The sequence below is a fragment of the Allobosea sp. LC85 genome, assembly GCF_000735605.1.
GTDB lineage: Bacteria > Pseudomonadota > Alphaproteobacteria > Rhizobiales > Beijerinckiaceae > Allobosea.
Genome location: NZ_JPKG01000020.1, coordinates 1 through 100620, shown reverse-complemented (window position 1 = coordinate 100620; position 100620 = coordinate 1). Strand labels below are relative to the sequence as shown.

Sequence of the window (100620 nt, the reverse complement as noted above, 5' to 3'; positions counted from 1 at the left end):
TCAGGCTCGCCCAGCGACGCATCAAGCCAGCGCACGTCATCGCATGGTCGCTCTGGCGAAGAGCCCATCAAGCCATCGCTCAGCAAGCTCACGTTAAATCAAAAAGGCAACTGTAATGCTAGCTGATCCGGGGATCAGTCGTGGGGGTCGCCGCATCCTGCACCGGTTGTGGCTGGACGAAGGGTAGAGAGCCGGTCTGCCGTTCGATGACGCGGTGCACCACGGGCGGGTTCGGCCCCTGATGCAGGGCCCGTACACGATCACCGATCATGGCATCGGCCTGGGTGACGCGCTGGTTCTGGCGGATATATTCGACCCAGGTCGGGCTGTCGTAACGCTCGATCCAGAGACGCGGATCGGTCAGATCGCGCAGCAGTGTCCAATGCCTTGCACCGTCGCGGCGGCGGATGCGGCGGCGCTCCGCCATCACATTGAGGAAGGGGACGATATCCTCCTCGCGAATGATGTACTCGATGGTGACGATGATCGGACCGCTGCGCGGCTCGATATCGACCGCCACCTTCGGAACCTGCCAGCGGCTGAGCGGGTCGAGATTGAGCTGCTCGAGCGGCGGCAGCGCATAGCGCAGGCCAAGCGCTGCTCCGGCAAGCAGAACCGCCCCTGCACAGTACAGGGCGCGGTCGGTGCCGAAATGCAGGGCGATAGAGCCCCAGACCCAGCTGCCGAAGGCCATCCCACCGAAGGTCGCCATCTGATAGAGCGCAAGCGCCCGACCGACGACCCAGCGCGGTGCCGAGAGCTGCACGGTCGCGTTGAAGGTCGAGAGTGCCAGGACCCAGCTCGCTCCGGCGACGAGCAGGGCGGCCATCGTCGTCACGGTATAGACGCTCAGCCCCGCAAGGATGACCGCCGCCGCGAAGGCGGCAAAGGAGGCGCGCACCAGCGTCTCCGTCGTGAGCGTGCGGCGCACCCGCGCGCTCAGCAGAGCGCCGCCGACCGCTCCTGCTCCGAAAGCGCCGAGCAGCAGGCCGAAGGTCAGGGGCCCACCCTTGACGAGATCGCGCGCCACCAGCGGCAGCAGCGCCTGAACCGCGATGGCACCGAATCCGAAGGCCGCACCGCGCAGCAGCACCGAGCGGATATTTGGCGACATCGCGACATAGCGGATGCCGGCGCTCATCGCGATGCCGAGCGTTTCGCGTGGCAGCACGCGCTCGATCTTTGGCGGGTTCCAGCGCGCCAGCACGGTGACGAGCCCGACATAGCTCAGCGCATTCACCGTGAAGGAGGCGACGACGCCTGCGGCAGCGACGATGAAGCCGCCCAGCGCAGGACCGACGCTGCGGGCGATGTTGAACCCGACGCTGTTCAGCGTGATCGCGGCCGGCAGGTCGCGACGCGGCACCATCTCGCCAACCGAGGATTGCCAGGCCGGTCCGTTCAAGGCCGTGCCGCAGCCGAGCAGAAAGGTCAGGCTGAGCAGCAGCCAGGGCGTGATCACACCGAACCAGGCTGAAACGGCGAGCGCGACGGAGACTGTGAACATGAAGCCCTGCGCCGTCAGCATGATCTTGCGCCGGTCGAAATTGTCGGAGATCGCTCCGGCCGCCAGCGAGAACATCATGATCGGCAAGGTCGTCGAAGCCTGAACCAGCGCAACCATGTCGGCGGAACTGGCGATCGAGGTCATCAGCCACGCCGCGCCGACCGACTGGATCATGCCGCCGAAATTGGAGGCAAGGCTCGCGAACCAGACAGCCCGGAAAATCGGCTGGCGCAGAGGCACGAAAGGCGAAGACAGACCGTCGTCGACCGCCCCGCCCCCCGTCGCGGCAACATCGGCTGCGGCTACGTCGGCGGTGGGTTGGGCATTCGGGTCGTCAGGCATGCCATAGGGTTAGAGCCTCACCCGCGGGCTGCCAACCATCAGTTTGGAATGATCTGCTCTCAGGCCCCCGTTTGCGCGGAAAGCCCTTCCCTGCGGCGCGCACGCCGGTCCGTCTGTCGCGTTTCAGGCGCGCGCCAGTAATGAGCGAAGGCGACGAGAAGCCCCGCCAGCGCGACCCAATGCCCGGGCCTCAGGGTGTCGATATCACCGTAGACGACGACATCGGCATTGGCCTGGAACACCAACCAGGCAGAGGCACCGGTAGCCAACGCATACCAGGCCGTTTCGCAGAGCGCGGTCAGAAGGCCGGCTGCAAGCGCCGTCAGGACCAGCCGGGGCGTATCGAGCGTCACTCCGAATCGCGGCAGCACTCGGTAAAGCATCAGCAGGCCGAAGAGCCCGGCCATCAGCGCGGGCTGGGTGACGTCGATCTTCGCCTGCAGGGCAAAGTGCAGCAGCCCCAGCGCAGCGATGGCGTAGACGAGGTTATGCAGCTGTTGCCAGCGGGCGGAACCCAGCCGGCGGATCATGCCGTCCGTCGAGGTTACACCGAGTGCGGCCAGCCCGGTCAGCGCAGTGATGCCGACGACGAGATAGAAGCGCTTGACGATTTCGGAGACGATCAGCCCGGCGTCAAATCCGAGATCGATGCAGTAAAGCGCGAGATGGGCGAGCGCATAGGCGAGCACGGCGAGGCCCAGCATGCGGCGGATGCCGATGAGCTTGCTCCAGTCGAGAATCCGGCGCAGCGGCGTGACGGCAAGCGTGACCAGCAACAGCCTGATTGCCCAGGTGCCGCTATCATGCACCGCCCGCGTCCAGGGCTTCGAGCCGAGCTGGCCGGTCCAGGCATCAAAGGCGAGCCAGAGCGCCGGCACCAGCAGCAGCGCGAACGTTGCAGCGCGCAGCCCCGAGAAGCGCCCCTGCCGGTCCAGCCATGGCAACCATGCCTTCATGCCGATCTCCACCATCGCATGTCCCGAATACGCGAGAGGCCTTGCCTCTGTCTCGCACGTCTGCACACAAGGACGTGAGCCTTCTGCGATCCACCTCGTATTCAGAACGGACCGGCTATGCCTTCGACCAGCCCCACCGTCGTTTTCGATGTCGGCAACGTCCTGATCCGTTGGGATCCACGCCATCTCTACCGCCAGTTGATCCCTGACGAAGCACGCATGGACTGGTTCATGCAGAATGTCTGTACCTCCGCCTGGAACGTCGAGCAGGATCGCGGCCGACCCTGGGCGGAAGCCGTCGCCGAACTGGTCTCGGCTCATCCGGAATGGGAGCGCGAGATCAAGGCCTTCGACGAATGCTGGCACGAGACGGTGTCCGGCGAGATCGCGGAGAGCGTCACGATCCTCTCGGACCTGAAGGCCAAGGGTGAAAAGGTCTATGCGATCACCAATTTCTCACGCGAGAAATGGGACGAGAGCGTCGCCCGTTTCCCTTTCCTCGGCTCCTTCGATGGCGTCGTGGTCTCGGCACATGAGCGGTTGATCAAGCCGGACCCCGCGATCTACCACGTGCTGCTGGAGCGCTACGGCCTTGTCGCGGATTCCTGCATCTTCATCGACGACAGCGCCAAGAACGTTGAGGGCGCCCGTCATGTCGGCATGCAGGCCGTGCATTTCGTCGAACCGATCGACCTGCGCGCGGCCTTGCGTGGTCTCGGCGTCCGGATCTAGCGCCGAATCCGCCACGAACGGCCCGAAGGCGCCTCGAAGAAAGTTCGCCATGCCATGAGCATTCCTGTCGAGAGCGTCCTGGCCACCGCCGGCACCGGCCCATTCCAGCGCCGGCTGCTCGGCATCTTCGGTCTCGTCTGGGCAGCCGATGCCATGCAGGTGCTGGCGGTCGGCTTCACCGCCGGCTCGATCGCTGCGACCTTCGGGCTCAGCGTGCCGCAGGCCCTGCAGACCGGAACGCTGTTCTTCCTCGGCATGTTGATCGGCGCCGCGCTGTTTGGCCGCATGGCCGACCGCTATGGCCGCCGCCGCGTGCTCCTGATCACGGTTGCCTGCGATGCGGTGTTCGGGCTGCTTTCGGTCTTCGCCCCGTCCTTCGCAGTCCTTCTCGCGCTGCGCTTCCTGACCGGGGTCGCGGTCGGCGGCACGTTGCCCGTCGATTATGCGATGATGGCGGAGTTCCTGCCGCCAAAGAACCGCGGGCGTTGGCTGGTCATGCTCGAAGGATTCTGGGCGGTCGGCACGATTGCGGTAGCCCTGGCCGCGTGGGCAGCAAGCATCGCCGGGATCGCTGACGCCTGGCGCTGGATTTTTGCCGCGACCGGGCTACCCGCGCTGATCGGCATCTGGCTGCGCTTCTGGGTCCCGGAATCACCCCTGTACCTGCTGAAGGAAGGGCGAGGTGACGATGCCAAGCGCGTGCTCAACCAGATGCTGCGCGCCAACGGGAAGGCCGAGCTCTCGTCCGATTTGGCGATCATCCTGCCCCAGGCGACAAGGTCCTCCGGCCTGCTCGCGCCCGATCTGCGTCGGCGCACCCTGCTGATCCTCGGAATCTGGTTCCTGGTCTCGGTGTCCTATTACGGCGTCTTCACCTGGATGCCGGCCAAGCTCGCAGGCGAGGGCTTCGGCTTCGTCCGTGGCTATGGATTCCTCGTCATCGTCGCGCTGGCGCAGGTGCCTGGCTATGCGCTGGCCGCCTATGGCGTCGAAACATGGGGTCGGCGACCGACCCTGATCGGCTTCCTGCTGCTCAGCGCGGCAGGCTGCGCCCTGTTTGTCGGCGCAGGCAGCACAACCGTGATCGGCGCGTCGATCCTGCTGATGAGCTTTGCACTGCTCGGCACCTGGGGTGCGCTCTATGCCTTCACTCCCGAACTCTACCCGACCGAATTGCGCGGCACGGGCATGGGGGTTGCCGGCGCCATGGCGCGGCTCGGCGGCCTGCTCGCGCCATCGGCGGTGGCGCTCGTGATTGCGCAGAGTTTTGCCACCGCGATTGCCCTGTTTGCAGCATTGTTGCTGGTTGCAGCCACGGCGGCGTTCCTGATCAATGCGGAAACGCGGCAGGCCGCGCTCGCGTGAAGGAAGCACTGTTCCAGCCCAGCGCCATAGCCACCTGATCGGTCCTAATCCGATTCAGCCATTCGGGACCTGACATGGAAGCTGAGATCAGCGCGTCCGTTGCCGACCGTAGTGACAGCCGTGTCAGAAATTCCGGAAAGTTGGCAATTGCCGCAATCCTGATCCTGGGCGCTTTAATCATCTTTGCGGCAACCGCGCTGGGTCTTGCAGCTCCCTTCTATCCCTATCTCGACATCATCAACCACTTCCGGCTTCCCATTCTGTTGTCCACCGGTGGCCTCTTCATCGTGGCGTGGTTCGCGCGGATTCGATCCCTAACGGTTCCGGTCGCCATTATCGCCGGTATCAATATGGTTCTGGCGGCGGCGCCACTCGCATACTTGCCCAGTTCAGCGCCTCAAGCGTCTCTTCGGATTGCAACGTTCAATGTTTGGGTCGGCAACAAGGACCTCGAAGGCGTCCTGGACTTCATCAAGCAGTCCGGTGCCGATATCGTTGTCCTGCAAGAAGTCGACGCACGCTTGGAAGCCCAACTGGTTCCTGCCCTGCTGACGATTTACCCGTCGGTGACGTCCTGCGCTCGCCGGAACTGCGGGCTGGTTCTGCTGTCCAAAACTCCAAGTCTCAAGGCCGGATACTCGGACCGAACACGGCATGAACCACCCCTTATCTGGGCCACCTTCAGCTCAGCTCGTGGGAAGGCGTTTACTGTGACAGGATTGCACCTTGCCTATCCGTTCCAGCCAGACTGGCAGGTTTCGCAGGCACGGTTTCTGGGCGAGCGCTTCCGCAATGTAACTGGCACGCAGATACTGGTGGGCGATTTCAATCTCACGCCGTTTTCGTGGAAACTCAACCGATTGATCGCGGAAACGGAGCTCCGACGTCATGCGACCTTCGGCGCCACCTGGCCCTCACACAAGTTCGCGCCGCTGGTCCTACTGGACAACCTGCTCGCAACGCCTGACGTAAAGTCGGCTGCGGCGTCATATGGGCGGAGCGGATATGGCTCCGACCACCGCCCTATGATCTTTGATGTTGCCTTCGATTAGCGGTCGCCTACCGCGGGTTGCTCAGCTGTCCATCTTCAGCGCGGCGATGAAGGCTTCCTGCGGGATTTCGACCTTGCCGAACTGCCGCATCTTCTTCTTGCCTTCCTTCTGCTTCTCCAGAAGCTTGCGCTTGCGGGTGGCGTCGCCGCCATAGCACTTGGCAGTCACGTCCTTGCGCAGCGCCCGGATGGTCTCGCGGGCGATGATCTTGCCGCCGATTGCAGCCTGGATCGGAATCTGGAACATGTGCGGCGGGATCAGCTCCTTGAGCTTCTCGCACATGGCGCGGCCGCGGGCCTCCGCGCGCGTGCGGTGGACCAGCATCGAGAGCGCATCCACCGGTTCGGCATTGACCAGGATCGACATGCGCACGAGATCGCCCTCGCGATAGTCGGTGATGGCGTAATCGAAGGAGGCATAGCCCTTCGAGATCGATTTCAAGCGATCATAGAAGTCGAACACCACCTCGTTCAGGGGCAGGTCATAGACGACCTTGGCCCGCGAGCCGACATAGCTCAGGTCGATCTGCAGGCCGCGCCGGTCCTGGCAGAGCTTCAGCACGGAGCCGAGATACTCGTCCGGCGTGAAGATGGTGGCGCGGATCCAGGGCTCCTCGATCGCCTCGATCTTCATCACATCCGGCATGTCCGCCGGGTTGTGGAGCTCGAGCGTCGTCCCGTCCCGCAGCCTGAGATGATAGACCACGGACGGCGCGGTCGAGATCAGGTTGAGGTTGAATTCGCGCTCGAGCCGCTCCTGGATGATCTCGAGATGCAGCAGCCCGAGGAAGCCGCAGCGGAAGCCGAAGCCAAGCGCCGCCGAGGTCTCCATCTCGTAGGAGAACGAGGCATCGTTCAGGCGCAGCTTCGACATCGCCGAGCGCAGCACTTCGAAATCGGCGGCATCGACCGGGAAAATGCCGCAGAACACCACTGGCTGCACCGGCTTGAAGCCTGGCAGCGGCTCGGCGACCGGCTTGCGATCGTCTGTGATCGTATCGCCGACGGCGGTGTCGGCGACTTCCTTGATCGAGGCGGTGAAGAAGCCGACCTCGCCAGGGCCGAGTTCCTTCACTTCCAGCATCTTCGGCTTGAACACGCCGACACGGTCGACGCCATAGGCAGCGTTGGCCCGCATCATGCGGATGGTCATGCCCTTCTTGAGCACGCCGTCGATGATGCGCACGAGCACGACGACGCCGAGATAGGCATCGTACCAGGAATCGACCAGCAGCGCCTTCAGCGGCGCTTCGAGATCCCCCTTCGGCGCCGGCAATTTTTGGACGATCGCTTCCAGCACGCCTTCGATGTTGAGCCCGGTCTTGGCCGAGATCGGCACGGCTTCCGAGGCATCGAGCCCGATCACGTCCTCGATCTGCTGCTTGATGCGCTCGGGCTCGGCTGCCGGCAGGTCGATCTTGTTGAGGACCGTGACGATCTCGTGGTTGGCGTCGAGCGCCTGATAGACGTTGGCGAGTGTCTGCGCCTCGACGCCCTGGGAGGCGTCGACGACCAGCAGCGAGCCTTCGCAGGCAGCCAGAGAGCGCGACACCTCATAGGCGAAGTCGACATGGCCGGGCGTGTCCATCAGGTTGAGGATGTAATCCTTGCCGTCTTGGGCACGGTAATCGAGCCGGACGGTCTGCGCTTTGATGGTGATGCCGCGCTCCTTCTCGATATCCATCGAGTCGAGGATCTGCTCGCTCATGTCGCGGGCCGCGACCGTGCCGGTCTGCTGGATCAGCCGGTCGGCAAGGGTCGACTTGCCGTGGTCGATATGGGCCACAATCGAGAAATTGCGGATGTTGTCGAAACTGCGCGTGCTCATGGGCGCGCAATAGCAGTGAAGCCGCACGGGGCCAAGGGTTTGTGGCAGGCGCCTTGCTTCTCTACAGCACGACAGGCGCTTGACATTCTACTATATTAGATTTTCTCTACTAACATGGAACATCCTCCCGAGAGAGACATCGACAAGCGCCTCGCGACGCGCCTGAAGTCAGCGCGCCAACGGCGCGATCTGACGCTCGACGTGCTAGCCGAGCGCACCGGCGTCAGCCGCGCGATGATCTCGCGAATCGAACGGGGCGAATCGAGCCCGACCGCGGCCTTGCTCGACCGGCTGACGGCCGGGCTCGGCGTGACCTTGTCGTCGCTGTTCCATGAGGAGCGCCATGCCGGCCCGGTCGCGCGCCTGGCCGATCAGCCGGTCTGGCCCGACCCCGGCAGCGGCTATGTGCGGCGCAATGTCTCGCCGCCGGGCACCGGCTCGCCGGTCGAAATCGTCGACGTGACGCTGCCACCTGGAGCACGCGTGCTGCTCGATGGACCGCGCATGCTGCACCGCCTCGACCAGCAGGTCTGGCTGCTCGCCGGAGAGCTCGAGCTCAGCTTTGCCGGCGGGAGCCATCAGCTGCGGACCGGCGACTGCATCCACATGCTGCTCGACGGGCCGATCACCTATCACAATCCCGGCCCGGAGCCGGCCCGCTATGCCGTCGTGCTGATGACGGCAGACGGCCTATCCCAGGAAAAGTCACGATGACGACGCATCTCGTAGAAACGCCCTCGATCACGCGTCTCGATGCCGCTGGTGCGCGCAAGGCCATCCCCGCGCTCACCGGCATCCTTCGGGATTCCGTCGCGAGCGGTGCTTCGGTCGGTTTCATGGCGGAGAACACCGAGTCCGATTTCGAGGCCTATTGGACAGGTGTCGCTGTCGGCGTCGAAGCAGGACAAATCCTGCTTCTGGTCGCGCGGCAGGGCGACGAGATGGTCGGCACCGCGCAGGTTCACCCCGCAGGCAAGCCGAACCAGCCGCACCGCGCCGATATCGCCAAAGTGCTGGTGCATTCCTCCGCACGCCGGCAGGGCATCGGCGAAGCGCTGATGCTGGCAGCGGAGGCCGAGGCGTTGAAGGCCGGACGGACGCTGCTCTGCCTCGACACTGACGAAGCCGGCCCGGCGCGCCGGCTCTACAATCGGCTGGGCTGGACCGAGATCGGTACGATTCCGCGCTATGCGCTGATGCCCGATGGCAGCGATTGCGGCTCGACCTTTTTCTTCAAGTCGCTCGCCTAATCCATCAGATTGGGCCTGACCGGCAGATCGGGCTGGGCGGGTTCGCCGGAGAGTGAGGAAATGATGCGCCGCATGCCGGCGAGCAGACGCTCCGCCTCGTCCTCCGGGAAGCCGGCCAGCGCCCGCCGGTTGACCTGCCGTGCCTCCGCAATGGCAGCCTCCTCCAGTTCCCGGGCCCGCGCTGTGAGATGAATGATGCGGGCGCGGGCATCGACCGCATCGGGCCTGCGTTCGATCAGACCGTCCCGCTCCATGCGCGCAAGCGTGCTGGCCATCGTCGCCTGCTCGACATCCAGCCGTTCGACCAGATGCTTCTGGGTCACGCCGTCTTCACGCCAGAGTTCGAGCAGGACCATGAACTGTGCGGGCGCAAGCCCGAGCGGCCGGATGGCATCGGCCAGTGCCTTGGCGAAAAGCCGCGCCATGTGGTTGGCGAGATAGCCGGCGGAATGGGTCTTGAAGGTCGTCACGATCGCATCCCCCTTGCCAGGGCCCGAATATCAGTTGAACAGCATGCTATGCAATGATATATAGCATGCTGTTCAAAATCGGGAGGTGACGATGCCCCAAGGGACCGACCTCATTCCGCAAACCGCGTTCGCCCGGAGCATCGGGCCGATCACATTGGCCCTGGCAGCGCTGTTCAGCGGCGCGGCGATCTACATCCTCACCGCCGAACAGCCGGCACGACTGTCGCTCGACGACGGGGCGCTCCTGCGGCAATGGCAGGCGGCCATCGGTCCGGCGACACGGATGCAGGCGACGCTGGTCGTGATCACGACGCTCTGTGCCGGCCTGTCCTGGCGCTCCGCCCGCCATCCCGCCTGGCTGATCGGCATGCTCGCGATCCTGGCCAATCTGCCATTCACGCTGCTGGTCATCGCACCGATCAACGCGGAACTGCAGGCCATGGCCGCGGCGCAAGCCAGCGCCGCGAGCCGCACTCTGATTCAGCGTTGGGGCGAGCTTCACGCCATTCGCGCCGGGCTCGGACTGTTCGCCGTCCTCTGCTTCGGCTGGGCACTATCGCAGCGGCCGTCAAGCCCCGCGCCTTACTCCGCGTTGCGATAGTAAGGCTCGACCGGTCCCTTGAGCGTAATCGTCATCGGCCGGCCGAAGCGGTCCTTGGCGGCGCCCGCCGCGACCTTGATCCAGCCCTCGCTGACGCAATACTCCTCGACATTGGTCTTCTCGGTGCCCTTGAACCGGATGCCGATATCCTTCGCCAGCACCTCGGCGTCGTAAAAGGGGCTGTCCGGGTTGACGGAGAGACGGTCGGGGAGCGTGTCGGTCATGTCTTTGGCCTTGTGGTCTGGAGCGCACCTGGGTCGCTTTGGCGGCAGAGGTAACGCCAGAATGCGTCGATGCCAAATCGGGATGCTTGAGCAGCCTTCCGGCCAGTGCGAAATTCGTGACCAGCGAGGCCATGGAGCGCGACATGACGGGCCATCTGATCGAGCGAAAGACCTGGGCCGGGGACCCCGAGCATTGGCGCGGAGAGTTGCAGGGATACCCGTTTGACGCGGGAGTCTCGTTGATCTTCGTCAGCGCCGAAGCAGGCGACGGCCCGCGCCTTCATTCCCACCCCTATGCCGAGACCTTCATCATTCGCGCCGGACGCGGCCTGTACACGATCGGCGACAGGACCATCGAGGCAGAAGCCGGCCAGATCCTCGTCGTTCCCGCCGGTGTACCGCACAAGTTCAACAGCCTTGGCCCAGGACGGCTCGAGGCGATCGACATTCACGCCAGCGAGCGGTTCATCACCGACTGGCTGGAATAGTTCAGCGGCCGCCGGCCTTCTCGATCAACGCCGCAACGGCCCGCTGCCCGCGCTGACGGGCATGGGCGAGCGGCGAGACACCATCCTTGTCGGCAAGACTGGGATCGGCGCCGGCATCGAGCACAAGTTTTGCAACCTCCTGATGCCGCGTCCCGCCATCGCCCAGGATCACGATCTCGAGCAGGCAGGTCCAGCCGAGATCGTTGACATGGTTCAGATCGATGCCGCTGGTCAGGAGCAGCTTGACCGTCTCGACATGGGCGCGCTCGCAGGCCGGGATCAAGGCGTTGCCGCCATAGCGGTTGCGGATCGTGAGATCGGGCTTCAGCGGTATCATCGCAGCGACGATCTCGGCGCGACCAGCGGCGCCGGCGAGCAGCCAGGGCGTATCGCGGTTGGCCGCCTGCGCGTTGATATTGGCGCCCGCCGCGAGCAGCGCCTTGGCGACCGCGATATGGTTGCCGGCCACGGCGAGCAGCAGCGGCGAGCGCCCCTGCGCATCGCGAATATCGAGATCGGCTCCGGCCGCGATCAGTCGGGATACCTCGGCAGCCCTGCCGCCAGCAGCCGCATCGAGGAGGCTCGCCCGTCCATCTTGTGCCAAAGCCGACATCGCAAAAACTCCAAGCACCAGAATCAGGCCGGTGCGCAAGAAGCGCTTCACCGCGCACCATCCAGAAGTCGCCCGACGACCTTGGCGGTGTAATCCACCATCGGCACGATGCGGGCATAGTTCAGCCGTGTCGGGCCAATAATGCCGACGACGCCGACGATGCGCTGCTCGGCATCGTGAAAGGGTGCGGCGATCATCGAGGAGCCGGACATCGAGAACAGCTTGTTCTCGGAGCCGATGAAGATGCGCACGCCGTCGCCGGCCTCGGCGCGGGACAACAGGTCGATCACGTCGGTCTGCGTCTCGAGATCCCCGAAGAGCAGGCGGATGCGCTCGAGATCCTCCTGTGCCTTGAGATCCTCCAGCAGATTGGCCTGGCCGCGCACGATCAGATGGCGATCGCTGCTCGGGCCAGAGGCGGTGGCGATGCCGCTCTCGACAAGCTTCGCCGTCAACGCATCGAGTTCGCGCTCCATGGTGACGCGATCGTCGGCGATCTCTCGGCGCAGGTCGCTCAGGGTCTTGCCGAGGACACGGGCGTTGAGAAAATTCGCAGCCTCCGTCAGGGCCGATGCCGGCAGGCCCGGCGGCAGGGCGAGCAAGCGGTTCTCGACCGTGCCGTCCTCCGCCACGAGCACGACAAGCGCGCGGGCCGGCTCCAGCCGGACAAACTCGATATGCTTCAGGCGGGAATTGGCCTTGGTGGTGACGACAACGCCGGCACCGCGCGACAGACCGGACAGCAGTGCAGACGCCTCGGTCAGCGCACCGTCCAATGTCCGCGTCGAGGCCGCCGCCCGCATCTGCGCCTCGATGCGCGCGCGTTCTTCGGAGGTCAGGTTGCCGACTTCCATCATGGCGTCGACGAAGAAGCGCAGTCCGCGCTCCGTCGGCAGCCGCCCGGCCGAGGTATGCGGCGCGTAGATCAACCCGGCCATTTCGAGGTCGGTCATGACATTGCGCACGGTTGCCGGCGACAGCGACACCGGCAGCAGCCGCGCGATATTGCGCGAGCCGACAGGTTCGCCGGTCGCGAGATAGCCGTCGACGATCTGCCGAAAAATCTCACGGGAGCGTTGGTCGGTCTCGACCAGCCCGCCAGGGCTGTCCTGCCGCGTGGGCGCGCTCATTGCGAGGCGAGTGTCAGGTTGCACATGGGCCATTGTCCCTTCGGCGCGGCAGCGGATCAAGAGGCAAGCGCGGGCGGCTTGCCTTGCCGCGCCCGGCCCAAACGCCTACAAGCCGCCGAACTCACGAAATCGGGATGTGAACATGCGACCCTCCAAACGCGCGGCCGACGAGATGCGCAAGGTCACGCTGGAACGCGGCGTGGTGCGCTATGCGGAAGGTTCCTGCATGGTCAGCTTCGGTGAGACCAAGGTGCTCTGCGCCGCAACGGTCGAGGAGAAGGGTCCCCCCTGGCTGCGCGGCACCGGCAAGGGCTGGGTCACGGCCGAGTACTCGATGCTCCCGCGTGCGACGCATGAACGCACGCGCCGCGAGGTGACCTCCGGGAAGCCGTCCGGCCGCACGCAGGAAATCCAGCGGCTGGTCGGGCGGTCGCTTCGCGCGGTCGTCGACCTGACCGCCATCGGCGAGCGCCAGATCGTGGTCGATTGCGACGTGCTCCAGGCCGATGGTGGCACGCGCACGGCCTCGATCACCGGCGCCTGGGTCGCACTGCACGACGCGCTGAAATGGATGGAGGGGCGCGGCATGCTCAAGGGATCGAACCCGCTCAAGGACCATGTCGCCGCGATTTCCTGCGGTATCGTCGCTGGCAATCCGGTCATCGATCTCGACTATGTCGAGGATTCCGGCGCGCAGACCGACGCGAACTTCGTCATCACCGGAACAGGCGGCCTCGTCGAGGTGCAGGGCACCGCCGAAGGCGCCCCCTTCTCGGAGGATGAGCTGATGGCCCTGCTCCGGCTCGCCAAGGGGGGGGTCGGCAAGCTGGTGGCGCTGCAGAAGGCGACCGTGGCCTGACCATGAGCGGACATCGGCTTCTCCAGGGCAAGGTCGTCATCGCGACCCATAATCAGGGCAAGCTACGCGAAATGCGCGAGCTGATGGCGCCCTATGGCGTCGATTTGGTCTCGGCCGGTGAACTCGGCCTGCCCGAGCCCGAGGAGAATGGCCACATGTTCTCGGAGAATGCCGCGATCAAGGCGGTCGCCTCCGCCAAAGCGAGCGGCCTGCCGGCGATTGCCGATGATTCCGGCCTGTGCATCGATGCGCTCGATGGTGCGCCGGGCCTGTTCTCCGCCAACTGGGCCGGACCGGGCAAGAATTTTGCCCCGGCTCTCGCCCGCGTTCAGGCCGAGCTCGCCAAGCGTGGCGCAACGACCTCCGACAAGCGTCGGGGTCATTTCGTCTCGGCCCTGGTCATCGCCTGGCCGGACGGACACCAGGAGCTGTTCGAAGGCCGCGTCTACGGCGAGATCGTCCATGAGCCGCGCGGTCTTTCAGGCTTCGGCTATGATCCGATCTTCAAGCCGGACGGCCGCGCCAAGACCTTTGGAGAGATGACCTCCGACGAAAAGCACGGCGTGCCGGCGGACGGTTCGGAGGCGCTGTCGCATCGCGCCCGCGCCTTTCAGCATCTCGCCGCCGCCTGCCTGAGGCAGCCCCAGTGAACGCGCCGGCCGCCATCGCCGAGCGACAGGCGGTCCCGCCGCATCCGACCGCGGGGGCCGGTTTCGCGGTCTATGTGCATTGGCCGTTCTGCCTGGCCAAATGCCCCTATTGCGACTTCAACTCGCATGTGCGGCATACGCCGCCCGACCAGCCGCGCTTCATCGAGGCCTTCAAGCGCGAGATCGCGCACCGCGCTCAGCTCGCGCCCGGACGCACCGTCTCCTCGATCTTCTTCGGCGGCGGCACGCCTTCGCTGATGGAGGGCCGCACGGTCGGCGCGATCCTCGACGCGATCGGCGGCGCCTGGGCGGTCGACCCGAACTGCGAAGTCTCGCTCGAAGCAAACCCAACCAGCGTAGAGGCCGGGCGCTTCCAGGATTTCCGCACCGCCGGGGTCAATCGCGTCTCGCTCGGCGTGCAGGCGTTGAACGACGCCGACCTCAAGGCGCTCGGCCGGATGCACTCGACACAGGAAGCGCTCGATGCGGTGGCGATCGCGCGGCGCTATTTCGAACGCTACTCCTTCGACCTGATCTATGCTCGCTCCGTCGAGCAGACCCCCGCGCTCTGGCGCGAGGAGCTCGAGCTCGCAATCAGTCATGCCGCCGAGCACCTCTCGCTCTACCAGCTCACCATCGAGCCCGACACCGCCTTCGCGGCGCTGTTCAAGGCCGGCAAGTTGAAGGTGCCCGACTATGAAGTCGGCGCTGCGCTCTACGAGACGACGCAGGAGATCACGGCGAAGCACGGCCTGCCGGTCTACGAGATCTCCAACCATGCCAGGCCCGGCGCCGAATGCCGGCACAATCTCGTGTACTGGCGCTATGGCGAATATGCCGGCATTGGCCCGGGTGCGCATGGAAGGCTCGTCACATCGGACGGCCGGATGGCGCAATCGACCGAGAAACGGCCGGAAGTCTGGCTCGAGCGCGTCGAGGCCGGGGGGCATGCGCTGGTCGAGAACGAGAGCCTGAACGCCGAGGCGCAAGGCGACGAATATCTGCTGATGGGCCTGCGGCTGGTCGAGGGCATCGACCCGGTCACGTTCAGGGCGCTTTCAGGCCGCGAACTGAAGTCTGCCCGCGTCGACAGCCTGATGAAGGAGGGCCTGCTGACACGCAAGCCCGGCGGCAAGCTCGCCGCGACGCCGGACGGGGCGCTGGTCCTGGACGCGCTGGTGGCGGATCTGGCGGCTTAAATCTGTCGCCGCCCTTGCCCGGCCTTGCGCCGGGCACCACGTGCCGCATCTGTTTCTGAGAGTCCGGGATCTGCGGGTTGCAGCGCCCGGGATCGGGCGCGGATTTGTTACGTCCTCGGCCCAAGGTCGCGCGGCGCGGCGTTGACGGTCACGATCTGGCCATTGCGCAGTTCGAGAACCGCAAGACCGCGCTCGATCTGACCATCCGGCCGGAAACGGAAGACACCGTCCGCGCCGGCAAAGCCCTGCGGGTTGGTCAGGACCGACTCGGAGAAGCGCTGGCTTCCTTGGGTCCGCGCCAAAGCCGCCGCCAGCGAGACCGCATCATAGGCAAGTGTCGCGGTGCGGGTCGGCGCGCTGTTGAAACGCTGCTGATAGCGGCCGGCGAAGGCATTGAAGCCGGCCGTGTCGGGCGATGCGAACCAGCCACCCTGGATCGCCGGCACGCGCGCGACGCTGGCATCGTTCCAGACACCTGTACCGAGAGGTTTCACCTTGGCCGGATCGAACCCGGCCTGCTGAAGGGCAAGACCGAGTGCCGGCATGCTGTCGGCGGCGGCCGGCACGAAGAGCGCGTCCGCCTGCTGCAGGGCCGGCACGAGGCGCTGGACTGCAGCGCGCATGCTGTTCTGGTCGGAGCCGAAACGCTCGATGATGACGGCCCGTGCCCCACGATTGGCAACGGCCTGCTGGAACGCGGCTTCGACAACCTTGCCATAGGCGGTATCCGGAACCAGCGCGGCAAAGGATTTGCGCCCTTGCGACGAGGCGTAGGCGATGACGCGGTTGACGTCGTTCTCAGGCGGGAAGGAGAGCAGATAGACACCGCGCGAGGCGACATTGTTATCGCTGGAGAAAGCCATGATGGGGCGGTTCGCGCCCCGCGCCACCTGGGCAGCCGCCTGCACAGAGGGTGCGAAAAGCGGTCCGATGATCAGTTCAGCACCTTCCCGCAGCGCTTCCTGGGCCGCGGCCTGCGCCCCTTCCGGTGACCCGCGATCATCCTTGACCAGCAACGTGAGGTCGGCGCCCGGAAATTCGGCAAGCGCCATCTCGGCAGCGTTCTTCAGGGAGTTGCCGACGATCGCGCCCTGCCCTTCCGCAGTCAGCGGCAGCACAAGGCCGACCTTGACCTTGCCGGTGCCAATGGTCTGGCCGGTCGATGCCTCGCCGCCCAGAGCCGTCGGGCCACTGTCGAAGCCGGGCAGCCCGGACGTGCCACCGCTGCAGGCCGCGAGCCCAAGCGAGACACCAAGGGCCAGAGCCGCCAGACGCAGCCTCGAGACCGGAAGGGGGAGCCGTTGAAGCCGCACGGGATCATCTCCAGTCGAGAACGGGGAACGCGGTCATTGCGACCGTATCCAGCTTGCAGTCCCCCGACCGTGGAGAACTCCTGCCAGTGCGACATGGTATTTTCAAGTTGTTAACTCTGTCTTGCCGCATTTGAAACGAGGCGCAGCCGCGTGCGGCCGTGGCATAAGGGCGGCGGCTGTGGCAGCTTGCGGACATGTCCGCTCCGTCCTCCGCCCCACCTGCCTCCGCCCCGCCTGCATCTCAGCGCGCACCCAGCTACACGGCCTTCGGGCTTCGCGCCGAAGCGGAGATGCTGGCGCCCGGCCTGCACATCGTCGCAACCCCGATCGGCAATCTGCGCGACATCTCGTTTCGCGCCCTGGCAACGCTCGCGGCGGCCGATGCCGTGCTCGCCGAAGACACGCGCACCAGCAAGACGCTGCTGGCGCATTACGGAATCTCGACACCGCTCCTGCCCTATCACGAGCACAATGCTGCGCAGATGCGGCCGAAGATCCTGGCCAAGCTGCGAGAGGGCGGACGGCTTGCCCTGATCTCCGACGCCGGCACGCCGCTGGTGTCGGACCCCGGTTACAAGCTGGTCGCCGATGTCGTCGCCGAAGGACTGCCGGTCACCGGCATTCCGGGCCCCTCGGCCGTGCTCGCAGCGCTGGTGCTCGCCGGCCTGCCGACGGACCGCTTCTTCTTCGAAGGTTTCCTGCCGCCGAAATCGGCCGCGCGGCGCGGGCGGCTGACCGAGTTGGCGGTCATTCCCGGGACGCTCGTCTTCTTCGAATCACCACGCCGTCTCGCCGAGATGCTTGCCGATGCCGGCGCCGTGCTGGGCGCAAGGCCGGCCGCGGTTGCACGCGAACTGACCAAGTTCCACGAAACCGTGCAACGCGGAACGCTTGTCGAACTCGCCGCCCATTATGGCGAGGAGGAAGAAGCACGCGGCGAGATCGTGGTGATCATCGGTCCACCCGGAGCCGAGGCCCTGCTTCCGGCGGGAGATGTTATCGATGAGCGCCTGCGCGAGGCCATGGCGCGGCTCTCGCTCAAGGAGGCCGTCGCGCAGGTCGCCGCCGAGACGGGGCAGCCACGCCGCAAGGTCTATGCGCGCGCCCTCGAGCTGACCCGCGAGCCTTGAGAGCCAGGGCCCGCAGCCAGAAGGCGAGACGAGCCGGAACGACCGGCCAGCGCGGTGAGTTGCTGGCCATCCTCTGGCTCGCGGCCAAGGGTTACCGGCCGCTCGGCCGGCGCTTCGGCGGCAAAGGCGGCGAGATCGACCTCATCGTGAAGCGCGGACGCACCATCGCCTTCGTCGAGGTCAAGGCCCGGGGCCTGCTCGACGATGCGCTGACCGCGATCACGCCCGAGAAACGCCGGCTGATCGAGGCCCGCATCCGGCAATGGCTCTCGCGCAATGCCTGGGCGATGGACCATCATTTGCGAGCCGATGCCGTCTTCCTCGCGCCCTGGCGTCGACCGCGCCATGTGCCGGGCGCCTTCGAGCTGATCCTGTGACGCGCAGCCTGCCCCTTGCACAGGCATGGGGCCTGGGCCGATATGAGGCCGCGCAACAGGAACCGTGCCCATGACCCTTGCCGTCGCCATCCAGATGGACCCCATCGAACGCGTCAGGATCGCCGGCGATACCGGCTTCGCCCTGATGCTGGAGGCGCAGCGGCGCGGACACAGGCTCTACACCTATACGCCGGACAAGCTTTCGCTGCGGGACGGCAAGGTCACCGCGCCGATCCGGCCGGTCGAGGTACGCGATATCGAGGGAGACCATTTCACCCTCGGTGCCGAGGAGCGCACCGATCTCTCGACGCTCGATGTCGTGCTGCTCCGGCAGGACCCGCCCTTCGACATGGCCTACATCACCTCCACGCACATGCTGGAGCGCATCCATCCGAAGACGCTGGTGGTCAACGATCCCGCGCAGGTGCGCAACGCGCCCGAAAAGATCCTCGTCACGCATTTCCCCGAACTGATGCCGCCGACCCTGATCACCCGCGACAAGGCCGAGATCGAGGCCTTTCGCGAGGAGTTCGGCGAGATCGTGATGAAGCCGCTTTACGGCCATGGCGGCGCGACCGTGTTCAAGACCGGCAAGGGCGACCCCAATTTCGGCTCGCTCTTCGATCTCTTCTCCGGAATCTTCAAGGAGGCCTGGGTGGTCCAGCGCTTCATGAAGGAGGTCAGCGCCGGCGACAAACGCATCCTGCTGGTGGACGGCAAGGCGGCAGGCGCGGTCAATCGCGTCCCGGCCGATGGTGACCTGCGCGCCAACATGGTGCGTGGCGGCGCCGCCGCCCCGACCGACCTCTCCAAGCGCGAGCTCGAGATCTGCGAGGCGATTGGTCCGACGCTGCGCGAGCGGGGCCTGATCCTGGTCGGCATCGACGTGATCGGCGGCAACCTGACCGAGATCAACGTCACGGCGCCGACGGGCGTGCGCGCGGTCAAGAAGCTGGGCGGGCCGGATATCGCCGCCCAGGTCTGGGACGCAATCGAGACAAAGGTCGGCAGCAGGGGCTAAGAGGTCCCGCCATTGCGCTGAGCGAGCTTCAGGGCGAAGCGAACCGGTCTTTCGGCCTGCCGGAATGACAGTGGAGCAATGGCGCCGGAGGCTCAGGCGCTCCTGGCGATCGCCGTCCCGTTCAACGGGTTGGCGGCATCCCAGTCGTAGCGCATCGTATCGAAGCGCATCGTCATCGCGTCGACGAGCAGGAGCTTGCCGACCAGCGGCTCACCGAAGCCGGTGATTGCGCGAATCACCTCCAGCGCCATCAGCGAGCCCATCACGCCGGCGAGTGCGCCGAGCACACCGGCCTCGGCACAGGGCGCCACCGTGCCGGGCGGTGGTGGATTGGGGAAAAGGCAGCGATAGGTCGGGTTCGGCCGCCCGTCCGGCCGTTTCTCATGCGGGCGCAGCGTGGTCAGCGACCCATCGAAGCGGCCGAGGGCTGCGGTGACGAGCGGCTTCTTCTCGTGGAAGCAGGCGTCTGCAACGGCGTAACGCGTCTCGAAATTGTCGGTGCCGTCGGCAACCACGTCGTAGAAGGCGACCATGGCGCGGGCGTTATGCGAATCGATGCGGGTGACATGCTCCTCGACCGCGACATGCGGGTTGAGCCGCTTGATGAAGCCGGCCGCCGCCACCGCCTTGTTCGCACCGAGGTCGGCGCTGCTGAAGATCGTCTGGCGCTGCAGGTTCGAGAGCGAGACATGGTCGGCGTCGACGATGCCGATCATGCCGACACCGGCAGCGGCGAGATACTGAATCAGCGGCGCACCAAGTCCGCCGGCGCCGATCACGAGCACGCTGGTCGACTTGAGTTTGGCCTGCCCCGGACCGCCGATCTCCGGCAGCACCAGATGGCGCGCATAGCGTTCGATCTCGTCACCGTGCAGGCTCATGCATCAGAGTTAAGCCGAACCGCCGGATTGGGCAATCGTGGCGATGGCGGGGCGGGGGGAAATGGCCTGCTGACCGGCTTGGCCGGGCGAGGAAGCCGTGCCATCGTGCGCGCAGGCAGGGGCGGAAAAACCGCGCCGCGCGTTCACAGGGGAAGCACATATGCGGGTCAGATCTCTTGCGCTGGCGCTAGCGGGCGTCGCCTTTTCGGCTCTCGCCGCCATGGCGCAGACCGCAATCAAGCCGGCCGTCGTCTATGACAAGGGCGGCAAATTCGACAAGTCCTTCAACGAGGCCGCCTTCATCGGCGCCGAGAAGTTCAAGAAGGAAACCGGTGTCGAGTTCCGCGATTTCGAGCCGACCAACGAGGCGCAGATCGAGCAGGCACTGCGGCGCTTCGCGCGCGACGGCCATTCTCCGATCATCGCGGTGGGCTTCAGCCAGGCGACCGCCCTGCAAAAGGTGGCAGCCGAATTCCCCGACCTGAAATTCACGATCATCGACATGGTCGTCGACCTGCCGAACGTGCAGTCGGTCGTGTTCAAGGAGCATGAGGGCTCCTATCTCGTGGGCCTGCTCGCCGGCATGGCATCGAAGAGCGGCAAGGTCGGCTTCGTCGGCGGCATGGACATCCCGCTGATCCGCAAATTCGCCTGCGGCTATGTCCAGGGCGTCAAGGCGGCGAAGAAGGATGCCGAGGTCTTCCAGAACATGACGGGCTCGACGCCCTCCGCCTGGAACGACCCTGTGAAGGGCGGCGAGCTTGCCAAGTCGCAGATCGACCGCGGCGCCGACGTGATCTACCACGCGGCCGGCGGCACCGGCATCGGCGTGCTGCGCGCTGCGGCGGATGCCGGCAAGCTCGGCATCGGCGTCGATTCCAACCAGAACGCCCTGCAGCCGGGCAAGGTGCTGACCTCGATGCTGAAGCGCGTCGATGTCGCGACCTACGCCTCCTTCAAGGCAGCCCGCGAGGGCAGCTGGAAGCCGGGCATTTCCGTGCTCGGGCTGAAGGAAGACGGCGTCGCCTGGGCGCTCGACGACGCCAACCGGGCCTTGATCACACCCGAGATGAAGACTGCGACCGACAAGGCGCGTGACGACATCATCGCCGGCACGGTGAAGGTCCACGACTACATGTCGGACTCTAAGTGCACGATGTGAGGAACGGACGCATGCCGCCCTCTCCCTCTCGGGGAGGGCGGCGCTTCGGGGCCGTATCCGGATGAAGATCACCATCCTTGGCTCCGGCGACGCCTTCGGATCCGGCGGGCGTTTCAACACCTGCCTGCTGGTCGAGGCTGCCGGCGCGCGCATGCTGCTCGACTGCGGCTCGTCGAGCATGGTCGCGCTGAACAAGGCGGACATCGCGCGCAACCCGATCTCGACCCTGCTGTTCACGCATTTCCACGGCGACCATTTCGGCGCGCTGCCGGCCTTCCTCCTCGATGCGCAATTTGTCTCGCGTCGGAGCGAGCCTCTGACCATTGCAGGGCCGGCCGGTATCGAGCACCGAGCGCTGCACGCGCTGGAGGCCGATTTCCCCGGCGCCTCGGCCAACCCCTGGCGCTTCCCGATCCGTTTCGTCGAGGTGACGCCGGAAGCGCCGACGACGCTGGCCGGATTCGCAATCACCGCCTTCCCGATGGTGCATGACGAGCGCGCCGGCCCCTGCCAGGCCTATCGACTGGCACGCGACGGCAAGGTCTTTGCTTTCTCCGGCGATACGGCCTGGAACGATGCGCTGATCCCCTTGGCGGCTGGTGCCGATGTGCTGCTTGTCGAATGCTACAATTACGATCGGCCGCTGGCCAACCATCTCGACTACAAGACGCTCGCGGCACGGCGCGGCGATCTCGCGACCCCGCGCATCGTGCTGACCCATATGGGTCCGGGCATGCTTGCTCATGACGGCCCGCTGCCGGATGAGCGGGCCCATGACGGCATGGTGATCGTGCCATGAGTGCCCCCGCCATCGAATTGATCGCGATCAGCAAGCGGTTCGGCCCGGTCCAAGCAAACAAGGACGTCTCGCTTGCCATCACCGCCGGCTCGATCCACGGCATCGTCGGCGAGAACGGAGCCGGCAAATCGACGCTGATGTCGATCCTCTACGGTTTCTATGAAGCCGATTCCGGCGAGATCAGGGTCGCCGGCCGGCCCTTGCGGATTCGCAGGCCGGCGGATGCGATCACGGCCGGCATCGGCATGGTCCATCAGCATTTCATGCTGGTGGAGCCGCTCAGCGTCGTCGAGAACGTCGTGCTCGGCGCGGAAGGCGGCAAGCTTCTCAAGGGCGGGATCGCCAGGGCACGGACCGAGCTTGCGCGCCTCTCCCGGGATTACGGTCTCGCCATCGACCCGGACGCCATCGTGGGCGATCTCTCCGTCGGCTTTCAGCAGCGCGTCGAGATCCTGAAGGCGCTCTACCGCGGCGCCGACATCCTGATCCTCGACGAACCCACCGCCGTGCTGACGCCGTCGGAAGCCGACCAGCTCTTTGCGCTGCTGAGATCGCTGAAGGCGCAGGGCAAGACGGTGATCCTGATCACCCACAAATTGCGCGAGATCATGGACGTGACCGACACCGTCTCGGTGATGCGGCGGGGGGAAATGGTTACGCATGTCGAAACCATCCGGACCTCGCCTCCCGAACTTGCCGAGGCGATGGTCGGACGGCGCGTGCTGCTTCGGGTGGAGAAGACGGCGCATCGGCGCGGGGCACCCGTTCTGGAGGCCGCCGGCCTCGGCTTCTGCGACGAGCGTGGCTGCGAGAAGCTCAGCGATGTCAGCCTGACGCTGCATGCCGGCGAGATCGTCGGCATCGCCGGAGTCGCCGGCAATGGCCAGAGCGAGCTGCTCGAGGTGCTTGCCGGCCTGCTCCAGCCGTCGCGCGGCGTCATCAGGCTCGACGGTCAGATCCTCGGCGCCGGCGACCGCACGCCCGCCAATCTGCGCGAACTCGGGCTGATGCATATCCCCGAGGACCGGCACAGGATGGGACTGGTCACCGCCTTTCCCGCGGCCGAGAACAGCATCCTCGGCTATCAGGACGACCCGGCCTTCGGATCAGGCCCCTTCCTCTCGGCAGCCAGGATCGCGGCGCACGCGCTCGCCGGCATGACGGCCTATGACGTGCGCCCGTCGGACCCGACCCTGAAGGCCGCAAAATTCTCGGGCGGCAATCAGCAGAAGATCGTGCTTGCCCGCGAGATCGAGCGCGCACCCAGGGTCCTGTTGGTCGGCCAGCCGACGCGCGGCGTCGATATCGGTGCGATCGAGTTCATTCATCGCCGCCTGATCGCGCTGCGCGATGCCGGCGTGGCGATCCTGCTCGTTTCGGTCGAGCTCGAGGAGGTGATGGCGTTGTCCGACCGGATCCTGGCCATGTGCGGCGGCCGGATCACCGGCGAGCGAGCTGCCGAGGCCACCAATGAGCGCGATCTCGGCCTGCTGATGGCCGGTGTGAACCAGGAAGCCGCATGAGCGCCACGCCGATCGACTTGCCTCGCTGGGCCGATGCCGGGCTGGTTCCGCTAGTCAGCGTCACGGCGGCGCTCCTCGTCGCCGGACTGGTGGTGCTTGGCATTGGCGAGAGCCCATTGGAAGCCACGGCCCTGCTGCTGAAAGGGGCTCTCGGCAGCATCGAAGGATTGGGCTTCACGCTCTACTACACCACCAATTTCATCTTCACGGGCCTTGCCGTCGCCGTCGCCTTCCATGCCGGACTGTTCAACATCGGCGGCGAGGGGCAGGCGACCATCGCCGGCATCTTCCTCGCGCTGGCCTGCCTCTGGCTCGCGCCCTTGCCCGGCATCCTGCTGGTGCCGCTCGCCATCCTGGCGGGAGCAGCAGGGGGTGCACTTTATGGTTTCATCCCCGGCTGGCTGCAGGCGACGCGCGGCAGCCATGTCGTCATCACCACGATCATGTTCAATTTCCTGGCGGCGACATTGAGCGTCTATCTGCTCGTCAATGTGATGGGGAAACCCGGCTCGATGCAGGCCGAGACGCCGGAATTCGCCGGGAACGCCGTGCTGACGCCGATGCACCAGCTGCTCGCGCCACTCGGAATCAGGCTACCGGCGACCCCTCTCAACACGGCCTTCCTGCTCGCGCTTGCCGCGCTCGTCGCAATCTGGGCGCTGATCTATCGCTCGCGCCTCGGTTACGCGATCCGCACCGTCGGCGCCAATCCGCGTGCCGCCGCCTATGCCGGCATTTCGCCTGCCCGCATGACCATGGTTGCGATGGCGCTCTCCGGCGCCCTGGCCGGCGGGCTCGCCGTCAACGAAGCGATGGGAGTGCAACATCGCCTCCTGATCGACTTCACGGCCGGCTACGGCTTCGTCGGTATCGCGGTCGGGTTGATGGGGCGCGGGCACCCGATCGGCGTCGCGCTCTCCGCCTTCCTGTTTGGCGTGCTCTATCAGGGTGGAGCCGAACTCTCCTTCGACAAGCCGACCATCACCCGCGACATGGTCGTGGTCATCGGCGGCGTGGTCATCCTCTTTGCCGGGGCGCTCGACGGGCTCTTTCGCAAGCTCGTCGCGAGCGCCCTTCGACTCGGCCGGGTGGCCTAGCCATGGACTGGCTCACCACTATCGCCGTCATCCTCGATTCCACGATCCGGCTGTCGATTCCGCTGCTGTGTGCAGCGCTCGCGGGACTATGGTCCGAACGCTCCGGCGTGGTCGATATCGGACTGGAAGGGAAGATGCTGGTCGCGGCCTTCGCCTCGGCTGCCGCAGCCTTCGTGACCGGCTCCGCCTGGGCGGGGCTCGGCGCCGGTATCCTAGCCTCGGTCCTGCTCTCGCTCGTCCATGGCTTCGCGGCGATCACCTGGCGCGGCAACCAGATCGTCTCAGGCGTCGCCATCAACATGCTGGCGGCCGGTGTCACCGTCGTCCTCGGCAATGCCTGGTATGGGCAGGGGGGACGGACGCCGCCGCTCGAAGGGGCGGCGCGCTTCGGCGACCTCTCCCTGCCCTTCGCCAAGGCAATGCGCGAGCACATCCCAGTCCTCGGCCTTCTGTACGATGAGGTCATCTCCGGCCATGGGGCACCGGTCTATCTTGCCATCCTCGCGGTTCCGATCACAGCCTTCGTGCTGAAGCGCACGCGCTTCGGCTTGCGGCTGCGTGCTGTCGGCGAGAATCCCGCAGCCGTCGATACGGCCGGCATCTCCGTCGCCGGCCTGCGTTATGGCGCGGTGGTGATCTGCGGCGTGCTTTGCGGACTGGGCGGCACCTATCTCGCGGTCTCGCAATCGGCCGGCTTCCTGCCGCAAATGACGGCGGGAAAAGGTTTCATCGCGCTCGCCGCCGTGATCTTCGCCAATTGGCGCCCCTGGCCGGCGCTGGGAGCCTGCCTGCTCTTCGGGCTGCTCGATGCCATCGCGATCCGGCTTCAGGGCGTGCTGCTTCCCGGAATCGGGCAGGTTCCCGTGCAGGCGATCCAGGCCCTGCCCTATCTTCTCACCGTCATCCTGCTTGCAGGTTTTATCGGCAAGGCCGTACCGCCAAAGGCCTCGGGCCAGCCCTATGTGAAGGAGCGTTGATGAGCGAGCCCACGCCCAATTTCGACACCCTCTTCGCCACGGCCAAGCGCGCGCAGATTCGGGCCTATGCGCCCTATTCCAAGTTCCGGGTCGGCGCTGCAATCCTCGACGACAACGGTGCGATCCATTCCGGCTGCAATGTCGAGAACGCCTCCTATCCCGTCGGGGTCTGCGCCGAGGCTGGCGCCATTTCAGCGATGATCGCGGCCGGCGGACGGGCGATCCATGCTATTCTGGTCCTTGGCGATGGCGAGGAACTGGTTACCCCCTGCGGCGCCTGCCGCCAGCGCATCCGCGAGTTCGCGGGCCCGGAAACGCCGATTGCGATTGCCGGTCCCGATGGCGTGCGTGCCCGGTTTTCGCTCGCCGAGCTGTTGCCAGCCTCGTTCGGACCGGCCAATTTGCGCGCCTGATTTGCGCAAGGCTGCGCGCATCCGCGCGCAGGCCGAACCCGATACCGAGGCATGGAATGGCGGCTGATCCGAGTTTCGACAAGGCAGCGGGAACGCTGATCGACCGTGGCGTCGACGGCGGTATCGACTGCGTCTTCGTGCTCGGCACCGGGCTCGGCCGCATCGTCGACGATGTGGTCGACCCGATCATTATTCCATTCGCTGAAATCCCCGGATTCCCGCAAGGTCACGTCTCCGGCCATGCCCGCGCGATCTGCTATGGCACACTGCATGGCAAGCGGGTCCTGATCTTTCAGGGGCGAGCGCATTTCTACGAAACCGGAGATCCTGCGGTGATGCGCGTGCCGATCGGCATGCTGACCGCCTTCGGCTCACCGCCGCTGGTCCTGACCAATGCATCGGGCTCGCTGAAGCCGGACCTGCGCCCCGGCGGCCTCGCCCTGATTACCGACCACATCAATCTCAACGCGCCCAACCCACTGATCGGCGACACCGGCGACGGACGTTTCGTGCCGATGGTCGATGCCTATGATCCGCATCTGCGGGCGCGCCTGAAAAAGGCGGCGGCTGCTTCGGGCGTCAATATGGGCGAAGGCATCTACATGTGGTTCTCGGGGCCGAGCTTCGAGACCCCGGCCGAGATCAGGATGGCGAAGATGCTTGGCGCCGATCTCGTCGGCATGTCGACCGTGCCGGAGGTCATCATCGCGCGCCGGCACGGCATTCGCGTCGCCGGCATCTCGGTGATCACCAATATGGGAGCGGGCATTCTTGGCGGTGCGCCAAACCACGGCGAGACCCGCGACGTTGCGGCGGCTGCGTCGGCGGGTCTGCGCCGCCTGTTCCGCTCCTTCCTGGCGGAGCTCTAGGCATGACCGATCTGGAAGCCGCAGCCCGCGCACTGAGCCTCCTCGACCTGACCGATCTGTCGGATCAGGCGAGTGAGGCTGGCACCCTGCAACTTTGCGCGCGCGCAGTCGCGGCGCCGGGCCCCGTTGCCGCCATCTGCATCTGGCCGCGCTTCGTCGAGATTGCGCGCAAGGCACTGCGCGACTCGACCGTGAAGATCGCGACCGTGGTCAATTTCCCGGCCGGTGGCAGCAATTGCACGCTGGCTGCCGGCGATGTCGCGGAGGCGCTCGGGGACGGCGCCGATGAGATCGACCTCGTTCTGCCCTGGCGCGCCTTCCTCGATGGCGACAGCGACATTGCCCGCGAGATGGTGGCGAGCGCCAAGGACCAGTGCGGCGACAGGCTGCTGAAGGTTATCCTTGAAACCGGAGAGTACCCCGACCTCGACGCGGTAAAGCGAGCCTCGGAGCTCGCCATCTCGGCCGGAGCCGACTTCATCAAGACCTCGACCGGCAAGACAGCCCATTCCGCCAGCCTGCCGGCAGTCGAGACCATGCTGACCGTCATCAAATCAGCCGGTCGGCCGGTCGGCATCAAGCCCTCAGGCGGGATCAAGACGCTCTCCGACGCAAGCGCCTATCTCGCACTGGCCGACAAGGCGATGGGGCCGGACTGGGCGAAGCCCTCCACCTTCCGCATCGGCGCCAGCGGGCTGCATCAGGTCCTCGTTGACATCATCGAGGGCAAGACCGCCGGCGAACGGATCGACGGAGCCTATTGATGCGGCTGCCCCAGGAGATCATTGCCGCCAAGCGCGATGGCGGCACGCTTCCCGGCGAGGATATCCGCCAGATCGTCGCCGGGCTGACCGACGGTTCCGTCAGCGAGGGCCAGGCCGCCGCTTTCGCCATGGCCGTATTCTTCCGCGACATGAACGCCGAGGAACGCGTTGCCCTGACGCTCGCCATGCGCGATTCCGGCACCGTTCTGAACTGGGACGACCTGGCTGGCCCCGCACTCGACAAGCATTCGACCGGCGGCGTCGGCGACACGGTGAGCCTGCCTCTGGCGGCGGTCGTCGCGGCCTGCGGTGGCTATGTGCCGATGATCTCGGGACGCGGCCTCGGTCATACCGGCGGCACGCTCGACAAGCTCGATGCCGTGCCCGGATATGTGACGCAGCCGGATATCGCACTGTTCCGCAAGGTGGTGCGCGAGACCGGCTGCGCCATCATCGGCCAGACCGCCAATCTCGCCCCCGCCGACAAGCGCCTCTATGCCATCCGCGACGTGACCGCGACGGTCGAGACGATCCCGCTGCTGGTGTCCTCGATCCTGTCGAAGAAGCTCGCCGCGGGCCTGCACGGCCTCGCCATGGACGTAAAATTCGGCTCCGGCGCTTTCCTGCCCGACTTCAACAAGGCGCATGACCTAGCGGAAGCGCTCGTCGGCGTCGCCAACGGTGCAGGCCTGCCGACAACAGCGCTGATGACCGACATGGCCGAGCCGCTCGCCTCGGCTGCCGGCAACACGCTCGAAGTCGCTTACGCGCTAGACCATCTGACCGGGCGGCGGCGCGAACCGCGCTTCCATGAGGTGACCGTGGCACTGGCCGCCGAAATGCTGCTGCTCGGCAAGCTCGCGCATAATCTCGCTGAAGCCCGCGCGAAGATCGAGGCGGCCTTCAGCAGCGGGGCGGCCGCAGAGCGTTTCGCCGAGATGGTGGCCGCGCTTGGCGGCCCGGCCGACTTGCTGGAGAAGCCGACGAAGCATCTCGCACCTGCCCCGGTCGTCCGGGCCGCCTATCCGGCAATGAGCGGAGCCGTGCGCACTGTCGACACGCGCGGCGTCGGGCTTGCCGTGGTGGCACTCGGCGGCGGGCGGACGCGGCCGCAGGACGCGATCGACCATGCTGTCGGGCTTGTCGAACTGGCAGGGCTTGGCCAGGACGTCGGGCCGGAACGCCCTCTTGCAATCATCCATGCCCGCGACGAGGCCAGCTTCACTGCGGCCGAGGCCCGGCTGCAGCGGGCCTACACACTCGGCGAGGATGCGGCCGGACACGGTCCGCTGATCGCACAACGCATCACGGAGATCTCAGGATCATGAGTCTGCTTCTGGCAATGACCGGTTGGCATGTCGAGGATTGGCGGGAGCGTTTTGCCGCCCTGCTGCCGGAGCTCCCGGTCGTCACGCTCGGCGAGCCCTTCGACCGCCGCGCGGTGCATTACGTTGCGAGCTGGAAGCATCCCGAGGGGAGCCTCGCCGGCCTGCCCAATCTCGCGGCGATCTTCTCGCTCGGCGCCGGCGTCGACCACATCTTCGCCGATAGCCGCCTGCCGCCGGTTCCGATCGCGCGCGTGGTCGATCCTGACCTGACGACGCGCATGAGCGAATACATCGTGCTGCACTGCCTGACGCATCTGCGCCAGCAGCGCCGCTACGACCGCCAGCAACTCGCCAAATCCTGGGAAGACGACCGCAACCAGCCGGCGGCCCGCTCGGTGCGTGTCGGTGTCATGGGGCTCGGCGAGCTTGGGCTCGACGCGGTTCGAAAACTGCAGATCCTCGGCTTCGACGTCGCTGGCTGGAGCCGTTCTCCGAAACGCGTCGACGGACTTGCCACCTTTGCGGGGGAGGACGGCATGGCCCTTTTCCTCGCCCGCACCGATATCCTGGTCAGCCTGCTGCCGCTGACGCCGGATACGCGCGGTGTCATCAATGCAAAGCTTCTCGGCGGGCTGGCGCAGGGTGGACGACTCGGGGGGCCGTTCCTGATCAATGCCGGCCGCGGCGGTTTGCAAGTCGAGGCCGATATCCTTTCCGCGCTCGACTCCGGCACGCTGAAGGGGGCGACACTGGATGTGTTCGAGACCGAGCCGTTGCCGGCCGACTCCCCGCTCTGGAGCCACCCGGCTGTGACCGTGACACCGCATAATGCCGCGATGTCGGAGCCGGAGGCGATCGCGACGCTGATCGCGGCGCAGATCCGGCGGCTGCAGGCCGGCGAAGCGCTGGAGCATGTCGTCGATCCGGCACGGGGGTACTGAGCGGCCTGCCGCTTCGTCACGCAAGCGTCACGGCACCGTCGTTGGGCTGAGATGCTGCACGGCCAAGCCGGCACGGTCTCATCACCGCGCCGGAGTGTCCCATGCGCCTTGCCCTCGCCGCAGCCCTGCTGCTGTCCTCGACCATGCTCGCCGGTGCGCAGGACGCGCCGAAGGAGTTCCCAGCCAAACTCGTCGGCCATGCGCTCCTGCCGGCCAACACCATCGTCCCGGCCCCGGCCGATGCGCCGGCCGACCTCAGGGTCTCCGGCAAGTTCGTCCAGCCCGGCAAGCGCGTCGAGGCCGTCGGCACCGTGATGGGCACGTCGGGCGGCCGCCCGACCGGCCTGTCCACGCCATTTGCCGGTCAGCCGGTGCAGGGCTTCTCCGGCATCCGCTCGCTCGGCAATGGCGAGTTCCTGGTGCTGACCGATAACGGCTTCGGCGCCAAGGTGAACTCGCCGGACGCGATGCTGTTCTTCCATCGCCTCAAGGCCGATTTCAACGGCGGCAGGATCGAGCGCCTCGCGACCACCTTCCTGCACGATCCCGACAAGAAGGTGCCGTTCCGCATCGTCCATGAGGGCACCGAGAAGCGCTATCTGACCGGCGCCGATTTCGACCCCGAATCCATCCAGCCGATCGGCGGCAAGTTCTGGATCGCTGAGGAATTCGGACCCTACCTGATCCGCGTCGACGCCGACGGCAAGGTCGAGGCGGTGTTCGAGACCATGGTCGACGGCAAGCCGGTGCGCTCGCCCGACCATTACGCCGTGACGACACCCGGCGCACCGAACCTGCCCGTCGAGTTCAATGTGCGCCGCTCCAAGGGCTATGAGGGCATGGCCGCCTCGCCGGATGGGCGCTTCCTTTACCCGTTGCTCGAAGGCCCGCTCTGGAATGCCGAGACCAAGGGCAATGAGGAGGTCGACGGCAAGGAAGTGCTGCGCATCCTCGAATTCGACGTGCAGAGCGAGAAGTGGACCGGGCGCTCCTGGTTCTTCCCACTCGAGCAGAAGGGGCTGGCCATCGGCGATTTCAACATGATCGATACCACCACGGCGTTGATCATCGAGCGCGACAATGGTGAAGGCACCGCCGACAAGGCCTGCGCGCCCGGCCAGAAGGGCCCCGACTGCTTCCACGACCTCGCCAAATTCAAGCGGATCGTGAAGATCGAGATGACCGACGCCAATGTCGGCAAACCGGTGCGCAAGATCGGCTTCATCGACCTGATGAAGACCGCCGACCCGGACGGGAAGGCGAAGCAGGGCGCCATCGACGGCGTGCTGCCTTTCCCCTTCTTCACCATCGAGAACGTCGATGTCGTCGATCGCGCCACCGGCATCATCGTCGTCGGCAACGACAACAACCTGCCCTTCTCCTCGTCGCGCGACCCGAAGAAGGCCGATGACAACGAACTCGTCCTGCTCTCGGTCAAGGACCTGCTCGACGCCAGGTGAGCGAGGCGGCCCGGCTTGCAGCCGTCAAGTCGTGGCCAAGTAAGCCTCTCGCAGCGCACAGCACTCGCAACGTCATGGCCGGCCTCGCGCCGGCCATTCTCGTTTCGGCCCAGCGACCTTGAACAGCTCTGCGGGAAACACTACATTTTCCCTTACCAAGCGCCTTCGGGCGCTAGGCATGGTGGTTCGGGTGATCGTCACTGATGGAGGTGATCATGTTGACCGCGAATACGGAAGGCAGACGGCCGCAGGACTTGTGCAACCTTCTGCTCGCCGCGTGCCTGTTCATCTCTCCCTGGATCTTGGGTTTTACGGGCGACATGATGGCTGCCCGCAACGCCTGGATCATCGGCGTCGTGCTCGCTCTCGTGGCGGTCGCGGCGCTCTCGATGTTCAGGGAATGGGAGGAATGGGTGAACCTGGTGCTCGGCGTCTGGTTGATGGCAGCTCCCTGGGTGCTCGGCTTTACCGGCAACTTCAACGCGTTCTGGACCCACACGATCCTCGGCGTGCTGACGGCTGCTGTATCGGCCTGGGCTGTCTGGGACTACCGGCACGAGCCGCACGCAACGGCCTGATCGCGCCGCAACGCGGCGCGATCTCCTGACCCGCCGCTGCGAGGCGGCGGGCCCTTATGCCTGCCAGCCAACGCTACGCCTGGCCACGCGGCGCGCCCGGGCCCGGAGTGGCGCGCGCAGGACATTTTCCCGAGATGTTCATCGCCAGCACCTCGTCCTGCGTCACGTCGCCGGTGCGTGCGGTACCAACAACGCGGCCGTTCTTCATCACGCTGACCCGGTCGGCGAGATCGAAGACATCGTGCAGGTCATGACTGATCAGGAAGATGCCGATCCCCTGACGTTTCAGTTCAAGGATGAGGTCGGCGACCTGCTTCGTTTCCGCAGGCCCGAGCGCTGCCGTCGGCTCGTCCATGATCAGGACCCGGGCGTTGAAGTAAATCGCGCGCGCTATCGCAACCGACTGGCGCTGGCCGCCCGAGAGCGCCTTAGAGCGACAGCCTATCGCGAGAAAGGCGTCAAGCCACCCGTTTGTCGGGGGAGTCGCAGAGATCGTTGAGCAGGCAGCGGCCGCATTCGGGGCGCAGCGCCTTGCAGATATAGCGACCGTGCAGGATCAGCCAATGATGGGCGTGGCGGCCGAATTCGGGCGGTACGACCTTCTCCAATCCCACCTCGACTGCGAGCACGGTCCTGCCCGGCGCGATGCGCAGGCGGTTGGCAACGCGGAAGACATGGGTGTCGACGGCGTGGGTGATCTCGCCGAAGGCAATGTTGAGCACGACATTGGCGGTCTTGCGCCCAACGCCCGGCAGGCTTTCGAGCGCAGCGCGTTCGGCGGGTACCTCGCCACCGAATTCCGCAATCAGCTTCTCGCTGAGCAGGATCACATTCTTCGCCTTGGTGCGGAACAGCCCGATCGTCTTGACCAGTTCGCGCACCCTGTCCTCGCCGAGCGCCAGCATCTTCTGCGGCGTGTCGGCCAGTTCGAAGAGCTTGCGCGTCGCCTTGTTGACTCCGGCATCCGTCGCCTGGGCCGACAGCACGACGGCGACCAGCAGCGTGAAGGCGTTCGTTGCCTCGAGCTCGCCCTTCGGCTCGGGATTGGCTGCCTGGAAGCGCAGAAAGATCTCACGGATGCCTGCCGCGCTGCGCGGTCTCGGTGTCGTGATCTTCGACAGGCCCTGGGCGCGGCCCGCGGGCCTGTTCTGTTCGCTCATGCGGGCGTTATAATTGCGCGATGAGCATCGGCAAGCACGATTGCGATGGAGACGCCGGAGAGCGGACGCAGATCTCGGAGCGGCCGGTCTTCGACGCGACCATCACCCCGCATCGCTCGCTCGGGCGGAACGGCTTTCGCATCGTGATGATGCTCGTCTGCCTGGCCAGCATCGTCTCCTCGATCCCCTTCGTCGTCCTGGGCGCCTGGCCCGTCGCCGGCTTCTTCGGCCTCGACATCCTCGCGCTCTTCATCGCCTTCAAGGTCAATTTCAACGCGGCGCGCGCCTTCGAGCGCATCGTGGTGACCCCACTCGAGGTCCTGCTGCGCAAGGTTTCGCAGCACGGCAAGGAGGCGATCTGGCGCTCCAATCCAGCCTGGACAAAACTCGAGAGGGAACAAGACGAGGATTACGGGCTGATGGGGCTCTCGCTCGTCTCGCGCGGCCGCAGCGTATCGGTGGCTGCCGCGCTCTCGCCGCAGGAGCGGGAGGGGTTTGCGGACGCACTCGGGGCCGCGCTCGCGAGTGCAAGACAGGGTGCGGATTTCAGCGCGGCGTGAGGGCCAGCAACATCACACACCCAGCGACGCATGTTTCCCGCGCGGGGAGTCGACCCATGAAGGAGGCGGCATGAGCGATGACGAGAGTGAGATCCGCGCGCTCATCGAGAATTGGCTCACCGCCAGCAAGGCGGGCGACGTCGCGTCGGTGCTGGAGCTGATGACTGAGGATGTCATCTTCATGACACCGGGACAGGCCCCTTTCGGCAAGGCGACCTTCGCCGCGATGTCCGACACCATGAGCGACCTCAAGATTGAAGGCAGCAGCACGATCCACGAACTGAAGGTTCTTGGCGACTGGGCCTTCGTCCGCAGCCATCTCGACATGACCGCGACATCTCTGGGCACAGGCTCATCGCGGCACCGGGCCGGCTACACGCTGACCCTGTTCAAGAAGGAGGCAGACGGGCGCTGGCGGCTGGCACGTGATGCCAATCTGCTGACGGAGGTGGAGTGAGCCGCGAGCGGCGGAAAGGGCACGCAGTGTCAACCCGGACTTGGAGGGGCATCCAGCGCCGGGAACGGACCTCCCGAAGTAACGACATCGGTTGTCTCCCTCCGCTGCGCCCCCGAAACCGGTTCCGCGTGGCGATCAACGAGATTGGGCGAGCCAGATTGTGTGCCCACCGCAGTCCGGATCCTCGGCGATATGGGACACCACGTCGAAGCCGTTCTCATCGAGCAGGACCCTGTACTCCGCCGGGGCCAGGCTGCCGTGATAGAGCGGCTCACCCTGGAAGGAGCCGATTGCCTCGCCGTGCCGAGGGCCACTGGTGAACATCAGCGCCGCGTTCGGCGCAGCATGCTCTTTGAAGACGGGGAACATCAGCCGCTGATCTTCGGGGTTGAGATGAAAGAAACTGTCCCAGGCGATCAGTCCGTCAAAGCGGCGTTCGAGCGAAAGCCTGCGCATATCGGCGACCTGCCATTCATCAGTCGGGAAGCGCTGCCTGCAGAGCTCGACCAGGGGCCCGGAAGCATCGATGCCGGTCACGCCATGGCCACTCTCGATGAAATAGCGCGCAATCGGTTCCGCGGCGCCGCAGCCGATATCGAGAATCGATGCCCTGGCCGGCAGGAGCTGCAGGAAGCGATCAAGCCAGGGTCTTTCGACAAGCATCCTGCCTCGCGCCTCGTCGAAGGCCCGGGCATGGCGCTGATAGAGGCCGATGATTTCCTGGTCGGGACGGGACATGGTGGCGTGCGGCTCGAATCGCGTGGCAAGGCCGCGGAGCTTGCCAGCTTTCGGGTGGAGGCGGCATTCTCCCGCCCCTAGATTCCCGGTCATGATCCATGACACGAGGCTCACGACCATGAACGCTCAGGTCCCGATGAAAACGGCAATGACACCGACCCGCTTCTCCAATGCCGTGCTCGCCCGCGCCGCGCAGGCCATGCCGGCCGAGGCGGATTTTCCGGCCGTTGCGCCCGGATCCGACTACGATACGGTCCGGCGCATCCTGGCCTACATCACGGAGAACTGGCGCGAGCAGCCGACGATCGAGGCGATCGCGGAGGCTGCCGGCGCGACCCCGACTGACGTGCACCATCTCTTCCGGCGCTGGTGCGGTCTCACCCCCAAGGCCTTCCTGCAGGCGATCACGCTCGACCATGCCAAGGGTCTGCTCGGGTCGTCGGCCAGTGTGCTCGACACGGCGCTGGAGGTCGGGCTCTCGGGCCCCGGCCGATTGCACGACCTCTTCGTCACGCATGAGGCGATGTCGCCCGGCGAGTGGAAGAGCGGCGGCGAGGGCCTGCGCCTCTCCTACGGCTTCCATGAATCGCCCTTCGGCGAAGCGCTGATCGTGGTGACGGAACGTGGGCTTGCCGGGCTCGGCTGGGTTTCGACCAGCGTCGATGGCGGCAAGGTCGTCGGCGGCCGGGCGGAGGCACTGGCCGACATGATGCGGCGCTGGCCGCATGCCGATTATCGCTTCGACCCGGCCTCGACCCGGCCCTATGCCGGCCGGATCTTCGATCCGAAAGCCTGGACAGCCGAGACGCCATTGCGGGTCGTGCTGATCGGCACCGATTTCGAGGTGCGGGTCTGGGAGACCCTGCTGAAGATCCCGGTCGGCCGGGCAACGACCTATGGCGATGTCGCCTGTCATCTCGGCCGGCCAACGGCGGCGCGGGCGGTCGGCATGGCGGTCGGCAAGAATCCGATCTCCTTCGTCGTGCCCTGCCATCGCGTCATCGGCAAATCCGGGGCGCTGACCGGCTATCACTGGGGCCTGACGCGCAAACGCGCCATCCTTGGTTGGGAGGCAGGCCAGACCGGCGGGGTGACTGCGTGAGAGGCAGCCTCCCTTACTCCTTCAGATACATGTCCCAGCAGGGCGCCAGCGCGACCAGCCGGCGCCCTCTCAGCGCCTCAGAGAAATGCGTCGCAATGGTATCGCGCGCCGTCGTCAAAGGGCATTTCGGAACCAGGATGGCGTCGACCTGATTCAGGCTCTCCAGCGTCGGCGGATCGATCTCCGGTGTGGTCCGGCCGGGATCGACGCCGATCGGCACGTGTCTGGGCGGCCTGCGGTCGAGCAGCTGGTTGAACGGGTCAGTGAAATCGAGCGTGAAGAGACTATCTAGCCGGCGCCTGTTGGCCGCTTCCCAGGCACGGATCGCCGTGATGCCCTGCTGGACTTCGAGCAGCCAGGTCGCCTGATAGTCGATCTCCGAATAGAGGATGTAGGAGGGCAGTTCGCCGCGCTGGACGAGATCGCGATAGCCCGCCTGCTGAGCCGCGTAGTGCTCGAGCATGACCACGGCACGCTCGGCGATGTCGGGCTTGACGCTGACCCGGCCGAGCGGGCCGAGATCCGGCACGGCAAGCGCCTTGTAGTTCACCGCGCCGATGACGGCGCGCGCGCCGCGCTCGACGAAGATCAGGGCGGATGGCAGGGTGACCATGAGGACCAGCACCGTCACGATCCTGCCGAGACGGTCACTGCGACCACTCCATTCGATCAGGATCAGCAGGAGGACGGGCCAGAGGCCGATGAACTCGAGCGAGCCCGTGTTCTGTGTCTCGAACAGGGTCAGCGCCAGGAGAACCGCGGCGAACCACCCAAGCGGCGAGGCCAGGAGCCTGCGCAGTTGCACCAGCGTAAGCCTGCTCCCCTCGAGCCAGGCGGCATAGGCCAGGGCGGCAAGCAGCAGCAGGCTCGGCCCGACGACGTTGAACTTCACCGAAGCGACGGTGAGGAAGCGAGGCAGCAAGGCACCGGTGTTCAGGCCGAGCAGGATCAGGATGTCATCGACATAGGCGCGCACGATGCCGGTCACGAAATCGAGCGGGGCAAGCACGGCAATGACCAGCACCGCGGCGACGGACGCGTCGCGCAGGCGCATCCGCCCGGCCAGAACCGCATAGCCGACGAGGAACGCCCCAGACACTGCACCCGTGACCTTGACCAGGAAGAGGGTGAGCATCAGCAGGACGACGAGCCCCACCTGCAGGCGGCGCGCATCGACGAAGAGCAGTGCCGACACGAGCAGGTAGAGCAGCAGGCTGATATGGCGGTTGTAATGCCCGAAGCCATCGAAGCCTGGCATCGGATACAGGCTGTGCAGGTTGATCGGCATCGACGCGAACAACAGGAAAGGCAGCAGCAGGGCCAGGGCCTGGCCACGCGAGCGCTGCCCGACATGGACGACGATCAGCGCCATCATCGGCAAGGCGACCGGCAATACGCCCCAGTTCGCCAGCAGCATCGGCTGCGCCTGCGGGAACAAGGCGTGGAGCCAGGTCACAAGATAGTAGCCGAGTGGGCCGACGGGAGCGAAGAAGTCGATATTGGGCAATTGCCCTATCTCGATGCGCTGCGCGGCATCGAGATAGATGTTCGTGTCCCAGTAATTGGGGCCCAGCGGCAATCGCAAGGGTAGCATCAGGCAGACGATGACCGCTGCTACGAAGGCAGCCAGCCAGACCAGCGGTGAACCCGCGAGCCGACCCAACACCTGCACGACGCCAAGCGCGGAGCCGGGCCTTCTGCCCTCTCTCATGTCCCCAACCGTCATGCCCGGATCCTTGGCGTCACGGCCAACATGACAGAGAAACCTTACTCGTATCCTGCGCGGGCAAAGCCAATGCACTCTGCGGTCGCGTGAAGGGGCGGCGGCACTCCCCGCGCCATCGCGGGGAGCGTGTTCAGCGCCGTGCAGAATTGGGTGCACGATGACAGGGCGAAGAGCGAAGCCCCTCGCAAGAGCCCGCGGCAGATCGTTCTCATCTTTCGTGCGGGTGACTGATCTCCGCGAAACGAGCCGGCAAGGCGAAGCCGAGTCCGAGCGGATCGTCAGCCTCGATGATGAAGGCGCCCTCGCCTGCGAGATAGCTGAGACCACCGACCTCGACGGTGACCGCTCCCTCGGCGGGAAAGGCAGCGGGCCCGAGGACACGCCCCGAGAAACGGCCGCCCGTGATACTGCGAAAACTCCGTGTCCTCCCCATCCCGACCAAGCCCTTGGCGTGGTCGAGCGCCATGCGGGCGGTCACGCCCGAGCCGGTTGGTGAACGGTCGATCTGCCCCTCAGCGAAGATGCAGAGGTTGAAGCTGGTCTCGCCCGGGCCGGCCTCGTCGGTCACGATCGTACCGTAGAGAAAGCCGAGATCGGGCTCCGTCGGATGCGTGATCGGCGTGCCGGCCCGCACAGCATCGGTCAGGGCAGCCGCAGCCTCGGTCAACCGCTCGACCGGGGTTTCGAAGAGATCGAGCCCGAAGCGCGAGGCCGGAAGGATGCAGTAGAAGGCTCCGCCATAGGCGATGTCGGTCGTGATGCTTCCGAAATCCGGCACCTCGACGACGCGGTCGCGGGCATGAGCGAAGGCCGGCACGCTCTCGAAGCGCACCTCTCCGACCTTGCCGTCGGCGACCTCGCAGGCGAGTCGAAGCAGGCCGCAGGGTGCCTCGATGGCAAAACGCGTGACGGGCTCGACCGCCGGCACCAGGCCGCGCTCGATCGCATAACGGCCGAGCGCAATGGTGGCGTGGCCACACATCGTCGAGTAGCCCTCGTTATGGGTGAAGAGCACGCCGAAGGCAGCCTCGGGATGGCTCGCCTCGACCGGGATGACGCCATACATGCCGGCATGGCCGCGCGGTTCCAGCATCATCGCCCGGCGCAGATGGTCGTGGCTGTCGCGCGCCTGCCGCCGCTTGTCGAGAATTGTCGCCCCAGTCAGTTCGGGATATCCGGCCGTAACGATGCGCACCGGCTCGCCGCAGGTGTGATAGTCGAGATAGCTCAGGCGCATCGGCGCGTTCCTCTCACTCATAGGGCGGCTTGGGTGTCAGGCGCGGCGGATCGCAGCCGCGCCGGCCGCAGGTCTCGGCCGCGACCTGTGCCGCGAAGTCCATTGCGGATGCGGCAGCGCCGTCCGACAGCCCGCGCAGTCTTGCTCCGAGTTCGCCAGCCTGCGCGAGCGAGGCGAGGAATGCGCCGATGAAGCTGTCGCCGGCGCCGATCGTGTCGACCAGCTCTGTAACGGGAACGAAGCCGCGAATGATCTTGCCCCCGGCCCGTTCGAGCGTTGCTCCGCGACCGCCCTCGGTCAGCAGGATCGACGATACGCCCCGGTCGAACCAGCAGCGCAGCGGCGCAGCGTAGCTGCCGGGATAGAGCCAGTCGGCATCGTCCGTACTGAGCCGGATGAGGTCGGACAACGCCATGCGCTGCTCGATAGCGGCAAGCGCCGCCTCCCGCTCCGGCAGCGCCGGCGGCCTGATATTGAGGTCGTAGCTGGTGCTCAGGCCGGCAGAGCGCGCCTGCCGCAGCAGCGCCAACGCCGTGTCCCCGGAGGGGCCGATAGTCGCTCCGAACGAGGTGACATGCAGATGACCAAAGCCCGTAAGGCTGCCGGGCAATGGCGGCGGCTCGGCCAGCGCCGTATCGGCAAGGTGGAAGTGATAACGCGCCCCGCCATCGGCCCCAAGCGGAGCGACGACGGCCAGTGCCGTGGGAGCGTCGCTGTCCGCAATGAAGCGCTGATCGATCCCCTCCGCCACGAGCCGGGCCTGGAAGCGCCGGCCCGTGATGTCGCGCGACAGCGTCGCGCAATAAGCCACGGCGCCGCCGCAGCGGGCGAGCGCCAGCGCCGTGTTGAAACCGGATCCGCCCAACACGGACTGATAGCGCTCGCCGTGCTCATCCTCCGGCACCAGATCGGCGAGTGCTTCGCCAAAGACGAGGACCGCCCCCTGGTTCACAGAAGCCCGCGCTTCGCCAGATTGCGCATCAGGTGCGAGACGCCGAAGGTCCAGGGCTCGCATTCATCGGTACGGCGCATGCAGTTGACGAGCGCTCCCAGTTCCGGCGCGGCAATCGTGACGATGTCGCCGTATTTGTGGGTGAAGCCGCCGCCCGGCGTATCGCGATCCTTGATCGGCGCGAACATGGTGCCGAGATAGAGCGCCGCACCATCGGGATACTGATGGTTCGGATTGAGCATCTGCGCAGCAAGATCAGCCGGATCGCGGCTGATCTTGGCTATAGAGGACGAACCTTCGAGCTTGAAGCCGTCCTCGCCCTCGACCGTCAGCGTCACGGTCGTCCTGCGGACATGATCGAGCGAGAAGCCGGCATCGAAGAAGCGGATGAAGGGGCCGACCGCAGCCGCAGCATTGTTGTCCTTGGCCTTGCCGAGCAGCAGCGCCGAGCGGCCCTCGACGTCGCGCAGATTGACGTCGTTGCCGAGCGCTGCTCCGACGATGACACCGGTCGAGGCGACGATCAGCACGATCTCCGGCTCGGGATTGTTCCAGGTCGAGGCCGGGTGCAGGCCGGCATCGACGCCGGTGCCGACAGCCGACATCGGCGGCGCCTTCGTGAAAATCTCGGCATCCGGACCGATGCCGACCTCGAGATACTGGCTCCAGGCGCCCTGCTTGATCAGGACGTCCTTGAGATGCATCGCCTCGGGTGAGCCGGGCTTCAATTTCGAGAGATCGTCGCCGATGAGCTTGCCGATCTCCTCGCGGATCGTGGCGGCCGCCGCCGGATTGCCCCGCGCCTTCTCCTCGATCACGCGCTCCAGCATCGAGACCGCGAAGGTCACCCCGGCGGCCTTGACCGCCTGCAGGTCGAGCGGCGCGAGCAGCCAGGGCTTCGTGGCATCGCGGTGCGCGGGCGGCGTGTTTGCAAGGATGTCGGCAAGCGTGCCGATCGCCTCGCCCTTGGCGGCGCGCAGGGCTGCGGCGGGATCGGCCGTCTCGCAGAGATCGCGCATCGTGGCGAAGGCAGCGGTGATATCCACAAGTTCATCGCCGCGCAGAACGACGACTGCGGGGCCGGCGACGTCAGGGCGCCAGACCCGGCCAGCGAGCGCGGCGATTGCGGCGTCCGCCGGCAAAGTGTTCCGTGGCGTCAGGGCAAGCTCGGGCATGATCGTTCGTCCGTTGGTGAAATTGTCGCGATGAAGGTCGCAAGCGAGAACAGCCGCTTCGCCGCCAATGTGCAAGAGTGCAGGGACGCGGATCAGACATGGCGCACATGTCGTGCGATTGTCATTGAAACGTCACCTGTTCTTCATGCTAGCTTGCGCACCAACGACAAGAGCAGCCCGCACGAGCGGGGCCGTAAGGGAGAGATAGATGACATCCAGATCGCGCTTGATGATTTCGGCTGCGCTGCTGACGCTGGCCGGTGCGGCTCCGGCCGTCGCGCAGACAGAGATCCAGTGGTGGCATGCGCTGACCGGCGCCAATAACGACGTGGTCGTGAAGCTGGCCGAGGAATTCAACGCCTCCCAGAAGGAATACAAGGTCGTTCCGGCCTATAAGGGCTCCTATCCCGATACGCTGAATGCCGGCGTCGCCGCCTTCCGGGCCGGCACCGCGCCGCACATCCTGCAGGTCTTCGAAGTCGGCACCGGCACGATGATGTCGGCCAAGGGCGCGGTGAAGCCCGTCCACGAACTGATGAAGGAAGCCGGCGAGACTTTCGATCCAAAGGCTTATTTGCCGGCGATCACCGGCTACTACTCGACCGCCAAGGGCGACATGCTCTCCATGCCGTTCAACTCGTCGAGCATGGTGATGTGGTACAACCGGGACGCCTTCAAGAAGGCGGGCCTGAACCCCGACGCCCCGCCGAAGACCTGGCCCGACGTCTTCGAGGCCGCCAAGAAGCTGAAGGCGGCCGGCTGGGACAAGTGCGGCTTCTCGAATGCCTGGGCGACCTGGGCCAATATCGAGCAGTTCGGCGCCTGGCATAACGTTTCGCTGGCGACCAAGGCCAACGGCCTCGACGGCTTCGACACGGTGCTGAACTTCAACAGCCCGGCCTTCCTGAAGCACTGGACCAATCTGGTCGAGATGCAGAAGGACAAGACCTACGATTATTCCGGCCGCACCAATAATGGCGAAGGCCGCTTCACCTCCGGCGAATGCCCGATCTTCCTGACCTCGTCGGGCTTCTTCGGCAACGTCAAAGCCAACGCCAAGTTCGACTGGGCCAACGCCCCGATGCCGTATTATCCCGACGTGCCGGGTGCCCCGCAGAACTCGATCATCGGTGGCGCCTCGCTCTGGGTGATGGGTGGCAAGAAGGCTGAAGAGTACAAGGGCGTCGCCAAGTTCTTCACCTTCCTCTCCAATGTCGACCGTCAGGTGAAACTGCACACCGAGTCCGGCTATCTGCCGATCACCAAGGCGGCCTATGCCAAGGTCAAGGAGTCGGGCTTCTACAAGGACAAGCCTTATCTCGAGACGCCGCTGCTCGAGCTCAACAACAAGGAGCCGACCGAGAATTCGCGTGGCCTGCGTTTCGGCGGCCTGGTCCAGATCCGCGACATCTGGTCGGAAGAGCTCGAAGCGGCGCTGAACGGGCAGAAGACGCCGAAGGCCGCGCTTGACGCCGCCGTCGAGCGTGGCAATCAGGCGCTGCGCCAGTTCGAGCGGACCGCCTCGCGCTGAACCGGTCATAACCCAGAGCCGGGGCATCCCGCCCCGGCTTTTCTCTTGCTTTACGGGCTGCATGCAGAAGAACGCCTATTTCCGGAGCCTGACGGTCCCGCTCCTGCTGCTCCTGCCGCAGCTCGCGATCACGGTCGTGTTCTTCTACTGGCCAGCGAGCCAGGCTGTCTGGCAGTCCTTCCTGCTCGAAGACGCGTTCGGCACGTCGACCCAGTTCGTCTGGTTCGAGAATTACCAGAACCTCTTTTCCGACCCGGGTTACTTCAAGGCACTGCGCAACACTGCGGTCTTCTCGACCTTTGTCTGCGTGCTCTCGCTGTCGATCGCGCTGCTCTTCGCCGTGATGGCCGACCGGCAGATCCGTGGCGCGGAGATCTACAAGACGCTGCTGATCTGGCCCTATGCAGTCGCTCCCGCCGTCGCCGGCGTGCTCTGGATCTTCATGTTCGATCCCTCACTCGGCATGCTGGCACGCGGACTGCAAAGCCTCGGCATCGCCTGGAATCCCCGGCTCAACGGCAATGACGCCATGACGCTGGTGATCCTCGCCGCGACCTGGAAGCAGATCAGCTACAATTTCCTGTTCTTCCTCGCCGGGCTGCAATCGATTCCCAAAAGCGTGATCGAGGCGGCCGTGATCGACGGCGCGCGACCGATGCGCCGGTTCTGGACCATCATCTTCCCGCTGCTGTCGCCGACGACCTTCTTCCTGCTCGTCGTCAACATCGTCTATGTCTTCTTCGACACCTTCGGCATCATCGACACGGTCACCGGCGGCGGTCCCTCGGGCGCAACCGAGACGCTGGTCTACAAGGTCTATTCCGACGGCAAGGGCGGCTCCAATCTCGGCGGCTCGGCGGCTCAGTCGGTGATCCTGCTGGTCATGGTCATCGCCATGACGGCGGTGCAGTTCCGCTTCATCGAGCGCAAGGTGAACTACTGATGGCCTCGGCGCTCTGGAAGGAACTGACGGCCGAGGACCTGCGTCAAAAGGCAGCGAATGATGCGATCGTCGTCCTGCCCGTAGCCTCGATGGAGCAGCACGGACCGCATCTGCCGGTCGGCGTCGACACCATCCTGTGCGAGGGCGTCTGCAAGGCCGCGGCGGAGCGTGTGGACGAGACTGATGTCGTGGTCGCTCCGACGCTCTGGTGCGGCATGGCCGAGCACCACATGGCTTTCGGCGGCACCTTCACCTTCGACATCCCGACCTATCGGGCCGTGCTGCTTTCGCTCCTCAGGAGCCTTGAGCGGCATGGCTTCCGACGAGTCGTGATCGTCAACGGCCATGGCGGCAATATCGCCGCGCTCGGTGCCTTCCTGCCCGATTTCGCCCGCGAGACCGGCCTGCGCATCATCGCAACCACCTATTTCGAGCTGGCGCAGACCGCGATGCTGCCCTTCATGCAGGATCAGACCAGCGTGATGCATGCCTGCGAGATCGAGACCTCGATGATGATGGTGCTGGCTCCGGAAACAGTGAAGCAGGAGCGGCTGGGGCAGGCCTTCGGCATGCTCGGCACCGATCCGCGCGGCCTGATGCGCCCGACCGTCGCGCGCTACCGCCCGTTCTGTGAGATGACGGAGACCGGTGTCATCGGCGATGCGCGGCGCGCGACACCGAAAAAGGGCGAGGAATTTCTCAACGCCTGCGCCGAGGCGCTCGCAGCCTTGCTGCGCGACGGGGAGGTCTGGCACTGATGGTCGAGGACCGCCGCTTCGGCGACATCGTCGCCTATATCATCCTGACGATCGGCGTGCTGATCGTCGCCTTTCCGGTCTGGCTGACCTTCGTCGCCTCGACCTGGGATGCTGCGACCATCATCAACGGCCAGCTGCCGCTCTATCCTGGCCCGCATTTCTTTGAGAACTACTACCGCATCCTCTTCATCGGCACCGCGAGCTCGACCCGCGAGCCGGTGGCCGTGATGATGTTCAACTCCTTCGTGATGGCGTTGGCCATCGCGTTCGGCAAGATCATCATCTCCGTGCTCTCTGCCTATGCGGTCGTCTATTACCGCTTCCCGTTTCGGATGGCGGCGTTCTGGATCATCTTCGTCACCCTGATGCTGCCGGTCGAAGTCCGCATTTTCCCGACTTTCAAGGTCGTCTCCGATCTCGGCATGCTCGACACGTACCAGGGTCTGGCCGTGCCGCTGATCGCCTCGGCGACCGGCACGCTGCTGTTCCGGCAGTTCTTCATGACGATCCCGGACGAACTGCTCGAGGCCTCGAAGATCGACGGCGCCGGCCCGTTCAAGTTCTTCAAGGATACGGTGGTGCCGCTCTCGCTCACCACGATCGCGGCGCTCTTCGTCATCCAGTTCATCTATGGCTGGAACCAGTATCTCTGGCCCCTGCTGGTCACCACCAAGGATTCGATGCAGACCATCGTCATCGGCATCCGCAAGATGATCACCACGGCCGATGCTCTCACCGAATGGCAACTCGCCATGGCGACCGCGATGCTGGCGATGCTGCCGCCCGTCTTCGTCGTCATCGCCATGCAACGGCTCTTCGTGAAGGGCCTGGTGGAAACCGAGAAGTGACATTGCACGCCGGCCGACCGGCAAACTGAGCCGATCGCCGATACCCCGTTACCGACTGACCAAGGAACCCAATGGCCCAGGTTACTCTCTCCAGCGTCAAGAAGGTCTATGCCGGCGGCGTCGAGGCCGTGAAGGGCGTCTCATTCGACATTCCCGATGGCGGCTTCTGCGTGCTGGTCGGCCCCTCCGGCTGCGGCAAGTCCACCTTGCTGCGCATGGTGGCAGGCCTGGAGACGATCTCGTCCGGCGAGGTTTCGATCAGCGGCAGGGTCGTCAACCAGATCGAGCCGGCGGACCGGGACATCGCCATGGTGTTCCAGAACTACGCGCTCTATCCGCATATGAGCGTCTACGACAACATGGCCTATGGCCTGCGCAATCGCGGCACGCCGAAGGATGAGATCGAGAAGCGGGTCAAGGAAGCAGCCCGCATCCTCGCGATCGAAGGCCTGCTGGAGCGCCGGCCGCGCCAGCTCTCCGGCGGTCAGCGCCAGCGCGTCGCCATGGGCCGCGCCATCGTGCGCAAACCCCAGGTCTTCCTGTTCGACGAGCCACTCTCCAATCTCGACGCGAAGCTGCGCGTGCAGATGCGCGTCGAGATCAAGAAGCTGCAGCGGGCGCTCGGCGTCACCGCGATCTATGTCACTCACGACCAGGTCGAGGCGATGACGCTCTCCGACAAGCTCGTGGTGATGAATGGCGGCGAGGTCGAGCAGATCGGCGTCCCGGCCGAGGTCTACCGCAAGCCGGCAAGCCGCTTCGTCGCGACTTTCATCGGCTCGCCGCCGATGAACCTGCTGCCGGCAGCCATTGACGGACCCGGCATCGTTGCGCTCGGCGACGCACTCCTCGAAGCGCGCGACCTCAAGCATGACCTTGCATCGGGAACGAAGGTCGAAGTAGGCCTGAGGCCGGAGGATATTGAGATCGCCTCCGAGGGCCAGGCCGGGGCCCTGCCCTTCGATGTCGAGTTCATCGAGGAGCTGGGAGCGACGCAACTCTTCCACGGCAGGCTCGCCGGACAGCCCTTCGTGATGCAAGCCGCAACCGGCGATGTCGCCGCCGAGGCCAGGCGCCTGTGGATTTCGGTCGATCCCGACCGCGTCCACGTCTTCGATGCGCAGTCGGGCGTCCGGCTGGGTCGGGAATAAGCAGATCCACAGTAGAGAGGACTGCGGGGGGCGAAAGCAGCCGCTGGACGCGCTGCTCAGTCCCTCGATCGCCGTTCTGCATCACGCTCGTAAACGGCGAGGAATGCCTTGCCCATCAGCGAGCTTTCGCCGTCGATGGCCTTGCGGAGCACCTCGCCCCGTATGGCCTGAATCCGTCCATCCCCGGGCGCGGCGGAACTGGCGAATTCGGCAATGTGAACCGCGAGGCGTGTCTGGCCTTCCTCGGCCAGCGCTGCGGCTCGTTCGGCCAGTTTCGCGGCACCGCCTGCGAGCCGAGCCAATTCGGACGCAAGATCAGCGTTCTTCGCCGGCTTCAGGCTTGCGGGATTTCCGTCAAACCAACCCGCATAGAAATGGTAAATGCCCCGGACGAGGAATTCGGGATCATCGTATTTCGGCAGGAGATAGGGCTTCGCCAGATAGGCGGCCGGGACCTTGACCGCGTGCAGGACCTCGTCGAGCGTCGCGCCCTTGTTCATCAGCGCCAGGGTTTCGCCGACCAGATGCTCGAGGGCTTCGGCTCCGTCGCGCAGCATCTGGGCCACCCGGCCCTCTCCGAAAATGACCGGACCATGACCGGGAATCAGGATGTCCGGCTTCAGGCGCTCCATCCTCCGCAAGGCGACGGCCCACTCGGCGGCATAGCGCTGGACCTTGCGCGGGTTGCCTGCGTTCGGGAAAACCCAGATCACGAAGTCCCCGCTCGCCAGGACGCGCCGCCGCGGCAGCCAGACGAATGTGGCATCGTCGGTCTCGCCGCGCCCGTGAATGAGTTCGAGCTGTTCGCCGCCGATCGCAAGCGACAGCGTGTCGTCATAGACCTCATCGGGACGCCGCTGGCCGACAGGGTAGACATAGTCCAGCTTGTTGAACTGCTGTCCCTGCACGATGCTGTTGAAGCCATGGGAGGCTTCATATCGCTCCATGCGGCGCAGGACGTTGCGATGAGCGATGATTCTCGGCCGAGGCCTCGCCCTCGCATCCGCCTCCTCGTCGATGACCTTGATGCCGCTGGTGTGGTCGATATGACCGTGGGTGTAGATCACGGTGTGGATGGGGCTGTCGTCCCAACTGCGGATTGCTGCCAGCGTCTGGCTAGCGGTGTCTGGCTTGGCCGTATCGATCAGCACGAGGCCTTCAGTCGTCCGAATGGCTGTGACGCTGCCGCAGAAATAGGTTGTGTGGACGGTGATGATGTTCTCTGCCACCGAGGTGATGACGCCTGCGGAGACCGCCTCGGTCCATTCTTCCATCTGCACCGCGCCACTCCAAAGGCGCTCGAACAACGCGTCCTGCGGCATGTGAGTTCCTCCGTCGACCAGAGCCCCTCGCATAGCACCGCTGGGGAAGAATGACAGGCCGCAGACACGCACCACAGACGCGCGCTGTCAGCTACCGGACGGGCGCACGGTCAGTCAGGGCAACGCGCTCCCTGCAAAAGCAATCTATGCCTCCGGCCCGCCTTCTATCTCGCTGACCCAGATCAGCGCCGCCTCGTACTCGATCGGCTTGAAGCAGCGGATTTCGACGAACGGAATGATTGGATTGGCGATCGCCACCAGCGTTTCGATCCAGCCCTTGTCGCTGATCAGGGCCTCACGCGGAAAGCGCCTTAGCTCGAACATCTTGCTGAAGCCGTAGCGCAGATCCCTGGCGCCCGCCCGGAGCGTGATGTCGTGAAAGCCGGTCAGGTCGGCAAGAATGCCGATCTTCTCGTGCCGCGCCAGCCGCGCCTCGATATCGGCGATCAGGCTGTCATAATCGTCCACGGTCAGCGTGCCGGAGAGGCGATAGGCCGCGACATGGTCGGGCGCAGCGAGGATTTCCAACATGAGCGCCATCCTTTCGCTTCAGCCAACGCGGGAGTTGGGCCGAAGTTCGGCTGCTGCCATTGCACGGTCACGCGTCAGGGTTAGTCTCGCGCGCCAAAGGAGGAACGCGGCATGAGCGATGAACTCGTCTTCTACACCAATCCGATGTCACGCGGCCGGATCGTGCGCTGGATGCTGGAGGAGGTCGGCCAGCCCTATCGCACCGAGGTGGTCGGCTTCGGCCCGCCGATGAAGGCGGCCGAGTACAAGGCGCTCAACCCGATGGGCAAGGTGCCGGCCCTGAAGCATGGCGAAATGATCGTCACCGAATGCGCCGCGATCTGCGCCTATCTCGCGGACGCCTTTCCACAGGCGGGGCTTGCGCCTGCGCCGGGCAGCAAGGAGCGCGGTCCCTATTACCGCTGGCTCTTCTTCGGCGCGGGCCCGACCGAGGCTGCGGTGACCAACAAGACGCTCGGTGTCGAGGTTCCGCCGGAGAAGGCCGGCTGGGTCGGCTATGGCTGCTTCGCCGATGTCATGGACACGTTGGAGAAAGCGGTATCGCAGGATGAGTATCTGGTCGGCGACCGGTTCAGCGCGGCTGACGTCTATCTCGGCGCGCAGATCGGCTGGGGCTTGCAATTCGGCACGATGGAACGGCGGCCGGCCTTCGAGGCCTATGCCAAGCGACTGCAGGCCCGCCCGGCAGCGATCCGCGCCAATGAGATCGACAATGCGCTGATGCCGGAGCAGCAGCCGGCGGCGGTATAGGCGTCGCTCCACGCTGAGCGCATGCCAAACCCGGCCTCCGGCCGGGTTGTTGTGCTGCTGCGCATCGCCTAATCCTGCGCAAACCGGCCAGCTATCTCGCTGGCCGTTCCCGTCTGCGAGACGGGACGACCCGGGCCGTTCCCCGGCAGCAGGCTGAGATGACCGACACAATCGACATTGCCCGGCCGCGCCACGGCATGGGTTTCTATCCCTTCGTGGCGATGATGGCCGCACTGATGGCGACGAACGCGCTTGCGATCGACGCCATGCTGCCGGCCCTGCCCCAGATGGGCGAGACGCTCGGCATTGCCGAGCCGAACGACCGGCAGTGGATCGTCACGAGCTATCTGCTTGGCTTTGGTGTGGCCCAGATCATCTACGGTACGCTCTCCGACCGCTTCGGCCGCCGGCCTGTGCTGCTGACCGGCCTCAGCATCTATGTCGTCGCCAGCGTGTTCGCCGCCTTCTCCGGTTCCTTCGAGATCATGATGGCAGCGCGTGTGCTGCAGGGCGTCGGCGCAGCCGCGACGCGGGTGCTCGCCGTTTCGATCGTACGTGACTGCTATTCCGGCCGCGACATGGCCCGCGTCATGTCGCTGGCGCTGATCGTCTTCCTGGCGGTGCCGATTCTGGCGCCCTCGATCGGCCAGGCGATCCTCTGGGTCGCGCCCTGGCGCTGGATCTTCGGCGTCCTGACCGCCTTCGGCGCCACGGTGATGCTCTGGACTGCAATGCGCCTGCCCGAGACACTGCATGAGGAGGACCGCACGCCGATCAAGTTCGCCAGCATCGTCTCCGCCTTCCGCACGGTGCTGACCTCGCGCATCGGCGTCGGCTACATGCTGGCAATGACCTTCGTTCTCGGCGGGCTGTTCGGCTTCATCAACTCGGCACAGCAGGTTTTTGTCGATGTCTTCCGGGCGCCGGAATGGTTCACCCCTATTTTCGCCCTGATCGCCGCCTGCATGGCCATCGCCTCGCTGCTGAATTCGCACATCGTCGGGCGGCTCGGCATGCGCCGGGTCTCACATGGTGCGCTGCTCGGCTATATCACGCTGACCAGCCTGCACGCGGCCCTGGCCCTTGCCGGCAAGGAATCGCTCTGGCTCTTCGCCATCATGCAGGGCGGGACGATGTTCTGTTTTGGTCTGCTGGCACCGAATTTCGGGGCGATGGCGATGGATCCGCTCGGCCATGTCGCCGGCACAGCCTCCTCCGTCCAGGGCTTCATCACCACGGTCGGCGGGGCGCTGCTCGGATTCTATGTCGGCCAGCATTTCAACGGAACGGTTGTGCCGCTGACGCTCGGCTTCTCGCTCTGTGGGCTCATGGCCCTGGCAGTGGTCCTGGTGGTTGAAAAGGGACGGCTCTTCCATCCAGCGCCGGGACGCAAATAGATCATCGGACCGGATCTCGTATCCGGCCCGATGATCTGATCTTCAGTGTTTGCATCGGCTCTCGCGAAAACCGCAATCCGCTTTTCGGGCCGATGCTTTCGTTGCCTGCCCCCGGGGGCGCGGGACGTCATTCCAGGACGGCAAAAGCGCAGGGCGCAAGCCGGCGGCGTCAGGCCCGCTTTGTGCGCTTGGACGCGACCGTCTTGGGCCGCGCAGCCTCGGCAATAGCGGCGGCCTCTGCGTCGGCAGCTTCCTTCGCCAGACGCAGCGCGCGCAAGCGCGCGGTCTTCTCCGTGACAGCAACCTGTGCGGCGCGCTGCGCGTCCAGCCCACGCTGGGCTTCCTGCCGCTTTTGCTCGGCCTTCTCCAGATTCGCCTGTGCGCGGCGTTTGGCTTCGTCGGCAGAGAGTCCTTTGGTCGACATGACAGTCTACTCCCGTACGATTGCCGCCTATCGGCGGCTCTCACAGTGACGCGTCCTGCCGGCGGCGCGCATCCAGGCATACTGGACCGCCTCAAGCGGAATCTTGCGCGCCCGGTCGGCGTCTAGCCTCGCCTCAACTCAGGCAGCGGGCGCAAGGCGCGGCGGACGAGCGGGCTTTGCCTTGGGCTTTGGCGCAGCGATCAGTCCTTCGCGCTGAGCCTGCTTGCGAGCCAGCTTGCGTGCGCGCCGAATGGCGTCAGCCTTCTCGCGAACTCGCTTCTCGGACGGCTTCTCATACGCCGCACGCCGCTTCATCTCGCGAAAGACGCCTTCGCGCTGCATCTTCTTCTTCAGGACGCGCAGCGCCTGGTCGACATTGTTGTCGCGAACGAGAACCTGCATTTCGGGGCTCCTTTTAGAAAAGAAAAAAGGGCCGGGTAAATCCCGACCCTTCGTCCAACCGTGCTGCGTATCGTCCTGAAAGGGGGCGCCAGTACTTCCGTGGTCGCCGCTCGATTCGGAATGCTACGTCTGCACGGTCATGAGGCTCACTCGGCCCGAAGATTGTCCGCAGACATCTTGCCAGAGCGCTTGTCCTGGACGAGCTCGAAGGTGATCTTCTGACCTTCGCGGAGCTCGCGCAGTCCAGCACGCTCGACAGCGCTGATGTGGACGAATGCATCCTGGCCGCCATCATCTGGCTGAATGAAGCCGAAACCCTTAGTCGAATTGAACCATTTAACTGTGCCGGTGGCCATAACGAATTCCTTCTCGCAAGGCATTAATACGCGTGAGACGACGCCTCACACGGTGTTCGATTTTGAGCGGGAAGTTCGTCAGCTAGCGCGCCAATCAGCGCGGGGGCCAATTCATTCGGCCTAAGATCGATGCCCCTATATGGGTGATTGTGACCAATTTGTCAATGCAACCTGTCGTCGAGGCAAGGACCGGTGCGTTGCGACCTGCATGCAGCCGTCGACCCGGCCCTGGCGGGACCTAGTCACAACGCCCTCTCTTAGACTACTCGGCTTCGACGCCGCAGGCTCCGTCACGCCCCGATTGACTGGCACTCTCTGCGACGGATCTCATCGGTCGACCAACACATTTCAACTCATCAGCCCGACCATGCCAACCACGACCGGGCCCATCAGCGGCAGCAGGACGTTCGAGATCGCATAGGTCACGGTGTAGCCGATCACCGGCGTCGAATTGCCCGCGAGAGAGACCAATGCGCTGATCGACGGGGTGCTGCAATGCTGGCCGGCGATGGCTCCGAGCAGGATCGGAGCCTCGATCTTCAGCAGGTGGTGCCCGATATAGAGTGAAGCCAGGGCCGGCAGCGCGGAGACGAGAATCGCCAGAACCGGCAGCACCAGCCCGTACTGTTTGAGCAGCGCGAAGGCATCGGGGCCGACCGACAGACCGATTGCAGCGATGAAGGCCGCCAGGCCGAAGTCCTTCATGAACTCCGCAGCATGCAGCGGTATCGCGCCATAGCGCGGACGATGCATGTGGAGCCAGCCGAAGACCAGGCCCGAGACGAGCGCTCCGCCACCGGTCCCCAGCGTCAGGTTCAGGGCACCGAACCTGACGCTCAGCTCTCCCAGCAGAAGACCGGCGACCACTCCCAGCCCGAGCATCACGAAGTCGGTGCTCGAGGTCGCCGGAAGCAAGTGACCCAGCTCCGGGGCCGCCCGTGTGATCGCATCCTCGGAACCGTAGAGCGTCAGGACGTCGCCCTGCTCGAGAACCGTGCCGGGCAAGGCGGGAACGACATGCCCAAGCCGCCTGATGCGTGAGATGAAGACGCCGCGCCGCTGTTCCGCACTCGCCAGCCGACGAAGATCCCGAATCCGGCGCCCGGCGACCTCGCTGCGCACCAGCACGACTTCGCGTTCGACGAGCGGTACGTTGTCGCCTGCCGGCATCGGCACTTCGGCACCCAGTTTTTCGCTGATGGCGATGATGGCGCGGCGGCGACCGATCACGAGAACAACATCGTCGGCCTCCAGCACCATGTCCGTGGTTGCCTTGGTGAAGCCTGCGCCACGGCCGACCTGCTCGATGGTCACCACGCCGTTGACGCTGTTTTCGAAAGCGCCGACGCTGCTTCCCACAATGGGCCCGGCATGGAAGGCGCGCGAGACGATCTCGGGCACGCCGTTCTCCTTGCCGGCGTCGTCTTCGGCTCCCAGTTGCTTTGCAAGCGCCGCGGCTTCCTCGCGCAGGTCGATCCGCAGCAGCCGTGGCCCGATCTGCGTCGTGAAGACGACGATCGCCACAAGACCGAAGAGATAGGTCACGCTGTAGGCCGTCGCCATGTTGGACTGCAGCCGCGCCACCTCGGCCGCCGGCAGGGCCAGCCGGGCGATCGCCTCCGAAGCCGTCCCCAGGACAGCCGATTCCGTGGCCGAGCCGGCGAAGAGCCCGGAGGTGGTGCCGGGGTCCAGCCGGAACAGGACGATGGCCGCCACAAGCAGCAGCAGGACTGTCCCGACCTCGACGAAGGACAGGATTCCGTAACGCCAGCCGCCGCGGATGTTGTTGAAGAACTGCGGTCCAGCCGTAAATCCGAGAGCGAAGATGAACAGTGCAAACGCCGTGTTCTTCAGATCCGCGCTGATCGTGACGCCGAGTTGCCCAAGCGCCAATGCGACGAAGAGGGTGCCGCAGACACCGCCGATCTGAACAGGGCCAATTCTGATCTTTCCGATCAAATGGCCAAGGGCCAGTGAAATGAACAGTGCAACAACCGGCTGTTCAATGAATGCCACGATGGCCCCCCGTTCCAGAGCAGCGGTCGGCGGTGACTATTCGCTGCCCGTTTCCGCTCTGCAAGAGCCATCGATGCCGGGCGCGGCACTCGTCTGCGGCACTTTGGGATTGTCCGCGCATCGGCCAGTGTTGAGGGAGGTCACGACGCACCGATGATTTGGATTGACTCCAAAGAAAGTTCATCTCTAAATCGTGCACGATCCAAGATGCAGGATATCAGGCATTGAACGGGGCGCGAAAGATCGAACGGGTCGTCCTTGGCGACCAGGTCTATGAGGCGATCAAGGAACGCATCCTCGATCAGGCCTATGCGCCGGGCGAAAAACTCAATGTCGATGGGCTGGTGCGCGAGCTGGCGGTCAGCTCGACTCCGATCCGCGAGGCGCTGACACGGCTCGTCGCGGAAGGGCTCGTGTCGGCCGTCCCCTTCGTCGGATTCGCGACCGCTCCGCTGCCCGATCGCAGTTATTATCAGGACGTCTACAGCTTTCGCGGCGTGATCGAGCCCTGGGCCGCGGCAGAGGCCGCCAGGCGGCGCCCAGGCGCCGACGTCATCGCAGCGCTACGTGACGCGGTCGCGGTTATGACGGCCGATCCGCCGTCCCGCGAGTATCGCAGCCACCGTGCCTTCACCGAAGCCGATGACCGTTTCCACCGCCTCATCCTGATGGCGGCGGGCAATCAGGTCGCGCTGAAGAGCTATGACGACCTGCGCTTCCATCTGCACATTTCACGGCTCTACCTCAGCCGCGAGCAGGATGTCGGAATCACCCATGCCGAGCATTTCCGCATCATCGATGCGCTCGAGACCGGCGATCCCGAAGCTGCGGCCGAGGCGATGCGACGGCATCTCGAGGGCTCCTATGAGAGGCTGATCAAATAGGCCGCCCGTCAGAGGCAGCCGCTCAAGAACCACCATAACGTCCGGGAGGATACGATGTTTCTACGACGCCTTGCCGCTGCGACGCTGATCGCAGGCAGCTTTCTCGCAACGACCGCCCAGGCGCAGACCCTGCGCTTCGGCCATGCGAACACCACCGCTGAGATCGCCGGCGAACTGTTCCAGGAATTCGCCGACCGGGTGAACAAATCGACCGGCGGCGCCGTCACGATCAAGGTCTTCCCGGCCGAGCAACTCGGCAAGGAGATCGACCTGTTCAAGCAGGTCAAGGAAGGCGCCCTCGACATCTCCGCGCCCTCGATGGCAGCCGCCTCTGCGCTCGTACCCGCCCTCGAGATCCCAAGCGCGCCCTTCCTCTGGAAGGATTGGACCGAGGCCGAGGCGATCATTCGCTCTGCTGCCTTCGACCCGATCTTCGACGAGCTCCGCGACAAGCACAGCATCGTCCCGGTCAGCCGCATCTGGTACTGGGGCTGGCGCAACATGACGACGCTCGACCGCGCGGTGAAGAAGCCGGAAGACCTGCAAGGGCTCAAGATCCGCGTGCCGGAAAGCCCCGTCTGGGTCGAGATGATCAAGGCCTATGGCGCCTCTCCGACGCCGGTCCCCTTTGGCGAGGTCTACACCGCGCTCCAGCAGAAGACCGTCGACGGCCAGGAAAACCCGATACCGACGATCTACTCGCGCAAGTTCTACGAGGTGCAGGGCTATGTCGCGATGACGAGGCACATGCTCCAGAACAACATGATCGTCATCAACAAGGACAGCCTCGCCCGGCTGAAGCCCGAGCATCGCGAGGTCCTGTTCGCTGAAGCCGCCCGCGCGTCGGCCATGAACACCTATCTCCAGCAGAAGCGCGAAGCCTCGATGCTCGAGGACATCCGCAAATCCGGGCGCTCCAAAATCATCGAGGATGTCGACCGCGACGCCTTCGCCGCCAAGTCCAAGGTCGTGGCGACCGCGATGGAGGGCCGCTGGGGCAAGGCGCATCTCGACAGCGTGCTCGCGGCCATCGACGCCCAGCGCAAGCGCTAACCCGTCATGACGGGCCTCGACCTGATCCGGCGGCTCGACGACTGGTCGAGCCGCCTGGAGAACGCCTTCCTTGCCGCGCTGCACGGCGCGATCGCGACGCTGGTCTGCGCCGCCGTCGTCTTTCGCTACGCGCTGAACGATCCGCTGACCTGGTCCGAGGAACTGATCCTGCTGCTGTTCGGCTGGATGATCTTCCTCGGCATCGCCAATGCATTCCACGCCCGGACCCACATCATCATCGATGTCGTGGTGCTGTTCGCCCCGCGCTGGCTCTGCGCCATCTTCGGCGTCATGGCGCTCCTGGTGACAGCCGCGGTTCTCGGCGCGCTGACCTGGTTCTCCTGGCGCTATCTTCAGCGCGAACTGCCGAACCTGACGCCGATGCTCGGCATCTCGGCCGGCTGGACGGTTGCGCCGCTCTTCGTCGGGAGCGTGCTGTCGCTGCTGCATCTCCTGCGCAACCTGATCGACGAAGGCCTGACCGGCGCGCTCTGGTCCGACATCACGACGCGGGACTAGCAGGCATGGTCTCCATCCTTCTCCTCACCTTCGCCGTCCTGCTCGTGGTCGGCACTCCGATCTGGATCGCGATGGCAGGCTCGGCCCTGCTGACGATCTTCATCGAAGGCGTGCCACTCACCGTCGCCGCCCAGCGCATCGTGGCCGGCGTGCAGTCCTTCCCGCTGCTGGCGATCCCGCTCTTCACGCTCGCCGGCTCCCTGATGAACGCGTCGGGCATTTCCGAGCGGCTGTTCAGCTTCACCAAGGCACTGGTCGGCCATATCCGCGGCGGCCCGGCCCATACGCTGGTCGTCGGCGAGGTCTTTCTCTCCGGCATCTCCGGCTCATCCGTCGCCGATACGGCGGCAGCCGCGCGGGTCTTCGTGCCGCAGCTCGAACGCATGGGCTATCCGCGCGCGTTTGGAGCGGCGCTGTCGGCGGTTGCCGGCACGCTTGGCCCGATCATTCCGCCCTCGATCCTGATGGTGGTCTATGCCTGGCAGGCCAATATCTCGCTCGGCAGCCTCTTCGTCGCCGGCATCATTCCTGGCCTGGTGATGGCCGGCTGCATCATGGCGACCATCGCCATCCTGGCGCTGCGCCGCGACTTCAAGCCGGCCGGCGCCTTCTCGTTCCCCAATCTCTGGAAGGAGTTCAAATACGCCTCGCTGGCGCTGCTGATGCCGGTGCTGATCATCGTCGGCTTCCGGGCGGGGCTGTTCACCGCGACCGAGATCGCTGGCGTCGCCGCCGCCTATTCCCTCGTCGTCGGCATGTTCATCTACCGTTCGATCAAGCTTGCTGACCTGCCGGCGATCCTGATCGGCACGGCGCGCGAGACGGCCGTGATCATCGCCATCGTCGCCGCCGCCTCGCCCTTCAGCTGGATTCTCGCCATCGAGCAGGCGCCGCAGCTGGTCACCGCCTTCATGACCTCGATCTCAACGGATCCGCTGGTGGTCCTGCTGATCCTGAACATCGCCCTGCTGATTGCCGGCATGTTCATGGAGACGATCGCCATCATGATCATCCTGGTGCCGATCCTGCTGCCGCTGCTGACCGCATTGCAGATCGATCTCGTGCATTTCGGGATCGTGCTGCTGGTCAACCTCGTCATCGGCCAGGTGACACCGCCAGTCGGCGTGCTCTGCTTCGTCGCGATGGCGATCACGCGCGTGAAGCTCGGTGCGCTGCTCCGCGAACTCTGGCCCTTCCTGATCGCGCTCGTCGTGGCGCTCGCCATCATCACCTATGTGCCGGCCCTGAGCCTCTGGCTCCCCCGGATCGCCGGTTTCTGAGAGGATCATCATGACCAGGATTGCAGAGGTTGAGGTCGTCGAATTCTCGTTCAGGAGCAGAAATCTCGGCCGCTCGGCCGAGAATGCCCGCGCGGTCTACAATGTCGGGTACAAGCCGGATTCCGAGCTCGAGCTGACCAAGTTTGCCATCGTCATCCGCAGCGACGACGGCGCCGAGGGGCAATATGTCATGCATTGGGGCGGAACGCGGGCCACGATGGCGCAGACGCTCTCGCTTGCCCCCAATCTGCTCGGCCGCAACCCGGACCACCGCGAAGAGATCTGGAACGACATGAAGCGGGAACTCCGCCAGCATGACGGCATGGGTATCGGGCCGATCGACATCGCGCTCTGGGACCTCGCCGGAAAGCGCTTCGGCGCCTCGGTCTCGCAATTGCTCGGCGGCTTCCGCACGAGGCTCAAGACCTATGCCTCGACCTATCACGGCGACCGCAATGGCGGGCTCGACAGCAAGGAGGCCTTCTCCGACTTCGCCGAGGCCTGCTACGCGCTGGGCTATCGTGCCTTCAAGCTCCATGGCTGGCATGAGGGCGACGCGCGGGAGGAGGCGGCGAACGTCCTGCATGTCGCCAGGACTGTCGGCGACCGCATGACGCTGATGCTCGATCCGGCCAATGAGCTCAGAACCTTCGCCGATGCCCTCTATGTCGGGCGTGCCTGCGACGAGGGCGGCTATTTCTGGTACGAAGACCCGATGCGCGACTGTGGCGTCTCGGCTTTCGCCCACAAGAAGCTGCGCGAGATGCTGAAGACGCCGATCCTGCAGACGGAGTATCTGCGCGGCTTCGAGCCCAAGGCCGATTTCCTGATCAATGGCGGCACCGACATGCTGCGCTCCGATCCGGAATACGATCTCGGCATCACCGGCGCGATGAAGATCGCCCATCTCGCTGAGGCCTTTGGCGTCGATGTCGAGATCCATGCCTGCGGCCCCGCACACCGCCACTGCATGGCCGCGACGCGCAACACCAATTTCTATGAGCTTGCGCTGGTCGGCCCGGATTGCCCCAATGCCGTGCCGCCGGTCTATACCTGCGGTTACAGCGACCAACTCGAGGGCGTCGACAAGGATGGGTGCTTTCCCGTGCCCACGGGGCCGGGCCTCGGCGTGAGCTATGACTGGGATTACATCCGCGCCCATCAGACGGGGCGGGAGCTGTTCAAGCTCTAGACTAGATGCATGTGAGGGCCGGCCCTTCGGGCTGGCCCTGGTCCTTTCTACCGCCGCCTTGGGGCGACGGGCATGCCGGGAATCGTCTTCAGTCCGGATAGAGAGATAGAGATTCGCATTGGCTCGGGAGGTGACGCCGCCGATCGCCCTCCCGCAGAAGGCTAAGATCAAGCCGTCTTGAGGTTGACCGCCGAGGACTTGCCGGTCTTGCGATCGGCCTCGAGATCGTAGCTGATCTTCTGGCCTTCGTTCAGGCCGCGCAGGCCCGAACGCTCGACAGCGCTGATATGGACGAAAATATCGCTTCCGCCCGCGTCAGGGGTGATGAAACCATAGCCCTTGGTCTCGTTGAACCATTTCACGGTACCCGTGCTCACGTGCTATTCCTTCAGTCGCTATTCAGGTTGGCTCATGCCAGCCCGGGGAGCACTGTAGGGTCGAAAATATGCATGTGGCAATGATGCCGTGAAAAACCGCGTCGGCGCCCGCAAAACGCCCCAATGCTCAGGAGCGTCCGCCGTCGACGGAAAGCACCTGGCCGCTGATCCAGCCGGCCTGTTCGCTGAGGAAAAACAGCGTCGCATTGGCGATGTCCTCGGGCGTACCGAGGCGGCGGGTGTGGATGCTTTCGACCAACTTCTTCTGGCCAGCCTCGCCATAGCTTTGCCATTGCCGTTCCGTCGCCGGATTGGAGCGCACAAAGCCAGGCGCAACGGAGTTCACCGTGATGCCGTGCGGGCCCAGTTCCCAGGCGAGCTGCTTCGTCAGCCCGACCAGCGCATGTTTGGCGCTGGCATAGGCCTGGATGCCGGTGAGGCTCGGGCGCAGTCCGGCCCCCGACGAAATGGTGACGACACGCCCATAGCCGGCCTGTTTCATCACCGGTGCTGCGGCCTGCGCCAGGAAGAAGGCGGCATCGACATTGGCCGCGAAAATGGTGCGCCAGTCTGCTTCCGGAATGTCCTCGATCGGCCGGCCGACCTGGCCGCGCACGCCGCCCGCCGCATGGACGAGCAGGTCGAGCGAGCCGCTTCCGACCGAGATCCCGCCGACCAGATCGCGCGCCGCTTCCGGCGTTGCAAGATCGACGGTGTGGAATTGGGCTCCGATCTCAGCCGCGGTTTTCGCGACCCCCTCGGCATCGATATCGGCGAGATGCACTTTAGCCCCGGACTGAACCAGAGCGGACGCGATGGCGCGGCCAATGCCCTGGGCCGCGCCCGTGACAAGGGCTACGCGATTGTCGAAGCGGAGTTGCATTGGTCGATCAGCACCTTGAGCGTATCGAAGGAGAGTGGGCGCTCGCCGTCCTCGACCTCGTGAACCAGTTTCACCAGCGTCTCGATCGCCGGCGTCGGAACCCCTGCCTCGCGCCCGAGGCGCGCGATGATGCCGATCTGGGGGTCGACTTCGGTCTTGCGCTTGCGCACGGCAAGGTCGCGCCAGATGCCGGAACGGGTCTTGGCCGTCTTCGAGGTATAGTCTGCGAGCCAGGCGATCGTCGCGATCTGCGGATATTCCGGCCGGCCCGGCGCGAAGACCATCGGATCGAATTCGCCGAAACCGAGCGAGGACACTCCGCGCGCTGCCGCGACCGCACCGACCTCACGCCCGAGCTCGAGCCAGACAGGAAGCCGCTTCGGATCGGCGAAATTCGCCGACATCGAATCATCCGTCAGCGCGGTAGCGAACAGCATCGCACCATAGGCGAGCTTGCCCCAGAGATAGCCCCAGATATTGCTGGTCAGAATGGAGTCGGACTCGAAGAGCAGCATCAGCCTGTGCATCTCGAGGGCGCGTGGCGTCATCGCGCCATCGATCTCGCCCACGACGACAGCGCCGCGATTGCCGTAGAGAATCTCGCCCGGCCCGTGCCAGTCCGCGCCGAAATTGACGAAACAGCCCATGGTGCGGGCCTCGCCGACGCGCCCGGCAATGGCCAGTTCGTTGAGACCGTTCTGGGCGGAGAGCACGAAGCCGTCTTCGGCCAGATGTGGGGCCAGCGCGTCGAGAGCCGCTTCCGTGGCACCCGCCTTCACCGCGAGCACGATGCGCCTGTAGGTTCCGGTCAGCTCCGCCGGCGTCACCGCGGGCACGACCTGGCGAAACTCCTCGATCGGCCCGCTGATCGCGAGCCCCGTCGTCCGGCAGGCTTCGACATGTTCGGGAACGACATCGACGAGCAGGACGGGGATGCCCGCGCGCGTCCAGTAGGCCCCAAGCGTGCCGCCGATCGCGCCCGCGCCCCAGATGACGATCGGCTCGGGCGTGCTCACGCAGCCGCCTCGATCTGGCCGGCGACTTCGACATCGCCATGGGTCGCGACATGGATGAAGCCATCGGGCGTCACCCAGCCGCGATACATGCCCTCGGAGTTATACGGCGCAACGATGCTGCCATCGGCGCCAATCGCGACGAGGCCAGCACCGATCCTGTGCTCGGTGAGCTCGGCGATTGCCCGGGCAGTCGCCTCCTCGAGGCCGAGACCGGCATAGGCCATCAGCGAGGCGATCTCGTGCCCGACGCAGTAGCGGATGAAATACTCGCCCTTGCCCGTACCCGAGACCGCGCAACGCCCGTCGCGCGCATAGGTGCCGGCGCCAATGATCGGCGTGTCGCCGACGCGCCCAGCCGGCTTGTTGGTGTAGCCGCCGGTGGAGGTTGCGGCGGCGAGATGGCCCTGGGCATCCAGCGCGACCGCGCCGACCGTGCCGTGCTTCTCTGCCTCGCTTGCTTCGGACATGGTGCCGACGAGCTCGCGGATCTTCATCGAGGACAGGTTCTTGCGGCGCCGCTCGGTCGAGAAATACTCGTTCTCGACCATGTCGAGCCCTTCCGACTCGGCGAAGCTGTCGGCAGCCGTGCCGGCCAGGAAAAGCGGGTCGCCGCGGCGCATCAGCACCTTGGCGGCGCCGATCGGGTTGCGGATGCGCTTGACGCCACAGAGTGCGCCGGCAGCCAGCGTCTCGCCATCCATGATGGAGGCGTCGAGCTCATGCTCGCCATCCGCGTTGAACGCTGCGCCGTGGCCGGCATTGAAATGCGGCGAATTCTCCATCACCAGCACCGCGGCCTCGACCGCATCGACGGCCGAGCCGCCCTTGGTGAGAACCGCCCAGCCGGCGCGGAGCGAGGCGGCGAGATCCGCCTTGGCCTCGGTCCACTCCGTTTCGGTCATCTCGGCCTTGGGCAAAGTGCCACATCCGCCATGAATGGCCAGGGCAATAGGTGACATTGTCATGGGTTATCCTGGTGCGTTTCCCTCTCTCCCGCAGCGGGAGAGGTCGAACCGGTGTAGTCGGGAAAGGGGGAGAGCAGGCGGCGGGGCACATACCCCACCTACTGGTCCTGCGGCTAGTCTCTCCACGCATGCCCGATACTCGTCCGGCGCGTTTTTATACCGGTTCCCGCATATCTGCCAGAATCGGTCCACCGAGGCCGAAGCCTCATTTCTTGGCGGGTTTGATGTCCATGGCGAGCGTGTCCTCATCCACGCGCGGCCTGATCGCGACCTTGTCCTTCTGCATGGCCCAGGCGGAGCCGACGGCGACGATCGGCAGACGCGGCCGGTCCTGTGCGACGATGGCGTTGGCATCGGCGAGGAGCTTGTTGCGCTTGGCCTCATCCATCTCGACCGCCGCATCCTCGATCAGCTTGTCGAGCTCGACGTTCTTGTAGCCCAGCACGTTGAAGGCGCCGAGCTTTTTCGCCGGATCGTTGGAGTGCACCACCGAGGAGAGCGTGTAGTTGGCCTCGCCGGTCAGCGTGCCCCAGCCGGACATCGACATCGAGAAATCGCCACGCAGACGGGCCGGGAAGAAAACCGCGCCAGGCTGGGCGTTGGCATTCACCTCGATGCCGATCCGCGCCAGCATCTGCGCGATGGACGTGCCGACCTGGCGGTCGCCGGGGAGACGATCATTGGTGAACGAGAAGGCGACCTTGAAGCCGTTGGCGTAGCCGGCCTCCTCCATCAGCTTCTTGGCCTTGGCCAGGTCGGGCTTCAGCGGCGGCAGCGACTTGTTGTAGCCGGCGATATCCGGCGTCACGAGCTGGTTCACCGGTGAGCCGAGACCTTCCATCGCGATTTCCGCCAGGGCCGGGCGATCGATGGCGAGATCGATCGCCTCGCGCACCTTGACGTCCTGGAGCGGATTCTTCGGCAGCGGCGAACCATCCTTGGCGCTGACCTGCGGGGACTTGTCCCGCATGTCGAGCTCCATGTTGAAGACATAGACCGTATCGACCGTCGTGACCGCGAGCTTGGAGTCGCGTTTCAGGGTCGGCACGTCGGACGCCGGCGCGCGCACAATGATATCGACCTGCCCGGCCTTGAGCTGGGCGACGCGGGCGGCGTCGTTCGGCAGCTCCTTGCGCAGCACGCGGGCCCATGGCTCCTTCTCGCCCCAGTAGCCGTCGAAGCGCTCCAGCACGAGCTGGTCCTTCGGCGTCCAGGATACGAACTTGTAGGGGCCGGTGCCGACCGCTGCCTTTCCGGTATTGAAGGCCTCGTTGGCATTGTCCTTGGTCAGCCCGGCGGCCGCCTTGTGGGAGACGATGAAGAGGCGGATGAAGTCGTTCGGCAGGTTCGGGGCCGGCCCGTCAGTGACGATATGGACCGTCAGCGGATCGATGACCTTCACCTCCTTGACGCGGCGCACATAGATCGTGGTCGGGTTCGGTCCGGCAACCACCGGGATGCGCTCGATCGAGAATTTCACATCCTCGGCGGTGAAGTCGGAACCGTCATGGAACTTGACACCTGGGCGCAGCTTGAACTCCCAGACTGAAGGCTCGATCGCTTTCCAGCTCGTCGCGAGCCGTGGCTCGATCTGCAGTTTGTCGCCCGACCAGGTCAGCGTATCGAAGACATGCTTCAGCGCTTCGGCATGGGTGCCGGTCGCAGTGAAATGCGGATCGATCGATTCCGGGCCGGCGCGAACGCCGATTGTGAGCGTCTGCGCAAGCGCCACCCCGGAGACCGAGGCGCTGAGCGCTGCCGCGAGTGCGAAGATGCGGACGGTCGTTGCAAGCTTCATGACGAGTTCCCCTGTTTTGTTTCGGTAAAGGTCGACATGTCGGCCCTTCCGCTGGTTTGTTGTGCGGCCTCGGCGGTGGCTGTCGGCCCACGCCACGAGGCGCCGTGCTGTGACTTGATTAGGCGATCCTGGCTCGACTGTTGTTCTGAATTGGCGCGGTTCGGCAGTGGAGACCCACCACCATCCCGCAATCCCTTGGAAGAATGCTTCGCTCGACCCGGTCTATGACTGGGGCTCGAGATCCGCCGGCCATGCCGGAGAGGCGATGACGAGCTTGTCCATCAATTCGCAAAGCTGGCGCTGCTCGGCCTCGGTCAAGGTCGAAAGCATGGTGCTCTGCTGCTTAACCATCAGCGGCATGGTCTCCTCGAAAATGGCGCGGCCTGCGGGCGTCAGGCGCAGCACGAAGCTGCGCAGGTCGTCCCGGTCCGTCTCGCGCTTGAGCAAGCGTCGTGTCAGCAGCTTCTGGATGGCGCGGCTCAGCGTGTTCTTCGGCAAGCCGGACGAGGCCACGATGTTCTTCGCGGCCACCCCCTCCTTCAGGCCAACCGCGTAGAGCGCGACGAATTCCGGACGGACGAGACCGTAGCGTGTCTCGATCCAGCGATAGACCGGATCGTTGAAGCGGAAGGCGACGAAGTTCAGCCGGAACGACAGCCAGCAGGGATTGTCCCAGAGCTTGGTGACGGTGAGCGGGTCGAGATCACGCAACGCCGCTTCGCGCTCATGGTCGAGACGCGAGAGTGAGGTGGGGGCGCGGCGCATGAGGAGCTCCCGTTTAGTTCCAAATGGAACTTGACGACGTTCTGGCTGGGAGTCAAGGATGGCGCACTGCCAGAGAAAAGCAAGGAACGGGCCGTGCGCGTCGCCGAGATGAACTGGATGCAGATCGAAGCGCAGGCCCAGCGGGATGACCGCTGCGTGCTGCCGCTCGGCTGTGTCGAGCAGCACGCCTATCTGAGCCTCGCCACCGACACTATCCTGGCAGGAAAAGTGGCTGACGACGCGGCCGAGCCTCTGAACGTACCCGTCTTCCCGGTGCTGGCTTATGGCATGACGCCAGGCTTCGTCGCCTTCCCGGGCACCGTCTCGCTGCGGATGAGCACCTATGTCGCACTGATCGAGGACATGCTGGAGGGCTTCTACCGCTCCGGCTTCCGCCGCATCGTGTTGGTCAACGGCCATGGCGGCAATGCACCCGTGATGACCTTCTGCACGGAATGGATGGGCCGCCGCCCCGATGCCAGCGTCAAGCTGCATGATTGGTGGGCAGGGCCGCGCTTCCAGGCGGCGGTGAAGGCGGTCGATCCTGCCGCCTCGCATGCCTCCTGGATGGAGAACTTCCCCTGGACGCGGCTCGAGGGCGTCGCCATGCCGGATGCGGTAAAGCCGCCCTTCGACCGCGCGCTCTATCAAGCCTCGAACCCGGCGAAGAAGCGTGAGATCCTGGGCGATGGCAATTTTCACGGGCGCTACCAGCGCTCCGACAATGAGATGCTCAGCCTCTGGCAGGTAGGCGTCGAGGAGACGCGGGCAGTGATCGCGGAGAACTGGCCGTGACCGCAGGCGCCAGGCGCTTCGTCAGATGCTAGGGCACATCCTCGGGCGCATCGTCCAGGCGCTGCTGGTGATGCTCGTCATGTCGGCGCTGGTCTTCGTCGGCGTCTACGCCATCGGCAACCCGATCGACGTGCTGATCGGGCCCGATGTCAGCCAGGAGATGAGACTGGAGACGATTGCCCGCTACGGGCTCGATCGTCCGCTCTGGGAGCAGTTTTTCACTTTCCTCGGGCGTGTGCTCCACGGCGATTTTGGCCGTTCCTTCGTCTTCGGCATGCCGGTGCTGGACCTCATCCTCTCGCGTCTGCCAGCGACGCTGGAGCTGACGCTGGCTGCCGTCTTCGGAGCGGCCCTGATCGGTGTGCCGGCCGGCATCTATGCCGGCTACAAGCCCGACAGCCTGCTTGCCAAGATCATCATGGCGATCTCGATCCTCGGTTTCTCCGTGCCGACCTTCTGGATCGGCCTGGTTCTGATCATCACCTTCGCGGTCGAGCTGCAATGGCTGCCTGCCGGCGGCCGCGGCGAGACGGCTTCGCTTTTCGGCGTCGAGTGGAGCTTTCTGACGCTGAACGGACTGAGCCACCTCCTGCTGCCGGCCCTCAACCTGGCCTTCTTCAAGCTTGCCCTGATGACCCGGCTGGCCCGGGCCGGGACGCGCGAGGTGATGCTGACCGATACGGTGAAATTTGCCCGGGCCGCCGGCCTTTCGGAATGGACCGTGCTGCGCCGGCATGTGCTGCGCCTGATCGCGATCCCGATCGTCACCGTCTTCGGACTCGAATTCGCGTCGACGCTTGCCTTCGCGGTCGTCACCGAGACGATCTTCTCCTGGCCCGGCATCGGCAAGCTGATCATCGATTCCATCACCTCTCTCGACCGGCCGGTCATGGTCGCCTATCTGATGCTCGTCGCCTTCGTCTTCATCACCATCAATTTCCTGGTCGATCTGACCTATGTCGCGCTCGATCCGCGCCTGAGGAAGGCGCGCGCGTAATGAAGCAGGCTTCGCCCCTCGCCCGTTTCTGGAACGAGTTCCGCGAGAGCAAGGTGGCGCTCGCAGCCCTCGTCGTCGTCGTGCTGATGATCGGCGTGGCGCTGCTTGCGCCCTGGATCGCGCCGCAGAACCCTTATGATCTCGCCAACCTCGCCCTGTCAGATGCGCGTCGCCCGCCCGGCTATGTCGGCTCCGGCGGCTTCACGCATTTGCTCGGCACCGATGCCCAGGGCCGCGACCTGTTCTCGGCCATCCTCTACGGCCTGCGCATCTCGCTGCAGATGGGGCTGATCGCCGGTTCGCTCGCCTTCACGCTCGGCGTCACGCTCGGCATCACCGCCGCCTATCTCGGTGGCCGCTGGGAAGCGTTCATCATGCGCATCATCGACCTCCAGCTTGCCTTCCCGGCGATCCTGCTCGCGCTGGTGATCTCGGCCGTGCTCGGCCAGGGCAAATTCCAGCTGATCGCGGCGCTGGCAGCCGCGCAATATGCCTATTTTGCCCGCACCGCCCATGGCGCAGCCGCGGCCGAGCGGGGCAAGGACTATGTCGAGGCCGCCTTCTCGACGCCGCTGCCGGCGCGCCGGGTGGTCTGGCGCCATATCCTGCCGAACTGCCTGCCGCCCTTGATCGTGGTCGCGACGGTACAGGTGGCGAATGCGATCGCGCTCGAAGCGACGCTTTCCTTCCTCGGCGTAGGCCTGCCGGTAACCGAGCCCTCGCTCGGCATGCTGATCTCCAACGGCTTCCAGTACATGATGTCGGGCCGCTACTGGATCTCGATCTATCCCGGCGTCGCGCTGATCATCCTGATCGTCGCCATCAACCTCGTCGGCGACCAGATCCGCGAGCAGGTCAACCCGAGGCTTAGACGATGAGCGACTCGGCCAAGACGGCGCCGCTGCTCGAGGTCCGTGACCTCGCGACGCATTTCCACACCCGCGCCGGAATCGTGAAAGCCGTCGACGGCGTCTCCTTCTCGCTGAAGCGCGGCGAGGTCATGGGCCTCGTCGGCGAATCCGGCTCCGGCAAGAGCATCACGGGTTTCTCGATCATTGGCCTGATCGACCCGCCAGGAAAAATCGAGAGCGGCTCGATCCGGCTCGAAGGGCGCGAGTTGATCGGATTGCCCTCCCGCGACCTCCGCGCCATTCGCGGCAAGGCCATCTCGATGGTCTTCCAGGACCCGCTGATGACGCTGAACCCGGTCCTGACCATCGGCGCCCAGATCCTGTTGGCGCTGGAGGCGCATGAGAAGGTTTCTGCCGAGGAAGGGCGCAGGCGCGCCATCGCAGCGCTCGCGCAGGTCCGGATTCCGGAGCCCGAGACGAAGGTTGATTTCTACCCGCATCAGTTCTCCGGCGGAATGCGCCAGCGCGTCGCCATCGCCATCGCGTTGCTGCACCGGCCAAAGCTGATCATCTGCGACGAACCGACCACGGCGCTCGATGTCTCAATCCAGGCCGAGATCCTGGCCGAAATGAAGGAACTGGTGGCGGAGCTCGGCACGGCGTTGATCTGGATCAGCCATGACCTCGCGACAGTCGCCTCGATCGCCAGCCGCGTCTGTGTGATGCGCTACGGCAAAATCGTCGAGACCGGGCCGGTGCTCGACGTTCTGACCCGGCCGCAGCATCCCTACACCCAGTCGCTGCTCGATTCGCTGCCGTCCCGTGCCAAGCCGGGCACCTTCCTGGCCCGCGGAGGCGGTGTCCCGGATGCATCGCCGCCGGCACGCATGTCCGGTGCCTCGCCGTCGCGCGGATCGAAGTCGGACGCCTCCTATTTCGTCATTCAGGACGTCAGCAAGCTGTTCCAGACCCCGCCCGGCATCCTGCGCCTGCTCGGCCAGAAGCTTGGGCTGTCGCAACCAAGCCGTGGCGTCCAGGCCGTCGATTCCGTCAGTCTGACCGTACCGCGAGGCGAGGCGCTCGGCCTCGTCGGCGAGTCAGGTTCGGGCAAATCAACGCTTGGGCGCATGGCGGCCGGCATTTACGCGCCGAACTCCGGCACGGTGCGGCTGGAGGGCGAGCCGGTGATGGGCGGCGGCGAGCGGCCGCACAAGAACACCACCCGGATCCAGACCATCTTCCAGGATCCGTTCGCCTCGCTCAATCCACGCATGAGCATCGGCGACAGCATCGCCGAGGGGCCGATCGCACATGGCATCGTCACCAGGGCGGGGGCGGCCGAATATGTCCGGCAATGGCTCGCAGCCGTCGGACTCGATCCCGCCTTCGCGAGCCGCTATCCGCATCAATTTTCCGGCGGCCAGCGCCAGCGCGTCGCGATTGCGCGAGCGCTCGCCATGCAGCCCGATGTCGTGGTCTGCGACGAGCCCGTCGCCTCGCTCGACGTCTCCATCCAGGCACAGATCATCAACCTGCTGATGCGGCTGCGGAGCGAGCTGAACCTGACCCTGATCTTCATCTCGCACGACCTCTCGGTGGTGCGCCATCTCTGCGACCGAGTCGCGATCATGTATCGCGGCAGGATCGTCGAGGAGGGGCCGGCAGGCCAGATCTACGACAACCCGCGCCACGATTACACCCGCAGGCTCCTGGCCGCCGTGCCGGTCCTGCCGACCGCCCCGCCAGCCTGAAGGACATTCCGCCATGACCGCACCTGCTCTCGAACCCTGGCAATGGCCCGAGGAGGTCTGGCGCGGCAAGGTCGAGCGCGTGCGCGCGGGCCGCAACCTGAAGCCGGCCAGATGGAAGAACGGCGCGCGCTGCGCCGTCGCCCTATCCTTCGACGTCGATCACGAGACGAACGAACTGCGCGATGGCGGCAAGTCGGTCGGCCGTCTCTCCTGGGGCCAGTATGGCAACCGCGTCGGCATGCCGCGCATCCTCGACCTGATGGCGAAGGAACAGATCCAGGCGACCTTCTTCGTGCCGGCGGTGACCGCCCTGCTCTATCCCGAGGAGCAACGCCGCGTCATCGCGGAAGGCCACGAGATCGGCCTGCATGGCTGGATCCACGAGGTCAACACCGCCGTGCCGCCGGAGGCCGAGCGCGAACTGCATCTGCGCTCAGCCGATACGCTGGAGAAGATCACCGGCGTCAGGCCAGTCGGCATGCGCACGCCGTCCTGGGATTTTTCGGAAGTGACCCTGAGCATCGAGCGCGAACTCGGCCTGCTCTACGATTCCTCGCTCTTCGCCGATGACGACCCTTACGAGATCATCGAGAAGGGCGAGCCGACGGGCATGATCGAGCTCCCGGTCGAATGGATCCGCGACGATGCGGTCTATTTCAACATGAACCGCTTCCAGGCGCTGCGGCCCTACACGGCACCGGAAGCCGTATTCGACATCTTCCGGCGCGAGTTCGACCGCGCCCATGAGGAAGGTGGGCTCTTCCTGCTGACCATGCATCCGCATGTCATCACCTACCGCTCGCGCATCTGGATCCTCGAAGAACTGATCCGGCATGCCAAGGCGAAGGGCGATTGCTGGTTTGCCAGCCACGCCGAGATCGCCCGCCATGTAAAGGCAGAGGCGGGGCTCTAAAGCATCGGCCCGAAAAGTGGATTGCGGTTTTCGGGAAAGCCGATGCGAACACAGAAGGTTAGATTATCGGACCGGATATGATTTCCGGTCCGATGATCTTACCCGCCCGGCACAGGTCGGGCAGAGGGAACCCTGCCCGATTTCGGCCGTTTTCGGTTCATGACGGGTTCAGCGCCTTTCGGCGCTGATGCCGATCGCCAATGAAACGGAAACGGAACTCATGACGCGCACGAAAAACTGGCTTCTGATCGGTACTGTCCTCCCCGGCCTGACCCTGTCGCATGGCGGCTTCGCGGTCGAACCGGCGCAGGCACCGATGAGACTAGCGCAGGCTCCTGCGCCGTCGGACGAAGAGCCCGGGCAGCCGCGCCGGCCTCGCCCGCCGGGGGCGCCCGGCGCACCGCGACCCGGACCTGGAGCCGGACCTGGAGCCGGACCTGGCGAGGCGCGCCCGCCCGGTGCTGAACGCCCACGGCCTGCTCCCGCAGCACCCGGGGCGCCGCCGGCGATCCAGCGGCCAGTCGCGCCTCCGGCACCAAGCGCCGCGCCGCCCGCGCAGCCACGCCCACCTGCCGGCCCGCCGCCTGAACCGCGCCGCGACCCGCCGATGCCGCGCCCCGTGCCGCCGATCACCGCGCCGGGACCCGGCGAACCCGGACGTCCGCCTGCCGCGCGACCGCTACCCGTGCCCGGTCAGCCGCCCGCGACCCGGCAAACGCCGGCGCCTCCATCCTCCGCGCCTCAGGTGCCGCGTCCGGCTCCACCATCCCAGCCCAGCCAACCTCAGGCCGTGCCGCCACGCGTCCAGCCCCCTGTCCCGGCTCCCGGCCAGCCGCCGGCAGCCCGTCCGATGCCGGCGCCACAGGCGCAGCCTCCCGCAACCGCGCCGCTGACGCCGCCTCCGGGAGGTCGCGCTCCTGGTGCGCCACCATCCACCGCGCAGCCTCCGGTGCCAGCGCCCGGCCAGCCGCCAGCGGTGCGTCCGACGCCTGCGCCGGTACCAGGAGCCGCTCCGCAAACCCAACCGCCCGCGACCGCGCCGCTGGTGCCGCCTCCTGCCGGCCGTGCGCCCGGTACGTCGCCGGCCGGCCAGGCTCCGGCAGCGGCTCCGAATCAGCCCCCGGCAGCTCGCCCGACGCCAGCGCCGGTTCCAGGAACCGCTCCGCAAGCCCAACCGCCCGCGGCCCAGCCGCTCGTGCCGCCTCCGGGCGGTCGTGCGCCCGGTGCGCCGCCAACCGGCCAGCCACCTGCTGCAACACCCGGTCAGGCCCCGGCGACCCTGCCCGCTCAGCCGCCGGCAGCGCCCGGCGCAGTCCCGCCGCCAGTTGCTCCGCCGCAACCAGGCCAGACGCTCGCTCCCCCTCCGGCCGGCCAGCCTCCAGCCGCCGGCCCCGGGCAACCGCCCCCTCCTGACCGCCAAGGCCGCCGCGGTGGCATCGGGCTCGGTGGCGCAGCCGCGATCGGCCTTGGCGTTGGTGTGCTCGGCGGCATCATGGCGACGCAGGGCGCTACCCGCCTCGATGATGTCCGCGGGCGCCGCGAGGAGCGTCGCGAGGGCGACGTGACGATCATCCGCGAGCCGGGGCGCACGATCATCCGCGACGACGACCGTGCCATCATCCGCCGCGACGAGACCGAGCGCTTCCGCGACCTCGGCTGGCAGGGGCGCACCGAACGGCGGGGCGACGAGAACGTCACCGTGTTCGAACGGCCGGACGGCAGCCGCATCATCACCGTGACCGACGAGGAGGGCCGCCTGATCCGCCGGACCCGGCGGATGCGCGATGGCGATGAGGTCGTGATCATCGACAACACCCGCCGCGATCGCCCGGATATGCGCTTCTCGGATGAGATCGTCGTGCTGCCGCCGCCGCCGCTGCCGATCCCGCGCGAGCGCTATATCGTCGACGCCGAACAGGCCGATGAGCGCCTGATCTACGAGACGATCACCGCCCCGCCGATCGCCGCGATCCCGCGTCGCTACACGCTCGACGAGGTACGCTACTCGCCGGACCTGCGCGCCCGCATGCGCAGCGTCGATATCGACACGGTGACATTCGAGACCGGATCGTGGGAAGTCGCTCCCACCCAGGCGCAGCGGCTTTCGGTGATTGCCGCCTCGATCCGCCAGGCATTGCAGCGCGCGCCGAACGAGATCTTCCTGGTCGAGGGCCATACCGACGCCGTCGGCCCGGACGTCGACAACCTCTCGCTCTCGGATCGCCGGGCCCAATCCGTCGCCGAGATCCTGACGCGCGACTTCCAGGTGCCGCCGGAGAATCTGACGACGCAGGGCTATGGCGAGCAATATCTCAAGGTGCAGACGCAGGAGGCGGCCCGCGAGAACCGCCGCGTCACGCTCCGACGCATCACCCCGCTGCTGGCCGGCCAGAACCAGCCGCAATGAACCGATCGAACCGGCGCGGCGGGCGACCGTCGCGCCGGTCTCCCTGGATCAGGCGGATTCAGGAATATGCAAGCTCTTAGCCTTAAGACCTGCCGCTAGGAGAGTTGATGATGAGTGAGACATCCGTCGCGATCGCCCAGAGCTTTGCCGCAAGCCAGGCAGCCTCGACACGCCAGACCCTGCAGACCGCGATGGTGAAGCAACAGGCGGCCTCCGATCAGGCGCTCGTCGATCTCCTGCAGCAGAGCGCCGAGACCCAGAAGGCCAATCTGGCCGCTGGCCAGGGCCAGAACGTCGACATTCTCGCCTGAGGCCGGCATTCCGGCACCGCATGGCCGGGCCGCATCCGGCTCCTTGCCGGGTTGCGTTCAAGCACCGCCGGCCCTAACCTCCGCTTCGTTCCGAGGGGTGCTCGCAAGAGCTGAGATGGCGTCCAAAGCCGAACCCGTCGAACCTGATCCGGGTCATACCGGCGGAGGGACTGGAACGCGGCGTGCGCCACACATGTACCCGCAGACAGCGACTGGACCGCTTCCAAACCCGGATCTCCTGAACCTTGGACCAAGGAGGAGATCCCCATGAACGCCCATACCAAGCCACAGAAGAATACCGTCAAAGCGGCGCCGCAAAGCGTGACGACCGGCCCGATCATCGGCTCGCGCAAGATCTATGTCGCGCCGCCGGACCATCCCGAGATGCGGGTGCCCTTCCGCGAAGTGCAGCTCACCACCGATTCCGAGCCGCCGGTCCGGATTTATGACCCATCCGGTCCGTTCACCGAGAGCGACGTCACGATCGATCTGAATGCCGGCCTGCCGCAGCCGCGCCGCGCCTGGCTCGATGCGCGCAGCTTTACGACCGTGCCCGGCCGTGCCGTCACCGCCGCCGATAACGGCCATATCTCGTCTGAACAGCTCGTTCCCGCCTGTCCGGCCGCACGCCCGATTCTCGAGGCGAAGCCTGGCCAGATGGCGACCCAATACGAGTTCGCCAGGGCCGGCATCGTCACACCCGAGATGATCTATGTCGCGCATCGCGAGAATCTCGGCCGCGCCGCGATGCTCGAAGGTGCCCGAGAGCGCCATGCCGATGGCGAGAGCTTCGGCGCCTCGGTTCCGGAATTCGTCACGCCTGAGTTCGTGCGCGAGGAAATCGCCCGCGGCCGCGCCATCATCCCGGCCAATATCAACCACCCCGAGCTGGAGCCGATGGCGATCGGCCGCAATTTCTTGGTCAAGATCAACGCCAATATCGGCAATTCGGCCGTGACCTCCGGCGCTGCCGAGGAGGTCGAGAAACTGGTCTGGGCGATCCGATGGGGCGCCGACACGGTGATGGACCTGTCGACCGGCCGCAACATCCACAACATCCGCTCCTGGATCCTGCGCAACTCGCCGGTTCCGATCGGCACGGTGCCGATCTACCAGGCGCTGGAGAAGGTTGGCGGCGACCCGATCAAGCTCGACTGGGAGGTGTTCAAGGATACGCTGATCGAGCAGGCCGAGCAGGGCGTCGACTATTTCACCATCCATGCCGGCGTGCGCCTGCCCTATATCCCGCTGACCGCGAGCCGCGTCACGGGCATCGTCTCGCGCGGCGGCTCGATCATGGCGCGCTGGTGCCTCGCGCATCACAAGGAGAGCTTCCTCTACGAGCGCTTCGACGAGATTTGCGAGATCATGCGCAAATATGACGTCTCCTTCTCACTCGGCGATGGCCTGCGTCCGGGCTCGATCGCCGATGCCAATGACCGCGCCCAGTTTGCCGAACTGGAGACGCTGGGCGAGCTCACCAAGGTTGCCTGGGACAAGGGCTGCCAGGTGATGATCGAAGGCCCCGGCCACGTGCCGATGCACAAGATCAAGGAGAACATGGACAAGCAGTTGCGCGAATGCGGCGAGGCGCCGTTCTACACGCTGGGACCGCTGACCACTGACATCGCGCCGGGTTACGACCACATCACCTCGGGCATCGGCGCGGCGATGATCGGCTGGTTCGGCTGCGCCATGCTCTGCTACGTCACGCCCAAGGAGCATCTCGGCCTTCCCAATCGCGACGACGTCAAGACCGGCGTCATCACCTACCGGATCGCAGCCCATGCCGCCGATCTCGCCAAGGGCCATCCAGCGGCCAAGATCCGCGACGACGCGGTCTCGCGCGCCCGCTTCGACTTCCGCTGGGAGGACCAGTTCAACCTGGCGCTCGACCCCGACACGGCGCGCTCCTTCCATGACGAGACCCTGCCGAAGGACGCCCACAAGGTCGCGCATTTCTGTTCGATGTGCGGGCCGAAATTCTGCTCGATGAAGATCACGCAGGATCTGCGCGCCGAAGTGCTGGCGATGGGCGAGAATGAACGCGCAGCGCTCGAAGGCATGGCCGAGAAATCGCAGGAATTCCTCGCCAAGGGCGGCCAACTCTATTTGCCGGCCGCCGAATGAGCGCGACGATGACCGCTGCCCGCCTCGACGCGAAGGCCGTCGCAGGCGTGCTGGCGCGGGTGGCGACAAGCCGCCCGCGTGTGCAATGCCTCACCAATACGGTGGCGCAGAACATCACGGCGAACATGCTGCTCGCCTTCGGCGCGATCCCGTCCATGGCGATCCATGTCGACGAGGTCGCGGCGATGGCCGAGGGCGCCAGCGCGATCCTGATCAATATCGGTACGCTCAATGCCGAGAGCGAACTCGCCATCCCGAAGCTGCTGGAAGTCGCGCGCGACCGGCAGAAACCGCTCGTCTTCGATCCGGTCTTCGTCGAGCTCTCGCCGCTGCGCCAGCACGTGGCGCGCGAGGTGTTGCGCCTGCCGAACATCGTCGTGCGCGGCAACGCGACCGAGATGGCTGCCCTCGCGGCCGATCTCGAAGCGGCGCGCGAGCGCAGCCTCACGCTCGTCACCACCGGCAAGATCGACCGGATTGCGGGGGTGAGCGGCACGCTCTCCGTCGCCCAGGGCCATCCGCTGATGACGAAGGTCACCGGGGTCGGCTGCGCAGCGGGCGCCCTGATCGCGGCCTGCTGCGCGGTGGAGGGCGATCCGGCAGTCGCGGCGGCCGCGGCGCTGACCGCCTATGGCATTGCCGGTGAGATCGCGGCAGAGACGTCGCAAGGGCCCGGCAGCTTCGCCGTGCACCTGATCGACGCGCTGGCCGGGATTGACGAGGCCATTTTGCGCGAACGCATGGGAGAGCACGGGTGAGCGTTGATATCCGCCTTTACGGCATTGTCGATCCGCAGATCGCGGGCGGCCGCTCGCTGGCCGATCTGGCGCGTGCTGCGGTCGATGGCGGCGCCACCCTGATCCAGCTGCGCGCCAAGACCGGGACGACGCGCGAGATGGTGCGCGAGGCCCGAGCCATCCGCTCGGCCCTGCACGGCACGAAGGTGCCGCTGCTGATCAACGACCGGGTCGATGTCGCTCTCGCTTCGGGGGCTGACGGCGTCCATCTCGGCGCCGACGACATGAAGCCGAACGATGCCCGCCGCCTGCTCGGGCCCCGCGCCATCATCGGCGCAACGCTGAAGCATGAGGACGAACTCTCCACGCTGGCGTCGGCGAAGATCGACTATGCCTGCATCGGCGGCGTCTTCCAGACCTCGCACAAGGACAATGCCGGCTCCTCCCTCGGGCTCGACGGCTTCATGGCCCTGCGGCGCAGGGCTGCCGCCGTACTGGGACCGCTCCCGGTCGGAGCCATCGCCGGCATCACGGCAAGCAATGCGGCTTCTGTCATCGAAGCAGGGGCCGACGGCATTGCCGTGATCGGTGCGCTATTCGTGCAGGACGATGTCGAGGCGGCGGCGCGCGCGCTGCGTGCGGTGGTCGAGCAGCTGCTGCCGACGCCGGCAGAACATCCTGCATCCACCTGAACCCCGGCGGCAATGCCGAGCGCGCAGCCCCGCCACGAGCGGCCGGCCCCTTGCTTCGCGCCCGTCGCTCGCTCATGAACGGCACGACATCGAGGGAGCGCTGCGTCATGACGAATTATGTGATCGAACCGCCCGCCATCAGCGCGGTTCCGGTAGCGGGCGGCGGGCTCTTCCCCGTGCGCCGCATCTTCTGCGTCGGGCGCAACTACGCCGAACATACCCGCGAGATGGGGGGCGATCCCGACCGCGAGGAGCCGTTTTTCTTCACCAAGCCGGCGGACGCGCTGGTGATCAACGGCACCGACATGCCCTATCCCAGCAAGACCAGGGATCTGCATCACGAAATGGAGCTGGTCGTCGCGATCGGCACCGGCGGGCGCGACATCCCGGTGTCCGAGGCGCTCTCGCATGTCTATGGCTATGCCGCCGGGCTCGACATGACCCGCCGCGACCTGCAGGGCGAAGCCAAGAAGACCGGCCGCCCCTGGGACATGGGCAAGGGCTTCGACCAGTCGGCCCCGATCGGAGAGATCCTGCCGGCGAGCCAGAGCGGCCATCCCGGTGCCGGCAAGATCGAGCTCACGGTCAATGGCCGTGTTCGCCAGACCTCCGATCTCGCCAAGCTGATCTGGAGCGTGCCGGAGACGATCGCCTATCTTTCCGGCCTCGTCGCGCTGGCTCCCGGCGACCTGATCTTCACCGGCACGCCGGAAGGCGTCGCAGCCGTCGTCAAGGGGGACGTGCTGGAAGGCGCCATCGACGGCGTCGGCAGCGTCCGCACCCGGATCGCCTGAAGAGATTTCAAGGAAAACTGATCATGCAGCTGACCCCTGACGCCCGCGGCGTCTATCCCATCGCGCCGACCCCCTTCACGCCCGATAGCGCCATCGACTGGACGAGCACCGACCGGCTCTTCGATTTCTATGCCGGCATCGGCTCTGACGGCATCACCGTGCTCGGCATCATGGGCGAGGCGCCGAAGCTCGAACCGGAGGAATCGGTCGGCCTCGTCAAGCGCGCGGTGGCGAAGATGGGCGGCAAGCCGATCATCGTCGGCGTCTCGGCGCCGGGCTTTGCCGCGATGCGCTCGCTGGCACGGCAGGTGATGGATCTCGGCGCCGGCGGCGTGATGATCGCCCCACCGCCGAGCCTGCGTACCGACGACCAGATCGTCGGCTATTACGCCCAGGCCGTCGAGGCGATCGGCAGCGACATTCCCTTCGTCATCCAGGACTACCCGCTCACGCTCTCGGTGGTGATGACGCCGGCCGTGATCCGCCGCATCGTCCAGGACAACCCGTCCTGCGTGATGCTGAAGCACGAGGACTGGCCGGGGCTCGAGAAGATCTCGACGCTGCGCAAGTTCCAGGCGGACGGCAGCTTGCGCAAGATTGCGATCCTCACCGGCAATGGCGGGCTCTTCCTCGATTTCGAGATGGAGCGCGGCGCTGACGGCGCCAATACCGGCTATGCCTTCCCGGAACTGCTGATCGACGTCGTCCGCCTCTCGGGCGAGGGCAAGCGCGACGCAGCGCATGACATCTTCGATGCGCATCTGCCGCTGCTGCGCTACGAGCAGCAGCAGGGTGTCGGCCTTGCCGTCCGCAAATACACGATGATGAAGCGCGGCATCCTGGCCAGCGACGCCCAGCGCAAGCCGGGCGCCGGTCTGACAGCCGCGGCAAAGGCGGAAGTGGACTATCTGCTGGCGCGGCTGGCGAAGCACGACCCGCGCGCCAAGATCTGAAATCCAGAATCGCGATGGCCCCTCTCAACAAGAGGAGGCCATCGCCTTTTCTTCAAGCGCTCAGTGCGTGTGCTCGGCGGCTGCGCCCTTGGCGCCGATCCCTTCGATCTTGAACTCGACCTCTACCGCTCCGGCCTTCTCGAAGGTCAACGTGCCCTTGACCCGCTCATCCTGTTTCAGCGGCTGCTTCAGCTCCTGGAACATGATGTGGAAGCCGCCGGGCTTCAGCTCGACCTTGGCGCCGGCCGGGATTTCGATGCCCTTTTCAAGCTCGCGCATGGTCATCACACCATTGGTGACCGCCATCTCATGGATCTCGCCGCGGCCGGCAAAGGGCGCAGAGACCGCGATCAGCCGGTCGGATGTCGAACCGGTGTTCTCGATCGCGAGATAGCCGCCGCCGACCTTTGCGCCGGCTGGCGTGGCACGCGACCAGGGATGGCCGATCTTCAGCGGGCCAGCCTTGTAGTCATGGGCGAAGGCGGCGGCGCTCGCCAGCGTCAGCGCGATCGCGGCGAGATAGTGAACAGGCTTGTTCATGAAAAAGATCCTGAAAGAGGTCGCGGCCCTTCGAGAATGACCGGAAATCCCGGCTTGCAGCGGCCTGTCCGGCTGGCTGCAAGACGAGAGGGAAAGACGAAACTGTGTTCAGGATCCGGTCGGCGGCGCGCGCGATTGCGGCAGCCCGAGCACCGCGCCATGGATGGCATCCGTCAGAATCGGAACGGAGCGCTCGAGCGCGGCCGCAAGGCGAACCCCCACCGGCTGGGGCGGCGCGGGAGGGATCGCAAGGGCAGGATTGATCGGGCAGCCGATGCAATGCTGGGTGCCGTTCGCCGGCTCCGGAACCTCGGACGTGTCCGAGACGGACTGCCCCGAGCACAGCACCGCACCTGCGAGCGCGGGATGAGCGGCAAAGGCTGATGTCGGCACAAGGCCCGCGGCCAGAACGGCCAGCGCATAGACGGCCGCGAGCCAGGCTCCGAGGACGGAGCGGCGCAGCATCGCAAGCAGGTGACCGGAGGCCGACATGGCGCGACTTGGCCTCGTCACCCGCTCTGCGTCAAGCCGCGCTCTGTCGCAGGGTGAGATCCGTGGGACGATCGAGGAGAGATTTCTGCCCCATCGGCAGCGGCGCGCGAAAGATTCATTCCCTTTCTTTCGTTTCTTTAAAAGAACGATCAGGTTGACAAAGAGGACATTTCCGACCAGATTGGCACCGTCGCTGGACATGGTTCGGCGGCCGCGGAGATTTGAGCGAGCAGCTTGCGCCGCGTCACCAAACGCTAAAGCGCCACGACCGGGTCGTGGGCTCCAGTGACGAGGAGATGAACATGACCGTTTCGACCTTGCGCCGGTCCGCTGCAACGATGCTGATGGCTGCCTGCTGTTGTCGATGCTGATCCTGCATTGAAAGACGGCCCGGGCTGACGCCGGGGCCTTTCCCAATCCGATCCGCTCAATCGAACGCCGCCCATGCGGCGGAGGCAAGCCATGACCCAATCGCAAACCCAGCAGGCATTCATCATCGAAATCGGCGAGACCCAGGCCGGGCTCGTCAATCGCCGCCACGACGAACGCTTCTTCACCTTCATTTCCGCCTCGTCTGCCTTTCACGCCCTCGAGGGCCAGCGCTTCGCGACGCCAAGCGCCGCCGAGATCGCAGCCCGGCAGCACGCCGCCTCCCAGCGCCGTCCGGCGCTGCGGCTGGCGTCATAGCGGGGACAGGCCGATGCCACTGATCGCAGCCTTCAGCGCATTGCTGCGGGCCTGGCTCGACCGGGCCTTTCCCGCCGCGCTCGCACCATCTTCATCCCGGGAGCGAGCGGACGACGACGAGCACACACGCCGCTCCATCCATGACGTGACGCTGGAACAGCTCGGCATCTCGCACTGGTCCTGCCACACGCTCCTCTGAGGTTATGATGAACGCTCTCGTGAAGCCCGACGCCGTCAGCGTCGGTGCCAACCCCGTCTTCAGTCCCGAACCGGCGATCCGGTTCGAGAATGTCGGCAAGGTCTTCTCCGGCCGCTCCGGGCAAGCAGCCGTGACCGCGCTCTCCGGCATCGATCTCACCGTGCCGCGCGGCGCAATCCTTGGCGTGATCGGCCGCTCCGGCGCCGGCAAGTCGACGCTGATCCGGCTGGTCAACGGTCTGGAGCGGGCGAGTTCCGGCCGCATCCTGATCGAGGACGAGGACGTCACCGGCCTGACCGAGGCCGGTTGGCGGGCGCGGCGCCGGACGATCGGCATGATCTTCCAGCACTTCAACCTGCTCTCGTCGCGCACCGTCTTCGACAATGTCGCGCTGCCGCTGGAAATCGCAGGTGCGCCCAGGGCCGAGATCGAACGCCAGGTCACGCGGCTGCTCGATCTCGTCGGCCTGTCCGACAAGCGCGAGCGCTATCCGGCCGAACTTTCGGGCGGCCAGAAGCAGCGCGTCGGCATCGCCCGCGCGCTTTCGACCGAGCCCAAGGTGCTCCTCTGCGACGAGGCGACGTCGGCTCTGGATCCCGAGACCACACAATCGATCCTCGGCCTGCTGAAGCGCGTCAACCGCGAGCTCGGCATCACCATCCTGCTGATCACCCACGAGATTCCGGTGATCAAGGAGATCTGCGACCGCGTTGCGGTGATCGAGGGCGGGCGGATCGTGGAGGAAGGCGAGACTTTTGCCGTCTTCACCCAGCCCAGGCATCCGACCACCGCGCGTTTCGTCGAGACGGTGACCGGTGTCGAACTTCCGAGCCATCTCGCCGGCCGGGTCAGGTCGGAGGCACGTCCGGGCGACAGCGCCCTGCTGCGCATCACCTTCATCGGCGAGAATGCGACGGCCCCGGTGATCAGCCGGCTGAGCTCGATCGTCGGCGTCGATGTCAACATCCTGGCCGGACGGATCGATGCCATCGCGGGCCAGCCCTTTGGCAGCCTGCTCGTCTCGGTCACGGCTCATGAGCCGGAACTCGCCGCCGTGCTCGGCGCCCTGAAGAGCCTCGAACTCAAGGCGGAGGTTATCGGCCATGTCTCCTGAACTCATCCGTCTCATCGCCCAGGCGACCGCCGACACGCTGCTCATGGTTGCGGTCGCGGCCGGGATCGGCACGCTGATCGGCCTGCCGCTCGGCGTCTTCCTGGCGACCAGCAAGCGCGGCGAGCTTTTTGCTGCGCCGGCCGTCAACGCCGTGCTCGGCGTACTCGTCAATGCCACGCGCTCGACGCCCTTCATCATCCTCGTTGTCGCGATCATCCCCTTCACCCGGCTGCTCGCCGGCACCTCGATCGGCACCAATGCGGCCATGGTCCCGCTCACCGTCGCGGCCGCTCCCTTCATCGCCCGGCTGATCGAAGGCGCCATCCGCGAAGTCGATCAGGGCCTCGTCGAGGCGGCGCGCGCCATGGGCGCAAGCCCGCTGCAGATCGTGCGCAAGGTGCTGGTGCCCGAGGCATTGCCGTCAATCACACTCGGACTGACGCTGGCTATCGTCAGCCTGATCGGCTTCTCGGCCATGGTCGGCGCGGTTGGCGGCGGCGGCCTCGGCGACCTCGGCATCCGCTACGGCTACCAGCGCTTCATGCCGGACGTGATGGCCGTCGTCGTCGCCGTGCTGATCGTCCTCGTCCAGACCGTGCAAAGCATCGGCGACCGGCTCGCCCGCCGTCTCAACAGGCGCCTGCGCCACGCCTGAGCAATCCGTCCTCAACCGTTCAAACACACGCAAGGAAGCATCATGTCGATCAATCTGACCCGCCGCGCCGCGCTTGCCGCCTCCGGCCTCGCGCTTCTCCTCTCGGTGCCGGCTTTCGCCCAGCAGAATCAGACGCTGCGCATCGGCGTCTCGCCCGGCCCGCATGCGGAAATTCTCGAGAAGGTGAAGCCGATCGCCGCCAAGAAGGGCCTCGACATCAAGATCGTCGAGTTCTCCGACTATGTCGTGCCGAACCAGGCGCTGGATGCCGGAGAGCTGGAAGCCAACTCCTTCCAGCACCAGCCCTATCTCGACAACCAGGTGAAGGACCGCGGCTACAAGCTGGTCAGCGTCGGCCTGACCGTGAACTTCCCGCTCGGGATCTATTCGTCGAAGTACAAGAGCTGGGCCGAAATTCCGGATGGTGCGACCGTCGCGATCCAGAACGACCCGACCAATGGCGGACGCTCGCTGCTGCTGCTGCAGGACAAGGGCGTGATCAAGCTGAAGGACGGCGTCGGCGTGAAGCCGAGCGTCGCCGACATCACGGCCAATCCGAAGAAGCTGAAGATCATCGAGATCGATGCGGCGCAGGCACCCCGCTCGCTTGCCGATGTCGGGGCCGCCTCGATCAACACGAACTACGCTGTCGACGCCAAGATCGAGCCGACCTCGGCCATTCTGCGCGAGGACCCGAAGGGCCCCTATGTCAACGTCATCGCCGTGCGCGAGGCGGACAAGGACAAGCCCTGGGTCAAGACCCTGGTCGAAGCCTATCACTCACCCGAGATCAAGGCCTTCGTGACCGAGCGCTTCAAGGGCAACGTGCTCGCCGGCTGGTGATCTCAATCGAACCTCCCACCTGGTCGCGCGATGCGACCGGGCACCTGCCCCGGATGCGCGAGCATCCGGGGTTTTTCGGTGCAGATAGGCCGGACCCGTCGCGGCGCAGGCGGCTATGATGGGAGCAGGATTGTCGCGATCAGAGGAGGAAACCATACGTTGCCTGCCGCTCGCCGCCTGTGTCCTCGCCTCATTGCCGGCCGCCGCGCAGACCGAGCGGCTGGCGCGCCCTGAACTCGTGCTCAAGACCGTGGTTCCGGGAATGCCGACCGGTCCTCAGCAGGAAATCAGGGTGATGACCGCCATGATCAAGCCGGGGGACAAGACACCGCACCATACGCACCGTTTTCCGGTGACGGTGCATGTCATCGAAGGCGCCTTCACCCTGGAAATGCACGGACGCACGGCCGTGACGGTGAAGGCCGGCGCGTCGATCGTCGAGCCGCCGAACGTCAAGATGACCGGCTACAACCGGGGCAGCGAGATGCTGAAGGTGGTGATCTTCTATGTCAGCGATCCCGATACGCCCTTCCTGGACCCGGTTCGCTAGAAGGCCCGGCAGCGTCAGATCATCGGACCGTATCCGGTCCGATGATCCAGCCTTGCGTGATTGCATCGGCCTTTCCGAAAACCGCAATCCACTTTTCGGGCCGATCTACTCTCATAGTTTAGAGCATGCTCGATGCGAAAAACCGTTGCCCCTTTTTCGCAGCATGCTCTAGGCCCGCCGCCGGGCGGTTGCGCCTGCCTTTACTGTCCGGTCTTGCCGAAGGCGAAGAACTGGGTCTCGCCCGAGGAATCGTCGACACCGTCATTGTCTGTGGCAACAAAGAGGTTGCCGACCTTGTCGACCGTCATGCCCTCGACCTTGTCGAGCCCATAGCCACCGGCCTTCATCAGATCCGGGCTGAGGTCGCGCAGCAGCTTCTTCTCGACGGTCGGGATAACGGCCGAGCCGATTGCCGCCGGCGACAGGCCCTTGACCGAGAAGGTGGCCAACGTCTTCACCGCCTTGGCGCCGAAGAGATTGTCGCGCTCGATCACGGCAAAGGTTTCATTGCCGAGATAAGTCAACTCCGACAGGCCCATCCAGGCACCGGCTGCCGGAGCGGCCAGCGGGTAGTGCAGCACGCCCCACTGCTTGCTGGCCGGCTTGTAGGACAGGATCTTGGTCTTGCCCTTCGGATCGTCCTTCCATTCGCGCTGCACGGCGAGCCAGACGGTCTCGTCCGCGCCCTCGCCGGTCACCGCCACGCCCTCGAAGCCGAAGCGCACGGCATGCTTGTCGAGCTCTTCGGGAAGGTGGATCTCCTCCTCGATCTCACCCTTTGCGGTCGCCCGCAGCAGGATGTTGCGGGTCGGCTTGTCCTTGATCTCGGGATTACCCTCCGAAGCCAGCCAGAAGCCGCCATTGGCGCGGGTTGCGATCCCTTCCAGGTCATAGGAGGCGAGCTTGCCGTCCCTGGTCACGGTCAGGCCGGCGACGATCCTGGCCGGCTTCTGCGTGGCGTCGATCTCGAGGATGCGGGACGGCGTATAGGCACTGTCGGTCACGGCAAAGAGGCGGCCAGGGGTGGTGCCATGGGCGGAGAGTCCGGAGAGCGCGCCCCAGCCGATCGGCAGGCCCTCATGATCCTGCGAGACGATCGTCGGATAGGCGGCCGGGCCTTCATTGCGCTCATAGATCGTCACTGCGGAGCGGGCGCCGCCCTTCTCGCCGACATCCGTCTCCGAGGCCGAAACCAGGAGATTGCGCTGCGGGATGGCAAGCAGGCCTTCCGGACCGATTCCGCCAGGCAGGGCCTGCAGGTAGCGTGGTGCTTTCCCGGCGCCCTCATCCTTGAAGACGAGCACGAGCGAGGCACGCTCGAGGCCGACGAAGATCAGCTTGTCATTGCCGTAGGTGCCGACCTCGATCCCTTCCGGTTCGCTGCCCTTGGCGGCCGAGCGCTTTTCCGGATAATGGCCGTGACGCATGGCGATATGGTCGACCATCGCGGCTGAATCGAACTCGACCGTGCCGTCCTTGCGGAAGATGGTGAAGCCGCGCGAGCCCCCCTTCCAGTCGCCTTCATTGGCGGTGACGAAGCGCTCGGTGTCGATCCAGCGCACCGCGTCCGGCTCGCGGGCGACGCCCTTGAGGTCCTCGACCGGCTTGATCTCGCCGTCGCGGGTCTTGTCGATGTTCTTCAGATCGACGGTGCCAGCCGAGAAATGGCTGACGATCTTGCCGGTCCTGGTATCGACGATGGCGAGATGGTTGTTCTCCTGCAGCGTCACCACGGCGACGCCGTCCTGGTTGACGTCGACGAATTCCGGCTCCGGGTCGGTCGGCTCGATGGCGGAGATGCCCGTCAGGTCGACCACCTGACGCGAAGCGCAATCGGCGCCGCCCTCCTTGATGCCGATCAGGGTTAGGTTGCCGCCGGGCAGTTGCGGCAGCGCGCCCTTGTTCAGCTTCTCGTCGCGTTCGTTCTCGATGATGATGGCGAGCTTGCCCTTGTCCTTGGTCAGCGTGATCGAATCCGGCTGGCCTCCGAGCTCGCATTTGGCAATGACCTGCCGCGCCTTGAGATCGACCGTGGCAAGATGGCCGGCCGGCTCCTTGAATTTGTCGCCGGAGGTGACGACCACGGCGAAGGCCTTGTCACCAAGGATCACGACCGAGGTCGGCTCGCCTTCGAGCGAAATGAAGCCTGCCGGCTTCGGCGCAGAGGCAGACGTGATGTCGATCAGGCCGAGTGCCTTCTGCTCGGCATCGGTATAGGCCAGGAGCGTTCCCGCCTCGTTGGCGGCGATAATCTCGGACACCGTCTTCTTGGACGCGTCGCGGTCCGCCGGCAGGTTGAGCGGCACCGAGAAGGTCGCGATACGGTTGAACATCGGCTCGGCCAGGGCCGTGCCGCCAAGCAGAACCGATGCGAGAGCCGCGAGAACGAGAGAGGTGCGCATGGGGCGGTCCTGTTCCGTAGGGGCAAGAAACTGTGCAGGCCGCATCAGCTATTGAGTGCGCACGACAGTTTCGTGACGCCCCCGCGCTCGGCGCCCAGGCGCTCCCTTATTCGGCCGCGACTGGCTTCGCCTCTTCCCCGTCACGGCGCGCAGACCCCCGCATTCGGGAATCCTCCCCAACGGGTCGGGTTGCGGATTGGCGGGGACGTTCGCCATCGCCTCGACACAGCCAACGATCATGAAGACAACGCCGCGACGCAGCGGCTTTGCGAAAACAGCACAACGCCCTCCGGCAAGAGCCGGAAGGCGTCAAAGTGCAGGGGCTGCGACTCGCTATTCAGATGGCGACGGTGGCCTCGGTCGAGCGCTTGAAGCCGATGATCTCGAGTTCGGTGACGATTGCGACGGCTGCAGCCTGCGCCAGCACGAAGGTGATGCCGAGCCCGGTCGGCGTAAACCATCCGGCGACCAGGATCAGGATGCTGTCGGCAATCCAGAGGATGTTGATGCCAATCACCGCATAGACGGCGAGCCGCGGCAGGGTCCCGCGACCGGAGAAGAGGGCCAGCAGCGCGGCGCAGGGGAGAAGCACGAGGCCGGCGCCCCGGAGGAAAGCACCGGGGAAGCCGAGGAGTCCGGCGAGCGGGGCAGCAGCGAAGGCGAGCAGCAGACCGGTTGCGGCGCAGGCGGCAGCATCGAGAGCGAGGGCGTTGCGGAGGAAACGCGAGGACTGGATCGAGGACATGGCGTGGTTTCCTTGGTGTGAGCCCGTTTCGGCGGCCGGCCCGGGCAGTTGAGGTTGGAGCATGCTGATGCTGTCGTGTCGGCCCGTCGATTAAGCGGGAGGTAATTGGAACGAACCGACAGCCCGGATAGATTTCTCGCCATGAACAAGCATCATCAACCCACCGTCGGTCACCTGATCCGCGACTGGCGCCAGTTGCGCCGGTTGAGCCAGCTCGACCTCGCGCTCGAGGCGGAGATCTCCCAGAAGCATCTCAGCTTCATCGAGAGCGGCCGCTCGGCACCCAGCCGCGATATGGTTCTGCACCTGGCAGAGTATCTCGCCGTCCCGCTGCGCGAGCGTAACGCCCTGCTGCTCGCTGCGGGCTATGCCCCGGTCTATCTCGAACGGTCGCTGGAGGATCCGAGCCTCCAGGCCGCCAAGTCGGCGATCGATCTCGTGCTGAAGGGGCACGAACCCTATCCAGCCGTTGCGGTCGACCGGCACTGGACACTGCTCGCCGCCAATGCCGCGGTGACGCCTCTGCTCGGCCTCGTCGCCGATGCCGAGCTGCTGCGCCCACCCGTCAACGTGCTGAGACTCAGCCTGCATCCGGGCGGGCTCGCGCACTTCATCGTCAATCTTGCGGAATGGCGGGGTCACCTGATCGCAAGGCTCAGGCAGCAGATCCGGGCGACGGCTGATCCGATCCTGGCCGATCTCCTCGTCGAGCTGCTGACCTATCCGGCGCCGCTGCAGCCCGCTCGCAAAGGCCATGCGCCGGACCCCGAAGCAGAAGCCGCGATCGTCGTGCCGATGCAGTTGAAGGTCGGCGACCAGGTGCTGTCCCTGATTTCGACGACGACCGTCTTCGGCACGCCGGTCGACATCACGCTGTCGGAACTGGCGCTGGAAACCTTCTTTCCGGCCGATCCGGAAACGGCCGAAGCGCTCAGGGCGATGGCAGCCGGATCATCCGCGGCCTGAATTTTTTTCGGGAACCTTTGCGCTTCCCAGCCGTTTCATCAGCATAAGTCACTGATACGACATGCGTTTTTCAGCAAAGGAACACGACCCATGGGCAGCACCGCCGACAAGATCAAGGGCATGGCCAACGAGGCCGCTGGCAACGTCAAGCAGGGCGTCGGCAAGGCGATGAACAAGCCGGGGCTTCAGGCGGAGGGGATCGCGCAGGAGCGCAAGGGCGAGGCCCAGCAGGCCGTTGGCAAAGCCAAGGATGCGGTCAAGAAGGTGATCGACAAGGCCTGATCTCTATCAGTCCTGCGATCTGAAAGGCGGGTGCCCGGACGGGTTACCCGCCTTTTCAATTGCGCGCTCGGCCTCAGGCCGCACCGCCGCTCATGCCGCCCAGGAACTCCTTGACGCGGCCAAAGAAGCCGGCGGTTTCGGGATGGGTCGCGCCTGAGCATTCGCGCTCGAACTCGAGCAGCAATTCACGCTGGCGCGCAGTCAGCTTCTGCGGCGTCTCGACGACGACCTCGATATAGAGATCCCCGACCTCGCGCGAGCGCAGCACGCTCATGCCCTTGGCCTTGAGCCGGAACTGCTTGCCGTTCTGGGTGCCCTCGGGAATTTTGACCCGCGCCTTCTCGCCGGTCAGCGTCGGCACTTCGATCTCGCCGCCGAGCGCGGCCGAGGTCAGGCCAAGCGGCACGCGGCAGAACAGGTCGGCCCCGTCGCGCTGGAAGATCGCATGCGGCCTGATCGACAGGAAGATGTAGAGATCGCCCGCCGGCCCGCCGCGCAAACCAGCCTCACCCTCACCGGCAAGCCGGATACGTGTGCCGTCCTCGACACCGGCCGGAATGTTGACCGACAGCGTGCGCTCGCGGGTGACACGACCCGCGCCCGAGCAGTTCTTGCAGGGGTCGTCGATGACCTCGCCGCGCCCGTTGCAGGTCGGGCAGGTGCGCTCCACCGAGAAGAAGCCCTGATTGGCGCGCACGCGGCCATGGCCGCCGCAGGTTGGGCACTGGCGGGACGTCGAGCCCGGCTTGGCGCCGGTGCCGGAGCAGGATTCGCAGGCAATCGAGGTCGGCACGCGGATCGAGGCGCTTTTGCCGGCGAAGGCATCCTCCAGCCCGATCTCGAGATTGTAGCGGAGATCGGCACCGCGCTCGCGGCCATTGGCGCCGCGCGGTCCCCCGCGGCCGCGCGCATCGCCGAAGAAGGAATCGAAGATGTCCGACATGAAGTCGGAGAAATCGGCCCCGCCGCCGGGACCACCGCCGCCATTCTCGAAGGCCTGGTGGCCATAGCGGTCATAGGCGCCGCGCTTCTGGCCATCGGCCAGAACCTGATAGGCCTCGTTCAGTTCCTTGAACTTGGCCTCAGCCCCCTTGTCGCCGGGATGGCGATCGGGATGGCACTGCATGGCGAGCTTGCGGAAAGCACTCTTGAGCTCCGCCTCGCTAGCCGTCTTCGAGACGCCGAGGATCTCGTAGTAGTCGCGTTTGGACATCAAACAGCCACCCCTTCGCTCTTCTCGGCATCATGGCCGGGGGGAACCCGGCCATACTCGTCAGAAGAACGACATTTCCCTTGCAAGAGGCCCTTCCCGAACGAGATGGCCGGGGCAAGCCCGGCCAGGTCGTCGTGGAGAGGTCAGAGCGTGATCAGGCGCTCTTCTTCTTGTCGTTCTTGTCGTCGCTGACATCCTTGAAGTCGGCGTCGATGACGTCGTCCTTCTTGGCGTCGGCATGCTCTTCGCCGCCTTCAGCCGTGGCACCTTCGGCCTGGCTTGCCGCATACATGGCTTCACCGAGCTTCATCGAGGCCTGCATCAGGTCGGTCGTGCGCGAGCTGATCGTCTCGACATTCTCTTCGGCCAGCGCGGCCTTGAGCGCGTCCAGTGCGGTCTCGATCGCTGTCTTGTCGGCGGCAGAAACCTTGTCGCCATAGTCCTTCAGCGACTTCTCGGTGGAGTGGACCAGACTCTCGCCCTGGTTCTTGGCTTCCACCAGTTCGCGGCGCTTCTTGTCCTCGGCGGCATTCGCCTCGGCGTCCTTCACCATCTTCTGGATGTCGGCCTCGGAGAGACCACCGGAAGCCTGGATGCGGATCTGCTGCTCCTTGTTGGTGGCCTTGTCCTTTGCCGTCACCGAGACGATGCCGTTGGCGTCGATGTCGAAGGTCACCTCGATCTGCGGCATGCCGCGCGGCGCCGGCGGAATGCCCATCAGGTCGAACTGGCCGAGCATCTTGTTGTCGGCGGCCATCTCGCGCTCGCCCTGGAAGACCCGGATCGTCACCGCCCCCTGGTTGTCCTCGGCAGTGGAGAAGACCTGGCTCTTCTTGGTCGGGATCGTGGTGTTGCGGTCGATCAGGCGCGTGAACACGCCGCCCAGCGTTTCGATGCCGAGCGAAAGCGGGGTCACGTCGAGCAGCAGAACGTCCTTGACGTCGCCCTGCAGGACGCCGGCCTGGATCGCGGCGCCAATGGCGACGACCTCGTCCGGATTGACGCCCTTGTGCGGCTCCTTGCCGAAGAACTGCTTCACCACCTCCTGGACCTTCGGCATGCGCGTCATGCCGCCGACGAGAACGACCTCGTCGATCTGGCCCGCCGAAAGACCGGCATCCTTGAGCGCCTTGCGGCAAGGCTCGATGGTGCGCTGGATCAGATCCTCGACCAGGCTCTCGAACTTGGCGCGCGAGAGTTTGATGGCGAGGTGCTTCGGCCCGGAGGCGTCGGCAGTGATATAGGGCAGGTTGATTTCGGTCTGCGCGGCGCTGGACAGCTCGATCTTGGCCTTCTCGGCAGCTTCCTTCAGGCGCTGCAGGGCGAGCTTGTCCTTCTTCAGGTCGATGCCCTGCTCGCGCTTGAATTCGTCCGCAAGGTACTCGACGAGGCGCATGTCGAAGTCTTCGCCACCCAGGAAGGTGTCGCCATTGGTCGACTTCACCTCGAAGACGCCGTCGCCGATCTCGAGGATCGAGACGTCGAAGGTGCCGCCGCCGAGGTCATAGACCGCGATCGTGCCGGTGGACTTCTTGTCCAGGCCATAGGCGAGCGCGGCCGCTGTCGGCTCGTTGATGATGCGCAGCACCTCGAGGCCGGCGATGCGACCGGCATCCTTCGTGGCCTGACGCTGGGCGTCGTTGAAATAGGCGGGAACGGTGATGACCGCCTGCGTGACCGGCTGACCGAGATAGGCCTCGGCGGTCTCCTTCATCTTGGTCAGGGTGAAGGCGGAAATCTGCGAGGGCGAATAATCCTTGCCGTCAGCCTCGACCCAGGCATCGCCCGTGGGGGCCTTCTTGATCCGATAGGGGACAAGATTCATGTCCTTCTTCGTCATCGGATCCTCGAAGGTCCGGCCGATCAGGCGCTTGATGGCGAAGAAAGTGCGCTCCGGGTTGGTGACGGCCTGGCGCTTGGCCGGCTGGCCGACAAGCCGCTCGCCGTCATCGGTGATGGCGACGATGGAGGGCGTGGTGCGCGCGCCCTCGGAATTCTCGATAACCTTCGGTGTAGTGCCTTCCATCACGGCAACGCAGGAGTTCGTCGTGCCGAGGTCGATACCAATGACTTTACCCATGGACGGGATCCCTTTCGATTAGCAGATCGCCGACCGGCGACGCATTTCGCACCGCCTGCCGGCCCATGGACCGGCCCGCCCCCGCCTTACGCGGCAAACGGAACCGGCATTCCACGTTTCGCGGTCGTCAAACCGCCTCTTGGCGGCGTATATAGTGAGGGTGTTCCCGCCCTTGCAAGACACGGAGCCGGATTAAGAATCGGCAACCGCGCGCGTCACGCGGGGAGAGTTCGTGGCCGCATCATTGCCAGGCAGTGTTGCGCTGATGCTCTTGCATGCGTTCGCTCGCCCATTCATGCAGAAGATTGCGTTTACCATTTCACGGCACCCGATGCTGACCCGACCCGGCCGCACAGCCCTCAAGATCTTCGCGATGCTGGCAACAGCCGGCTCGGGTGGACTTGCCCAGGCTCAGCCGATGCAATTGCCGGGCGCGCAACCCTTCAATCCCCCCGGAGCACATCAGACTGCGCCTCCGGGCACGGGCGGGCCGGCCAAGCCGCACACTCCGTCGATGCCGGCCATCAAGGTGCCGACCGAAGAGGCGATCACCGGCCGCGTGCTCCGGCAGAATGGCGGCGCCGGCGAAGCGGTGTTCGAGAAGACGTCGACCGGATTTGGCCTCAAGCTCAATGCGGCCGGCTACCAGTCCGCCAACCTGACAGAGCCCTGTGCCATTTCATTCGGCGATGCGCCGCTGCCGGCAACATCGCTCGGCAAGCCGGCCGGCGTGCCGCGCTACAAGCTGGAAGCCTCGGCCTGCCCGATCGTATTCGACGTCCTGGACGGCGCCTTTCTGGTGGTCGAGCCAGAGCAACCCTGCGTCATCGAGGCCGCCGCCTGCCGAATCGATCCGCGCGGGCTCTGGGGCCCCGATGCACGCACTCTCTCGGCCCGCGCCAAGGAGATCGAATCCGAGCGCGGCAGGGCGGAGCGCGCCGTGCGCGAGGGCTTTCGCGCCCTCGCAGCCAAGGGTGATCTGAGCACTCAGCGCAGCATTGCGCGCGAGCAGGCCGGGTTCACGTCCGAGCGCGAACTGACCTGCCGTGATTTCCAGCGCGAAGGCTTGCTCGGCTTCTGTGCCGCGCGCATCACCGAGGCCAAGGCTGCCGCCATCCGCGCCCGCCTTGGCCTGCCCGAGCCGAAGCCAGAACGGCCCAAGCCGGCGCGACCGGCAGTGGCTCGCCCGGTCGCACCGCCCGTTGCCGTTCCGACCCAGTAGGCCCGACCCTTACACTTTCGGCAGGTCCGGAACCTTGTAGGCCGTGGTCGCCTTGATCCGCTCCATCGCGAAGCGGGAGGTGACGTTCTTCAGCGGAATCGTTTCGATCAGCCGCTTGTAGAACCCGTCATAGGCTGCCATGTCGGCGACCACCACGCGCAGCATGTAGTCGACATCGCCGGCCATCCGGTAGAACTCCATGACCTCCGGCATCGACGCGACCATCTGCGCGAATTTTTCCAGCCAGGGGCCGGAATGGTCGGCGGTCTCGATCTGGACGAAGACGGTGAGCCCGAGTCCGATCTTCTCCGGCGCCACCAGCGCGACACGTTTGGTGATGACTCCCGTCGCCTCCAGCCGCTGAATCCGCTTCCAGCATGGCGTCTGCGAGAGCCCGACGCGATCGGCCAGCTCGGCGATCGAGATGTTCGCATCGGCTTGCAGGACTGTCAGGATTTTCCGGTCGATCGCATCCATTCTCTCAGCCCATCAATTGGAGAATTAATTTCCTATTGAATTGGTCATCGAGAGAAAATTTAACTTTTCGATGCCCGCATCTTGCATTCAGATAGAAAATCCTTTTCTCAATCTGTCAACCGGCGTTCTTGCCGGACCGCTTTTCATGAAGGATGGATCGATGGATCGCCGCCAGTTTCTGCTCGCCGGCTCCTCGCTTCTCGCGAGCACTCCCCTCGCCGGCGCTGCATGGGCCCAGAGTGGCGTGACTGCCCGTGTCGGCTACATCCCGGTCATCGGCACAGCGCCCGTCTTCGTCGCCAATGGTGAAGGCTGGCTCAAGGAGGCCGGCATCAATGCCACCTTCACGGTTTTCGAATCCGGTCCGAACATGATCCAGGCCCTCGCCTCGGGCACGATCGACCTCTATGTCGCGGGCATCGCACCGCTTGCCGTCGCCCGTTCGCGCGGCGTCGACATCCGCGTCGTGGCCGCAACAGCGATCGCCGAGAACGTCTTCGTGGCAGCTCCCGCGCTCGCCAGGTACTTTACGCCCGGCACCGCACCGGCTGCGGCCTTCAAGGCGCATAAGGCCGCCACCGGCAAGCCGGCCCGGCTTGCGACCCAGCCGGCCGGCTCGGTGCCCAACACCACACTGCAATATTGGCTCTGGGAGGTTGCCAAGGCCGACAAGGCCGATGTCGAGGTCGTGCCGATGGGCATCGACGCGACCCAGCAGGCCGTACTCGCTGCAGCCGTCGAGGGCGCGATCGTGCGCGAACCAGCCCTGTCGATCATCCAGACCCGCAATCCCGGCATCAAGCTGATTGCCGGTGGCGAGGAGCTGTTTCCCGGGCAGCCCGGCACGGTGGTCGCGGCGTCAGGCGATTTCGTCACCAAGAATCCGGATGCCGTGCAGAAGCTGGTGACGAGCCTCGTGCGGGCCGCCGCACTGATCGCCAAGGCCCCCGACAAGGCTGCCCCGCATGTCGGCGCGGCGCTTGGCAAGGGCATCGTCGACCCGGCCCTGATCCGGCAGGCACTGACCTCGCCCGCCAGCAAGTTTCAGATCGATCCGCGCGTCATCATCGAGCCGTCGCGTGCCATGCAGGCCTACCAGGTCAAACTCGGCTCGCTCGAGAAGGAACTGCCTTTCGACGGCCTGTTCGAGACCCAGTATTACGAGCGCGCCATCAAGACCCTCTGACAGAATCCGGCGGCTGATCTTGACTTCGCTCAGGGCTCCGGCCCTCGCCCTTGCAGGCCTCCTCGCCTTTCTGCTGCTCTGGGAGGCGATCCCCTTCCTCGGCCTGGTGAACCCGGCCTTCCTGCCCGGCCCGTCTGCCTTGCCGAAGGCATTCTGGCGCGAGGTCACCTCGGGCGCGTGGCTGTCGGCGATCGGCGGCTCGCTCGGCCATTATTTCACGGGCCTCGTCGTCGGCGCCGGCCTCGGCATCGCCAGCGGCGTGCTCGTCGGCATGTCGCGCACCGCGGAAGAGGCCACGGCCTGGGTCGTGCGCGTCCTTCGGCCGATCCCCGGTCTCGCCTGGGTGCCCTTCGCCATCATCTGGTTCGGGGTCAATCCATCGGCGGCGGTCTTCATCATCGCCATCGGCGTGTTCTGGATCGTCTTCTTTGCGGCGCAGGGCGGGATCCGCGGCGTCGACCGTGACCTGATCGAGGTCGCGGATGCCTTTGGCTTCCGATCGTCCTGGCAACGCTTGAGCAAGATCCTGCTGCCGGCCGCAATGCCCGGCATTCTGGTCGGCGTCCGCACCGCGCTCGGCCAGGCCTGGATGGCGGTGGTTGCCGCCGAGATCTTTGGCGTCGCCGGCGTCGGCCAGCGCATGATGCAGGCCTCCAGCCTGCTCGCGACCGATATCGTGGTGATCTACATGCTGACCATGGCTGCGCTTTACGGCCTGCTCGACACCGCCTTCGTCGCCTTCCAGGGATGGGTGCTGCGATGGAAAGCGTGATCGACGTCAAGGCTCTGTCGCTGACCTTCACCCGCGACGGGGAAGCGACCGAGGTGCTGCACAAGCTGGACCTGCAGGTCGCGCGCGGCGAATTCCTCGCCATTGTCGGCCCATCCGGCGTCGGCAAGTCGACCCTGCTGCGCGTCATCGCCGGCCTCGCCAGGCCGAGCGGCGGCGAAGTCGTCTTCCATGCCAGGGGCCGGGCGCGCCGGCCAGTCGCGCTGGTCTTCCAGGATTCGCGCCTGCTGCCCTGGCGCAAGGTGATCTCCAATGTCGGCTTTGGGCTCGAGGGGCGGACTTCGCGCCCCGCGCGGCTCAAGCAGGCACAGGAGATGCTCGATCTGGTGGGGCTCGGTCAGCTCGCACAGCGCTGGCCCCACCAGCTCTCGGGCGGCCAGCGCCAGCGCGTCTCGCTGGCGCGCGCGCTGGCGGTCGAGCCGGAAATCCTGCTGATGGATGAGCCGTTCTCGGCGCTGGACGCGCTGACGCGCGAAACCCTGCAGGACGAGCTGATCCGCGTCTGGCAGAGCACCGGCAAGACCGTGCTCTTCGTCACGCATGACATCGACGAGGCTGCCTATCTCGCCGACCGCGTCGTCGTGCTCTCCGGCGCACCGGGCCAGATCATCGCCGAGCATCGGATCACGGCTCCCCGCCCGCGCCGCCGCGGGGCTGCAGCCGAGACCGAGATCGTGCGCGCGGTGCGCCGGGGACTTGGCGCCGATATCGTCGCGGATGGCGCCGCGATCTGACCGGCGGTCCCGCCACGTCGTCGATCCAGCCGAAGCGCAGCCTAGCTCCTAAAGCCATCGAAAGGCCTCGGGGGCTATGATGGCTTCGGGGTCGGCGCCGCTGCGCCGCTCGCCCGAAATGACAAGACTCCCTTGCGCGAAGCGACATCATGGCGCGGGACATCCTTGCGCCTGATGCCCGAAGAAGGCCCTGCTCACGCGCTATCACCGGCTTGTCATTGGCGCGTGGCGCCAATCTGGGGCAGGTGAGCTGAGGCTTTTACGGATTTGATGACGGAAGACATGGTCGAGCGCATTACAAACGACTTGCTGCGGCGGGGCCTTCTCATTCTCGCGCTGCTCCTGCCCGGCGCCGCCCTCGCCGCCGAATCTGCTGCGGTCACCAGCCCCCGCGTCACTGCGACCCTGCTCTCCAGCCGCGACGTCGTTGCGCCCGGCGAGCGCTTCCAGGTCGCGCTCAGCCAGAAGATCGCCAAGGGCTGGCACACCTACTGGGCCAATCCCGGCGATTCCGGCGAGCCGACGCGGATCGCGTGGACATTGCCCACAGGCTTCAACGCCGGTGCGATCCAGTGGCCGGCGCCGAAGGCGCTCCCGGTCGAGCCGCTCGTCAATTTCGGCTTCAGCGATGCCGTGCTGCTGCCGGTGGAGATCAGCGTTCCCGAAGGCGCACAGCCGGGCGAGCGCTTGACCCTCAAGGCGAACGCGACCTGGCTGGTCTGCGAAAAGATCTGCATTCCCGAGGAAGGCTCCTTCACGCTTGATCTCAAGGTCGGCACGGCCCCGGTCGCCGATGAGGCGGCGCAGTCGCGGATCGATGCGGCCCGCGCCGCGCTGCCGCAGCCTGCCGCCTTCCGGGCGAAGCTGACGCAGGACGGTGATGCGCTCGCCCTCGCGCTGCCGGGCCTCGCGCAGCCCGTCGAAGAGCTGCGTTACTTCCCGCTGCTCGAGACCTTGATCGAGCATGCCGCCCCGCAGACCGCGACGAACACTGCCGGCGGCACGACCTTGCAACTTACCCGTTCCAGCTCGTTCAAGGTCGGCGAGACCGAACTTGGCGGGGTCATCACCTATCGCGAGGCCGGCGTGCCGCGTGCGCTCAGCCTGATGGCCGATGTCGAGCCTGCGCTGGTCAACTCTACCGCTGCGGCAGAGGCGCCGCAAATTGCCAAAGCCCCGGCCGTAGTGCGCGTCGCCACGGCGCCCGAAAGCAACCTGACGCTCTGGGCGGCACTGGCCTTTGCCTTCGCCGGCGGGCTGATCCTCAACCTGATGCCCTGCGTGCTGCCGGTGCTGTTCATCAAGGCGCTCGGCTTCGCCCAGGCCGCGCAGGCGAGCCGCGCCGAGGTTCGCGAGCAGGGCCTGCTCTTCCTCTGCGGCGTTCTTGCCAGCTTCATCATCCTTGCCGGCGCGGTGATCACGCTGGCAGCGCTGGGCACCAGCATCGGCTGGGGTTTCCAGTTGCAATCGCCGCCGGTGGTGATCGCGCTTGCCGTCATCATGGTGCTGATTGGCCTCAATCTGCTCGGCGCGTTCGAGATCGGCGGCTCCGTCCAGGGCGCCGGGCACGGGCTTGCCTCCAGCGGCGGACGCTTGGGCGCCTTCATGACCGGGGGGCTCGCCGTCATCGTCGCGACGCCCTGCACCGCCCCCTTCATGGGCGCGGCGATGGGATATGCCGTGACGCAGCCACCGCAGATCGCGCTTGCGGTCTTCCTGGCCCTGGCGCTCGGCTTTGCCGCGCCGGTGGTCATCCTGTCCTTCGCTCCCGGCTGGCTACGCATGCTGCCAAAGCCCGGCCGCTGGATGGTGATCCTCAAACAGGCCTTTGCCTTCCCGATGTTCGCGACCGCGACCTGGCTGGTCTGGGTCGCCTCGGTCCAGGCCGGGCCCGGCGGCGTGCTCGCCGCTCTGGCGGCGATCCTCGCAGCCGGCTTCCTCGTCTGGCTGCTCGGCCTCGGCCGCGGTGCCGGCGGGCGGACACGCATTGCCCTTTCGGCGGTCGCCCTGTTCGTCGCCGTCAGCGCCGGGGCCTTCGTGCTGCAGAGCGCCGTTCCAAGTGCGACGGACCCAGCACGGGCCGGCGAGATCGAGGCCTGGTCTCCCGAGCGCGTCTCAGCGCTGCAAGCCGAAGGGCGTCCGGTCTTCGTCAACTTCACCGCAGCCTGGTGCATCACCTGCCTCGCCAATGAGCGGGTCGCGCTGGTCCGGCAAGAGGTCAAGGACGCCTTTGCCAAGCTGAACGTCGCCTATCTCAAGGCCGACTGGACCAACCGTAATGCCACCATCGCGGCCGCGCTCGCCGAGCATGGCCGGGCTGGCGTGCCGCTCTACCTGTTCTATCCCGGCACGAGGGGCGGGCAGGCCGAGGTTCTGCCGCAACTGCTGACCACGGATATGTTGATCGAGGCTGCCGGCCGCGCCGCCGGCAAAGAGGCGAAAACCGCCCAGAACGGACCCTGATCCCCCGAAGACGGAGGCAGACATGACAGCTGTGACACGTCAGAGTTTCATCGCGGGCCTGGTCCTTGCGGGCCTCTCCCTCGCAGCAGGCCCGGCGCTCGCGCAGGGCGGCCCGCGGGTCGGTGCGCCGGCTCCCGCCTTCTCGGCGGTCGATCTCGAGGGTCGGACGCGGTCATTGTCCGAATTCGCGGGCAAGACCGTGATCCTGGAATGGACCAATCACGACTGCCCCTATGTCCGCAAACACTACAATAGCGGTACGATGCAGAGCCTGCAGCGCGACATGACGAAGGAGGGCATCGTCTGGCTGAGCGTCGTCTCCTCGCCGCCGGGCGAGCAGGGCCATGTCACGGCCGCCCAGGCCAAGGAGCTGACCGCCTCGCGCAACGCCGCCCCCAGCGACCTGTTGCTCGACCCCAAGGGTGCGATGGGCCGTGCCTATCGCGCGCAGACCACGCCACATATGTACATCATCGATGCCAAGGGCACGCTGGCCTATGCTGGCGCGATTGACGACAAGCCCTCGGCCAGCGCCGCCAGTCTGAACGGCGCCAAGAGCTATGTGCGCCAGGCGGTGGCAGAAATGAAGGCCGGCAAGCCGGTCTCCGAGGCCGCGACCAAGGCCTATGGCTGCGTGGTCAAGCTCGCGCCGCAGAGTTGACGCCGGCGAGCGCCGCGTTCGCGCGGTGGCGGTGCCCCAAAACCATCGGTGCCGATACCACCGCGGCGTCGTACACATCAACGAGCGAGCCGCTGGTCCGGCAAGAGGCCCGGGACGCCTCTGATACGCTGAACGTCGCCTAGGCCATCGGACCGGATATCATATCCGGCCCGATGGTCTAACCTACTGTGTTTGCATCGACTTTCCCGAAAACCGCAATCCACTTTTCGGGCCGATGCCTTAGCTCGAGGCCGGCTGGACCAAACGCAGGACAAAGCGCAATCCGGGCCAGGAAACGTCGTCACGCACAAGCCGGAAGCCGAGATTGCTCGGAGGCGTACCCGACAAGCAGCCGCCGGCACGCGCATCGCGAACGAAATCCGCCATGTAGGCCCGATGACGGCCCTCAACGACGCGAACCCCGCAATTGGCCACGGCGGCCGTCCTCACACCCGCAGCATCAACGGTGATGCGCTGAAAACAGCTGTCGGTCCATTCCCAGACATTGCCGGCCATATCGAGAAGACCATTTTCGTTCGCGCCGAAACGTCCAATCGGTTGCGGCGCCTTCGCGACCGTCGTCACGCGGCTCGCGTCCCTGTCATAGATCGCAAGCGCCCGCTGGCCGGGGTCGCCGCTATCGAGGTTTTCCGGCAAGGCATCGTCGTGGAATCGGCTCGCGGCCGCATAGGCCCACTCTTCGTCTGTCGGCAGCCGGAACGTCGCCCCTGTCTCGCGTGACAGCCAGGACGCATAGGCCTGAGTGTCCCGCCAGCTCACTCCGACGACGGGACGGTCGGCTGCAGCACCGGGGCCCACCATCGGGCATGCCCGGGCCTTGACGCAGCGCAGATAGTCCGCGACCGTGACCTGATTTTTCATCACGGCCAGTGTCCTGTCGACCGCAACCGCCACAATCGGCGCCTTGATCGGCTTCCCGTCCCGCAAGAACTCACCGTTGGCGCGGAAGAGGAATGCGCCGGCCCGCAGCTCTACGAACTCCGGAAGCGGCACACGCGATGTCGCCAGGCCCGTGCCATATCCGGGCGCAAAGGCCGAGATCGCGATGGGCGCCAGCACCGCGCTGGCCAGGGCCATGAGTTTGAACGCGGACAGCATGGTGCCTCCCGAGGCGGCCGTCCGACGGCCCAAGGCGAGTGACGGTCAGATCATTTGCGCGCGACGTTGCTCACGATCGGCTCGGGGGCCTTCACCTGAGTCATCAGGTCATCATTCCACTGGCCCTCGACCCTGAAATGGGCTGTCGCACCAAGCTCGAAGGCCTCGATCATGTTGTGGTTCACGTAGCCGACAATGCCGGGCTGAAGGAACCTGGTGAGTGCCGCGCCTGCGGACCCGCCCCGAATGAACCAGGTTTCGAGATTGGTCTCGGGAGGGTTCGAGAACTTGCCGGTCTCCCAGACGTAGTCGCCGAAGCCGCCGACCAGATGCGGACGCGTGTCGCGGCTGGCCTGGGAGTGAACGATCAGCACGTTCTCACCGACCTTTGCCGGCATGGCGTTCTTGCCCGTCAGGGCTCCGACCGCGCCGTTGAACACGACATGACTTGGCACCAGCTTTCGCATGACCTCCATCGTGTCGATGTAGGCGTCGCCATGCGTGTCGTAGTGCTTGAACTTGCCCTTCTCGTCGCGCGGCACGTAATAGTCGTGCTCACCGATGTAGTAGACGCGATCGTAGTGGAGCGGCCGTCCAGCCGCGTCCTTGAGACCGTCCCGCGGCAGCACCATCACGGCGCCGCTCATTCCCGAGGTGATGTGCCAGGGTGTCATGGCACCCGGGATACAGTGATAGGCGAACACCCCCGTCCGGGTTGCCTTCCAGCGCAATACGACCTGCTCCCCGGGGTTGATCAAGGTCAGGTCGGCACCGCCTGATGCGCCGGCGGCAGCATGGAAGTCGATATTGTGCGTCATCGCGTTGGTGTCGGGGTTGGCGAGCGTCACCTCGACATAGTCGCCCTCGTGCACGACAAGGAGCGGCCCGGGGACCGACCCGTTGAAGGTCATGGCCTGCAGCGTCGTGCCCTCATCATCGATGACGATCTTCTTCTCCTCGACCCAGAGCCTGAACTCCATGATCCTTGGGCCCAGCTTGGTCGCCTGCTCGTGAGCATGAACGAAGGGCGGCGAGACGAGATCAACCTTCTGTCGGGGCAGATCGAGCGCCTCAGCCGATGCGGAAGCGACCAGGGCGCCGGCCAAGAGAGCAGCGCCTGCAAGAGCGGCCCGTCGGGAGATGGTGACCGTACCATCGGAAATCTCGAATGCCTGTCCCATGGCCATCCCCTCGAGCACCATCCATGCGAAAGGATACGGGCGGTGCATTCCTGGAGCTATGGACCAAGGTCGAAGAGCCTTCGGGCTGTTGGTCTTGCAGCCTTTTGGCCTTGGTGATGGCGCGCCCGGATCAGGGACCGACCAGCCATGGCAGGAAGGTTTGCAGACAATGCCAAGCCAGTGTGTGGTGTGGTCGCGTGGCTAGGCGCGCCGAGTAGAAAACGGTCGGAATCGCGCAAGGCGTAGACGCAGTCCGGAGGAACGGTCTGGGGGTGATCGAGGCGGGCGTATGCCGACATGACACCTGCATCGCCATGGCCGGCCCTCTGCCGACACCAAGCGATACGGCCTCAAACGCCTCGTCTGGTACGAATGGCATGCCGGGATCAAGGCTCGCGATCCAGCGCGAGACCTCGATGAAGCGCTGGTACTGCGCCTGGAAGACCCGCACGATCATGGCGCGGAACCCGGATTGGGGCGACCTTTATCAAAAGATGATTTGATACTCGCGAAGTCCCTACC

General features: G+C 65.6%; 103 protein-coding genes, 1 pseudogene and 1 riboswitch. Of the genes and pseudogenes, 67 read left to right on the top strand and 37 right to left on the bottom strand.

Annotation, left to right across the window (positions count from 1 at the left end):
• Positions 1–118: 118 nt before the first annotated feature.
• Together FG93_RS10500 and FG93_RS10495 are read right to left on the bottom strand one after the other, a co-directional pair.
• Positions 119–1849 carry an MFS transporter gene (locus tag FG93_RS10500; protein WP_081881441.1) on the bottom strand — a complete coding sequence of 577 codons (1731 nt, stop codon included), beginning with the start codon at positions 1847–1849 and terminating at the stop codon, positions 119–121.
• A gap of 59 nt (positions 1850–1908) precedes the next feature.
• Positions 1909–2805, bottom strand: coding sequence for a sulfite oxidase heme-binding subunit YedZ (locus tag FG93_RS10495; RefSeq protein WP_244448560.1), 897 nt, complete (start codon positions 2803–2805; stop codon positions 1909–1911).
• Positions 2806–2922: 117 nt separating this feature from the next.
• Here FG93_RS10495 and FG93_RS10490 point away from each other — a divergent pair, with 117 nt between their 5' ends.
• The 3 genes from FG93_RS10490 (at position 2923) to FG93_RS10480 (ending at position 5954) form a co-directional block, all read left to right on the top strand.
• Positions 2923–3537 carry an HAD family phosphatase gene (locus FG93_RS10490; protein ID WP_043234242.1) on the top strand — a complete coding sequence of 205 codons (615 nt, stop codon included), beginning with the start codon at positions 2923–2925 and terminating at the stop codon, positions 3535–3537.
• A gap of 54 nt (positions 3538–3591) precedes the next feature.
• Positions 3592–4902, top strand: a complete 1311-nt coding sequence (locus FG93_RS10485; RefSeq protein ID WP_043234240.1) for an MFS transporter — start codon at positions 3592–3594, stop codon at positions 4900–4902.
• Positions 4903–4976: 74 nt separating this feature from the next.
• Positions 4977–5954 (top strand): endonuclease/exonuclease/phosphatase family protein, encoded by a 978-nt coding sequence (locus FG93_RS10480; RefSeq protein ID WP_043234236.1) that lies wholly within the window; start codon positions 4977–4979, stop codon positions 5952–5954.
• Between the two features lie 21 nt (positions 5955–5975).
• Here the strand turns inward: FG93_RS10480 and lepA are convergent, their stop codons facing one another.
• A complete protein-coding gene (lepA, locus tag FG93_RS10475; RefSeq protein ID WP_043234234.1) occupies positions 5976–7781 on the bottom strand; it encodes a translation elongation factor 4 in 1806 nt (601 codons plus the stop codon).
• Between the two features lie 114 nt (positions 7782–7895).
• On the opposite strand from lepA, the gene FG93_RS10470 reads away from it, so the two are divergent.
• Complete coding sequence (locus tag FG93_RS10470; RefSeq protein WP_043234233.1) at positions 7896–8495, top strand: XRE family transcriptional regulator; 600 nt, start codon at positions 7896–7898, stop codon at positions 8493–8495.
• Entirely contained in the window at positions 8492–9031 is a 540-nt protein-coding gene (locus FG93_RS10465) for a GNAT family N-acetyltransferase (protein WP_043234231.1), read from the top strand. Before FG93_RS10470 ends, FG93_RS10465 begins: the two co-directional genes overlap by 4 nt.
• Here the strand turns inward: FG93_RS10465 and FG93_RS10460 are convergent.
• A complete protein-coding gene (locus FG93_RS10460) occupies positions 9028–9501 on the bottom strand; it encodes a MarR family winged helix-turn-helix transcriptional regulator (RefSeq protein WP_043234230.1) in 474 nt (157 codons plus the stop codon). The two genes, FG93_RS10465 and FG93_RS10460, sit on opposite strands and share 4 nt — an antisense overlap.
• Before the next feature lie 91 nt (positions 9502–9592).
• On the opposite strand from FG93_RS10460, the gene FG93_RS10455 reads away from it, so the two are divergent.
• Positions 9593–10102, top strand: a complete 510-nt coding sequence (locus tag FG93_RS10455) for a DUF1772 domain-containing protein (protein WP_052513599.1) — start codon at positions 9593–9595, stop codon at positions 10100–10102.
• Here FG93_RS10455 and FG93_RS10450 read toward each other — a convergent pair.
• The gene (locus tag FG93_RS10450; protein WP_043234229.1) at positions 10084–10326 is read right to left on the bottom strand and encodes a DUF3297 family protein; all 243 of its coding nucleotides are present in this window, start codon (positions 10324–10326) and stop codon (positions 10084–10086) included. The two genes, FG93_RS10455 and FG93_RS10450, sit on opposite strands and share 19 nt — an antisense overlap.
• A 143-nt stretch (positions 10327–10469) precedes the next feature.
• On the opposite strand from FG93_RS10450, the gene FG93_RS10445 reads away from it, so the two are divergent.
• Entirely contained in the window at positions 10470–10814 is a 345-nt protein-coding gene (locus FG93_RS10445; protein ID WP_043234275.1) for a cupin domain-containing protein, read from the top strand.
• A gap of 1 nt (position 10815) precedes the next feature.
• Here FG93_RS10445 and FG93_RS10440 read toward each other — a convergent pair whose 3' ends face one another.
• Both FG93_RS10440 and hrcA read right to left on the bottom strand, forming a co-directional pair.
• Complete coding sequence (locus FG93_RS10440; protein ID WP_152579384.1) at positions 10816–11478, bottom strand: ankyrin repeat domain-containing protein; 663 nt, start codon at positions 11476–11478, stop codon at positions 10816–10818.
• The gene (gene hrcA / locus FG93_RS10435) at positions 11475–12557 is read right to left on the bottom strand and encodes a heat-inducible transcriptional repressor HrcA (protein ID WP_052513598.1); all 1083 of its coding nucleotides are present in this window, start codon (positions 12555–12557) and stop codon (positions 11475–11477) included. Before hrcA ends, FG93_RS10440 begins: the two co-directional genes overlap by 4 nt.
• Positions 12558–12699: 142 nt before the next feature.
• Here hrcA and rph point away from each other — a divergent pair, with 142 nt between their 5' ends.
• From rph to hemW, 3 genes are read left to right on the top strand one after another with little or no spacing between them, the layout of a single operon-like run.
• On the top strand, positions 12700–13416 hold the full coding sequence (gene rph / locus FG93_RS10430; protein WP_043234228.1) for a ribonuclease PH: 717 nt from the start codon (positions 12700–12702) through the stop codon (positions 13414–13416).
• Between the two features lie 2 nt (positions 13417–13418).
• Positions 13419–14066, top strand: a complete 648-nt coding sequence (rdgB, locus tag FG93_RS10425; protein WP_043234227.1) for an RdgB/HAM1 family non-canonical purine NTP pyrophosphatase — start codon at positions 13419–13421, stop codon at positions 14064–14066.
• Positions 14063–15265 carry a radical SAM family heme chaperone HemW gene (hemW, locus tag FG93_RS10420; RefSeq protein WP_244448559.1) on the top strand — a complete coding sequence of 401 codons (1203 nt, stop codon included), beginning with the start codon at positions 14063–14065 and terminating at the stop codon, positions 15263–15265. The genes rdgB and hemW overlap by 4 nt, the downstream gene beginning before the upstream one ends.
• Positions 15266–15372: 107 nt before the next feature.
• On the opposite strand, the gene FG93_RS10415 is transcribed toward hemW, so the two are convergent.
• Positions 15373–16578, bottom strand: coding sequence for a penicillin-binding protein activator (locus tag FG93_RS10415; RefSeq protein WP_043234225.1), 1206 nt, complete (start codon positions 16576–16578; stop codon positions 15373–15375).
• A gap of 194 nt (positions 16579–16772) precedes the next feature.
• On the opposite strand from FG93_RS10415, the gene rsmI reads away from it, so the two are divergent.
• The 3 genes from rsmI (at position 16773) to gshB (ending at position 19106) form a co-directional block, all read left to right on the top strand.
• Positions 16773–17708 carry a 16S rRNA (cytidine(1402)-2'-O)-methyltransferase gene (gene rsmI, locus FG93_RS10410; protein ID WP_043234224.1) on the top strand — a complete coding sequence of 312 codons (936 nt, stop codon included), beginning with the start codon at positions 16773–16775 and terminating at the stop codon, positions 17706–17708.
• Positions 17705–18085, top strand: coding sequence for a YraN family protein (locus FG93_RS10405; protein WP_043234218.1), 381 nt, complete (start codon positions 17705–17707; stop codon positions 18083–18085). Before rsmI ends, FG93_RS10405 begins: the two co-directional genes overlap by 4 nt.
• A gap of 70 nt (positions 18086–18155) precedes the next feature.
• Positions 18156–19106, top strand: a complete 951-nt coding sequence (gene gshB, locus FG93_RS10400; RefSeq protein ID WP_043234215.1) for a glutathione synthase — start codon at positions 18156–18158, stop codon at positions 19104–19106.
• Between the two features lie 92 nt (positions 19107–19198).
• Here the strand turns inward: gshB and FG93_RS10395 are convergent, their stop codons facing one another.
• Complete coding sequence (locus tag FG93_RS10395; protein WP_043234214.1) at positions 19199–19987, bottom strand: HesA/MoeB/ThiF family protein; 789 nt, start codon at positions 19985–19987, stop codon at positions 19199–19201.
• 160 nt (positions 19988–20147) lie between these two features.
• Between FG93_RS10395 and FG93_RS10390 the strand changes: the two genes are divergently transcribed.
• The 12 genes from FG93_RS10390 (at position 20148) to FG93_RS10335 (ending at position 31898) form a co-directional block, all read left to right on the top strand.
• The gene (locus FG93_RS10390) at positions 20148–21149 is read left to right on the top strand and encodes a BMP family protein (protein WP_043234213.1); all 1002 of its coding nucleotides are present in this window, start codon (positions 20148–20150) and stop codon (positions 21147–21149) included.
• A 61-nt stretch (positions 21150–21210) separates the two neighbouring features.
• Positions 21211–21948 (top strand): MBL fold metallo-hydrolase, encoded by a 738-nt coding sequence (locus tag FG93_RS10385; protein WP_043234212.1) that lies wholly within the window; start codon positions 21211–21213, stop codon positions 21946–21948.
• Complete coding sequence (locus FG93_RS10380) at positions 21945–23471, top strand: ABC transporter ATP-binding protein (protein ID WP_043234211.1); 1527 nt, start codon at positions 21945–21947, stop codon at positions 23469–23471. Before FG93_RS10385 ends, FG93_RS10380 begins: the two co-directional genes overlap by 4 nt.
• Entirely contained in the window at positions 23468–24568 is a 1101-nt protein-coding gene (locus tag FG93_RS10375; protein WP_043234210.1) for an ABC transporter permease, read from the top strand. Before FG93_RS10380 ends, FG93_RS10375 begins: the two co-directional genes overlap by 4 nt.
• A gap of 2 nt (positions 24569–24570) precedes the next feature.
• Entirely contained in the window at positions 24571–25545 is a 975-nt protein-coding gene (locus tag FG93_RS10370) for an ABC transporter permease (protein ID WP_043234209.1), read from the top strand.
• Entirely contained in the window at positions 25545–25958 is a 414-nt protein-coding gene (locus FG93_RS10365) for a cytidine deaminase (RefSeq protein WP_043234207.1), read from the top strand. The genes FG93_RS10370 and FG93_RS10365 overlap by 1 nt, the downstream gene beginning before the upstream one ends.
• Before the next feature lie 56 nt (positions 25959–26014).
• Positions 26015–26827 (top strand): purine-nucleoside phosphorylase, encoded by an 813-nt coding sequence (locus tag FG93_RS10360; protein WP_043234206.1) that lies wholly within the window; start codon positions 26015–26017, stop codon positions 26825–26827.
• A 2-nt stretch (positions 26828–26829) separates the two neighbouring features.
• Complete coding sequence (gene deoC / locus FG93_RS10355) at positions 26830–27591, top strand: deoxyribose-phosphate aldolase (RefSeq protein ID WP_043234204.1); 762 nt, start codon at positions 26830–26832, stop codon at positions 27589–27591.
• Entirely contained in the window at positions 27591–28919 is a 1329-nt protein-coding gene (deoA, locus tag FG93_RS10350; protein ID WP_043234203.1) for a thymidine phosphorylase, read from the top strand. Before deoC ends, deoA begins: the two co-directional genes overlap by 1 nt.
• Positions 28916–29860: a glyoxylate/hydroxypyruvate reductase A gene (locus FG93_RS10345; RefSeq protein WP_043234202.1), complete on the top strand. Its 945-nt coding sequence runs from the start codon at positions 28916–28918 to the stop codon at positions 29858–29860. The genes deoA and FG93_RS10345 overlap by 4 nt, the downstream gene beginning before the upstream one ends.
• A gap of 101 nt (positions 29861–29961) precedes the next feature.
• Positions 29962–31320, top strand: a complete 1359-nt coding sequence (locus FG93_RS10340) for an esterase-like activity of phytase family protein (protein ID WP_043234200.1) — start codon at positions 29962–29964, stop codon at positions 31318–31320.
• A gap of 215 nt (positions 31321–31535) precedes the next feature.
• A complete protein-coding gene (locus tag FG93_RS10335) occupies positions 31536–31898 on the top strand; it encodes an SPW repeat protein (protein WP_043234271.1) in 363 nt (120 codons plus the stop codon).
• Positions 31899–31971: 73 nt separating this feature from the next.
• Here the strand turns inward: FG93_RS10335 and FG93_RS10330 are convergent.
• Both FG93_RS10330 and nth read right to left on the bottom strand, forming a co-directional pair.
• Positions 31972–32328: pseudogene (locus FG93_RS10330) on the bottom strand (ATP-binding cassette domain-containing protein); the annotation flags it as partial.
• 28 nt (positions 32329–32356) lie between these two features.
• Positions 32357–33058: an endonuclease III gene (gene nth, locus FG93_RS10325; RefSeq protein ID WP_052513597.1), complete on the bottom strand. Its 702-nt coding sequence runs from the start codon at positions 33056–33058 to the stop codon at positions 32357–32359.
• A gap of 20 nt (positions 33059–33078) precedes the next feature.
• Between nth and FG93_RS10320 the strand changes: the two genes are divergently transcribed.
• Both FG93_RS10320 and FG93_RS10315 read left to right on the top strand, forming a co-directional pair.
• On the top strand, positions 33079–33618 hold the full coding sequence (locus tag FG93_RS10320) for a DUF2244 domain-containing protein (RefSeq protein ID WP_052513596.1): 540 nt from the start codon (positions 33079–33081) through the stop codon (positions 33616–33618).
• A gap of 70 nt (positions 33619–33688) precedes the next feature.
• On the top strand, positions 33689–34075 hold the full coding sequence (locus FG93_RS10315) for an SgcJ/EcaC family oxidoreductase (protein ID WP_043234198.1): 387 nt from the start codon (positions 33689–33691) through the stop codon (positions 34073–34075).
• Between the two features lie 135 nt (positions 34076–34210).
• Here FG93_RS10315 and FG93_RS10310 read toward each other — a convergent pair whose 3' ends face one another.
• On the bottom strand, positions 34211–34813 hold the full coding sequence (locus tag FG93_RS10310) for a class I SAM-dependent methyltransferase (RefSeq protein WP_043234196.1): 603 nt from the start codon (positions 34811–34813) through the stop codon (positions 34211–34213).
• 199 nt (positions 34814–35012) lie between these two features.
• On the opposite strand from FG93_RS10310, the gene FG93_RS10305 reads away from it, so the two are divergent.
• The gene (locus FG93_RS10305) at positions 35013–35915 is read left to right on the top strand and encodes a methylated-DNA--[protein]-cysteine S-methyltransferase (RefSeq protein WP_043234265.1); all 903 of its coding nucleotides are present in this window, start codon (positions 35013–35015) and stop codon (positions 35913–35915) included.
• 13 nt (positions 35916–35928) lie between these two features.
• Here FG93_RS10305 and FG93_RS10300 read toward each other — a convergent pair whose 3' ends face one another.
• The 4 genes from FG93_RS10300 to FG93_RS10285 all read right to left on the bottom strand — a co-directional run bounded on the left by FG93_RS10300 (position 35929) and on the right by FG93_RS10285 (position 41005).
• Entirely contained in the window at positions 35929–37641 is a 1713-nt protein-coding gene (locus FG93_RS10300) for a hypothetical protein (RefSeq protein ID WP_210165826.1), read from the bottom strand.
• Positions 37642–37849: 208 nt separating this feature from the next.
• A complete protein-coding gene (locus FG93_RS10295; protein WP_043234263.1) occupies positions 37850–38878 on the bottom strand; it encodes a proline racemase family protein in 1029 nt (342 codons plus the stop codon).
• A 13-nt stretch (positions 38879–38891) separates the two neighbouring features.
• On the bottom strand, positions 38892–39830 hold the full coding sequence (locus FG93_RS10290) for a PfkB family carbohydrate kinase (protein ID WP_043234195.1): 939 nt from the start codon (positions 39828–39830) through the stop codon (positions 38892–38894).
• Positions 39827–41005, bottom strand: a complete 1179-nt coding sequence (locus FG93_RS10285) for a fumarylacetoacetate hydrolase family protein (RefSeq protein WP_043234261.1) — start codon at positions 41003–41005, stop codon at positions 39827–39829. Before FG93_RS10285 ends, FG93_RS10290 begins: the two co-directional genes overlap by 4 nt.
• 208 nt (positions 41006–41213) lie before the next feature.
• Here FG93_RS10285 and ugpB point away from each other — a divergent pair, with 208 nt between their 5' ends.
• The 5 genes from ugpB (at position 41214) to FG93_RS10260 (ending at position 46236) form a co-directional block, all read left to right on the top strand.
• The gene (gene ugpB / locus FG93_RS10280; protein WP_043234194.1) at positions 41214–42536 is read left to right on the top strand and encodes a sn-glycerol-3-phosphate ABC transporter substrate-binding protein UgpB; all 1323 of its coding nucleotides are present in this window, start codon (positions 41214–41216) and stop codon (positions 42534–42536) included.
• A gap of 61 nt (positions 42537–42597) precedes the next feature.
• Positions 42598–43479 carry a sn-glycerol-3-phosphate ABC transporter permease UgpA gene (gene ugpA / locus FG93_RS10275; protein WP_043234193.1) on the top strand — a complete coding sequence of 294 codons (882 nt, stop codon included), beginning with the start codon at positions 42598–42600 and terminating at the stop codon, positions 43477–43479.
• Positions 43479–44237 carry a creatininase family protein gene (locus FG93_RS10270; protein ID WP_043234191.1) on the top strand — a complete coding sequence of 253 codons (759 nt, stop codon included), beginning with the start codon at positions 43479–43481 and terminating at the stop codon, positions 44235–44237. Before ugpA ends, FG93_RS10270 begins: the two co-directional genes overlap by 1 nt.
• Positions 44237–45085 carry a sn-glycerol-3-phosphate ABC transporter permease UgpE gene (gene ugpE, locus FG93_RS10265; RefSeq protein WP_043234190.1) on the top strand — a complete coding sequence of 283 codons (849 nt, stop codon included), beginning with the start codon at positions 44237–44239 and terminating at the stop codon, positions 45083–45085. The genes FG93_RS10270 and ugpE overlap by 1 nt, the downstream gene beginning before the upstream one ends.
• 71 nt (positions 45086–45156) lie before the next feature.
• Positions 45157–46236, top strand: a complete 1080-nt coding sequence (locus FG93_RS10260) for a sn-glycerol-3-phosphate import ATP-binding protein UgpC (RefSeq protein WP_043234189.1) — start codon at positions 45157–45159, stop codon at positions 46234–46236.
• Positions 46237–46292: 56 nt separating this feature from the next.
• Here the strand turns inward: FG93_RS10260 and FG93_RS10255 are convergent, their stop codons facing one another.
• Both FG93_RS10255 and FG93_RS10250 read right to left on the bottom strand, forming a co-directional pair.
• Positions 46293–47558, bottom strand: coding sequence for an alkyl sulfatase dimerization domain-containing protein (locus FG93_RS10255; RefSeq protein WP_052513595.1), 1266 nt, complete (start codon positions 47556–47558; stop codon positions 46293–46295).
• 144 nt (positions 47559–47702) lie between these two features.
• Positions 47703–48089, bottom strand: coding sequence for an STAS/SEC14 domain-containing protein (locus tag FG93_RS10250; RefSeq protein WP_043234259.1), 387 nt, complete (start codon positions 48087–48089; stop codon positions 47703–47705).
• 111 nt (positions 48090–48200) lie between these two features.
• Here FG93_RS10250 and FG93_RS10245 point away from each other — a divergent pair, with 111 nt between their 5' ends.
• The gene (locus FG93_RS10245; RefSeq protein ID WP_043234188.1) at positions 48201–48839 is read left to right on the top strand and encodes a glutathione S-transferase family protein; all 639 of its coding nucleotides are present in this window, start codon (positions 48201–48203) and stop codon (positions 48837–48839) included.
• Positions 48840–48997: 158 nt separating this feature from the next.
• Positions 48998–50236: a multidrug effflux MFS transporter gene (locus tag FG93_RS10240; protein ID WP_244448558.1), complete on the top strand. Its 1239-nt coding sequence runs from the start codon at positions 48998–49000 to the stop codon at positions 50234–50236.
• Between the two features lie 169 nt (positions 50237–50405).
• On the opposite strand, the gene FG93_RS10235 is transcribed toward FG93_RS10240, so the two are convergent.
• From FG93_RS10235 to aspT, 4 genes are all read right to left on the bottom strand, one after another.
• Positions 50406–50660 (bottom strand): hypothetical protein, encoded by a 255-nt coding sequence (locus FG93_RS10235; RefSeq protein WP_052513594.1) that lies wholly within the window; start codon positions 50658–50660, stop codon positions 50406–50408.
• Between the two features lie 138 nt (positions 50661–50798).
• Positions 50799–51062 (bottom strand): 30S ribosomal protein S21, encoded by a 264-nt coding sequence (rpsU, locus tag FG93_RS10230; RefSeq protein ID WP_043234187.1) that lies wholly within the window; start codon positions 51060–51062, stop codon positions 50799–50801.
• Positions 51063–51208: 146 nt separating this feature from the next.
• Positions 51209–51418: a cold-shock protein gene (locus tag FG93_RS10225; RefSeq protein ID WP_043234255.1), complete on the bottom strand. Its 210-nt coding sequence runs from the start codon at positions 51416–51418 to the stop codon at positions 51209–51211.
• A gap of 348 nt (positions 51419–51766) precedes the next feature.
• Positions 51767–53434 carry an aspartate-alanine antiporter gene (gene aspT / locus FG93_RS10220; protein WP_043234185.1) on the bottom strand — a complete coding sequence of 556 codons (1668 nt, stop codon included), beginning with the start codon at positions 53432–53434 and terminating at the stop codon, positions 51767–51769.
• A gap of 224 nt (positions 53435–53658) precedes the next feature.
• Between aspT and FG93_RS10215 the strand changes: the two genes are divergently transcribed.
• The 5 genes from FG93_RS10215 to FG93_RS10195 are packed head-to-tail and all read left to right on the top strand — an operon-like array spanning position 53659 to position 58362.
• Complete coding sequence (locus FG93_RS10215; protein WP_043234182.1) at positions 53659–54318, top strand: GntR family transcriptional regulator; 660 nt, start codon at positions 53659–53661, stop codon at positions 54316–54318.
• 54 nt (positions 54319–54372) lie between these two features.
• Entirely contained in the window at positions 54373–55371 is a 999-nt protein-coding gene (locus FG93_RS10210) for a TRAP transporter substrate-binding protein (protein ID WP_043234179.1), read from the top strand.
• A gap of 6 nt (positions 55372–55377) precedes the next feature.
• Positions 55378–55890 carry a TRAP transporter small permease gene (locus FG93_RS10205; RefSeq protein WP_043234178.1) on the top strand — a complete coding sequence of 171 codons (513 nt, stop codon included), beginning with the start codon at positions 55378–55380 and terminating at the stop codon, positions 55888–55890.
• 5 nt (positions 55891–55895) lie between these two features.
• Positions 55896–57170, top strand: a complete 1275-nt coding sequence (locus FG93_RS10200) for a TRAP transporter large permease (RefSeq protein ID WP_043234177.1) — start codon at positions 55896–55898, stop codon at positions 57168–57170.
• A gap of 10 nt (positions 57171–57180) precedes the next feature.
• Positions 57181–58362 (top strand): enolase C-terminal domain-like protein, encoded by a 1182-nt coding sequence (locus FG93_RS10195; protein WP_043234175.1) that lies wholly within the window; start codon positions 57181–57183, stop codon positions 58360–58362.
• A gap of 167 nt (positions 58363–58529) precedes the next feature.
• On the opposite strand, the gene FG93_RS10190 is transcribed toward FG93_RS10195, so the two are convergent.
• The 6 genes from FG93_RS10190 to FG93_RS10165 all read right to left on the bottom strand — a co-directional run bounded on the left by FG93_RS10190 (position 58530) and on the right by FG93_RS10165 (position 64166).
• Complete coding sequence (locus FG93_RS10190; protein ID WP_043234173.1) at positions 58530–58739, bottom strand: cold-shock protein; 210 nt, start codon at positions 58737–58739, stop codon at positions 58530–58532.
• Positions 58740–58866: 127 nt separating this feature from the next.
• Complete coding sequence (locus FG93_RS10185; RefSeq protein ID WP_043234172.1) at positions 58867–59622, bottom strand: SDR family NAD(P)-dependent oxidoreductase; 756 nt, start codon at positions 59620–59622, stop codon at positions 58867–58869.
• On the bottom strand, positions 59595–60638 hold the full coding sequence (locus tag FG93_RS10180) for a ketopantoate reductase family protein (RefSeq protein ID WP_043234171.1): 1044 nt from the start codon (positions 60636–60638) through the stop codon (positions 59595–59597). The genes FG93_RS10185 and FG93_RS10180 overlap by 28 nt, the downstream gene beginning before the upstream one ends.
• Positions 60635–61597 carry an isoaspartyl peptidase/L-asparaginase family protein gene (locus FG93_RS10175; RefSeq protein WP_043234170.1) on the bottom strand — a complete coding sequence of 321 codons (963 nt, stop codon included), beginning with the start codon at positions 61595–61597 and terminating at the stop codon, positions 60635–60637. Before FG93_RS10175 ends, FG93_RS10180 begins: the two co-directional genes overlap by 4 nt.
• A gap of 211 nt (positions 61598–61808) precedes the next feature.
• Positions 61809–63401: an ABC transporter substrate-binding protein gene (locus FG93_RS10170; protein WP_043234168.1), complete on the bottom strand. Its 1593-nt coding sequence runs from the start codon at positions 63399–63401 to the stop codon at positions 61809–61811.
• A gap of 222 nt (positions 63402–63623) precedes the next feature.
• Complete coding sequence (locus FG93_RS10165; protein ID WP_043234166.1) at positions 63624–64166, bottom strand: MarR family winged helix-turn-helix transcriptional regulator; 543 nt, start codon at positions 64164–64166, stop codon at positions 63624–63626.
• Between the two features lie 93 nt (positions 64167–64259).
• On the opposite strand from FG93_RS10165, the gene FG93_RS10160 reads away from it, so the two are divergent.
• The 12 genes from FG93_RS10160 (at position 64260) to FG93_RS10105 (ending at position 77497) form a co-directional block, all read left to right on the top strand.
• Positions 64260–64961, top strand: coding sequence for a creatininase family protein (locus FG93_RS10160; RefSeq protein ID WP_043234254.1), 702 nt, complete (start codon positions 64260–64262; stop codon positions 64959–64961).
• A gap of 25 nt (positions 64962–64986) precedes the next feature.
• Positions 64987–65958 carry an ABC transporter permease gene (locus tag FG93_RS10155; RefSeq protein WP_043234164.1) on the top strand — a complete coding sequence of 324 codons (972 nt, stop codon included), beginning with the start codon at positions 64987–64989 and terminating at the stop codon, positions 65956–65958.
• Positions 65958–66836 carry an ABC transporter permease gene (locus FG93_RS10150; RefSeq protein ID WP_043234162.1) on the top strand — a complete coding sequence of 293 codons (879 nt, stop codon included), beginning with the start codon at positions 65958–65960 and terminating at the stop codon, positions 66834–66836. Before FG93_RS10155 ends, FG93_RS10150 begins: the two co-directional genes overlap by 1 nt.
• Positions 66833–68560, top strand: coding sequence for an ABC transporter ATP-binding protein (locus FG93_RS10145; protein ID WP_043234160.1), 1728 nt, complete (start codon positions 66833–66835; stop codon positions 68558–68560). Before FG93_RS10150 ends, FG93_RS10145 begins: the two co-directional genes overlap by 4 nt.
• A gap of 13 nt (positions 68561–68573) precedes the next feature.
• On the top strand, positions 68574–69473 hold the full coding sequence (locus tag FG93_RS10140) for a polysaccharide deacetylase (protein ID WP_043234159.1): 900 nt from the start codon (positions 68574–68576) through the stop codon (positions 69471–69473).
• A 1492-nt stretch (positions 69474–70965) separates the two neighbouring features.
• Positions 70966–71880, top strand: a complete 915-nt coding sequence (locus FG93_RS33530) for an OmpA family protein (protein ID WP_244448557.1) — start codon at positions 70966–70968, stop codon at positions 71878–71880.
• 110 nt (positions 71881–71990) lie between these two features.
• On the top strand, positions 71991–72191 hold the full coding sequence (locus tag FG93_RS10130; RefSeq protein ID WP_043234250.1) for a hypothetical protein: 201 nt from the start codon (positions 71991–71993) through the stop codon (positions 72189–72191).
• Between the two features lie 83 nt (positions 72192–72274).
• Positions 72275–72379, top strand: a riboswitch (TPP riboswitch).
• Positions 72380–72458: 79 nt separating this feature from the next.
• Complete coding sequence (thiC, locus tag FG93_RS10125) at positions 72459–74321, top strand: phosphomethylpyrimidine synthase ThiC (protein WP_043234158.1); 1863 nt, start codon at positions 72459–72461, stop codon at positions 74319–74321.
• Between the two features lie 8 nt (positions 74322–74329).
• Positions 74330–75079, top strand: coding sequence for a hydroxyethylthiazole kinase (locus FG93_RS10120; protein ID WP_043234249.1), 750 nt, complete (start codon positions 74330–74332; stop codon positions 75077–75079).
• Positions 75076–75750: a thiamine phosphate synthase gene (thiE, locus tag FG93_RS10115; protein ID WP_043234157.1), complete on the top strand. Its 675-nt coding sequence runs from the start codon at positions 75076–75078 to the stop codon at positions 75748–75750. Before FG93_RS10120 ends, thiE begins: the two co-directional genes overlap by 4 nt.
• A gap of 107 nt (positions 75751–75857) precedes the next feature.
• Positions 75858–76544 carry a fumarylacetoacetate hydrolase family protein gene (locus FG93_RS10110; RefSeq protein WP_043234156.1) on the top strand — a complete coding sequence of 229 codons (687 nt, stop codon included), beginning with the start codon at positions 75858–75860 and terminating at the stop codon, positions 76542–76544.
• 23 nt (positions 76545–76567) lie between these two features.
• On the top strand, positions 76568–77497 hold the full coding sequence (locus tag FG93_RS10105) for a dihydrodipicolinate synthase family protein (protein ID WP_043234152.1): 930 nt from the start codon (positions 76568–76570) through the stop codon (positions 77495–77497).
• Between the two features lie 60 nt (positions 77498–77557).
• Here the strand turns inward: FG93_RS10105 and FG93_RS10100 are convergent, their stop codons facing one another.
• Complete coding sequence (locus FG93_RS10100) at positions 77558–78037, bottom strand: copper chaperone PCu(A)C (RefSeq protein ID WP_043234150.1); 480 nt, start codon at positions 78035–78037, stop codon at positions 77558–77560.
• A gap of 108 nt (positions 78038–78145) precedes the next feature.
• Positions 78146–78529 carry a hypothetical protein gene (locus tag FG93_RS10095; RefSeq protein ID WP_043234149.1) on the bottom strand — a complete coding sequence of 128 codons (384 nt, stop codon included), beginning with the start codon at positions 78527–78529 and terminating at the stop codon, positions 78146–78148.
• Positions 78530–78991: 462 nt separating this feature from the next.
• Here FG93_RS10095 and FG93_RS10090 point away from each other — a divergent pair, with 462 nt between their 5' ends.
• From FG93_RS10090 to FG93_RS10065, 6 genes are all read left to right on the top strand, one after another.
• Positions 78992–79216: a hypothetical protein gene (locus FG93_RS10090; RefSeq protein WP_043234146.1), complete on the top strand. Its 225-nt coding sequence runs from the start codon at positions 78992–78994 to the stop codon at positions 79214–79216.
• A gap of 13 nt (positions 79217–79229) precedes the next feature.
• Positions 79230–79415, top strand: coding sequence for a hypothetical protein (locus FG93_RS10085; RefSeq protein ID WP_043234144.1), 186 nt, complete (start codon positions 79230–79232; stop codon positions 79413–79415).
• A 7-nt stretch (positions 79416–79422) separates the two neighbouring features.
• The gene (locus FG93_RS10080) at positions 79423–80529 is read left to right on the top strand and encodes a methionine ABC transporter ATP-binding protein (protein ID WP_043234248.1); all 1107 of its coding nucleotides are present in this window, start codon (positions 79423–79425) and stop codon (positions 80527–80529) included.
• A complete protein-coding gene (locus FG93_RS10075; RefSeq protein WP_043234143.1) occupies positions 80519–81184 on the top strand; it encodes a methionine ABC transporter permease in 666 nt (221 codons plus the stop codon). Before FG93_RS10080 ends, FG93_RS10075 begins: the two co-directional genes overlap by 11 nt.
• Positions 81185–81226: 42 nt before the next feature.
• Positions 81227–82027 carry a MetQ/NlpA family ABC transporter substrate-binding protein gene (locus tag FG93_RS10070; RefSeq protein WP_043234140.1) on the top strand — a complete coding sequence of 267 codons (801 nt, stop codon included), beginning with the start codon at positions 81227–81229 and terminating at the stop codon, positions 82025–82027.
• Positions 82028–82157: 130 nt separating this feature from the next.
• Positions 82158–82577: a cupin domain-containing protein gene (locus FG93_RS10065; RefSeq protein ID WP_161783802.1), complete on the top strand. Its 420-nt coding sequence runs from the start codon at positions 82158–82160 to the stop codon at positions 82575–82577.
• 200 nt (positions 82578–82777) lie between these two features.
• Here the strand turns inward: FG93_RS10065 and FG93_RS10060 are convergent, their stop codons facing one another.
• Complete coding sequence (locus FG93_RS10060) at positions 82778–84979, bottom strand: esterase-like activity of phytase family protein (RefSeq protein ID WP_043234138.1); 2202 nt, start codon at positions 84977–84979, stop codon at positions 82778–82780.
• Between the two features lie 337 nt (positions 84980–85316).
• Positions 85317–85724 carry a hypothetical protein gene (locus FG93_RS10055; protein ID WP_043234137.1) on the bottom strand — a complete coding sequence of 136 codons (408 nt, stop codon included), beginning with the start codon at positions 85722–85724 and terminating at the stop codon, positions 85317–85319.
• 141 nt (positions 85725–85865) lie between these two features.
• On the opposite strand from FG93_RS10055, the gene FG93_RS10050 reads away from it, so the two are divergent.
• Together FG93_RS10050 and FG93_RS10045 are read left to right on the top strand one after the other, a co-directional pair.
• Positions 85866–86690, top strand: coding sequence for a helix-turn-helix domain-containing protein (locus tag FG93_RS10050; RefSeq protein WP_043234135.1), 825 nt, complete (start codon positions 85866–85868; stop codon positions 86688–86690).
• Positions 86691–86780: 90 nt separating this feature from the next.
• A complete protein-coding gene (locus tag FG93_RS10045; RefSeq protein WP_043234134.1) occupies positions 86781–86972 on the top strand; it encodes a CsbD family protein in 192 nt (63 codons plus the stop codon).
• Positions 86973–87045: 73 nt separating this feature from the next.
• Here the strand turns inward: FG93_RS10045 and dnaJ are convergent, their stop codons facing one another.
• Complete coding sequence (gene dnaJ / locus FG93_RS10040; protein WP_043234133.1) at positions 87046–88185, bottom strand: molecular chaperone DnaJ; 1140 nt, start codon at positions 88183–88185, stop codon at positions 87046–87048.
• Positions 88186–88339: 154 nt separating this feature from the next.
• A complete protein-coding gene (gene dnaK / locus FG93_RS10035; protein ID WP_043234132.1) occupies positions 88340–90265 on the bottom strand; it encodes a molecular chaperone DnaK in 1926 nt (641 codons plus the stop codon).
• Positions 90266–90596: 331 nt separating this feature from the next.
• On the opposite strand from dnaK, the gene FG93_RS10030 reads away from it, so the two are divergent.
• The gene (locus FG93_RS10030) at positions 90597–91487 is read left to right on the top strand and encodes a hypothetical protein (protein ID WP_152579382.1); all 891 of its coding nucleotides are present in this window, start codon (positions 90597–90599) and stop codon (positions 91485–91487) included.
• A 9-nt stretch (positions 91488–91496) separates the two neighbouring features.
• Here FG93_RS10030 and FG93_RS10025 read toward each other — a convergent pair whose 3' ends face one another.
• Positions 91497–91964 carry an Lrp/AsnC family transcriptional regulator gene (locus tag FG93_RS10025; RefSeq protein WP_043234130.1) on the bottom strand — a complete coding sequence of 156 codons (468 nt, stop codon included), beginning with the start codon at positions 91962–91964 and terminating at the stop codon, positions 91497–91499.
• 160 nt (positions 91965–92124) lie between these two features.
• On the opposite strand from FG93_RS10025, the gene FG93_RS10020 reads away from it, so the two are divergent.
• The 5 genes from FG93_RS10020 to FG93_RS10000 all read left to right on the top strand — a co-directional run bounded on the left by FG93_RS10020 (position 92125) and on the right by FG93_RS10000 (position 97798).
• Positions 92125–93150: an ABC transporter substrate-binding protein gene (locus FG93_RS10020; RefSeq protein WP_043234247.1), complete on the top strand. Its 1026-nt coding sequence runs from the start codon at positions 92125–92127 to the stop codon at positions 93148–93150.
• A 19-nt stretch (positions 93151–93169) separates the two neighbouring features.
• On the top strand, positions 93170–93922 hold the full coding sequence (locus FG93_RS10015) for an ABC transporter permease (RefSeq protein ID WP_043234129.1): 753 nt from the start codon (positions 93170–93172) through the stop codon (positions 93920–93922).
• Positions 93910–94674 (top strand): ABC transporter ATP-binding protein, encoded by a 765-nt coding sequence (locus FG93_RS10010; RefSeq protein WP_043234128.1) that lies wholly within the window; start codon positions 93910–93912, stop codon positions 94672–94674. Before FG93_RS10015 ends, FG93_RS10010 begins: the two co-directional genes overlap by 13 nt.
• A gap of 282 nt (positions 94675–94956) precedes the next feature.
• A complete protein-coding gene (locus FG93_RS10005; protein WP_043234245.1) occupies positions 94957–97137 on the top strand; it encodes a protein-disulfide reductase DsbD in 2181 nt (726 codons plus the stop codon).
• A 22-nt stretch (positions 97138–97159) separates the two neighbouring features.
• A complete protein-coding gene (locus FG93_RS10000; protein WP_043234126.1) occupies positions 97160–97798 on the top strand; it encodes a redoxin domain-containing protein in 639 nt (212 codons plus the stop codon).
• Positions 97799–98038: 240 nt separating this feature from the next.
• Here FG93_RS10000 and FG93_RS09995 read toward each other — a convergent pair whose 3' ends face one another.
• Both FG93_RS09995 and nirK read right to left on the bottom strand, forming a co-directional pair.
• Entirely contained in the window at positions 98039–98917 is an 879-nt protein-coding gene (locus FG93_RS09995) for an SUMF1/EgtB/PvdO family nonheme iron enzyme (RefSeq protein WP_052513601.1), read from the bottom strand.
• Positions 98918–98967: 50 nt separating this feature from the next.
• On the bottom strand, positions 98968–100098 hold the full coding sequence (nirK, locus tag FG93_RS09990) for a copper-containing nitrite reductase (protein ID WP_052513600.1): 1131 nt from the start codon (positions 100096–100098) through the stop codon (positions 98968–98970).
• A 272-nt stretch (positions 100099–100370) separates the two neighbouring features.
• On the opposite strand from nirK, the gene FG93_RS33410 reads away from it, so the two are divergent.
• Positions 100371–100601, top strand: coding sequence for a hypothetical protein (locus tag FG93_RS33410; protein ID WP_210165825.1), 231 nt, complete (start codon positions 100371–100373; stop codon positions 100599–100601).
• The last annotated feature ends 19 nt before the right edge of the window (positions 100602–100620 follow it).

Coding starts and splice junctions, on each gene's coding strand:
- thiC (WP_043234158.1), top strand. CDS start 72,459: ATGAACGCCCATACCAAGCCACAGAAGAATACCGTCAAAGCGGCGCCG.
- FG93_RS10335 (WP_043234271.1), top strand. CDS start 31,536: ATGTTGACCGCGAATACGGAAGGCAGACGGCCGCAGGACTTGTGCAAC.
- hrcA (WP_052513598.1), bottom strand. CDS start 12,557: ATGAGCGCGCCCACGCGGCAGGACAGCCCTGGCGGGCTGGTCGAGACC.
- FG93_RS10020 (WP_043234247.1), top strand. CDS start 92,125: ATGGATCGCCGCCAGTTTCTGCTCGCCGGCTCCTCGCTTCTCGCGAGC.
- FG93_RS33530 (WP_244448557.1), top strand. CDS start 70,966: ATGGCGACGCAGGGCGCTACCCGCCTCGATGATGTCCGCGGGCGCCGC.
- FG93_RS10185 (WP_043234172.1), bottom strand. CDS start 59,622: ATGCAACTCCGCTTCGACAATCGCGTAGCCCTTGTCACGGGCGCGGCC.
- FG93_RS10000 (WP_043234126.1), top strand. CDS start 97,160: ATGACAGCTGTGACACGTCAGAGTTTCATCGCGGGCCTGGTCCTTGCG.
- FG93_RS10030 (WP_152579382.1), top strand. CDS start 90,597: ATGCTGACCCGACCCGGCCGCACAGCCCTCAAGATCTTCGCGATGCTG.
- FG93_RS10365 (WP_043234207.1), top strand. CDS start 25,545: ATGAGCGAGCCCACGCCCAATTTCGACACCCTCTTCGCCACGGCCAAG.
- FG93_RS10300 (WP_210165826.1), bottom strand. CDS start 37,641: ATGACGGTTGGGGACATGAGAGAGGGCAGAAGGCCCGGCTCCGCGCTT.
- FG93_RS10385 (WP_043234212.1), top strand. CDS start 21,211: ATGAAGATCACCATCCTTGGCTCCGGCGACGCCTTCGGATCCGGCGGG.
- FG93_RS10305 (WP_043234265.1), top strand. CDS start 35,013: ATGCCGGCCGAGGCGGATTTTCCGGCCGTTGCGCCCGGATCCGACTAC.
- FG93_RS10455 (WP_052513599.1), top strand. CDS start 9,593: ATGCCCCAAGGGACCGACCTCATTCCGCAAACCGCGTTCGCCCGGAGC.
- FG93_RS10150 (WP_043234162.1), top strand. CDS start 65,958: ATGAAGCAGGCTTCGCCCCTCGCCCGTTTCTGGAACGAGTTCCGCGAG.
- FG93_RS10340 (WP_043234200.1), top strand. CDS start 29,962: ATGCGCCTTGCCCTCGCCGCAGCCCTGCTGCTGTCCTCGACCATGCTC.
- FG93_RS10045 (WP_043234134.1), top strand. CDS start 86,781: ATGGGCAGCACCGCCGACAAGATCAAGGGCATGGCCAACGAGGCCGCT.
- FG93_RS10010 (WP_043234128.1), top strand. CDS start 93,910: ATGGAAAGCGTGATCGACGTCAAGGCTCTGTCGCTGACCTTCACCCGC.
- FG93_RS10375 (WP_043234210.1), top strand. CDS start 23,468: ATGAGCGCCACGCCGATCGACTTGCCTCGCTGGGCCGATGCCGGGCTG.
- nth (WP_052513597.1), bottom strand. CDS start 33,058: ATGAGCGAACAGAACAGGCCCGCGGGCCGCGCCCAGGGCCTGTCGAAG.
- nirK (WP_052513600.1), bottom strand. CDS start 100,098: ATGGGACAGGCATTCGAGATTTCCGATGGTACGGTCACCATCTCCCGA.
- FG93_RS10310 (WP_043234196.1), bottom strand. CDS start 34,813: ATGTCCCGTCCCGACCAGGAAATCATCGGCCTCTATCAGCGCCATGCC.
- FG93_RS10445 (WP_043234275.1), top strand. CDS start 10,470: ATGACGGGCCATCTGATCGAGCGAAAGACCTGGGCCGGGGACCCCGAG.
- FG93_RS10130 (WP_043234250.1), top strand. CDS start 71,991: ATGAGTGAGACATCCGTCGCGATCGCCCAGAGCTTTGCCGCAAGCCAG.
- FG93_RS10315 (WP_043234198.1), top strand. CDS start 33,689: ATGAGCGATGACGAGAGTGAGATCCGCGCGCTCATCGAGAATTGGCTC.
- deoA (WP_043234203.1), top strand. CDS start 27,591: ATGCGGCTGCCCCAGGAGATCATTGCCGCCAAGCGCGATGGCGGCACG.
- FG93_RS10050 (WP_043234135.1), top strand. CDS start 85,866: ATGAACAAGCATCATCAACCCACCGTCGGTCACCTGATCCGCGACTGG.
- FG93_RS10095 (WP_043234149.1), bottom strand. CDS start 78,529: ATGTCGGCCTCCGGTCACCTGCTTGCGATGCTGCGCCGCTCCGTCCTC.
- FG93_RS10165 (WP_043234166.1), bottom strand. CDS start 64,166: ATGCGCCGCGCCCCCACCTCACTCTCGCGTCTCGACCATGAGCGCGAA.
- FG93_RS10465 (WP_043234231.1), top strand. CDS start 8,492: ATGACGACGCATCTCGTAGAAACGCCCTCGATCACGCGTCTCGATGCC.
- FG93_RS10285 (WP_043234261.1), bottom strand. CDS start 41,005: ATGCCCGAGCTTGCCCTGACGCCACGGAACACTTTGCCGGCGGACGCC.
- FG93_RS10480 (WP_043234236.1), top strand. CDS start 4,977: ATGGAAGCTGAGATCAGCGCGTCCGTTGCCGACCGTAGTGACAGCCGT.
- FG93_RS10120 (WP_043234249.1), top strand. CDS start 74,330: ATGACCGCTGCCCGCCTCGACGCGAAGGCCGTCGCAGGCGTGCTGGCG.
- FG93_RS10110 (WP_043234156.1), top strand. CDS start 75,858: ATGACGAATTATGTGATCGAACCGCCCGCCATCAGCGCGGTTCCGGTA.
- FG93_RS10080 (WP_043234248.1), top strand. CDS start 79,423: ATGAACGCTCTCGTGAAGCCCGACGCCGTCAGCGTCGGTGCCAACCCC.
- gshB (WP_043234215.1), top strand. CDS start 18,156: ATGACCCTTGCCGTCGCCATCCAGATGGACCCCATCGAACGCGTCAGG.
- dnaJ (WP_043234133.1), bottom strand. CDS start 88,185: ATGTCCAAACGCGACTACTACGAGATCCTCGGCGTCTCGAAGACGGCT.
- FG93_RS10270 (WP_043234191.1), top strand. CDS start 43,479: ATGGCCTCGGCGCTCTGGAAGGAACTGACGGCCGAGGACCTGCGTCAA.
- FG93_RS10260 (WP_043234189.1), top strand. CDS start 45,157: ATGGCCCAGGTTACTCTCTCCAGCGTCAAGAAGGTCTATGCCGGCGGC.
- FG93_RS10450 (WP_043234229.1), bottom strand. CDS start 10,326: ATGACCGACACGCTCCCCGACCGTCTCTCCGTCAACCCGGACAGCCCC.
- FG93_RS10485 (WP_043234240.1), top strand. CDS start 3,592: ATGAGCATTCCTGTCGAGAGCGTCCTGGCCACCGCCGGCACCGGCCCA.
- FG93_RS10195 (WP_043234175.1), top strand. CDS start 57,181: ATGACCAGGATTGCAGAGGTTGAGGTCGTCGAATTCTCGTTCAGGAGC.
- FG93_RS10210 (WP_043234179.1), top strand. CDS start 54,373: ATGTTTCTACGACGCCTTGCCGCTGCGACGCTGATCGCAGGCAGCTTT.
- FG93_RS09995 (WP_052513601.1), bottom strand. CDS start 98,917: ATGCTGTCCGCGTTCAAACTCATGGCCCTGGCCAGCGCGGTGCTGGCG.
- FG93_RS10500 (WP_081881441.1), bottom strand. CDS start 1,849: ATGCCTGACGACCCGAATGCCCAACCCACCGCCGACGTAGCCGCAGCC.
- deoC (WP_043234204.1), top strand. CDS start 26,830: ATGACCGATCTGGAAGCCGCAGCCCGCGCACTGAGCCTCCTCGACCTG.
- FG93_RS10470 (WP_043234233.1), top strand. CDS start 7,896: ATGGAACATCCTCCCGAGAGAGACATCGACAAGCGCCTCGCGACGCGC.
- FG93_RS10250 (WP_043234259.1), bottom strand. CDS start 48,089: ATGTTGGAAATCCTCGCTGCGCCCGACCATGTCGCGGCCTATCGCCTC.
- FG93_RS10395 (WP_043234214.1), bottom strand. CDS start 19,987: ATGAGCCTGCACGGTGACGAGATCGAACGCTATGCGCGCCATCTGGTG.
- rsmI (WP_043234224.1), top strand. CDS start 16,773: ATGTCCGCTCCGTCCTCCGCCCCACCTGCCTCCGCCCCGCCTGCATCT.
- FG93_RS10060 (WP_043234138.1), bottom strand. CDS start 84,979: ATGCGCACCTCTCTCGTTCTCGCGGCTCTCGCATCGGTTCTGCTTGGC.
- FG93_RS10360 (WP_043234206.1), top strand. CDS start 26,015: ATGGCGGCTGATCCGAGTTTCGACAAGGCAGCGGGAACGCTGATCGAC.
- FG93_RS10320 (WP_052513596.1), top strand. CDS start 33,079: ATGAGCATCGGCAAGCACGATTGCGATGGAGACGCCGGAGAGCGGACG.
- FG93_RS10255 (WP_052513595.1), bottom strand. CDS start 47,558: ATGCCGCAGGACGCGTTGTTCGAGCGCCTTTGGAGTGGCGCGGTGCAG.
- ugpA (WP_043234193.1), top strand. CDS start 42,598: ATGCAGAAGAACGCCTATTTCCGGAGCCTGACGGTCCCGCTCCTGCTG.
- FG93_RS10200 (WP_043234177.1), top strand. CDS start 55,896: ATGGTCTCCATCCTTCTCCTCACCTTCGCCGTCCTGCTCGTGGTCGGC.
- ugpB (WP_043234194.1), top strand. CDS start 41,214: ATGACATCCAGATCGCGCTTGATGATTTCGGCTGCGCTGCTGACGCTG.
- FG93_RS10295 (WP_043234263.1), bottom strand. CDS start 38,878: ATGCGCCTGAGCTATCTCGACTATCACACCTGCGGCGAGCCGGTGCGC.
- FG93_RS10390 (WP_043234213.1), top strand. CDS start 20,148: ATGCGGGTCAGATCTCTTGCGCTGGCGCTAGCGGGCGTCGCCTTTTCG.
- FG93_RS10490 (WP_043234242.1), top strand. CDS start 2,923: ATGCCTTCGACCAGCCCCACCGTCGTTTTCGATGTCGGCAACGTCCTG.
- FG93_RS10145 (WP_043234160.1), top strand. CDS start 66,833: ATGAGCGACTCGGCCAAGACGGCGCCGCTGCTCGAGGTCCGTGACCTC.
- FG93_RS10495 (WP_244448560.1), bottom strand. CDS start 2,805: ATGAAGGCATGGTTGCCATGGCTGGACCGGCAGGGGCGCTTCTCGGGG.
- FG93_RS10055 (WP_043234137.1), bottom strand. CDS start 85,724: ATGTCCTCGATCCAGTCCTCGCGTTTCCTCCGCAACGCCCTCGCTCTC.
- FG93_RS10140 (WP_043234159.1), top strand. CDS start 68,574: ATGACCGCACCTGCTCTCGAACCCTGGCAATGGCCCGAGGAGGTCTGG.
- FG93_RS10245 (WP_043234188.1), top strand. CDS start 48,201: ATGAGCGATGAACTCGTCTTCTACACCAATCCGATGTCACGCGGCCGG.
- FG93_RS10345 (WP_043234202.1), top strand. CDS start 28,916: ATGAGTCTGCTTCTGGCAATGACCGGTTGGCATGTCGAGGATTGGCGG.
- FG93_RS10370 (WP_043234209.1), top strand. CDS start 24,571: ATGGACTGGCTCACCACTATCGCCGTCATCCTCGATTCCACGATCCGG.
- FG93_RS10155 (WP_043234164.1), top strand. CDS start 64,987: ATGCTAGGGCACATCCTCGGGCGCATCGTCCAGGCGCTGCTGGTGATG.
- FG93_RS10085 (WP_043234144.1), top strand. CDS start 79,230: ATGCCACTGATCGCAGCCTTCAGCGCATTGCTGCGGGCCTGGCTCGAC.
- FG93_RS10175 (WP_043234170.1), bottom strand. CDS start 61,597: ATGTCACCTATTGCCCTGGCCATTCATGGCGGATGTGGCACTTTGCCC.
- rpsU (WP_043234187.1), bottom strand. CDS start 51,062: ATGCAGGTTCTCGTTCGCGACAACAATGTCGACCAGGCGCTGCGCGTC.
- FG93_RS10380 (WP_043234211.1), top strand. CDS start 21,945: ATGAGTGCCCCCGCCATCGAATTGATCGCGATCAGCAAGCGGTTCGGC.
- FG93_RS10025 (WP_043234130.1), bottom strand. CDS start 91,964: ATGGATGCGATCGACCGGAAAATCCTGACAGTCCTGCAAGCCGATGCG.
- FG93_RS10090 (WP_043234146.1), top strand. CDS start 78,992: ATGACCCAATCGCAAACCCAGCAGGCATTCATCATCGAAATCGGCGAG.
- FG93_RS10005 (WP_043234245.1), top strand. CDS start 94,957: ATGGTCGAGCGCATTACAAACGACTTGCTGCGGCGGGGCCTTCTCATT.
- FG93_RS10235 (WP_052513594.1), bottom strand. CDS start 50,660: ATGTCGACCAAAGGACTCTCTGCCGACGAAGCCAAACGCCGCGCACAG.
- FG93_RS10100 (WP_043234150.1), bottom strand. CDS start 78,037: ATGAACAAGCCTGTTCACTATCTCGCCGCGATCGCGCTGACGCTGGCG.
- FG93_RS10070 (WP_043234140.1), top strand. CDS start 81,227: ATGTCGATCAATCTGACCCGCCGCGCCGCGCTTGCCGCCTCCGGCCTC.
- FG93_RS10205 (WP_043234178.1), top strand. CDS start 55,378: ATGACGGGCCTCGACCTGATCCGGCGGCTCGACGACTGGTCGAGCCGC.
- FG93_RS10075 (WP_043234143.1), top strand. CDS start 80,519: ATGTCTCCTGAACTCATCCGTCTCATCGCCCAGGCGACCGCCGACACG.
- FG93_RS10225 (WP_043234255.1), bottom strand. CDS start 51,418: ATGGCCACCGGCACAGTTAAATGGTTCAATTCGACTAAGGGTTTCGGC.
- FG93_RS10240 (WP_244448558.1), top strand. CDS start 48,998: ATGACCGACACAATCGACATTGCCCGGCCGCGCCACGGCATGGGTTTC.
- rdgB (WP_043234227.1), top strand. CDS start 13,419: ATGAGCGGACATCGGCTTCTCCAGGGCAAGGTCGTCATCGCGACCCAT.
- FG93_RS10170 (WP_043234168.1), bottom strand. CDS start 63,401: ATGAAGCTTGCAACGACCGTCCGCATCTTCGCACTCGCGGCAGCGCTC.
- lepA (WP_043234234.1), bottom strand. CDS start 7,781: ATGAGCACGCGCAGTTTCGACAACATCCGCAATTTCTCGATTGTGGCC.
- FG93_RS10105 (WP_043234152.1), top strand. CDS start 76,568: ATGCAGCTGACCCCTGACGCCCGCGGCGTCTATCCCATCGCGCCGACC.
- rph (WP_043234228.1), top strand. CDS start 12,700: ATGCGACCCTCCAAACGCGCGGCCGACGAGATGCGCAAGGTCACGCTG.
- ugpE (WP_043234190.1), top strand. CDS start 44,237: ATGGTCGAGGACCGCCGCTTCGGCGACATCGTCGCCTATATCATCCTG.
- dnaK (WP_043234132.1), bottom strand. CDS start 90,265: ATGGGTAAAGTCATTGGTATCGACCTCGGCACGACGAACTCCTGCGTT.